At 48.9% G+C, this 115343-nt stretch carries 88 protein-coding genes, 4 tRNA genes and 3 rRNA genes (2 of these 95 running past the window's edge); 59 read left to right on the top strand and 36 right to left on the bottom strand.

The genetic code is table 11. The features are described 5' to 3' along the window. From recG to asnC, 3 genes are all read right to left on the bottom strand, one after another. Positions 1–1672 carry the 5' portion of an ATP-dependent DNA helicase RecG gene (gene recG, locus FIU82_RS12010; protein ID WP_152441497.1) on the bottom strand. Its footprint begins 350 nt before the window's first position, so 1672 of the gene's 2022 nt are visible here — the first part of the coding sequence; it begins with the start codon at positions 1670–1672; its stop codon lies beyond the left edge, outside the window. A gap of 119 nt (positions 1673–1791) precedes the next feature. Continuing rightward, complete coding sequence (trmH, locus tag FIU82_RS12005; protein WP_138508665.1) at positions 1792–2487, bottom strand: tRNA (guanosine(18)-2'-O)-methyltransferase TrmH; 696 nt, start codon at positions 2485–2487, stop codon at positions 1792–1794. Positions 2488–2537: 50 nt separating this feature from the next. Next, entirely contained in the window at positions 2538–2996 is a 459-nt protein-coding gene (gene asnC, locus FIU82_RS12000; RefSeq protein ID WP_022943471.1) for a transcriptional regulator AsnC, read from the bottom strand. A 155-nt stretch (positions 2997–3151) separates the two neighbouring features. Between asnC and asnA the strand changes: the two genes are divergently transcribed. Next, positions 3152–4144, top strand: a complete 993-nt coding sequence (gene asnA, locus FIU82_RS11995) for an aspartate--ammonia ligase (RefSeq protein WP_045979327.1) — start codon at positions 3152–3154, stop codon at positions 4142–4144. A gap of 64 nt (positions 4145–4208) precedes the next feature. Here asnA and FIU82_RS11990 read toward each other — a convergent pair whose 3' ends face one another. The 9 genes from FIU82_RS11990 to FIU82_RS11950 form a co-directional block, all read right to left on the bottom strand. Further along, positions 4209–5828 (bottom strand): DUF342 domain-containing protein, encoded by a 1620-nt coding sequence (locus FIU82_RS11990; protein WP_022943473.1) that lies wholly within the window; start codon positions 5826–5828, stop codon positions 4209–4211. Positions 5829–5954: 126 nt separating this feature from the next. Further along, positions 5955–6347, bottom strand: a complete 393-nt coding sequence (locus FIU82_RS11985; protein WP_022943474.1) for a RidA family protein — start codon at positions 6345–6347, stop codon at positions 5955–5957. Between the two features lie 9 nt (positions 6348–6356). Beyond that, positions 6357–8462: a bifunctional GTP diphosphokinase/guanosine-3',5'-bis pyrophosphate 3'-pyrophosphohydrolase gene (gene spoT / locus FIU82_RS11980; RefSeq protein ID WP_022943475.1), complete on the bottom strand. Its 2106-nt coding sequence runs from the start codon at positions 8460–8462 to the stop codon at positions 6357–6359. Positions 8463–8579: 117 nt separating this feature from the next. Next, positions 8580–8855, bottom strand: coding sequence for a DNA-directed RNA polymerase subunit omega (gene rpoZ / locus FIU82_RS11975; protein WP_022943476.1), 276 nt, complete (start codon positions 8853–8855; stop codon positions 8580–8582). A 65-nt stretch (positions 8856–8920) separates the two neighbouring features. Next, the gene (gene gmk / locus FIU82_RS11970; protein WP_045979328.1) at positions 8921–9541 is read right to left on the bottom strand and encodes a guanylate kinase; all 621 of its coding nucleotides are present in this window, start codon (positions 9539–9541) and stop codon (positions 8921–8923) included. Positions 9542–9652: 111 nt separating this feature from the next. Further along, complete coding sequence (locus FIU82_RS11965) at positions 9653–12775, bottom strand: efflux RND transporter permease subunit (protein ID WP_152441153.1); 3123 nt, start codon at positions 12773–12775, stop codon at positions 9653–9655. 14 nt (positions 12776–12789) lie between these two features. Beyond that, positions 12790–14004: an efflux RND transporter periplasmic adaptor subunit gene (locus FIU82_RS11960; protein ID WP_152441152.1), complete on the bottom strand. Its 1215-nt coding sequence runs from the start codon at positions 14002–14004 to the stop codon at positions 12790–12792. A gap of 75 nt (positions 14005–14079) precedes the next feature. Next, positions 14080–14421, bottom strand: a complete 342-nt coding sequence (locus FIU82_RS11955) for a hypothetical protein (RefSeq protein WP_053909709.1) — start codon at positions 14419–14421, stop codon at positions 14080–14082. Between the two features lie 76 nt (positions 14422–14497). Beyond that, the gene (locus FIU82_RS11950; RefSeq protein ID WP_152441151.1) at positions 14498–16513 is read right to left on the bottom strand and encodes a methyl-accepting chemotaxis protein; all 2016 of its coding nucleotides are present in this window, start codon (positions 16511–16513) and stop codon (positions 14498–14500) included. A gap of 213 nt (positions 16514–16726) precedes the next feature. On the opposite strand from FIU82_RS11950, the gene FIU82_RS11945 reads away from it, so the two are divergent. After that, on the top strand, positions 16727–17608 hold the full coding sequence (locus FIU82_RS11945) for a cation diffusion facilitator family transporter (RefSeq protein WP_152441150.1): 882 nt from the start codon (positions 16727–16729) through the stop codon (positions 17606–17608). Positions 17609–17660: 52 nt separating this feature from the next. Here the strand turns inward: FIU82_RS11945 and FIU82_RS11940 are convergent, their stop codons facing one another. Next, complete coding sequence (locus FIU82_RS11940) at positions 17661–18521, bottom strand: YicC/YloC family endoribonuclease (protein ID WP_022943483.1); 861 nt, start codon at positions 18519–18521, stop codon at positions 17661–17663. Positions 18522–18690: 169 nt separating this feature from the next. On the opposite strand from FIU82_RS11940, the gene rph reads away from it, so the two are divergent. From rph to rrf, 6 genes are all read left to right on the top strand, one after another. Beyond that, positions 18691–19404 (top strand): ribonuclease PH, encoded by a 714-nt coding sequence (gene rph, locus FIU82_RS11935; protein ID WP_022943484.1) that lies wholly within the window; start codon positions 18691–18693, stop codon positions 19402–19404. Positions 19405–19434: 30 nt separating this feature from the next. After that, positions 19435–20079, top strand: coding sequence for an orotate phosphoribosyltransferase (gene pyrE / locus FIU82_RS11930; protein WP_152441149.1), 645 nt, complete (start codon positions 19435–19437; stop codon positions 20077–20079). A 62-nt stretch (positions 20080–20141) separates the two neighbouring features. Then, the gene (locus FIU82_RS11925; RefSeq protein ID WP_026110905.1) at positions 20142–20528 is read left to right on the top strand and encodes a diacylglycerol kinase; all 387 of its coding nucleotides are present in this window, start codon (positions 20142–20144) and stop codon (positions 20526–20528) included. Between the two features lie 563 nt (positions 20529–21091). After that, positions 21092–22626, top strand: a 16S ribosomal RNA gene (locus FIU82_RS11920). A gap of 259 nt (positions 22627–22885) precedes the next feature. Continuing rightward, positions 22886–25770: ribosomal RNA gene (locus FIU82_RS11915) — 23S ribosomal RNA — on the top strand. A gap of 115 nt (positions 25771–25885) precedes the next feature. Then, positions 25886–26000 (top strand): 5S ribosomal RNA (gene rrf, locus FIU82_RS11910). Together the 16S, 23S and 5S rRNA genes form the textbook arrangement of a ribosomal RNA operon. A gap of 628 nt (positions 26001–26628) precedes the next feature. Here the strand turns inward: rrf and FIU82_RS11905 are convergent. Beyond that, complete coding sequence (locus FIU82_RS11905) at positions 26629–27933, bottom strand: inosine/guanosine kinase (RefSeq protein WP_022944734.1); 1305 nt, start codon at positions 27931–27933, stop codon at positions 26629–26631. 251 nt (positions 27934–28184) lie between these two features. Between FIU82_RS11905 and tadA the strand changes: the two genes are divergently transcribed. After that, on the top strand, positions 28185–28694 hold the full coding sequence (tadA, locus tag FIU82_RS11900) for a tRNA adenosine(34) deaminase TadA (RefSeq protein ID WP_152441148.1): 510 nt from the start codon (positions 28185–28187) through the stop codon (positions 28692–28694). Here the strand turns inward: tadA and FIU82_RS18660 are convergent. After that, positions 28691–28861, bottom strand: coding sequence for a hypothetical protein (locus tag FIU82_RS18660; RefSeq protein WP_022944732.1), 171 nt, complete (start codon positions 28859–28861; stop codon positions 28691–28693). The two genes, tadA and FIU82_RS18660, sit on opposite strands and share 4 nt — an antisense overlap. A 65-nt stretch (positions 28862–28926) precedes the next feature. Next, on the bottom strand, positions 28927–30315 hold the full coding sequence (gene mltF, locus FIU82_RS11895; RefSeq protein WP_045980668.1) for a membrane-bound lytic murein transglycosylase MltF: 1389 nt from the start codon (positions 30313–30315) through the stop codon (positions 28927–28929). 210 nt (positions 30316–30525) lie between these two features. On the opposite strand from mltF, the gene purL reads away from it, so the two are divergent. The 4 genes from purL (at position 30526) to FIU82_RS11875 (ending at position 37514) form a co-directional block, all read left to right on the top strand. Next, a complete protein-coding gene (gene purL / locus FIU82_RS11890; protein WP_152441147.1) occupies positions 30526–34410 on the top strand; it encodes a phosphoribosylformylglycinamidine synthase in 3885 nt (1294 codons plus the stop codon). A gap of 137 nt (positions 34411–34547) precedes the next feature. Continuing rightward, positions 34548–36995 (top strand): YdbH domain-containing protein, encoded by a 2448-nt coding sequence (locus tag FIU82_RS11885; RefSeq protein ID WP_152441146.1) that lies wholly within the window; start codon positions 34548–34550, stop codon positions 36993–36995. 4 nt (positions 36996–36999) lie between these two features. Continuing rightward, positions 37000–37185 carry a YnbE family lipoprotein gene (locus tag FIU82_RS11880; protein WP_022944728.1) on the top strand — a complete coding sequence of 62 codons (186 nt, stop codon included), beginning with the start codon at positions 37000–37002 and terminating at the stop codon, positions 37183–37185. A gap of 8 nt (positions 37186–37193) precedes the next feature. Beyond that, on the top strand, positions 37194–37514 hold the full coding sequence (locus tag FIU82_RS11875) for a YdbL family protein (RefSeq protein WP_022944727.1): 321 nt from the start codon (positions 37194–37196) through the stop codon (positions 37512–37514). Between the two features lie 102 nt (positions 37515–37616). On the opposite strand, the gene FIU82_RS11870 is transcribed toward FIU82_RS11875, so the two are convergent. After that, entirely contained in the window at positions 37617–38573 is a 957-nt protein-coding gene (locus FIU82_RS11870) for a methylenetetrahydrofolate reductase (protein ID WP_138549061.1), read from the bottom strand. Between the two features lie 260 nt (positions 38574–38833). Between FIU82_RS11870 and FIU82_RS11865 the strand changes: the two genes are divergently transcribed. Both FIU82_RS11865 and FIU82_RS11860 read left to right on the top strand, forming a co-directional pair. Then, positions 38834–41710, top strand: coding sequence for a pitrilysin family protein (locus FIU82_RS11865; protein ID WP_152441145.1), 2877 nt, complete (start codon positions 38834–38836; stop codon positions 41708–41710). A 105-nt stretch (positions 41711–41815) separates the two neighbouring features. Beyond that, positions 41816–43285, top strand: a complete 1470-nt coding sequence (locus FIU82_RS11860) for an alkaline phosphatase D family protein (RefSeq protein ID WP_152441144.1) — start codon at positions 41816–41818, stop codon at positions 43283–43285. 36 nt (positions 43286–43321) lie between these two features. On the opposite strand, the gene srmB is transcribed toward FIU82_RS11860, so the two are convergent. Then, positions 43322–44557 (bottom strand): ATP-dependent RNA helicase SrmB, encoded by a 1236-nt coding sequence (gene srmB / locus FIU82_RS11855; RefSeq protein WP_138508945.1) that lies wholly within the window; start codon positions 44555–44557, stop codon positions 43322–43324. Positions 44558–44625: 68 nt separating this feature from the next. Here srmB and FIU82_RS11850 point away from each other — a divergent pair, with 68 nt between their 5' ends. Next, a complete protein-coding gene (locus FIU82_RS11850; protein ID WP_138508946.1) occupies positions 44626–45321 on the top strand; it encodes a tRNA1(Val) (adenine(37)-N6)-methyltransferase in 696 nt (231 codons plus the stop codon). A gap of 118 nt (positions 45322–45439) precedes the next feature. Continuing rightward, the gene (locus FIU82_RS11845; RefSeq protein WP_138508947.1) at positions 45440–47434 is read left to right on the top strand and encodes an alpha-amylase family protein; all 1995 of its coding nucleotides are present in this window, start codon (positions 45440–45442) and stop codon (positions 47432–47434) included. Positions 47435–48001: 567 nt separating this feature from the next. Here the strand turns inward: FIU82_RS11845 and FIU82_RS11840 are convergent. Next, on the bottom strand, positions 48002–48595 hold the full coding sequence (locus tag FIU82_RS11840) for a cation transporter (protein WP_253946317.1): 594 nt from the start codon (positions 48593–48595) through the stop codon (positions 48002–48004). A gap of 245 nt (positions 48596–48840) precedes the next feature. Here FIU82_RS11840 and FIU82_RS11835 point away from each other — a divergent pair, with 245 nt between their 5' ends. Further along, the gene (locus FIU82_RS11835; protein WP_138508949.1) at positions 48841–49719 is read left to right on the top strand and encodes a LysR family transcriptional regulator; all 879 of its coding nucleotides are present in this window, start codon (positions 48841–48843) and stop codon (positions 49717–49719) included. Between the two features lie 37 nt (positions 49720–49756). On the opposite strand, the gene fldB is transcribed toward FIU82_RS11835, so the two are convergent. After that, positions 49757–50275 (bottom strand): flavodoxin FldB, encoded by a 519-nt coding sequence (fldB, locus tag FIU82_RS11830; protein ID WP_152441142.1) that lies wholly within the window; start codon positions 50273–50275, stop codon positions 49757–49759. Between the two features lie 162 nt (positions 50276–50437). Here fldB and xerD point away from each other — a divergent pair, with 162 nt between their 5' ends. From xerD to FIU82_RS11740, 18 genes are all read left to right on the top strand, one after another. Then, positions 50438–51295 (top strand): site-specific tyrosine recombinase XerD, encoded by an 858-nt coding sequence (gene xerD / locus FIU82_RS11825; RefSeq protein ID WP_081604351.1) that lies wholly within the window; start codon positions 50438–50440, stop codon positions 51293–51295. Positions 51296–51382: 87 nt separating this feature from the next. Continuing rightward, positions 51383–52132, top strand: a complete 750-nt coding sequence (gene dsbC, locus FIU82_RS11820; RefSeq protein WP_022943331.1) for a bifunctional protein-disulfide isomerase/oxidoreductase DsbC — start codon at positions 51383–51385, stop codon at positions 52130–52132. Between the two features lie 68 nt (positions 52133–52200). Continuing rightward, positions 52201–53907, top strand: coding sequence for a single-stranded-DNA-specific exonuclease RecJ (recJ, locus tag FIU82_RS11815; protein WP_152441496.1), 1707 nt, complete (start codon positions 52201–52203; stop codon positions 53905–53907). A 197-nt stretch (positions 53908–54104) separates the two neighbouring features. Beyond that, positions 54105–55203 (top strand): peptide chain release factor 2 gene (prfB, locus tag FIU82_RS11810; RefSeq protein WP_100229275.1). Its coding sequence is split into 2 segments (ribosomal slippage): positions 54105–54179 and positions 54181–55203, totalling 1098 coding nucleotides; the frame shifts between segments, so codons are not numbered across the junction. Positions 55204–55231: 28 nt separating this feature from the next. Next, positions 55232–56767, top strand: a complete 1536-nt coding sequence (lysS, locus tag FIU82_RS11805; protein ID WP_022943328.1) for a lysine--tRNA ligase — start codon at positions 55232–55234, stop codon at positions 56765–56767. Between the two features lie 261 nt (positions 56768–57028). Beyond that, positions 57029–57208 carry a hypothetical protein gene (locus tag FIU82_RS11800; protein WP_022943327.1) on the top strand — a complete coding sequence of 60 codons (180 nt, stop codon included), beginning with the start codon at positions 57029–57031 and terminating at the stop codon, positions 57206–57208. Positions 57209–57367: 159 nt separating this feature from the next. Beyond that, positions 57368–57460, top strand: a tRNA-Ser gene (locus FIU82_RS11795). Positions 57461–57494: 34 nt separating this feature from the next. Then, positions 57495–57571 (top strand) — tRNA-Arg (locus FIU82_RS11790). Between the two features lie 46 nt (positions 57572–57617). Then, positions 57618–57694, top strand: a tRNA-Arg gene (locus FIU82_RS11785). A 43-nt stretch (positions 57695–57737) separates the two neighbouring features. Next, positions 57738–57814: transfer RNA gene (locus FIU82_RS11780), tRNA-Arg, on the top strand. 655 nt (positions 57815–58469) lie between these two features. Further along, positions 58470–59900: an SH3 domain-containing protein gene (locus tag FIU82_RS11775; RefSeq protein ID WP_152441141.1), complete on the top strand. Its 1431-nt coding sequence runs from the start codon at positions 58470–58472 to the stop codon at positions 59898–59900. Next, a complete protein-coding gene (locus FIU82_RS11770) occupies positions 59897–61006 on the top strand; it encodes a dipeptide epimerase (protein ID WP_152441140.1) in 1110 nt (369 codons plus the stop codon). Before FIU82_RS11775 ends, FIU82_RS11770 begins: the two co-directional genes overlap by 4 nt. Further along, the gene (locus FIU82_RS11765; protein WP_253946316.1) at positions 61003–61758 is read left to right on the top strand and encodes a L,D-transpeptidase; all 756 of its coding nucleotides are present in this window, start codon (positions 61003–61005) and stop codon (positions 61756–61758) included. The genes FIU82_RS11770 and FIU82_RS11765 overlap by 4 nt, the downstream gene beginning before the upstream one ends. A gap of 12 nt (positions 61759–61770) precedes the next feature. After that, positions 61771–63342 carry a sodium:solute symporter gene (locus FIU82_RS11760; protein ID WP_152441138.1) on the top strand — a complete coding sequence of 524 codons (1572 nt, stop codon included), beginning with the start codon at positions 61771–61773 and terminating at the stop codon, positions 63340–63342. Next, a complete protein-coding gene (locus tag FIU82_RS11755) occupies positions 63335–64204 on the top strand; it encodes a BadF/BadG/BcrA/BcrD ATPase family protein (RefSeq protein ID WP_152441137.1) in 870 nt (289 codons plus the stop codon). Before FIU82_RS11760 ends, FIU82_RS11755 begins: the two co-directional genes overlap by 8 nt. A gap of 4 nt (positions 64205–64208) precedes the next feature. Then, complete coding sequence (murQ, locus tag FIU82_RS11750; protein WP_130148921.1) at positions 64209–65150, top strand: N-acetylmuramic acid 6-phosphate etherase; 942 nt, start codon at positions 64209–64211, stop codon at positions 65148–65150. Between the two features lie 37 nt (positions 65151–65187). Next, positions 65188–66312, top strand: a complete 1125-nt coding sequence (locus FIU82_RS11745) for an exo-beta-N-acetylmuramidase NamZ domain-containing protein (protein WP_253946364.1) — start codon at positions 65188–65190, stop codon at positions 66310–66312. Positions 66313–66399: 87 nt separating this feature from the next. Beyond that, positions 66400–67173 carry a delta-class carbonic anhydrase gene (locus FIU82_RS11740; RefSeq protein ID WP_152441135.1) on the top strand — a complete coding sequence of 258 codons (774 nt, stop codon included), beginning with the start codon at positions 66400–66402 and terminating at the stop codon, positions 67171–67173. On the opposite strand, the gene FIU82_RS11735 is transcribed toward FIU82_RS11740, so the two are convergent. Beyond that, positions 67170–68015, bottom strand: coding sequence for a MurR/RpiR family transcriptional regulator (locus FIU82_RS11735; RefSeq protein WP_152441134.1), 846 nt, complete (start codon positions 68013–68015; stop codon positions 67170–67172). The genes FIU82_RS11740 and FIU82_RS11735 overlap by 4 nt on opposite strands. A 319-nt stretch (positions 68016–68334) precedes the next feature. Here FIU82_RS11735 and pbp4b point away from each other — a divergent pair, with 319 nt between their 5' ends. The 3 genes from pbp4b (at position 68335) to FIU82_RS11720 (ending at position 72432) form a co-directional block, all read left to right on the top strand. Further along, positions 68335–70779: a penicillin binding protein PBP4B gene (pbp4b, locus tag FIU82_RS11730; RefSeq protein WP_152441133.1), complete on the top strand. Its 2445-nt coding sequence runs from the start codon at positions 68335–68337 to the stop codon at positions 70777–70779. 232 nt (positions 70780–71011) lie between these two features. After that, on the top strand, positions 71012–71455 hold the full coding sequence (locus FIU82_RS11725) for an FAD-binding oxidoreductase (RefSeq protein ID WP_152441132.1): 444 nt from the start codon (positions 71012–71014) through the stop codon (positions 71453–71455). Continuing rightward, a complete protein-coding gene (locus tag FIU82_RS11720; protein WP_152441131.1) occupies positions 71452–72432 on the top strand; it encodes a hypothetical protein in 981 nt (326 codons plus the stop codon). Before FIU82_RS11725 ends, FIU82_RS11720 begins: the two co-directional genes overlap by 4 nt. Positions 72433–72476: 44 nt before the next feature. On the opposite strand, the gene FIU82_RS11715 is transcribed toward FIU82_RS11720, so the two are convergent. Next, the gene (locus FIU82_RS11715; RefSeq protein ID WP_152441130.1) at positions 72477–75500 is read right to left on the bottom strand and encodes a TonB-dependent receptor; all 3024 of its coding nucleotides are present in this window, start codon (positions 75498–75500) and stop codon (positions 72477–72479) included. A gap of 268 nt (positions 75501–75768) precedes the next feature. Further along, on the bottom strand, positions 75769–77031 hold the full coding sequence (gene lysA, locus FIU82_RS11710; RefSeq protein ID WP_152441129.1) for a diaminopimelate decarboxylase: 1263 nt from the start codon (positions 77029–77031) through the stop codon (positions 75769–75771). A gap of 91 nt (positions 77032–77122) precedes the next feature. Here lysA and FIU82_RS11705 point away from each other — a divergent pair, with 91 nt between their 5' ends. Next, the gene (locus FIU82_RS11705) at positions 77123–78496 is read left to right on the top strand and encodes a Na+/H+ antiporter NhaC family protein (protein WP_152441128.1); all 1374 of its coding nucleotides are present in this window, start codon (positions 77123–77125) and stop codon (positions 78494–78496) included. A 110-nt stretch (positions 78497–78606) separates the two neighbouring features. Beyond that, complete coding sequence (locus tag FIU82_RS11700; protein WP_152441127.1) at positions 78607–79113, top strand: DUF3087 domain-containing protein; 507 nt, start codon at positions 78607–78609, stop codon at positions 79111–79113. 6 nt (positions 79114–79119) lie between these two features. On the opposite strand, the gene FIU82_RS11695 is transcribed toward FIU82_RS11700, so the two are convergent. From FIU82_RS11695 to FIU82_RS11670, 6 genes are all read right to left on the bottom strand, one after another. Further along, positions 79120–79818 carry a manganese efflux pump gene (locus tag FIU82_RS11695; protein WP_152441126.1) on the bottom strand — a complete coding sequence of 233 codons (699 nt, stop codon included), beginning with the start codon at positions 79816–79818 and terminating at the stop codon, positions 79120–79122. After that, the gene (locus FIU82_RS11690) at positions 79818–81521 is read right to left on the bottom strand and encodes a hypothetical protein (protein WP_152441495.1); all 1704 of its coding nucleotides are present in this window, start codon (positions 81519–81521) and stop codon (positions 79818–79820) included. The genes FIU82_RS11695 and FIU82_RS11690 overlap by 1 nt, the downstream gene beginning before the upstream one ends. A gap of 67 nt (positions 81522–81588) precedes the next feature. Beyond that, complete coding sequence (locus FIU82_RS11685) at positions 81589–83448, bottom strand: alkaline phosphatase PhoX (protein WP_138508964.1); 1860 nt, start codon at positions 83446–83448, stop codon at positions 81589–81591. Positions 83449–83691: 243 nt separating this feature from the next. Further along, positions 83692–85242, bottom strand: coding sequence for a diguanylate cyclase (locus tag FIU82_RS11680; RefSeq protein WP_152441125.1), 1551 nt, complete (start codon positions 85240–85242; stop codon positions 83692–83694). After that, positions 85232–85660 (bottom strand): hypothetical protein, encoded by a 429-nt coding sequence (locus FIU82_RS11675; protein WP_152441124.1) that lies wholly within the window; start codon positions 85658–85660, stop codon positions 85232–85234. The genes FIU82_RS11680 and FIU82_RS11675 overlap by 11 nt, the downstream gene beginning before the upstream one ends. Before the next feature lies 1 nt (position 85661). After that, a complete protein-coding gene (locus FIU82_RS11670) occupies positions 85662–86885 on the bottom strand; it encodes a porin (RefSeq protein WP_022946453.1) in 1224 nt (407 codons plus the stop codon). A gap of 221 nt (positions 86886–87106) precedes the next feature. Here FIU82_RS11670 and FIU82_RS11665 point away from each other — a divergent pair, with 221 nt between their 5' ends. Next, positions 87107–88348 carry an NRAMP family divalent metal transporter gene (locus FIU82_RS11665; protein ID WP_253946315.1) on the top strand — a complete coding sequence of 414 codons (1242 nt, stop codon included), beginning with the start codon at positions 87107–87109 and terminating at the stop codon, positions 88346–88348. Between the two features lie 68 nt (positions 88349–88416). Here FIU82_RS11665 and FIU82_RS11660 read toward each other — a convergent pair whose 3' ends face one another. After that, positions 88417–89616 carry a VWA domain-containing protein gene (locus FIU82_RS11660; RefSeq protein WP_022946456.1) on the bottom strand — a complete coding sequence of 400 codons (1200 nt, stop codon included), beginning with the start codon at positions 89614–89616 and terminating at the stop codon, positions 88417–88419. Continuing rightward, on the bottom strand, positions 89616–90461 hold the full coding sequence (locus tag FIU82_RS11655; RefSeq protein WP_138587913.1) for a MoxR family ATPase: 846 nt from the start codon (positions 90459–90461) through the stop codon (positions 89616–89618). Before FIU82_RS11655 ends, FIU82_RS11660 begins: the two co-directional genes overlap by 1 nt. Before the next feature lie 143 nt (positions 90462–90604). On the opposite strand from FIU82_RS11655, the gene FIU82_RS11650 reads away from it, so the two are divergent. The 12 genes from FIU82_RS11650 (at position 90605) to FIU82_RS11595 (ending at position 101100) form a co-directional block, all read left to right on the top strand. Further along, positions 90605–91081: a DUF2947 family protein gene (locus FIU82_RS11650; RefSeq protein ID WP_138587912.1), complete on the top strand. Its 477-nt coding sequence runs from the start codon at positions 90605–90607 to the stop codon at positions 91079–91081. 91 nt (positions 91082–91172) lie between these two features. Then, positions 91173–91826 carry a hypothetical protein gene (locus tag FIU82_RS11645; protein ID WP_138587911.1) on the top strand — a complete coding sequence of 218 codons (654 nt, stop codon included), beginning with the start codon at positions 91173–91175 and terminating at the stop codon, positions 91824–91826. Then, entirely contained in the window at positions 91826–92119 is a 294-nt protein-coding gene (gene ftsB, locus FIU82_RS11640) for a cell division protein FtsB (protein WP_022946460.1), read from the top strand. The genes FIU82_RS11645 and ftsB overlap by 1 nt, the downstream gene beginning before the upstream one ends. Positions 92120–92135: 16 nt before the next feature. Further along, a complete protein-coding gene (ispD, locus tag FIU82_RS11635; protein ID WP_152441123.1) occupies positions 92136–92864 on the top strand; it encodes a 2-C-methyl-D-erythritol 4-phosphate cytidylyltransferase in 729 nt (242 codons plus the stop codon). Then, positions 92861–93340, top strand: a complete 480-nt coding sequence (gene ispF, locus FIU82_RS11630; RefSeq protein WP_138587909.1) for a 2-C-methyl-D-erythritol 2,4-cyclodiphosphate synthase — start codon at positions 92861–92863, stop codon at positions 93338–93340. Before ispD ends, ispF begins: the two co-directional genes overlap by 4 nt. Then, the gene (gene truD, locus FIU82_RS11625) at positions 93337–94410 is read left to right on the top strand and encodes a tRNA pseudouridine(13) synthase TruD (protein ID WP_152441122.1); all 1074 of its coding nucleotides are present in this window, start codon (positions 93337–93339) and stop codon (positions 94408–94410) included. The genes ispF and truD overlap by 4 nt, the downstream gene beginning before the upstream one ends. Continuing rightward, a complete protein-coding gene (gene surE / locus FIU82_RS11620) occupies positions 94391–95149 on the top strand; it encodes a 5'/3'-nucleotidase SurE (RefSeq protein ID WP_045978508.1) in 759 nt (252 codons plus the stop codon). The genes truD and surE overlap by 20 nt, the downstream gene beginning before the upstream one ends. Next, positions 95139–95777 (top strand): protein-L-isoaspartate(D-aspartate) O-methyltransferase, encoded by a 639-nt coding sequence (locus tag FIU82_RS11615; RefSeq protein WP_022946465.1) that lies wholly within the window; start codon positions 95139–95141, stop codon positions 95775–95777. Before surE ends, FIU82_RS11615 begins: the two co-directional genes overlap by 11 nt. 10 nt (positions 95778–95787) lie before the next feature. Beyond that, a complete protein-coding gene (locus FIU82_RS11610; RefSeq protein ID WP_045978509.1) occupies positions 95788–96366 on the top strand; it encodes a YqaA family protein in 579 nt (192 codons plus the stop codon). 3 nt (positions 96367–96369) lie between these two features. Then, on the top strand, positions 96370–97218 hold the full coding sequence (locus FIU82_RS11605; protein WP_152441121.1) for a peptidoglycan DD-metalloendopeptidase family protein: 849 nt from the start codon (positions 96370–96372) through the stop codon (positions 97216–97218). Positions 97219–97285: 67 nt separating this feature from the next. Continuing rightward, complete coding sequence (gene rpoS, locus FIU82_RS11600) at positions 97286–98266, top strand: RNA polymerase sigma factor RpoS (protein ID WP_022946468.1); 981 nt, start codon at positions 97286–97288, stop codon at positions 98264–98266. 284 nt (positions 98267–98550) lie between these two features. Further along, a complete protein-coding gene (locus FIU82_RS11595; protein WP_152441120.1) occupies positions 98551–101100 on the top strand; it encodes an Ig-like domain-containing protein in 2550 nt (849 codons plus the stop codon). 45 nt (positions 101101–101145) lie between these two features. Here FIU82_RS11595 and mutS read toward each other — a convergent pair whose 3' ends face one another. Further along, on the bottom strand, positions 101146–103725 hold the full coding sequence (mutS, locus tag FIU82_RS11590) for a DNA mismatch repair protein MutS (RefSeq protein ID WP_152441119.1): 2580 nt from the start codon (positions 103723–103725) through the stop codon (positions 101146–101148). A 24-nt stretch (positions 103726–103749) separates the two neighbouring features. Between mutS and FIU82_RS11585 the strand changes: the two genes are divergently transcribed. Both FIU82_RS11585 and recA read left to right on the top strand, forming a co-directional pair. Next, positions 103750–104256, top strand: coding sequence for a CinA family protein (locus FIU82_RS11585; protein WP_152441118.1), 507 nt, complete (start codon positions 103750–103752; stop codon positions 104254–104256). A 72-nt stretch (positions 104257–104328) separates the two neighbouring features. Further along, positions 104329–105378 carry a recombinase RecA gene (gene recA, locus FIU82_RS11580; protein ID WP_152441117.1) on the top strand — a complete coding sequence of 350 codons (1050 nt, stop codon included), beginning with the start codon at positions 104329–104331 and terminating at the stop codon, positions 105376–105378. A 180-nt stretch (positions 105379–105558) separates the two neighbouring features. Here recA and FIU82_RS11575 read toward each other — a convergent pair whose 3' ends face one another. Further along, entirely contained in the window at positions 105559–107685 is a 2127-nt protein-coding gene (locus FIU82_RS11575) for a TonB-dependent siderophore receptor (protein WP_152441116.1), read from the bottom strand. A gap of 163 nt (positions 107686–107848) precedes the next feature. Beyond that, entirely contained in the window at positions 107849–108979 is a 1131-nt protein-coding gene (locus FIU82_RS11570; RefSeq protein ID WP_253946363.1) for a DcaP family trimeric outer membrane transporter, read from the bottom strand. Between the two features lie 278 nt (positions 108980–109257). Here FIU82_RS11570 and acs point away from each other — a divergent pair, with 278 nt between their 5' ends. From acs to FIU82_RS11555, 3 genes are all read left to right on the top strand, one after another. After that, positions 109258–111198, top strand: coding sequence for an acetate--CoA ligase (acs, locus tag FIU82_RS11565; protein WP_138508979.1), 1941 nt, complete (start codon positions 109258–109260; stop codon positions 111196–111198). Positions 111199–111290: 92 nt separating this feature from the next. Next, positions 111291–111947: a response regulator transcription factor gene (locus FIU82_RS11560; protein WP_152441114.1), complete on the top strand. Its 657-nt coding sequence runs from the start codon at positions 111291–111293 to the stop codon at positions 111945–111947. 17 nt (positions 111948–111964) lie between these two features. Beyond that, the gene (locus FIU82_RS11555; protein ID WP_022946948.1) at positions 111965–112369 is read left to right on the top strand and encodes an ACT domain-containing protein; all 405 of its coding nucleotides are present in this window, start codon (positions 111965–111967) and stop codon (positions 112367–112369) included. 3 nt (positions 112370–112372) lie between these two features. On the opposite strand, the gene purU is transcribed toward FIU82_RS11555, so the two are convergent. Further along, the gene (gene purU / locus FIU82_RS11550) at positions 112373–113206 is read right to left on the bottom strand and encodes a formyltetrahydrofolate deformylase (RefSeq protein WP_022946947.1); all 834 of its coding nucleotides are present in this window, start codon (positions 113204–113206) and stop codon (positions 112373–112375) included. Between the two features lie 39 nt (positions 113207–113245). Then, positions 113246–115343, bottom strand: the 3' portion of a protein-coding gene (locus FIU82_RS11545; protein WP_152441113.1) for a PAS domain-containing hybrid sensor histidine kinase/response regulator. 1331 nt of this gene lie beyond the right edge of the window; only the last 2098 of its 3429 coding nucleotides appear in the window; the start codon falls outside the window, past its right edge; its stop codon occupies positions 113246–113248.

Raw genomic sequence — 115343 nt, 5'->3', positions numbered from 1 at the left:
ATTGCGCCAAACCTAAGCGCTCGGGGTTTTCTATGATAATTAGGCTGGCATTAGGGACATCAACACCCACTTCAATCACTGTCGTTGCCACTAGCACATCAAGTTCGCCGTCTTTAAACTCACTCATAACGCGCTGCTTTTCATCCGCCTTTAGACGACCATGAACTAGGCCAATACGCAGCTCAGGAAGGCGCTCACGAAGCTCTTCGGCGCTTAATTGCGCGGCTTGACACTGCAGCGCATCCGACTCATCAATCAGGGTACACACCCAGTAAACTTGTCTACCTTGCTCTTGTACCGCTTTGTGCACACGCGTTATGACATCGTCGCGTCGGCTGTCGGGAATAGCAACGGTGGTAACAGGCGTGCGCCCCGGGGGCAGCTCGTCGATAATTGATGTTTCCAAATCAGCGTAAGCGGTCATCGCTAAGGTGCGAGGGATGGGGGTGGCGGTCATCACCAATTGGTGTGGGTAGCAATCGCCAAAGCGGCCTTTCTCACGCAGTGACAAGCGCTGGTGGACGCCAAAACGGTGTTGCTCATCAATTATGATCAACGCCAGGTTATTGAATTGCACCTGATCTTGGAATAATGCGTGGGTGCCAATAATCATTTGCGCCTGGCCACTTTGAATATCGCTCAGGGCGTGCTCACGTGCTTTGCCTTTGGTTTTACCACCAAGCAGGGTGACTTGAATACCGCGCGGGGTAAACCAACGGTTGAAGTTTAAAGCATGTTGCTCGGCGAGAATTTCTGTCGGCGCCATGAGCGCCACTTGGTAACCTTGGGCGATGGCGCATAAGCTTGCCAGTGCTGCCACTAAGGTTTTACCTGAGCCAACATCGCCTTGTACCAAGCGCATCATTGGATACGGCTGCTGCATATCCGTTTTAATCTCTGCCACTACGCGTTGCTGTGCTGACGTCGGCGTAAACCCTAAAGACGCTAAAAACGGCTGCTCTAAGGCATTATTTGGCGCCAAGGCCACGGCCTTGTGAGCTTGCCCCTGTTGCCTTAGGGCCAACAAGCTGAGGTTATGGGCCAGTAACTCTTCAAATGCCAGACGTTGCTGCGCTGGATGTTCACCGAGCTCTAAAGCTTGGGTATCGCTATCAACCGGTGGTTGGTGAATAAAGCGAATGGCATCGGCGAGTGACCAACCTGCGGGACGATACTGTTGTGGCAGTAGCTCTTCTATTGGCGCGCGATTCAAGGCTTGCAGCGCTTGAAGCATTAGGTTGCGCAGTGATAGTTGTTTTAGTCCGTCGGTGGTCGGATAAATGGCGCTTAAATGTGTTTGTGTGGGGAGGGCTTCGGGGCTGTCACTAATATTGTACTCAGGATGCGCCATTTCCAGCCCGACTTTAGCGCGGCGCACTTCACCAAAACAGCGGATCACTTTGCCCTCTTGCATGGCGTTTTTTTGCGCCGCAGAGAAGTTAAAGAACCTGAGTGTCATGCGTCCACTGCCATCATTAATATGACACACCAACATCCGCCGGCGACCAAAGGTAATGTTGGCGGATTCAATGGTGGCTTGCACACACACATGGGTATGTGGCAGAAGCTCGCAGATGGGAACAATGCGGGTGCGGTCTTCATAGCGCAGCGGCAAATGAAATAGCATGTCTTGCACGCTGCGAATGCCAAGCTTGGCAAGGCGCTCGGCCATTTTTGGGCCAACGCCTTTGAGCTCGTTAATGGGGTAGGTGTTCAGGCTTGGCAAATGGCATGTCCTTCAAACAGTTATAACCTAAGTGTACTGACTGCTGGGCCTTGCTTTCAAGTCACTTAGCGCTGACGTTTGTAGCGTAAGGTATCCCAGAACTGTTCACTGGCAATAATTTCACCGTCCTCATCGAGAGCCGGGTAGGGGAGTCCCTTTTCTTTGCATTGCTGGGCAATAATAGGGTGGCATCCTTCGAACAGTAAAGTGTGCTTGATTTGTGGATTGAGCATATCGCGTTCATACAAGCCAGCGGCTTCGCGTTGGCGCTGTGCCTCGTATAGGATTAACGCTGCAGCCACAGAGACATTTAGAGACTGCACCATACCGCGCATTGGAATAACGATATGTTTATCAGCATGGGCAAGCGCTGCATCGGAAATACCCTCGCGCTCTTGGCCAACAATCACGGCGGTGGGTTGGGTGTAGTCAATATCACGATAGTCGACGGCGTCGCTGCTGAGGTTGGTGGCCAGCAACTGCACCCCAGGGATCTGCTCGCGAATACTGCCAACAGCCTGGTCAATATCGTCATGCATATGGGTGTGCACCCAGTTTTTGCTACCGCCGGAGGTGTTATTGGTGAGACGACGCTGCTCTTTAGGCCAGACCGCATGAATATGGTGACAACCGACAGCGTCGGCGGTGCGCACGATGGCCGAAAGATTATGGTGCTTATGCACTTCATCTAAGCACACGCTGAGATCGGTTTGTCGTCTATCTAAAACTTGTTTTACTCGGTGGTAACGCTTTTCGCCCATAGCCCATCTTTGCTGTTACAAAAAAGTGCGCCGATTATACGCCAATGTGGCTATGGGGTCACACTACGATTAATAGGGTTTTGCAAAGAAATCAGCGTTTCGGTTGACTGAATTGCTTCAATCGCTTGCACTTTATTGATCAGCACGTCTTGTAAGTGCTCGATGGAGCGCGCCATCACCTTAATAAAAATGCTGTAATTACCTGTGGTGTAGTAGGCCTCGACTACTTCTTCGAGCTCACGCAATAGCTCTAAAGTATGGGGGTAGTCGCGGGCATTGTTGAGGTTAATGCCAATAAAGCAACACACATCATACCCCAGGCGTTTAGCGTCAACACGTACCTGGGTGCCGGTGATCACTCCGGCTTGGCGCATTTTTTCTATGCGCACATGAATGGTCCCAGCACTGACTCCGCATTGTTTCGCCAATTCGGCGTAAGGGGTGCGGGCATTACTCATCAAGCTCTTAAGGATGGATTTGTCTAAATTGTCGAATCGATAATTTTCCATAGCTAAAACACATAAAAAATAAATGATATCTAATATGCTCGAGTTAAATTGATTTCTATTTTTAAGTAAAGCTCTTTTTGTTAAATGGTATTGAATAAAACGCTCGCTGAGGTATGGTTTTTATATCGAACAAAGCAGCAATGGGAATGAGGACCATGAGCACAGAGTATATTCAACAACAGCAGCAAATTAGTACGGTTAAACAGGTATTTTCACAGCACTTAGCAGCGGCTTTGAATCTTGTTGAGGTGCAGGCGCCGATTCTTGCCCAGGTAGGAGATGGCATTCAAGATGAGCTCAGTGGTCATGAAAAGGCCGTCGCCGTGCAGGTGAAAACCCTACCTGAGCAACGTTATGAGGTGGTGCATTCATTAGCGAAGTGGAAGCGTAAGACCCTCGCTGATTACGGCTTTGCGGTGGGCTCGGGATTGTACACACATATGCGGGCCTTGCGCCCAGACGAAGAGCGTCTAAGCCCTATCCATTCAGTGTATGTTGACCAGTGGGATTGGGAAAAGGTGATTTGTGAGCGTAGCGAGCGCAGTTTAGCGACGCTAAAGGCCACCGTTGAGCAAATTTACGCTGCCATTAAAGCGACAGAAACCTATGTCGGTGAGCAGTTTGATATTGCTCCTTATCTACCTGAAAAAATTCATTTTATTCATGCCGAGAAGTTGCGTCAGGCATACCCAGATCTAAGCGCGAAAGAGCGGGAGCGTGCGGTTTGTAAGCAGTATGGTGCAGTCTTTCTCATCGGCATCGGTGGTAAGCTCGCAGACGGTCAACGTCATGACGTGCGCGCCCCGGATTATGATGATTGGTCTACTCAAGGAGATGAGGGGTTGCCTGGACTTAACGGCGATATCTTAGTGTGGAACAAGGTACTTGAAGATGCATTTGAGATTTCTTCCATGGGCATTCGGGTTTGCCCCGAGTCATTACTCACTCAGCTGGAGTTGAGCGAGCAAAGCCACAAAACGCAACTGCCTTGGCATCAAGCCTTGCTTCATAAAAAGCTACCCCAAACCATTGGTGGCGGTATCGGCCAGTCTCGTTTAGCGATGTTGCTTTTGCAAAAGAGTCATATTGGTCAAGTGCAGGTAGGAGTATGGCCTGAACAGCTAAAACAACAGCAAGCCTTATTGTAAATCTTGTGGTTAGCGTGCTGAGCCTCGTTATGAGTAATGGGCTAAGCACGCTTTTTTTTGCTGTTTAGGAGGTTTTAAACTCAACCTCTATTTTGCTTTTTTCTAGTTTTACAACGCAGGGTGGGTACTGCCTGGCTGTTTTCAGTACCTTGTCAAAGATATGAATCTCAACGCCGGAATTTAAGCGTTGATGGGCGACAAGGTTGGCGCCATCTAGCAGTGAATGTAAGGTGTTATCTAAGCTAGACAGCTTAGTTTCAAGCTCATCCGCTTGTTGTACTAGGGCCAGTTGCGTGGCACCAATTTTTTCAATGAGTTGCTTTTTCTTTTCCGCGTCTTTAATCGCTTCGGCCTTCTCTAATGCATCTTGCAACGACGCGAGTTTATCGTCAGTCTGCGAAAGTTGCTGCACACAGGCGTCGTTGTCAGCGGTAATATCCGCGCCTCGGGCAACTAGATTAATGCGCATCTTGGCCCCCGACTCACTACCAATTTCACCGGCTTCAAGGCGGCAGGCATCGAGTACTTCACCGCCAAAGAGCTTACCATTAGGGCTCTCTTCTGGCCCTACTATAAGGCTTTCTAGGGCTTTTAATTGGCAATGGCTAGCTTGGCGTTCGATATAGATATTGGTGGCTTCTAGGTAGCAATATTGGGCGTGGCTGATATGTAAATTACCGCCTGCATTAATCTGGCAAGTAAGCTCGGCGTCATTTTGTTGGTGGTTAGGGTGACCAATGGTGCCCTGTTTGATGGTGATATCACCGGTGGCATTAAGAATACCTGATTCTACCGTGCCCAGTACGCTAATTTCACCCTTAGCGGTCACCCGCATACCCGGCTCAACGTTATGGGTGATCACCACAGAGCCATCAAAATCGATATGGCCACTTTTAACGTTCACTTCTTTAATCGTGAAAATATCGTCAACGCGCATGCCATTGGGAGATTCCACGGGCACGCCAGAAACAGTCGCGCGCAGCTCCAGTGGGTTATCCGGATTGAGTTCGGTCCCCTCTCCGGGGGTTAAAGACAGTTGCTCACCAGGTTTGGCTTCAAGTACATCGCCGGTGACGGTGAACCCCTCTTTCCCTGGAGTTGCAGGCTTTTGGATCATTAGAACAGTGCCGGGCTGAACGCTGGCAAGTTTGCCAAAGTCGCGCATATCAACCGTGCCGTCTTCACGGCGTTTAGGTTTGTTAATGCGATCTTTTAGGGTTTGTGTTTGTTTGACTAGTTCGCTGGGCTGCCCATCAACGGGTAAGCGTCCACGTGCTAATGTGCCTTTCACTGAGCTACCAGGGGCCAATTCAAATTGCTGTTGTAAAAGTTTTTCTAAAAGCGCTTGTTGGTAGCCTCGGCGTACACCCGCCACCACAATGGCCTTTTTGCCGGCTTCCAAATCGAGGGCTTTGCCCCCTTGCGCTGTGGTTAGGCGTCCCATCGCTGACATTTTATCGTCGCTGATGGTGACCTCTAACGTGGCATCTACGCGCTTACCGACTACGATACTCGGACCTGATTCTTCACCGCTGTAAAACTTATCGAGGTGCTCGTCGTCCACTTTACAGCCAGCAAATTCTGATTGCTGTAATGCTTCTAGCATGGCTGCTTTTGATGGTGGCGCCGGTGTCTCCTGCGTCACATTAAACAGCACATTGCCATTGTGGGCCAATTTAAACACAAATAATTCCTTGCAAGCACACGACTTTATTAAGTTTTATCCTACTTTATGAGATTTACAAGGAGAATGGAAGAGAGGAGAGGGCAGAAAACTCTGCCCAAAAAGTATACCAGTGAGGTGGGTTGTCTAATTAGTGGATGGCAGCTCCATAATTCCGTCGATTTCAACTTGCGCGCCTTTAGGCAGCTCTTTCACACCAATAGCAGCGCGAGCAGGGTAAGGCATTTTGAAATGTTGGCTCATAATTTCATTCACCGTGGCAAAGTTGCTCAAGTCGGTAAGGAAAATATTGACCTTAACCATATCTTGTAACTCACCCCCGGCGGCTTCACAAACGGCGGCCAGGTTTTTAAATACTTGCTGTGTTTGTTCCGCGAAGTCATCAGAGATCATTTCCATGGTCTCTGCCACAAGTGGAATTTGCCCCGAAAGGTATACAGCGGTGCCTACCTTAACAGCTTGGTTATAAGTGCCAATAGCTGAGGGGGCTTGGTCGGTTGATATAATAATTTTATTCATGATTGTCCTTTACTTTTTACGGTAGACCTTTTGTACATCTGGCATCACCCGGATGCGGCGCATGATATTTGCTACGTGAATACGGTCTTTCACGGTCACGCCAAGGTCAATAACATATAAATTGCTTTCTTTTTCATCAGTTGTTAGTTCAACAATATTAGCGCCTGTTGACGCCACTAAGTTGGTAAGCTTAGCGAGCACACCTTGGTGGTTGATGATTTCCACACGCAAAGCGGCAATGTATTCTTTTTCTGGATTATCTTCCCACTTCACAACAAAGTATTTTGATGACTCGCTTTGCCAGCCGCGAATATTTTTACATTCTTGGCGGTGCACGGTCAGGCCTTTGCCTTGGCTAACATGAGCGACAATGGCATCACCTGGGACCGGACGACAGCACTTAGAGTAATTGACCAGCATGCCTTCGGTACCAATAATGGCCGCCTTTGCCGATTTTTCTAAGTCGTCGATTTGTTCCTCGTCTACCTGCAGTAGGCGTTTGGCAACCAGCATGCTCATAATGTTGCCACAGCCTATTTCGACCAATAGCTCCAGCAAGGTGTTGAGTTGGTGCTCTTCAAGTACACGCGTTATCCGCTCTTCACCTATCTCGTCCAATGCGTGCTCGCCCAAAGCCGAATCAAGCAGACGACGCCCTAATTGCATGGCCTCTTCTTGGCGTTGGCTCTTAAGGTAATTACGTACACATAAACGTGCTTTTGCGGTAACAATAAAGTTGAGCCACGTGGCGTTAGGGTGTGCCCCTGAGCTGGTGATCACCTCTACGGTTTGCCCGGTATCAAGCGGTCGACTCAAGGGGTGCGGTTTGCGATTGACGCGGGCACCTACACAGGTGTTGCCAACATCGGTGTGCACCGCATAGGCAAAGTCAACAGCGGTGGCCCCCATGGGCAACTCGATAATACGGCCATCAGGAGTAAATACGTAAATCTCTTCAGGGAACAGTTCAGTTTTAACGTTTTCCACGAACTCAAATGAAGAGCCTGCACTTTGTTGCAGCTCGAGTAGGCTTTGCATCCATTGACGGGCGCGCTGCTGAGCCGTGTGTCCGGTATTTTCTCCCGCCTTTTTGTACATCCAATGTGCCGCGACCCCTTTATCGGCCATGTGATCCATATCTAAGGTGCGAATTTGAATTTCTACGGGAATGCCGTGTGGCCCCACCAACGAGGTATGTAGCGACTGATAGCCATTGGTCTTTGGTACGGCAATATAATCTTTAAAACGTGTTTCGATAGGTTTATAGAGATTATGCGCCACCCCAAGCACGCGGTAACAGGTATCCATGCTATCAACAACAATGCGAAACGCATAAATGTCCATCACCTCGTTAAACATCAGCTCTTTGTTGAGCATTTTTTTGTAAATGCTGTAGAGGTGCTTTTCTCGCCCTGATACTTGCGCTTGAATGCCAGCATCTTCCAAGCGTGATTCAATCTCACCCTGAATATTGCTGATCACTTCCTTACGATTGCCTCGTGCTTTCGCAACCTCTGATTTCAGGGCGCGATAGCGCATCGGGTAAAGCGCTTGAAAACCTAAGTCTTCGAGCTCGTTTTTAATGTCGTGGATACCTAAGCGGTTAGCGATGGGGGCAAAGATTTCTAAGGTCTCGCGGGCGATGCGACGACGCTTGTCAGGACGTAGTGCTCCCAGGGTGCGCATATTGTGGGTGCGGTCCGCCAATTTAATTAAAATAACGCGGATGTCCTGAGTCATCGCCATGATCATCTTGCGATAGTTTTCAGCTTGGAATTCTTTTTTGTCTTTGAAGCTGAGTTTATCGAGCTTACTGACGCCCTCGACGAGTTCGGCGACCGTCTCGCCAAATATCTCCGCCAGGTCTTGTTGCGAGAAGTCGGTGTCTTCGATGACATCGTGCATAAGCGCCGCCATAAGGGTCTCATGGTCGAGCTTCATGCTGGCTAAAATTTGCGTTACTTCAACGGGGTGTGTGATGTACGGCTCACCACTTGAGCGAAATTGTCCTTCATGGGCTTCACGGGCCACCACATAGGCTTTTTGTACCAATGCCACATCAGCCGGAGGCAGGTACTCGGATATTTTTTTCTTTAGACCTTCAAAGAGATACATTCACACTCCAAACACAGCGAGGCGAAATTGAACAGTTAAGGTGAATATACGATGAAAAGAGGGGAAAGCCAACGGCTGCGCGAGTATTGCAGCCGTTTTGAGAGCGTTAGAGGCCGCTTATTGGTTACCGCCAACGATAGCCGCAACAGCTGCCATTTCAGCAGCTTCTTGGTTTTGCTGCTCTTGGCGCTCAATGGCCTCTAGGGTATCCACAGTAATGTGGCCTTCCTCGATTTCACGCAAAGCGAGAACCGTTGGTTTATCGTTTTCAGCATCAACCATAGGATCTTTACCACCTACGGCGATCTGGCGCGCACGACGGGCGGCGACAAGGATTAAGTCAAAACGGTTGCCAATTTTATCTACTGCATCTTCAACAGTTACGCGAGCCATGCTTCACTCCAAAATTTAATTCTGTAAACGCATAGTTTACTGCAAGGTTAAGTTTAGGCCAATAGTTATTTTAACAAGTCGTGGATTAGTTCGTTATGTTTTACACGCTGAGCGCTGATGCTTAAGCGCTTGGCTTTAACGATGGTTTCAATCTCAGCTAAAGCGGTGTCAAAGTCATCATTAACGACCAAGTAATCATACTCATCAAAGTGTGAGGTTTCCGATTGCGCCTTGGCCATGCGCCCGGCAATCACGTCTGCGGAATCTTGGCCGCGATTGGTTAGGCGATTTTCAAGCTCTGCTTTGGACGGTGGCAAAATAAAAATAGTGGTGACGTCCGGGGCTAATTCTCGCACTTGTCGCGCGCCTTGCCAGTCGATATCGAGAAACACATCAATGCCGTTGGCAAGTTGCTGTTCTATCGCCGCTTTTGAGGTGCCGTAATAGTTGTCGAACACTTGCGCCCATTCAAAGAAATCATCATTGTCGATCAGTGTTTTGAACTCAGCTTCGCTTACAAAATGATAATGCTTGGCGTTTTGCTCACCAGGGCGAGGAGCACGAGTGGTGTGCGACACCGATACTTGCATATCACTATGTTGTTGGAGTAACGCATTGATCAAGCTGGACTTACCCGCACCAGATGGGGCGGATAAAATAAACAAATTACCACGAACTTGGCTCATGATGTCTCTCTAAATACTGGGGTTTAAAAAAGAGCCGCGTAGTATAGCGGATTTCTCAGCCTAGGTTAACTGGCGCATAAACCTGTTGTCGATTCATGCGCCACAATAGCTTTAGTGTTTAAGCTTAGCCTGAGAAAAACGTGGATACAAAGCTGGCAACACAAACAAAGTTAATAAGGTGGATGTCAATAGTCCACCGACAATGACGCTTGCCAAGGGGCGCTGAATTTCGGCGCCCACACCTTGAGAAAGCAGCATTGGAATCAAGCCTAATGCCGACGTGATGGCGGTCATCAGCACCGGGCGCAGGCGCTGTGTGGCCCCCTCAAATACTGCGCTGGCTAGAGCCTGGCCGCTATTGATACGCTGATTGATGCTCTCGACCATCACCACTCCATTGAGTACGGCAACGCCAAATAAAGTAATAAAGCCTACCGAGCTTGGCACCGATAAATACTGCCCACTTAAATATAAGGAAAACACCCCGCCAATAACTGCCAATGGGACGTTGATTAGTATCAGCAAGGCTTGGCCGGCGCTGCCAAACGCAAAATACAGTAACAGCGCGATGGCAGCCAGTGACAATGGAATAACAATGCTGAGGCGCTGCTGTGCCCGCTTTTGATTTTCGAATTGCCCGCCGATGGCCACAGAGTACCCGCTGGGCAGCGCCACATCATTTGCGATTTGTTCACGAATTTGCGCCACCACCGAGCCCATATCCCGGCCTTGTACATTTACTTGGACTACAACTCGGCGCTGTACATCGTCGCGGCGCACCTGAGGAGGCCCCGATTTAATGCTAATATCGGCCACATCGGCTAAGCGCACCCACGCCCCGTTGCTAGCTTGCAAATATAAATTGCCAATGGCTTGTGGGGTTTGTCGGTAGGGTTTATCAATGCGTACGTTAATATCATAGCGTTCATTGCCATTAATAATTTGTCCGGCTCGTACACCGCCAATGCCGTCGCGCACCAAGCCCATCACATCGGCGACTTGCAAGCCATAACGAGCCAAGGCTTGGCGTTTTGGCTTAACGATCAGTTGTGCTTCGCCGGCAATTTGTTCAAGCGCGACATCGCGGGTGCCTGGCACCGCTTTTACCGCATTGGCAATGGCCTCGCCCTGAGTCGCTAGCACTTCAAGTTCGGGGCCAAATAGTTTGATGGCCAGCTGCGCTTTTACTCCAGACAGTAACTCATCAACTCGTGTGGCGATAGGCTGAGAAAAGTTAAACAACAATCCAGGGTGGGCACTGAGCTTTTGCTCCATCAAGGCTTGTAGTTGGTAGCGGTTTTCTGCACTTTGCCACTGACTGGGGGGCTTTAAGCCAATATATATTTCGATGTTATTGACCGGCTCGGGGTCGCCCCCAATTTCGGCCCGACCGATACGGCTTAGGGCGTACGTGACCTCGGGAAAGCTTAACAGTTTGGCTTCTAGTTTGGGGGCCACTGCTAGTGCTGTTTCGAGGCTTGAAGAAGGCGCCAAGGTAACGCGCAGGTTAATGGTACCTTCTTCGAGCTCGGGAACAAATTCGGTTCCCAACTGCCCTAGGGTGGCAACAGCGCCAGCAACGAGTATAAGCGCCGTGACTACTACCGCTTTGGTATGCGCTAGGGCCAGGTGCAATGTTTTCCGATAAAGCACATCCAAGGGTTTGAGCATCAAGCTGGGGCGCGATGTGATTTGACCGGTAAACAGATAGCTTGCTAGTGCAGGAACGATAATCAACGCCACGAAAATGGCACTGATCACCGCTAAAATAATGCTTATCGCCATCGGTTGGAACAGTTTGGCTTCAACGCCTTCGAAGCTAAAGAGCGGCATAAACACGACTAAAATAATGGTTGCGGCGAAAAACACGGGTCGAGCGACCTCTTTACCCGCGAGTAAAATACGCTCGCGTGCCGTTAACGTGCTGTCTTGGCGGCTTAAATGCTTAAACATGTTCTCAACCATTACCACTGAGCCGTCGACCAGCATGCCAATCGCCACAGCAAGACCGCCAAGTGACATTAAATTAGCGGAAACGTTAAGCCACACCATCATCATTAAGGCCATAGCAATGGCAATAGGGATGGATATGAGCACTAATAACGTGGCGCGTAGGTTCATTAGAAACAGGGCGAGCACAACAACGATAAAAATAAAGGCGAGAGTGAGTGCATTCACCACCGTATTCACGGCTTTGGTGATAAGGTCTGCTTGGTCATAAAAAGGTTGAAATCGCACCCCTTGTGGCAGCGCTTGATTGATCATTTGCACCCTTTGCTCGATCCCATCGATGGTGGCTTTGGTATTGGCACCCATGCGTTTGAGGACAATGCCAGAGACTACTTCACCTAACTGCTCGACCTCGCCCTGGGCGTTTTTACGGCTCATGGTCACCGCACCTTGGCGAATCTCGCTGCCTAAGCGTACCTCAGCAATATCACCGACGGTAATGACCGTGCCGGCGACGGTTTTTACCGCCACTTGTTTTATTTGCTCAATGCCTTGACGTGAGTGAGCAAACCAGCCGGTGCCGCGCACTACCAGCTGTTCTTGACCACGGTCCATATACCAACCGCCCACATTGTCATTGCTGGCATTGAGTGCGGCAACAAGGTCTTGCTGCGTTAATTGGTAGGCGAGTAACTTATTCGGGTTGATTGCGACTTGGTATTGGCGCACACGACCACCAAATGACAGCACATCAGTGACGCCGTCAATCGGCATAATCAGCAGCTTTACCACCCAATCATTGAGTGAGCGCAGGGCCATCGTATCGAGCTCGGCCTCTGCATCGGCTATAAGTAAGTACTGATACACTTGCCCCAAGCCTGAGGTATTGGGGCCCATCTCAGGGCTGCCAAGACCGTCAGGGATAAGCTCTTTGGCGGCTTGTAAACGCTCAAAAACCAGCTGTCTAGCAAAGTAAATATCGGTGTCCTCGTTAAACACGATGGTCACTCCAGAAAGGCCTGTTTTAGATATTGAGCGCACTTGCTCGACATTGGGAAGTGCATACATAACCGCTTCGATAGGGTAGGTGATCAGTTGCTCTACCTCTTCGGCGGCCAGACCGGGGGCTTCGGTGTTTACCGTTACTTGTACATTGGTGACGTCGGGAAAGGCGTCTAAGTTAAGTTTAGGGATCACTGTGATGCTGGCAGCGATCAGGCTCACCAACGCCAGCACGACAAGGAGGCGGTTACGCACCGCCCAAGCAATAATAGAGTTAAACATTGTGCCGCTCCAGCTTAGTGGTTATGAGGGTCAAAGCCACTTTTGGCTAGTTGAGAAGAAATAAAGAAAGCCCCGGTCATCGCGACATTGACTCCCGCAGGCACGCCGGAGATTTGTTGGTAGCGACCAAAGCGTTCACCCAATTCAACCTCTACGGGTAAGAACTCGCCGGGGCTTTGTTGCACAAACACCTGCCAATCGCCGTCACTGCCGCGCATGAGCGCGCTCTGCGGAAGAGCTAATACAGGCGTGGTGCTGGCAAAGGTGAAATGCACATCAACGAACATGCCGGCATGGAGTTTATCTTGCGGGTTATCTACTTTTAGCCGGATCACCCGCGTCCGTGTAGTTGGGTCAATCACATGGGCTTCTTGAATGACTTTCGCTGGGTAAGTGCGGCCGTTGACGACGATATTCACCGCTGTGGCTTTATTGATGGCGCCGTCGCTATAAGGCGCAACTTTGGCCTCAACCCATAGGCTAGATTCATCGGCGATGGTCATAATGCTCTGACCAGCTTCTACTCGTTGGCCTTGGGTGAAGTCGTCGTTAAGCACCACTCCTGAGGTTTGGGCCACCAAAGAATATTGGCCAAATGACGCAATGTTGTCCTTACTAATCGTATCAATGGCTTCAGTGGTTAAGCCAAGGGCAATTAACTGCCCGTAGCTGGCGTTGTATTGTGACTGTGCTTTTAAGCGAGCACTTTCACTCACCGCTCGGTTATCAAGTTGCTTTACCCGTTGCCACTCACTCGCCGCTACTAGGTAGTCGGCCTGAGCATTGGCCATTTTTTCACTGAATAAGGTGACCAGTGGTTGCCCTTGATTGACGTGCTCGCCAAGCATTGCGTGGCGCTCAATGACAACCGACTCAGTACGTGCAGAAACGATGTAACTTGAGTACCCGTTGGCCTTGAGCTCTCCAGGTGCATACAGCGTTTTGTTATGTGTACGTGCTTGTAAGGGCGCTACTTTTATTTGCGCTAGGGCCATGCTGCGCTCACTGAGAGCAATACCTTGACCATGGTCGCTGGGTGATGATTTTGCGGTATTGTTGGTATCATTATGGTCGTGACCTTCGCCCGCGAAGGTGAGCGAAGACACGCTCAATACTAACAATGTAACGGTTTTGATAAACACCGTGAAAAAGGTGTCCAAGGCGCGATGAACACACGCGCTACTAAGTGCCTTCGCGCTGCGCGCAAAGCAAAAAATAGAAAGCTTCATAAACTATTCTCTAACTGCAAATGTTAAGTTAGCCGCAAGCGCAGTGTGCGCGTTGGGCATGGCGGATAAGTGCAGTTAGACGATGGGAGGGCGGAAAGTTGGGTAAATGACTTCGCCCACAGCGCGGTGGCGCCAGTCCGGCAATGCGAAATCAACATGGTCATTGGCAAAACAGGGAGCCGGCATGCTCCCCCAAGTGAGATGTGAGCCTGAGCAGTGGCCGCAGTGATGACAATCAGCAGTATCGTGCAAGTTATCGCTTGCCTGTGGTTGCAAGTCATCATGTTGTTGGTGCGAATGTACGCTCTGTAAATGCTCGCTGTCGATTTGATGTACAGGGGTGGGATCAGCACTCGCTGCCAGTGATTGCAGCACAATCACTAGGGGTAAAAGAATGCTAAATACACACTTAAGCACCGGGAGCACACCTGTTAGTTATCAAATTAGGGTCTAAAATACCGACAGCGATACATAAAATCAATGGGTATTGTGCTTAACTGGCACGCAATTTAAAGCGCTGCACAGACTCACTAAGTTCACCGGCTTGAGAATTAAGCTGTTTCGCAATCTCTAAAGCCCCTTGCGTGTCGTTCAGTGATGCTTGGCTCGCGCGTTCAATATCAGACACGTCCTTGGCCATTTCCGCAGCGACCACTGATTGCTCTTCGGTGGCCGTCGCGATTGATTGAATCATACTGGCAATGTCGCTGGCACTTTGCATTATATTGCTAAGTTGTTCCCCGGCCTGCTCCGCCATAGATACACTGCTGTTTACTTGTTCTACGCTACTATGCATAGATTCTACCGCTTGGTGAGTTTGCTTTTGGATGGCGGTAATTGTCTGCGCGACTTCATCGGTGGCTTTGGTCGTGCGCTCAGCCAAGGTCCGTACTTCGTCGGCAACTACGGCAAAGCCTCGGCCCTGTTCACCGGCTCGTGCGGCCTCAATGGCAGCATTAAGTGCCAACAAGTTTGTCTGCTCGGCAATGGCACTGATCACACTGATGATATTGCCAATTTGATTACTAAGCTCACCCAGTTCGGTGACTGAGCTGGAGGTGTTCTGCACTCTGCTCGAAGCGCTTCTTATTTCCGCTACCGTTTGGCTCACTGCCTCGGCACCATGAGCTGCATACTCTCTTGCTTGCTCACTATTGCCAGATGCTTGTTGTGATTGTCTGGCGACCTCTGAAACCGTTGAGCTCATTTCTTCAATGGCAGTGGCTATCTGTGTTGATTGGTCTGCTGAGTTTTGGCTGCGATTAGCGATTTGCTCGTTTGTTGAGCTAATTTCCAAGCTGGATTCTCTAACCTGAGTGGCCAGTGACGTGATCAGAGCCATTAAATCATGCAGAGATGACGACATTTTATTGGTCGCCGCAGCAAGGCTGTCGATTTCATCCTTGTTCGCATGAGCAATAGCCGGGCGCGATAAATCGCCGATGCTGACACTTTCTGCTGTCTCTAGCACATTGTTTAAGCGAGTAATGATTGAATGGCTAATGAGATAGGCAATAATGCCTGCGACAACGAAGGCGATTAAGGTAATGATCACAATAATGATCAAGGTCAGGTTTAAGCCCTCGACAAGGTGGTTTAAGGCGCTAATAGCGTCTGCTTGCTCTTCCCGCGCTGAGGTTTGCAAAATAGTGTTTAGTTTATCAACAACCTGGGCTTCTAGGTTATTGATAGTACTTCGAGCATCAATATAGTCTTGTGGACTATAGCGTGTAAAAATGCTGTTGGCCGTGCGCACAATGTCATCGCGATAAGACTCAACTTGGCGTAGCGCTGCAACTTCACCAGGTTGTTGCTCAAGTGGTCGAAGCGCCTCAAGGTATTCATTGAAACTGGTTAAATCGTCTTTAAAGCGTGCTTTAGCTTCGGTATCACCGCGAATGTGTGCGTTCACACCCGCGACTAGGTCACCGGCCTCATCTATCAGTTCGAGGTAATATCTGACACCCGGTAAATTATCCTGCAAGCTGGTTTGTAAATCGCTTGCTTGCATGGCCTGTGCATACTCTTGGTCTTTTAGCTCGTCGAGTAAGTCACCTAACTTCTCACCGGTGTCTTGTTCTAACTGTGCCACTTGTAATTGTACGCTACGAAACAATTCAGGGTCGTAGCGATTAAATACGCCCTCAGTGATGCCGCGATTGTATTCCTTCACTAAGTTTTCTATGTTTGCCATCTTCTCTATGTCTGATGGCTTGTTAGACTCATACTTATAAAGCTCTTGGTGTTGCGTTTGAAATTGTCTATACAAAGCCGCAAAGCTGTCTCGCTTTTGTTGCTCACCGCCTATGTATTCAAGGGCTTCATTTTGCATTTGATAAATAGTATCGGAGATCGATAAATAGGCTAGTAAACCGGGAAGGTCGTCGTTTTTAACTTCCTCAGCTTGCAGGGTTTCGGTGGAGACTTTAAGCCAAACGATAAGGCTCGAGATAACCATTAAAGCAATAACGGCGGCAAACGACAAAGACAACTTTGTTTTTAGTTTCATAATGTACTCACTGATAAGAGCCTGTTAATTAGGATAGCTGACAGGCTTAGTAATGCTCACAAAAGTTTGGCATAGTGTTTTTACACAGATATAACGCACGAGAAAAAATGTGCTTAATCGCGCTTAAGTTAAAGGGAGCGCGATAAAAAGCGGGAAAGACGGTAAAGAGATTTTAACCCAGAGTGTAGGTACACGCAGCAAAAGGATAAGAAAATGGCGCATCACCACGATCATTCCCATGACATCGCTTCAGAGCGCATTGGTTGGGCATTCTTTTTAAACCTCGGGTTTACTATTATTGAGTTTATTGGCGGGTGGCTTACAAACAGTACCGCGATAATGGCCGATGCCGTGCATGACCTAGGGGATAGCCTGTCAATCGGCAGCGCCTGGCTGCTTAACAAATTCAGTAATAAAGGTGCTAATCAGCATTTTACCTATGGTTATCGGCGCTTAAGCTTATTTGGTGCGTTTATTAATTCGGTGGTATTAGTGATTGGCTCGGTGTGGGTACTGGTGTTGTCGGTGCCGAGGTTGTTCGACCCAGTCATGCCGGTAACGGAAGGCATGTTAGCCCTGGCGATACTAGGTATTGCGGTGAACGGTTATGCGGCGATTAAACTGAGCAGTGGTAAATCACTCAATGAGAAGGTGCTTAATTGGCACCTTCTTGAAGACGTGCTGGGTTGGGTGGCGGTGCTGGTGGTCGCAATCGTATTGATGTTTGTTGATTGGCCGATTCTAGACCCTATTTTATCCATTTGTTTTACCTTGTTTATTTTGGTCAATGTGGTGCGCAACCTAGTGCAGACTGTACGATTATTTCTGCAAGGGGCGCCGGATAAAAAGACGCAAACAAAACTCACTGAGGTACTGATAGAGCCGCAAGAAATCAGCACCGCTCACCATGTGCATTACTGGTCGTTAGATGGCGAACATCATGTGCTGACAGCGCATTTGTGTCTTGCTCAGGAGCTTAATGCAGAGCAAGTGATAGCGCTAAAGCAACGTTTGGCCGACAACTTGGCAGAGTATGATTTAGCACACACCACCTTAGAGTTTGAGTACCCGCAAGAGCAATGCCGAGATGGTTAACCAAAAAAGCCCCTGGAAAGGGGCTTTTAAGTGTTAGGTGAATGCGAGGTGATTACTCAATATTCTGGATCTGCTCACGCATTTGCTCAATCAACACCTTTAACTCAACGGCGGCGTTGGTCACTTCGGTGTTAATAGATTTGGAGGCCAGTGTATTGGCTTCGCGGTTAAATTCTTGCATCATAAAATCAAGACGACGACCACAGGCGCCGCCTTTTTTCAGAATTTTACGGGTTTCTTTTACGTGCGATTTTAAGCGGTCGAGTTCTTCGGCGACATCTTGCTTTTGCGCCAAGTAAATAAGCTCTTGTTCAAGGCGGGTCTCGTCGATTTCGGCTTGCAGATCTTCCAGTTTCTGCGATAGCTTCTCACGTTGCCATTTGATGACTTCGGGCATTTGCGCTTCGACGATGGCGACTTGCTCTAAAATCGCGTCTAAGCGAGTTAATATCATTTGCTCAAGGTTCTCGCCTTCGCTAGCACGGGCGGCTTTAAAGTCATCTATAACGCCATTTAAGCCTTTGAGCAATTCACCTTGCACGACGTCCATATCCATTTCCTCGGCTTCCATTACGCCTGGCCAGCGAAGAATGTCTACGGGATTAATGTCGCCTTGGCTTTGTGCTTGCACCCATTGTGCGCTCTTTACTAATTGTGAGGCCAAAGACTCATTGATTTGTAACTCGCCGACATGGGCTGGGTTGGCGGCAAATTTTAAGAATACTTCAACCTTACCGCGCTGTAAGTTTTTACGCAGCCGTTCACGGATCACAGGTTCTAAACCGCGAAATTGCTCGGGGGCGCGAATGAAGGTTTCCAGATAACGTTGGTTTACAGAGCGGATCTCCCAAGTTCCGGTGCCCCAATCGCCTTTAATTTCTTGGCGAGCATACGCAGTCATGCTGTGGATCATGAATGATTTCCTAATTTAAAACAGATATATCGGCATGCATTATACCTTAACAAAGAGTGAGCTCTAGCGGAAATTTCCAGCACAATTAGGGAAATTCATAAAAGTGCCGTGGCATCGCAGCGGGTGAACACATATAATGAACGGAAATTTTTAATGAAGGGGATAGTGAATGCGTCCAAGTGAAAGAACACCTAACCAAATTCGTCCAGTGACCTTTACTCGCCAATATACCATGCATGCTGAAGGCTCAGTGCTGGTTGAGTTTGGCAACACTAAGGTATTGTGTACTGCGAGTGTTGAGGCGGGTGTACCGCGTTTTATGAAGGGCCAAGGTAAAGGTTGGGTAACCGCAGAATATGGCATGTTACCGCGCTCGACCCACACCCGTAATAACCGCGAAGCAGCGCGTGGCAAGCAAGGCGGACGCACCATGGAAATTCAACGACTGATCGCCCGTGCATTGCGAGCAGCCGTTGATTTAAAAGCCTTGGGTGAAAACACTATCACTATCGATTGCGACGTGATTCAAGCGGACGGCGGTACACGTACGGCATCTATCAGTGGAGCCTGTGTCGCCTTGGTTGATGCATTAACCTATATGCGTGCCAAAGGAATGATCAACACTAATCCTCTTCAACACATGATAGCGGCTATCTCTGTGGGTATATTCAACGGCGAACCTATTACCGACTTGGAATATATCGAAGACTCACAAGCCGAAACAGATATGAACGTGATTCTTACCGAAACGGGTAAAATCATCGAGGTGCAAGGCACTGCTGAGGGTGAACCGTTCTCATTTGATGAGCTAGAGCAAATGCTAAGTTTAGCTAAGCACTCTATACGCGAAATTATCGACATCCAAAAGCAAGCTTTGGCATAAGCACTAAACGACTAGTTAAAGAGACATCTAATGAAAGAATATCAAAAGCAGTTTATTGAATTCGCATTAGCCAAGCAGGTATTGAAGTTTGGTGAGTTTACGCTTAAGTCTGGCCGCACTAGCCCTTACTTCTTTAACGCTGGGTTGTTTAACACCGGGCAAGACTTGGCCAAGTTAGGCCGCTTTTATGCAGCTGCACTTGAAGATGCTGGTATTGATTACGACTTATTGTTTGGTCCTGCTTATAAGGGGATCCCCATTGCTACGACTACAGCGGTGGCGTTGGCAGATCATTACAATAAAGACGTACCTTACTGCTTTAACCGCAAAGAGAAAAAAGACCATGGTGAAGGAGGCAACCTAGTTGGCTCTGAGCTTAAAGGAAAGGTGATGTTAGTGGATGATGTGATCACCGCTGGCACCGCCATTCGCGAGTCTATGGAAATCATTGCCGCCAATGGTGCTGATTTAAGCGGGGTGCTGATTGCTCTGGATCGCCAGGAAAAAGGCAAAGCAGAACTTTCGGCTATCCAAGAAGTAGAGCGAGACTTCAACACCCAAGTGGTATCGATAGTCACACTAGCAGATTTAATCACCTATCTTGAGCAGCAGGGCAATATGGATGAGCACCTGCAAGCGGTCAAAGCCTACCGCGACCAATATGGTGTTGCATAGCAATGTTGAAAAGCCCCGTTATCGGGGCTTTTTTTATGGCCAATAATAAGGTGGCAAGGGTTATGACAAGCTTAAAGTTAAACGGCCAAGGGCTAGGGCGGATAGTTAAAGCATTGCGTTGTACCTACTGGGGACTCAAAGCAGCTTATAAAGGCGAAGCCGCATTTCGCCAAGAGCTGACCCTGGCATTCATCCTTTTCCCTATCTCTTTTTTCATTGCTGATACCGCGATGCATTGGTTAGCACTGATTGTGGTTATATTATTAGTGTTGGTCGTTGAATTACTGAACTCAGCCATTGAGGCGCTCACCGATAGGGTGTCTACGGAATTACATATTCTTTCTGGACGCGCTAAAGATATGGGCTCGGCTGCGGTAAGCTTGGCATTGTTGATTGCCGCCTTGGTATGGGGAGTCAGTATTTACCAAGCAGTCAGACCCTACTGGTGATGGTTACCTTTTAAACTGCTTTTCAGTTAACAACAGAATTAAAGCCATTAATAAGTGAATTAATGGTCTTTTTTAGTGCGTTTTGAGTGTAAAGTGCGCAAACGATCCATTTTTTGCAGTTTTCTTTAAAAAAGGGGTTGCGTGGAAATCGAATCTCCCTATAATGCGCATCCATCGACACGGCGGACTGCTTACAAACAAGCACTTCAACGAGTTGGGGAGTCAAGTAAAACTGAGTTTTAAAAAGCGCATTGAAAAATGCAAACTTCTTAAAATAAAGTGTTGACAATAAAACAGGGTTGAGTAGAATGCACAGCCCTCGAGACGCGAAAGCAACTCGAAACGTTCTTTAAAAATATGAAGCAATCATCTGTGTGGGCACTCGTACAGATTGAGTTCTAACAGCTGATTCTAGTTCGCTAGATGACGCAAACAAATTTAGAGTCTCAATTGAACTGAGTGACCAACGGAATAAATTTAATTTATTCAGCACAGTCAATTCGATATCGACAGATATCAAAATCAGTATTCATTGAGCTGAATCTTCGGATTCAAAAAACTTTTAATTGAAGAGTTTGATCATGGCTCAGATTGAACGCTGGCGGCAGGCCTAACACATGCAAGTCGAGCGGAAACGAAGAGGTGCTTGCACCTCTGGCGTCGAGCGGCGGACGGGTGAGTAATGCTTGGGAACATGCCTTGAGGTGGGGGACAACCGTTGGAAACGACGGCTAATACCGCATAATCTCTACGGAGCAAAGGGGGCTTCGGCTCTCGCCTTTAGATTGGCCCAAGTGGGATTAGCTAGTTGGTGAGGTAATGGCTCACCAAGGCGACGATCCCTAGCTGGTTTGAGAGGATGATCAGCCACACTGGGACTGAGACACGGCCCAGACTCCTACGGGAGGCAGCAGTGGGGAATATTGCACAATGGGCGCAAGCCTGATGCAGCCATGCCGCGTGTGTGAAGAAGGCCTTCGGGTTGTAAAGCACTTTCAGCAAGGAGGAAAGGGTGTAAGTTAATACCTTACAGCTGTGACGTTACTTGCAGAAGAAGCACCGGCTAACTCCGTGCCAGCAGCCGCGGTAATACGGAGGGTGCGAGCGTTAATCGGAATTACTGGGCGTAAAGCGTACGCAGGCGGTTTGTTAAGCGAGATGTGAAAGCCCCGGGCTTAACCTGGGAACTGCATTTCGAACTGGCAGGCTAGAGTGTGATAGAGGGTGGTAGAATTTCAGGTGTAGCGGTGAAATGCGTAGAGATCTGAAGGAATACCGATGGCGAAGGCAGCCACCTGGGTCAACACTGACGCTCATGTACGAAAGCGTGGGGAGCAAACAGGATTAGATACCCTGGTAGTCCACGCCGTAAACGATGTCTACTAGGAGCTCGGCTTTTCGGAGCTGTTTTCCAAAGCAAACGCATTAAGTAGACCGCCTGGGGAGTACGGCCGCAAGGTTAAAACTCAAATGAATTGACGGGGGCCCGCACAAGCGGTGGAGCATGTGGTTTAATTCGATGCAACGCGAAGAACCTTACCTACACTTGACATCCAGAGAACTTTCTAGAGATAGATTGGTGCCTTCGGGAGCTCTGAGACAGGTGCTGCATGGCTGTCGTCAGCTCGTGTTGTGAGATGTTGGGTTAAGTCCCGCAACGAGCGCAACCCCTATCCTTAGTTGCCAGCGATTCGGTCGGGAACTCTAAGGAGACTGCCGGTGATAAACCGGAGGAAGGTGGGGACGACGTCAAGTCATCATGGCCCTTACGTGTAGGGCTACACACGTGCTACAATGGCGCATACAGAGTGCTGCGAGCCTGCGAGGGTGAGCGAATCACTTAAAGTGCGTCGTAGTCCGGATTGGAGTCTGCAACTCGACTCCATGAAGTCGGAATCGCTAGTAATCGCGAATCAGAATGTCGCGGTGAATACGTTCCCGGGCCTTGTACACACCGCCCGTCACACCATGGGAGTGGGTTGCTCCAGAAGTGGTTAGCCTAACCTTCGGGAGGGCGATCACCACGGAGTGATTCATGACTGGGGTGAAGTCGTAACAAGGTAGCCCTAGGGGAACCTGGGGCTGGATCACCTCCTTATACGATTTAGAACGAATTTGTTCGCAGTGTCCACACAGATGATTGTTACTTACTTGCCAAGGCGGGTAGGTAATATTTGCTCTTTAACAATTTGGAAAGCTGATAAAAACTTTGAATCACGTAAGTGATTTAGAGTTCTCAATAAGTAAAGAAAATGCCAGTTAATCGACAGATTAATTGTGCGTCTACTTTAGTATTCTATAACTTCTGGCGAAGTTAAACAGTCGCACCAAACAGCTCAAACTACTTTGGGTTGTATGGTTAAGTGACTAAGCGTACACGGTGGATGCCTTGGCAGTTGGAGGCGATGAAGGACGTATTAACTTGCGATAAGCCTGGTCAAGCTAGTAAAAAGCGCTTGAGGCCAGGATTTCCGAATGGGGAAACCCACCTGCTTGCAGGTATCTTGCACTGAATACATAGGTGTAAGAGGCGAACGCGGAGAACTGAAACATCTAAGTACCCGTAGGAAAAGAAATCAACCGAGATTCCGAAAGTAGCGGCGAGCGAAATCGGAGCAGCCCTTAAGCTTATTTGATGTTAGTGGAAGGCTCTGGAAAGTGCCACGATACAGGGTGATAGTCCCGTACACGACAACGTCTAATAAGTGAAATCGAGTAGGTCGGAGCACGTGAAACTTTGACTGAATATGGGGGGACCATCCTCCAAGGCTAAATACTCCCAACTGACCGATAGTGAACCAGTACCGTGAGGGAAAGGCGAAAAGAACCCCTGTGAGGGGAGTGAAATAGAACCTGAAACCGTGTACGTACAAGCAGTAGGAGCCCTTCGAGGGTGACTGCGTACCTTTTGTATAATGGGTCAGCGACTTATATTTTGTAGCGAGGTTAACCGAATAGGGTAGCCGTAGTGAAAGCGAGCGTTAACTGCGCGTTGAGTTGCAAGGTATAGACCCGAAACCCGGTGATCTAGCCATGGGCAGGTTGAAGATTGAGTAACATCAATTGGAGGACCGAACCCACTAACGTTGAAAAGTTAGGGGATGACCTGTGGCTTGGAGTGAAAGGCTAATCAAACCGGGAGATAGCTGGTTCTCCCCGAAATCTATTTAGGTAGAGCCTCGGACGAATACCATTGGGGGTAGAGCACTGTTTGGGCTAGGGGGTCATCCCGACTTACCAACCCCATGCAAACTCCGAATACCAATGAGTACTATCCGGGAGACACACGGTGGGTGCTAACGTCCATCGTGGAGAGGGAAACAACCCAGACCGCCAGCTAAGGTCCCAAAGTGTATGTTAAGTGGGAAACGATGTGGGAAGGCTAAAACAGCTAGGAGGTTGGCTTAGAAGCAGCCACCCTTTAAAGAAAGCGTAATAGCTCACTAGTCGAGTCGGCCTGCGCGGAAGATGTAACGGGGCTAAACATACCACCGAAGCTGCGGCTGCAACTTTATGTTGCGGGGTAGGGGAGCGTTGTGTAAGTGGCTGAAGGTGTGCCGGGAGGCATGCTGGACATATCACAAGTGCGAATGCTGACATGAGTAACGATAATGCGGGTGAAAAACCCGCACGCCGGAAGACCAAGGGTTCCTATCCCATGTTAATCAGGGTAGGGTGAGTCGACCCCTAAGGCGAGGCCGAAAGGCGTAGTCGATGGGAAACGGGTTAATATTCCCGTACTTGGTATAGATGCGATGGGGGGACGGAGAAGGCTAGGCAGGCACGGCGTTGGTTGTCCGTGTGAAAGGCAGTAGGCTTGAATCTTAGGTAAATCCGGGATTCTTTAAGGCTGAGAGTCGAGACGACACTCTACGGAGTGGAAGCTGTTGGTGCCATACTTCCAGGAAAAGCCTCTAAGCTTCAGTCTATATCGAATCGTACCCTAAACCGACACAGGTGGTCAGGTAGAGAATACTAAGGCGCTTGAGAGAACTCGGGTGAAGGAACTAGGCAAAATAGTACCGTAACTTCGGGAGAAGGTACGCCCACATTAGGTGAAGGACCTGCGTCTGGAGCTGAAGTGGGTCGCAGTGACCAGGTGGCTGGGACTGTTTATTAAAAACACAGCACTGTGCTAAATCGTGAGATGACGTATACGGTGTGACACCTGCCCGGTGCCGGAAGGTTAATTGATGGGGTTAGACTTTGTCGAAGCTCTTGATCGAAGCCCCGGTAAACGGCGGCCGTAACTATAACGGTCCTAAGGTAGCGAAATTCCTTGTCGGGTAAGTTCCGACCTGCACGAATGGTGTAACCATGGCCACGCTGTCTCCACCCGAGACTCAGTGAAATTGAAATCGCAGTGAAGATGCTGTGTACCCGCGGCTAGACGGAAAGACCCCGTGAACCTTTACTACAGCTTGGCACTGAACATTGAGCCTACATGTGTAGGATAGGTGGGAGGCTTTGAAGTGGTTACGCCAGTAATCATGGAGCCATCCTTGAAATACCACCCTTGTATGTTTGATGTTCTAACGTTGGCCCCTGAATCGGGGTTGCGGACAGTGCCTGGTGGGTAGTTTGACTGGGGCGGTCTCCTCCCAAAGAGTAACGGAGGAGCACGAAGGTTGGCTAAGTACGGTCGGACATCGTACGGTTAGTGTAATGGTAGAAGCCAGCTTAACTGCGAGACAGACACGTCGAGCAGGTACGAAAGTAGGTCATAGTGATCCGGTGGTTCTGAATGGAAGGGCCATCGCTCAACGGATAAAAGGTACTCCGGGGATAACAGGCTGATACCGCCCAAGAGTTCATATCGACGGCGGTGTTTGGCACCTCGATGTCGGCTCATCACATCCTGGGGCTGAAGTCGGTCCCAAGGGTATGGCTGTTCGCCATTTAAAGTGGTACGCGAGCTGGGTTTAGAACGTCGTGAGACAGTTCGGTCCCTATCTGCCGTGGGCGTTTGAGAATTGAGAGGGGCTGCTCCTAGTACGAGAGGACCGGAGTGGACGAACCGCTGGTGTTCGGGTTGTTTTGCCAAAGGCATTGCCCGGTAGCTACGTTCGGAATCGATAACCGCTGAAAGCATCTAAGCGGGAAGCGAGCCTCGAGATGAGTTCTCACTTGGAGTTTGACTCCACTAAAGGGCCGTTGAAGACGACAACGTTGATAGGCAGGATGTGGAAGCGCTGCAAGGCGTTAAGCTAACCTGTACTAATTACCCGTGAGGCTTAACCATACAACGCCAAAGTGGTTTGTATGTGACTGTTTAAGCACAGAAGTTAAGAGACTAAAGTAGATTTACTTATACAGCTTTCCAAATGACTAACACGCCGTGTTAGGCCAAGTTTATGCTTGGTGATAATAGCGTTCTGGACCCACCTGACCCCATGCCGAACTCAGAAGTGAAACGGAACTGCGCCGATGATAGTGTGGGTTCGCCCATGTGAAAGTAGGTCATCACCAGGCTCCTAATTAGAGAGACCCGTTGCACCAGTGCAGCGGGTTTTTTTATGCGTGTAGAAAAGAGCTCGCCCAAATAGCCTGTAGGCAAGGCTTCAGCCTTGCAACATCACAGTCAGGATAAATCCTGACCCACAACACAACTAAACCACAGACTAACCCCGCACCCGTAGGCAAGGCTTCTAGCCTTGCATCACCTAGTCAGGGTAAAACCCTGAGCCACAACACATCATCATCGGTCATCACACCTGTAGGCAAGACCTCAGCCTTGCATCATCTAGTCAGGATAAAATCCTGACCTACAACACAGCTAAACATTCATCACCACATCTATAGGCAAGGCTTTAGCCTTGCAACACCCTAGTCAGGGTAAACCCTGACCCACAACAGAGCGAAACATCCGTTGAACCCTCTTTCCTGTAGGCAAGGCTTTTAGCCTTGCTTCACCCTAGTCAGGGTAAACCCCTGACCTACAACAGAACCAAACAACAGAAGAACCCCACACCCGTAGGCTAGGCTTTAGCCTTGCAGCATCTAGTCAGGGTAAAACCCTGACCTACATTGTATAGACATCGATTTACGGGCATAAAAAAACCGCTAAAAAGCGGCTTTCTTGGTTAAAACGATAGGAGGGTTACTGTTCCCAATAGGCTTGCTCTAGGCAATCCTCGCGCTCCGGTAGGCCCCGGGTTAAACGCGGCGAATGTTGTACTAGCACTTCATAACTTGCTCGGTTCGCATACTTACTGATCTGGGCTAAAGAAGAGTAAGTGATCGCTTGCTGACCATGCTTGGCTGAGTTTGGCACATTTAACTTGTGGTACTCATTAGCGCTAATATCATGCAGTACAGCAGCTAGCGCGCAATCACCGGCGCCATTGGTGTTCTTAATGCTATCTGGCCCACCCATAAATGGTGCGGTATGGCTATAAGCACGCACAGGCTGTTGGCAATCTTGCTTGCGCATGGCACGTGAAAACTCATAACGATTAAAGTCAGCGATGGCACCTGGAAGGAGTGGGTACTCAGTGGCGCGTTTATGCTGATCATCGACATAGCCGGCCATAAACATGCCTTTTTCACCAGCCGTACAAATCACAAAGTCGACCCATTCTAGGGCTTTGTCTGCCGCCAATAGTGGATCTTCAAAACCGGTAATCGCTAAGCCTTCTTCTTCGTTCATAGCAAGAATATCAACATGATCATTTACAAAGTTGGCCCACCATGTCGGGTCTTGCTCAATAAGAAACTTGGTGCCGAGCGTCAGAACCACTGGTACTCCGGCTTCGTTTGCGTACTTTACCGCTTGCATAGTGGCTTCGGTCATTGTTTCGTTGCCTTGCGTGCGCATAAGGTAGGCACTGATCACCAAAGCAGATGATTCTTGGATCAGGTTCTTATCTATGGACTCAGGGCGTAAGTGATTCATTAACCCTGCGCTGATGGCGAAGGTACGTTCGCCACTTTCATCAATCAGCGTAAAGCAACGGCCTATGGGGCCATCTACAGGTTGCAGATAATTAAGGTCTACACGGCTTGAGGTGTTACACAAAAAGCGATAAGCATAACTACCAATTTTGATATTTTCACTCATTACGCCAAGTAGCACCGAACGATCATCAGCCAGCACTGAGTAGTTGTGCATGGTATTGCCTACGGTGCCGCCAGCAAACTCATAATCAACCATGTCGTTGAGCTTGAGCCGGTCATAGAGGGCATTGGTAACGTCACTGTCAATAACCTGTGACATGCCACGCTGCAGCCCGAATTCATCTAAGAATGCCTGATCGACCTTGGCTTCAATATCCACCACGATCTGATCTATGCCTACAATGTAGCTGCGCTTCAACCGCGATTCGGGGTTGATTTGATTAGTAAGTGGATCTTTATCTTCCACCGGGAAATAATGTTTATGTCTTCGGCGACCAGGAAACTTCATGACTTACCCGTTTTCGGTGTCCATAGAACAAAAAAAGCGGCGAATTATAGCTTAATTTTGGGTGTGCAGGCTATGGTACGAACCATAAAATCCGCTAAATAGTGAGAATGTGTTAATACTAGACTCAGAAAATTCTAATAATGAGTGTAAAGCATAGTCAGGAATTTGCTGATGTTAGCGAGACGATTCGCCGCGCACTTGCCGATATTGCTTGGTATAATTGCTGTTCCTAAGTAGTTAAAAGATACCCTATGACCGAGCTAAATGACGAATACTGGATGGCGAAAGCCTTAGCCTGTGCCGATAAGGCCGAGCAGCTAGGTGAGATCCCAGTCGGTGCTGTACTAGTCAAAGATGGTGAGCTAATTGCCGAGGGCTGGAATCAATCGATCACCCTTAACGATCCGTCGGCCCATGCTGAAATGATGGCGGTGCGTGCAGCTGGAGTGGCCCTTAATAACTATCGGCTTATTGACTGCACTTTGTACGTCACGCTGGAGCCATGCTCAATGTGTGCTGGTTTACTCGTTCATAGTCGCATTGCGCGGCTAGTCTTTGGTGCCAATGATTTAAAAACGGGTTCTGCGGGGTCTATTATGAACCTAGTGCAGGAGCCTCGGCTTAATCATCAAGTTGAAGTCACCAAAGGGGTGCTTGAGCAGCAGTGTGCAACTAAGTTATCAGCGTTTTTTAAGCGACGTCGGCAAGAGCATAAGGAAAGAAAAAAGGCGCGTCAGCAACGCCAGGGGGAAGAGGGTTAGGCCTCCGCCAAGCGTTGCTTTTCTAGTTCTTCCATTTGTTGCATGGCAAACAAGCGGCGACGCCACAAAATCTTATTGTGGGTATTTTTGCGGGTTACTCGACGACGATTAGTCGATGAAAATAGTACATTTCGCTTAAAGCGATGCGTTCTACGGCGTTTTAGCATAGTGTATTCTCCTTGAAAGTGTGAGAGGGGAGAGCTGCCAATAAAAACACGATTAAATGACAGTTTTATGGCGTTCCGGCCGATTCTTCCTTGGCGCTAGCGTTGTTGGCCACCAAAGCATCGTTTTCATCTAACCATACTAGGGTGTCGTAGTAGCGCCGAATATTGTCTACGTAAGTTACCGCTACGTCTCCGCGCGCATAACCGTATTTAGTTGTACGATAATAGCGTTTCTTGATCAACAGCGGTAGGTATTTTTTCACATCGGCCCACTTGTCTTTATCGTCACCGGCACGCTCGGTTAGGATCCGTGCATCATTTACATGACCCCAGCCGACATTATATGACGCTAAGGCAAACCAAGTACGGTCAGGTTGGGCAATACGATCAGGTATGCGTTCAATAAGATAACGTAAGTACTCGGCACCGCCGCGAATATTCTGTTCTGGTTTGAGGCGACTGGTAACGCCCACCTGTTTTGCCGTTGGTAAAGTAAGCATCATAATACCGCGTACCCCAGTGGGTGATTTTGCCAAGGGGTCCCACATTGATTCTTGGTAACTGAGTGCGGCCAGCAAGCGCCAGTCTAACTCTTGTGCATACTGTTTAAACCAAGGCATATAAGTCGGCAAGGTATCGGCAACGGCTTCAATAAATGCCAAGGTGTTAACATAGTTAAACTGGCGTACGTGGCCAAAGTATTTCTCTTCTAAGGCATAAAGGCGCTTGTTCGCTTTCGCCTCACCGAAAAACTCCACTACCAAGGCATAGAGCGAGTCGTCGTTATCTTGGCGCAGTACCCAGCCAATTGGGTCATTACGGGTCACGGAAAAGCCGATGCTCAGATTCGGGTGGTAACGGCGAAACAGTGCCAAGGCGTGGGAGTCAGCAATGGTGTAGTCGATATCGCCGTCGATAATGGCTTGCAGTAACTCTGCTTCATCCATTTCATCGGTTTCATTCCAACTCAGTTGAGGGTACTGTTTTTTATACCGATGTAGAGTTTGCGAGTGGCTGCTGCGGGCCAGTACCGTTAAGTTGCCCTCTAAGTCATCAAAGTCGCGCGGCCGGACTCGACCTTGTTTGTAAACCAGCTTTTGACTAATGATGCGGTAACTGGGGCCAAAGCGGTACAGCTCGGCACGACTTGGAGTGTAGCCAATGCCCGATGCGACCAGGTCCAATGAGCCATTATCAAGGCGCTGAAACATATCGTTAAGGCTAAAGAACGGCACGATATCCAGCTCTACGCCTAGGTAGTTAGCAAAATCTTGGGCAAGTTCGTATTCAAACCCTTGCTCCCCTTGAGGGGCTTGGTAATAATTGCTGGCACCGGCCAGGGTGCCCACGCGCAACGTGTTGCTTTGATGAATACGCTCTAATTGGCTAGGTTTTTGCGGCTCACTGCAGCCTACGAGTACCCAGATACTCACAATTAACCAAACGAATCTCACGGCTTGCCCCTTTACCCCGATACCACCACTTATAACAAAACCAAGGCTTGGCGTCACCTCTACTTTAGCCATAGAAGTAAGGCTTATAAGGATTCCCTGCAATAGCGGACAATCGTCCTTGCCAGCGGCCCTTTAACTCGCATTTTTAACTAAATTAAGTATAATGCGCGGCAACTGTCGTTCAATCCTTAACCCCGGATGATATTACCTATGTTAATCCTGCGTGGTGCGCCAGCACTTTCCGATTTTCGTGTTCAAAAAGTGCTTACTCAATGTAAGCAAGCCAACCTTCCTGTAACTAACGTCTACGCCGAATTTATGCACTTTGCTGATGTCACAGCAGCACTGAATTCTGACGAGCACAGCAAGCTGGAAAAGCTGCTTACTTATGGGCCGCATATTCCTGAACATGAGCCCCAAGGGACACTTATTTTAGTTACCCCGCGTCCAGGCACAATTTCGCCATGGGCATCTAAGGCCACCGACATCGCTCACAATTGTGGATTAACTCAGGTACATCGTATCGAGCGCGGCATCGCCTATTATGTTGAAGGTGATTTGAGTGTTTGCCAGCTTAACGATGTGGCCGCCTTGCTACACGACCGCATGACCGAAGCAACGCACCGCGATATGGATGATGCCGCGAAACTGTTTCGTACCGATGAGCCGCGAGCTATGTCATCGGTGGACATCCTTGGCGGAGGCCGTGAGGCGCTAGCTAAAGCGAATGTTGAACAAGGCTTTGCCCTTGCAGACGACGAGATTGATTATCTGGTAGAGAACTTCCAGAAACTCGGCCGTAACCCGAACGACATTGAATTGTTTATGTTCGCGCAGGCGAACTCAGAGCATTGCCGTCACAAAATCTTTAACGCTGATTGGACCATTGACGGCACAGAGCAGCCCAAATCGCTGTTCAAAATGATCAAAAACACCTACGAGCAAAATAGCGTCAACGTATTATCTGCATACAAAGACAATGCAGCGGTGATGAAAGGCTCAGTGGCCGGTCGTTTCTTTCCTGATTTCAGTGGTGAATACACGTATCACCAAGAAAACATCGAAATTTTGATGAAGGTTGAAACCCACAACCACCCAACCGCGATTTCGCCATTCTCAGGTGCATCAACGGGCTCGGGCGGTGAAATCCGTGATGAAGGTGCTACAGGCCGAGGCTCTAAGCCAAAAGCTGGTTTGGTAGGCTTTAGCGTATCTAACTTACGCATCCCAGGTTTTGAACAACCATGGGAGAGCGAATACGGTAAACCAGGGCGCATTGTTGAAGCGCTGGATATCATGATTGATGGCCCGCTAGGCGGCGCCGCGTTTAACAATGAGTTTGGTCGTCCAAACCTACTGGGTTACTTCCGTACCTATGAAGAGCGAGTTAATAGCCACAATGGCGAGGAAGTGCGCGGTTATCACAAGCCTATTATGATTGCCGGTGGTTTAGGTAACATTCGTACTGACCATGTACAAAAAGGCGAGATCCCGGTAGGCGCGAAGCTTATTGTGTTGGGCGGCCCGGCAATGAATATTGGCTTGGGAGGCGGAGCGGCTTCGTCCATGGCGTCAGGACAGTCCAATGAAGACCTCGACTTTGCTTCGGTACAACGTGAAAATCCAGAAATGGAACGCCGCTGTCAAGAAGTCATCGATAAATGCTGGCAGCTAGGCGATGACAACCCCATTGCTTTTATCCACGATGTGGGCGCCGGTGGCCTGTCAAATGCCTTCCCTGAATTAGTGGATGATGGCGGCCGAGGGGGCGATTTCGAATTGCGTAATGTGCCAAACGATGAGCCCGGTATGGCGCCGCATGAGATTTGGTGTAATGAATCACAAGAGCGTTACGTGCTGGCGGTAGCAGAAGAAAACTTCGCTCGCTTTGAGCAAATATGTCAACGTGAGCGCGCCGAGTACGCAGTCATCGGTACTGCGACCGAAGAACGTCACTTACGGGTTTCTGACTCGCACTTTAACAATAACCCAGTGGATCTGCCGCTTGATGTGTTATTGGGTAAAGCGCCGAAAATGCACCGTGATGTCAGCACCAAGCAGGCTCAGGGTGAAGCGCTTAATACCAACGCTATTACCGTGCAAGACGCGGTGCAACGACTACTGCGCTTGCCAGCAGTTGCTGAAAAAACCTTCTTAATCACCATTGGCGACCGCTCGGTAACCGGTTTGGTTGCCCGTGACCAAATGGTTGGCCCTTGGCAGGTGCCGGTGGCCAACTGTGCCGTGACAGCTGCTGCGTACGACACCTATCATGGTGAGGCCATGTCTATGGGTGAGAGTACACCTGCGGCACTGCTTAATTATGGTGCTTCAGCGCGTTTAGCGGTCGCCGAGTCACTGACCAATATTGCCTGTGCTGATATTGGCTCATTGAATAACATTAAGCTATCAGCAAACTGGATGGCGGCAGCCGGGCACCCCGGTGAAGACGCCGGTTTATATGAAGCGGTTAAGGCCGTGGGTGAAGAGCTGTGTCCAGCCTTGGGCTTAACCATCCCGGTAGGTAAAGACTCAATGTCGATGAAGACCACATGGCAAGATAATGGTGAAGATAAAGCCGTGACTGCGCCGTTGTCTTTGGTAATCACTGCGTTTGGTCGTGTTGAAGACATTCGTAAAACGGTCACGCCACAGCTGCGCACCGATAAAGGCGATTCAACGCTCTTGCTTATCGACTTGGGTGCTGGTCAAAACCGCATGGGGGCATCAAGCTTGGCGCAGGTTTACAAGCAGCTGGGTGACAAAACCCCAGATGTTGATAGCCCTGAACTATTAAAAGGCTTCTTCGAGGCGATGCAAGCGCTGGTAAGCGAAGAAAAACTACTGGCTTACCATGACCGCTCTGACGGTGGTTTATTCGTAACTGCTGCGGAGATGGCTTTCGCGGGTCACACTGGGGTAACGCTAGAGCTAGACGCGTTAGCGGGGTCTGATTTAGAGGTCCTATTCAACGAAGAGCTGGGTGCCGTTATTCAGGTTCGCAATGATGACCTAGACGCGGTGAAGGCCACCCTTGCCGAGAACGGTCTTGCTGCGCTAAGCCATGAAATTGGTACGTTGAACGATGCAGATCAGCTGATTATTAACCGTGGTGGTCATGTATTAGTGGATAATAGCCGTACCGAGCTGCGTTTAGCGTGGGCGGAAACCACTTATCAAATGCAGTCTCTGCGTGATAACCCTGCCTGTGCTCGCCAAGAGCATGATGCCAAAGCTGATGCCAATGACCCAGGTCTCAACGTGAAGCTGAGCTTCGACATTAACGAAGATGTCGCCGCGCCTTACATTGCCACTGGCGCTAAGCCACAAATGGCTATCTTGCGTGAGCAAGGCGTTAACTCACACGTTGAGATGGCGGCGGCATTTAACCGTGCAGGCTTTGCCGCTGTTGACGTACACATGAGTGACATTCTAGAGGGGCGCTTAACGCTAGAGCAATTCAAAGGCCTTGTGGCGTGCGGTGGCTTCTCATATGGTGACGTACTCGGGGCCGGTGAAGGCTGGGCGAAGTCCATTCTATTTAATGACATGGCACGCGAGCAGTTCCAAGGCTTCTTCGAGCGACAAGATACCTTCAGCTTGGGTGTGTGTAATGGCTGTCAGATGCTATCAACATTGCGCGAGCTGATCCCAGGCACGCAGCATTGGCCACGTTTCGTGACCAACCAAAGCGAGCGTTTTGAAGCGCGTGCAACCTTGGTCGAAGTACAAGACAGCCCATCGGTGTTCTTCAGCGGTATGGCGGGCTCACGTATGCCAATTGCGGTGTCACACGGTGAAGGCCGTGCCGAATTTGCAAATGAGGCGGCTATTCAAACAGCAGTGAACTCGGGTACTGTGGCGGTGAAATACGTAGATAACTACGGTAACCCAACCATGCAATATCCGGCGAACCCCAATGGTTCACCAGAGGCAATCTCGGGTATGACCTCTACAGATGGTCGCGCTACGGTGATGATGCCACACCCAGAGCGGGTATTCCGCGCGGTAGCGAACTCATGGCACCCAGATGAGTGGCAAGAAGACAGCCCATGGATGCGTATGTTCCGGAACGCGCGCAAGCACATTGGCTAACTATCTAGTGCTTGTCTAACCTAAAAAGGCTGCCTTGGCAGCCTTTTTTGTTGCTCTTATTGATGTGTTCCAATCAGCTTCGCTTCATGAGAAACTTTTAAAATGATCACCTACCATTTACCGCTTTAAGGAAAACTATGCTGCGCAAGCTGTTGATTGGATTAGCAGTGATAGGGCTCACTCTAGCTACCGCCTACTTATTTCGCATTGAGCTCACCTTTATGGTAGCGAAACAGTACCTTGATGCCGATGAAGCAGAGTTAACCTGTGCTGATTGGCAATGGGGGAGCGGGCTGACCACAATCACAGTCAATAAGTTATGTGTAGGTTATCGCCAGCACCGGCTTGTTATAAAGCAGGCGCGAATCACACCGCAGCACATCGATATTGAAAAAGCAGCCTTAACTCTGGCTAAGCAACAAACTCAATCATCCAGTGATACTGGTAAACCTCAGGCGCTTAGTTTGCCGCTGACAGACAGTCGTCCGTTGGTAACTGTTGAATCCCTTTCCGTGTACACGCCTTATGCCACTGCGCCTGTGCGTATGACGGTGAGTGAGCCGCAACTCAATCAGTGGGTGTTAAATGGTGATATAGCCGGTGATATCGCCATAACCTCGCAGCATATCGACTATGAACTGCATGCCAATAAAGCCTTAAGAGCCCAGCTTATGGCTGTGGCCGAGCCATCACTCATGCGCTTTAATATCTCTCAGTGGGCATTGCCGGAGCTACAAGCACAAGGGCGTTATTACGGAAACCGCATCGATAACCAGATCACTATTGCCAGCCAAGCTACCTGGCAACATACGCCTTGCCCGGTGCAGGTGAGTAGCCAGGGCAGCATCGAGGTGCGCTCCAAGAACATGCGTCGCTTTGACCTAGACACCAGTGCACTTACAACGCAATTGCGAGCGCAGGCTCAGTGTGACTATCAAGCCAGCCTAAAATCCTATTTCCCAGAGCTGCTCAAGGGGTCATGGCAGCTAACGTTGGCCGAACCAAGGGTGAGTATAGATGAAAGCGAGGTGCAGCTAACGCAAGTGCTGCTTACGCATAACAGCGAACAGACTAAAGTGGGTGTTCGCTTAGAGGCGCCGCGTGCCAATTGGCGCACAGCACAGGTGGCTGCCGATTATGCTTTACAACTAGAAACCCAGTCGTTAGGGCGGCTTAGTGTTTCGGGACAGGCAACTGAGCAGCGCATTAGCGGCGCCTTTAAAGGTCAAGTAGCCGCGCCGGTGGGTGAGAATGTGCATGTTGCCCCCGTAAGCGCCACTGGCGAGTTCGACCATAACTTTGCTGGGGCTACTGCGCTGCATGGGCAACTGAAAACCGCACAGTTAACAATGGCGCCTTATTCTGGCGAACAGGTAGCGGTTACTGTTGATGCCACTATCAGCGCAGATAACTCGATTTCAGCGCGCCTTGATACCTTTGCTGCTGTTGCGGCGAATGCTGATATTAAACTGCTTGATGTCGAACAGAATTATCAGGTACAGGCTGATTTAGGGGCAGGGCGGCGCAGCGCACAGGTTGAGGTGCAAAGCCGTATTGGGCAACTAGATTCTGCGCAGCTGAGATTAAGTGAGCTCAGTGTCGATAGTCAAGTTGATATTGCTCGCAGCATTGATGGTGAGCACCTTATCTCATGGCAGCAGGCGCAAGCTTTGGTTAAGCACAGTTGGCAAGAAACGGCTTTTCCTATCACCGTGGTATTGCCGCCGACGCCCTTACCTTCATTGCAAGCCATTGCCAGCCAATTGGCCCCCGAGTTGTCACTGACCGCCGGCACACTCAGCGCTCAATTGCACGGTGATGCGCGCCTTCAGCGTATGCAATGGCAGCTAGATGTGGACGACGCCAGCGTGCTTTATCAGAGTTACTTAGCCGAAGATATCGATACGTCGCCGCAAGGACAGTGGAATTCAGGGCAACTTCAGCTCGATGATACTAGCTTTACTATTTCCCAACTACGCGCTGGACCGGTGTTGTCACAGGTGCAAGGGCTCTGGGGTTATGACCAAGATGCCTACCTCAAAGAGGTGCAGGCCGAGGTGTTAGGTGGCACTTTGTCGCTGGATAAACTTTATGTGACTGGGCTAACGAAGCGTCGTGCTCCCACCTTCGTTGAGGTAGCACAAATTAATGCCCAAAGCCTACTGGCGCTAGAGCCACAGCAGGGCATTGAGATCACAGGGGTATTGGCAGCAAAACTACCAATACGGTTAGAGGAGCAGGGAGTCAGTGTCGAAAATGGCCGTATTTATTCGCAAGCTCCGGGTAAATTGACGATTAAAGATAACGCCGCCTTCGATGCGGTGAAAGCACAGCAGGCAGAGCTTGGGCCGATGTTGGGCATGTTGGAAAACTTAGATATCAACAGCATCAACGCCGATGTTGATTTAAAAACCGATGGTTGGTTAACCATGGCGATGCAATTAAAAGGGGAAAACCCCGAGCACCAGCAAGCTGTAAATTTTAACTATAATCATCAAGAAAATATCTATACCCTATTTAAGGCGCTGCGCTTAAGTGATGAAATCACTAAGAAAGTGGAGCAAGAGTATCAAGCGAAGGAGTAAGCGAATGAGCAAACTATCGCTGGTGGCGGTGGTCGCTATGTTAACTTTAATGGGATGCACCCATAAGGTTGAGGTAGAGAGTAAAGAGCCAATCACCATCAACCTAAATGTCAAAGTCGATCATGAGATCCGCGTCAAAGTGGATAAAGAACTCGACGAGTTATTCAGCGATGACAGCGAGCTTTTCTAGGAGGGGTTATGAAACTAGTTAAATGGAGTATGTTAGTCAGTGCCGCCATGTTGGCCTTCAGTGCCTGGGCGCTAACTTTAGACCAAGCTAAGGCGCAAGGTATCGTCGGCGAAACCAGCAACGGCTATTTAGCCTTAGTACAAAATAACAGTGAGGCGCAAAAGCTCATTGCCGAGATTAACGCTAAGCGTAAAGCCAAGTATTTATCATTGGCGAAGAAAAATGGTATCAGTTTGAGCCAAGTGGAGGCGTTAGCAGGCGCCAAAGCTATCGAAAAAACGACCGCAGGGCATATGGTTAAAGTCGACGGTCAGTGGCGTAAAAAGTAGCACTAGGGTGAGCACAGTGCAGTAGCACGCTGCACTTTTTGCCGCTCAAAATGCCCAGCGCTATCAGTAGGTATAGCACTGGGCGGGCAAAAGAAAGGTAAACTAGGCGATTTGTCGTTCTGCCAAGCTCAGCTCCATAGTGGCTTTAAGCAAACGATACAGGTTGATGGATGCATCGATTTCCTGTTTACGGTTCGTCAGTGACTCGATATTCAACCCCAGCGGCACATCCAGATGGGCGCAGCTACGTAAGATCAAATCTAAGTTTTCGCGGCAGATGCGCACCGACTCACTCAAGGTGTTTTCGGCATCAAGCATGCGCCACTTAGTAGCCTCAGGCACGGAAATCCCCAACCACTGCATAAAATCCAGCGTTTTTTCACCGCCACAAGGGGTGAAGGTTAAAATAATACGCTGTGGCGAGAGCCCTTGCTGGCGGCAGCTGCGGGCATAACTGGTGATTAGATCAATAGTCGCTTGCGCATCATAAACCGCCTGGGAGATAAAAAACTGACACCCTTGCGCCGTTTTGGTCAGTAAGCGCTCATGTTCATTACGCTTATTAGCGTGGCGCTCGGCAATGGTCACGCCGCCTAAAAAGAAGTCCTGGTGATGAGCGGCAATCTGGCTGTAGGCATCATTTAAGCTTAGCTTGATATCCCCTTGTGACGACGGACTTCCGACTAAGACTAAGTTATTTAAATCATGGTCATTGGCGGTGCTATCAAGCCACTGATTAAATTCATCCTGATTACGCTGAGCTACACTTTTATAGGTGATCACATCGGCGCGTGATAAGCGCCGCAATAACTGGCCATAATCACGTGGGTCAATGGTGTGTTTGAATGGGAAGGGGCGCGGCGTGCTGATGCGACTGCTCTCGTCCTGAATGTCATAAACCACCACACCGTCATACTCAATTTCGTGTAAACGGCCAAGCAGCTTTTCGGCAATTGCGCGCATAGCGACTTCATCAGTATCTGCTTTAGGTGGCGTAGTGCCAATTAAATACACGCCCTGACGGGGGTCCTCTATTTTTTCTCGCAGTGATAAAGCCATGGTTCTCATTCCCAGCAATTGACAATGAAATAACTATAACAGCCATTTAGACGTCTAAACAGCTTTTTATAATGAAACTTACTCAACTAGAGTGAATTTGCTTCAAGTTAAAGCGTTATTCAGCATGAGCTGACCGTTATACCCATTTTGTCGTGGCTGACATATTTGTTTACAGCAAAGTGACACCCCTAAGGTGCGTTTGCGATGTGATTTATTGCATAATGAGGAAGCTAAAAAACAACAAAACATCAAGGTTGAAGATGAAACTTTCTCTATTAGCGACAGGTGTCGCCTTCGCGCTCACTCTTGGCGGTTGCCAAAGCACGCAAACGACGACCAGCACCCCAACGGCTGCTGAGGCCGCGCCACAGTCACAAGCAGTGTTCTCCCAAGACTATGTACTTGAAGAGCTTGATAATGGCCTGCGAGTCATGGTGGTGAAAACAGACTACCCCGATGTAGTGTCATTACAAATCCCGGTGTCCGTAGGCTCACGTAATGAGGTGGAACCAGGAAAAACCGGCTTTGCACACTTCTTTGAACACATGATGTTCAAAGGCTCTGAGAAATTTCCTGCACATGTATATGCAGATATCTTGAAAAACTCCGGGGTCGATAACCGCGCTTACACCACGAATGATTACACCAATTATCACCTTAACTTCTCCAAAGAGCACCTCGATAAGGTGCTAGAAATTGAAGCGGATATCTTCCAAAACTTGAGTTACAGTGAAGAGCAATTCCGTACCGAAGCGCTGACCGTCAAAGGCGAATACTTAAAGAACAACGCCAGTCCTATCCGTAAGTTACTAGCGGCGGTGCGTAATGAGGCCTTTGATAAGCATACCTATAAACACACCACCATGGGCTTTTTTGCCGATATTGAAGCCATGCCGGATCAAAGTGAATACGGGCAAACCTTTTTCGAGCGCTTTTATAAGCCGGAATATGTCTCTTTGGTAATCGTCGGTGATGTTGACCCGCAAGCGACCATTGCGATGGTGAAAAAGCACTGGGGCAATTGGCAGCAAGGGGATTATCAAGCCGATATTCCTGTTGAACCGCAACAACAGGCGCCTCGTTATGTGCATGAGCAATACGAAGGGCTACCCGGGCACTGGTTATTAGTGTCATACAAAGGTGCAGCATGGCAGCCGCAGAAAAAAGACCGCGCGGCGCTTGATTTACTCTCTCAACTATACTTTTCTGAGAACTCAGATTTGTATCAAGAGCTGGTTGTTGATAAACAAATTGCTAGCCAAATGTTCACCTACAACCCGGAAACCAAAGATCCAGGCTTGATGCATGTGTTTGTGAAGGTGGATGATGAGCAGCACCTCACCACCGTGCGCGATGCTATCAACCGCACTTATGCTAAGGCACGTACAGAGTTGGTCGATGAAAGCCGACTACAAGCCTTGAAATCGCACCAAAAATATAGCTTTATTAATAGCTTAGATTCATCACAAAGCATCGCCTCAACCCTTGCGCGGTACATGCATTTCGAGCGTGACCCTGAGGTGATCAACAGCTTGTATGCCACTGCCGATAACATTAGTGCCGAAGATATTCGCACTATGGCGAATAAGTACTTTGTCGATAATAACCGCACCACGGTGACGATGTCGGCTAGTGAGTCGGTCGCAGGCTTTGCCAACGAGGTGCGCCTTGATGCTTTAGTCGCTGAGCATCAAAGTAAACCTACCGAGCGCCATTTTACCGTGCTCGATAACACGAATAGTTCGCCGCTGGTGGATGTTAACTGGTTATTCTACACCGGCGCGGCTGCCGACCCAGAGGGCAAAAAAGGTCTGGCGGCACTGACTGCGGCAATGATTGCCAAAGGCGGCAGTGAGTCACAAAGCTATAAAGATATTCAAAAGGCTTTATACCCCATGGCGGGGAGCTTTAGCTATCAAATTGACAAGGAAATGATGTCGTTTCGTGGTCGTATTCATAAAGACAATGCTGACAAATGGTATGCCTTGGTGAGCGAGCAATTGCTAAACCCAGGGTTTCGCGAAGACGATTTCCAGCGGCTGCAAAAGGAGCTTGTCGATAGCATTAAATCAGGCTTAAAAGCGTCTAACGATGAGGAGCTGGGCAAGGAGGTACTGTATAGCAAGCTGTATCAAGGTCACCCCTATGAAAGTTATAATTACGGCGACTTATCTGATCTGGAAAATATTACCTTAGCGGATGTGCGGGCCTTTTATCAGCAACAGCTGACCCAAAGTAAACTGCACTTGGGTATTACTGGAGCCATGCCACAAGAGCTGAAAACGCAGCTGTTAACGGACCTACAGGGCTTACCAAAAGGTGAGCAACGCCGCCTTAATGTGCCTGACGCTCCAGCGCTTGATGGGCGTTACGCTACTATTGTCGAAAAGTCGGCAAAATCAACGGCAGTGTCGTTTGGCTTCCCTATCGATACCACGCGATCGCATAAAGACTGGACAGCATTATGGTTAGTGCGCTCATACTTAGGTGAGCACCGTAACTCGAACGCCCAGTTATTCCAGCGTATTCGTCAGGTTCGGGGGATGAACTATGGCGACTATGCCTACATCGAGTACTTCCCTCGTGGTATGTTCCAAACTAAACCGGATGCCAACCTAGGGCGTTCTGAGCAAATCTTCCAGGTATGGTTAAGGCCGCTGCGCTCAAATAACGATGCTCACTTTGCTACTCGCACCGCTTTATTCGAGCTCGATAAACTCATTGCCAATGGCATGAGCGAAGCGGACTTTGAAGCAACGCGAAACTTCTTAAGTAACTATGTGCCGCAACTGGTAGCCAGCCAAGACCGACAGCTAGGCTATGCCCTAGATAGTCGTTTTTACGACACCGATAACTTTGTCGACTATGTGCGTGAGCAGCTCAGTAGCCTAAGCGTCGAAGATATAAATCGGGTGATCAGTGAGAATCTACAAAGCGACAATATGCACTATGTGTTTGTTACTGGAGATGGCGCCGATATGCAGCAACGACTGGCCTCGGAGCAGGAATCACCGCTGCAGTACAACACTGAGAAACCGCAATCGCTGCTTGACGAAGACAAGCAAATTCAACGCTACCCTTTGCGTATTCCCGCTGAGAATATAGAGGTGTTAGCGGTCGACACCGTCTTTGAATAAGCATTAATCTGCACGAAAAGCCGCTGTTGATGAGCGGCTTTTTTATTGCTGTGTTTCTGCTATGGTAATGAGCGACAACTCATTTGTATGCCATGGAGGGAGATAATGTCAGCCAAGCTATTATTGGGGCCTATTCTTGGCCTTGAATCAGATACCCTATATACCTTTGTCTTTGTGACCGATAACAATGTGCAGCAATGTCATGTTGCGGTGGATGGGCAGAATTTAGAGGCAGTTGAAATCGGTTCCCTCAGTGCGGGGAAGGTATGGAAAGCCCGTATCGAACTGGAAACCTCGGGTTACCTTGATTACCACATTACTATCCACGGCGAGGACGCCGCAGACCAACAAGGCCAACAGCTGTGGACATTTTATGTGCCTGAGCAGGGAGAAAAGCCGCGCTTAGCCTATGCCTCATGTAATGGTTTTTCCGATTATAAGATGATGAATGCCACAGAAAAACCTTACTATTTATGGCGTGAAATGCACACACAACACCAACAGGCGCCATTTTCACTGCTGTTAATGGGAGGCGATCAGGTTTACGCTGACTCCATATGGTCTCAAGTCCCCACATTACAGCGTTGGAATGAACTTGATAAAGAGCAGAAAATAACGCGCCAAGTTAGTAAAGAGATGCGCAACCAAGTGACGCGATTTTATAGCCAACTGTATTTAGCTCGCTGGAATAAAGCGCCAATGGCGGCGATGCTGGCTTCAGTGCCATCGTTAATGATGTGGGATGATCACGATATTTTCGATGGCTGGGGGAGTTACCCTGATGATTTGCAGAGTTGCCCCGTGTATCAGTGTATCTATGAGGCGGCGCGTAAGGTGTTCACTTTGTTGCAATTACGCGGCAGCGATAACCACGGTTTACTTGCCGGTGAACAAGGTTGTGACTTTTCATTTGCGCTGAGATTTCACGATTATCATATTTTGGCCCTGGATAACCGCTCTGAGCGCAGTTTAAGCCAGGTGATGTCGGATACTTGTTGGGCTCATGTGACCGATTACCTCGATAGCCAATGCCAGCGAGGAGATTTGCTGGTGATGAGTGCGGTGCCTGTGGTCTATCGTGATTTTTCTTTCGCTGAGCGTGCGGTTGATGCCACCCCTTGGCAAGAAGAGCTGACCGATGATTTAAAAGATCATTGGCGGGCAAAAGAGCATGAAGGGGAGCGCGCTCGTTTAATTATGCGACTCATTGATAATGCCAAGCAACGTCAAGGCAAAACTGTGTTGCTGTCGGGGGATGTGCATGTGGGAGCTCTAGGAGTGATCAGGGCGCCACAATCTCAAGGCGTGGTGAAAATTCACCAAGTGGTGTCCTCGGGGATAGTGCACCCGGCGCCGACCTTTATGCAGTGGCTCGGGATTTGTGCGATCACCAATGACGATTTGGAATACATTGATGAAGGGGAGCAAATTACGGCTTCCATGCTGCGCCCATTTGGCTCAGCAAAGTACATTCGCGCTCGTAATTTTGTGTCTATGTGCCAAGGTGATGACGGCAAACTATGGGTCAACTGGCTCATTGAGGGCAAAGACAAGCCGAGTTATCCCATTAACTAGAGAGTAAAAAGGCCTCTTTAGGGAGGCCTTTTTTAACTACTTTTTGGCTTTGATTTTAGCCTTGGCTTTTTTGCGCTTGGCTTTGATCTTGACCGGATCTTTTTTCTTTTTCGGTGGCAACTTAGGCTCTTTATGTTGTGGCTCTAAGCCCTTTATTTTGCGCCGTTTCAGTACTTGATCGGTATAACGCTCTATTTTGCCAACCATGGCCACATCATGGGCCTCAACCAAGGAAATAGCGGTGCCTTTTTTACCTGCACGGGCCGTGCGGCCAATGCGGTGCACGTATACATCGGCCGTGCGTGGCATATCAAAGTTGATGACATGGCTGATATCGCTGACATCAATGCCGCGTGCGGCGACATCTGTGGCCACCAAAATATTAGTGCGACCACTGTGAAAGCTAGCCATGGCTGCCATGCGTTTATCCTGTGGCATCTCGCCACGTAGCCATGTGGTTTTTATATCATTAGTATAAAGCTCGCCCACTAACTTTTCTAAACGCTCGCGGGTTTTTACAAACACCACGGCCTTTTCCACATCACTTTGTTTCAATAGATGGGTCAGTAGTGCCAACTTGTGCTCGTAATCATCGGCCAAGTGAACCCATTGTAAGATCTTGCCGCGCTCGCGACGCGAGGGCGAAGCTTCAAGTTTCGCGGGCTCATTAAGGATTCGCGCGGAGAACTTTTCAACTGCTTCGCCTTCCAAGGTGGCCGAAAATAGCAGGCATTGGCGTCGGTTTTTGGCTTCCTCACAGATGCGCAGCATTTCTTTGCGAAAGCCCATATCTAGCATGCGATCGGCTTCATCGAGGATCAACATTTCCACATCCTCGGCGTGGAAGTTTTCGGTATCCAAATACTCCATTAACCGTCCAGGAGTGGCAATCAGCACATCATTGTTCTTTTCAAAGATTTCTTTATGACTGCCGTAGTTGATGCCGCCGGTCACCACGCCAATTTTCAGATGCGTGTGGGCTGCGAGCTTCTCACACTGCTCATGGACTTGGTAAGCAAGTTCGCGCGTTGGTGCCATGATCAGCACGCGAGCGAAACCTGGGTTACGACGCGGGTGGTCGAGTAAGTATTGAATTGCAGGGATCAAGAATGCTGCCGTTTTCCCTGTGCCCGTTGGTGCACCCGCAAGTACGTCGCGACCATCAAGGGCCTCTGGGATGGCGAGCTGTTGGATGCTGGTGGCTTTGCTAAAGCCCATGGCATCAATGGCTTTTAAAAGCGCGGCATCAAGATCAAAATCGGCAAATTGCATAAAGGAGTCAAAATGAAGGACAATTGCGTTAATTATACGTGGCACATACACAAACACAAAGGGCAAAAGTGGCAGGATTTAACTTTAAACGCTTCTCCATCGCACAAGACAACGTCGCCATGAAGGTCTCAACCGATGGCATCTTGCTCGGTGCGTGGGCCGATGTCAGCCAGGCGCGGCGTATATTGGATGTGGGCACGGGCACAGGGCTACTGGCGTTAATGGCTAAGCAGCGGGCGCCCGACGCGAGTGTGCACGGCATTGATATTGAACCGGATGCTTGCACTCAAGCACAGCTTAATGTTGCTGCGAGCCCTTGGCCTGAGGTGGCTATAAGCCGCTGTGATGCTAATACCTTCACGCCCGAGCAAGCGGTTGATTTAGTGATCAGTAATCCACCGTATTTCGATAATGCCCTTAAAGCCGGTAGCGACAAACGCACGTTGGCGCGCCATACCGATAGTTTACCTTTTAGTGAACTACTGGGTGTGTGGCAGCGAGCCAGCCACAGCCAGACTGAATTGGCGGTGATTTTGCCACTATCTGGCGCCGAGCAATTAAATCAATTGGTGCTGCAACAAGGGGGATATTTACGCCGTTGTTGTCGAGTGAAAACCACCGCCACTAAAGCCGTAACGCGCTGTTTAATGCAGTGGAGTTGGCAGCAAAGTGATTGCCATTATAGCGAGTTGGTGATCCATCAAGGCGATGATTACAGCGCCGAGTATCGCGCATTGTGTCAGGATTTTTACCTGCGTTTTTGATTTTTCAGTGCTTTTGTTTCGGTAATGAATACGTATTCAATTGCCACAGTGATGCACTCAGTCTAGTGTTAAATTTTTGTAAATTAAGCTCAGGCTAATAACGAAAATGAGACACACTATGACAACTAAAACCCTCCTCGCTGCGAGCCTCTCGTTAGGTCTTGCAATCCCGGCGACAAGTTATGCCGCCCCGACCACCTTTGTTCACTTGTTTGAATGGAGTTGGCCAGATATTGCTCAAGAATGTGAGCAGTTCTTAGGCCCCAAAGGCTACGCTGCTGTGCAGGTGTCACCGCCCAATGAGCATATCCAAGGCAGCCAATGGTGGACTCGCTACCAACCGGTCAGTTATGAGCTCACCAGTCGCGGTGGCAATCGCAGCGAGTTCATTGATATGGTCCAGCGTTGTGGCGAGGCCGGCGTGGATATCTATGTTGATACCCTGATTAATCACATGGCGGCGGGCAGTGGTGTTGGCACGGCAGGACACAGCTATGGAGATAAATATTTCCCAGATTACAGCCCACAAGACTTCCATACTAGCTGCGCTATCAATCCTGAAGATTATGGCAATGACCGTTGGCGGGTGCAGCATTGTGAATTGGTGGGCCTCGCGGACCTAAACACCGATGCCGAGTATGTGCAAAACACCTTAGCCAATTACATTAACTCACTGCAAAGCTTAGGGGTGAAAGGGTTTCGTTTTGATGCTGCGAAACATGTTGCGGCAGATGATATTGCCAGCTTAATGAGCAAGGTGGTAGGCAACCCGGTGGTATTCCAAGAGGTGATTGATCAAGGCGGTGAGGCTGTCAGCGCTTCGGAATATCTGGCCACAGGCTTGGTCACCGAATTTAAATACAGCACCGAGCTTGGCAACACCTTTCGCAATGGCAAACTCGCCTGGCTGAGCAATTTTGGTGAAGGGTGGGGGTTTATGCCGAGCTCCTCAGCGGTGGTGTTCGTCGATAATCACGATAACCAACGTGGTCACGGCGGGGGCGGTAATGTGATCACCTATGCCGATGGCCGGTTATATGATTTAGCGAACGTATTTATGCTTGCCTATCCCTATGGCTACCCCAAGGTGATGTCGAGTTATGACTATCATGGCGATACCGACGCTGGTGGGCCTAGTGTGCCGGTGCATAATAACGGCGAGTTAGAGTGCTTTGGCAGCAACTGGCAGTGCGAACACCGGTGGTCTTATATCGCCGGTGGCGTGGATTTTCGCAATAACACCACCGAGCACTGGCAAGTGACGCAGTGGTGGGATAATGGTAATAACCAAATAGCCTTTGGCCGGGCGGATGCCGGGCATGTGGCCATTAACAAGGAAGATTTCGCGTTGCAGGCGACGATCGCCACCGACATGGCTCCAGGACGCTATTGCAATGTACTTAAAGGTGCGCTGAGTGAAGATGGCAGTCGCTGTAGCGCTGAGGTTATTACCGTACAACCCGATGGCACTATTAACCTTGATGTGGCCCCTTGGGATGCGATGGCTATTCATCATCAAGCCAAATTACCTGCCGTAGATGACGGTGACTGGCAGCGCACGGTGATCTTTATCAAGGCAGCCACCGCAAGCGGCGAGGATCTATTTCTACGCGGCGGCATTGACCACCACTATGCCAACACCACACAAGGGCGCGATTGCCAAACCAGTAACTACCAATGTGCCATGCCTATTCGTCACAACAACCTACGGAACACCACCACAGCGCCGTGGAAAATCAATGATAACTACCTTGATTGGTATGGTACTGAGGCGGGGCAAAGTAGTGATGCTCCCGGCAGTGCGACCGACTGGACCACCGACCTTTGGCCCAGCGACTGGGGCACTGAGCGCACCGTGAGTGTTGATGGTTATGGGGTGACAACGCTTAATACGTGGGGGCCGCATTATTGGATGCTGGATGTTGAGATGGATTGTAGCCGCGCGGTAAATGGTTGGTTTGAAATTAAAGCCTTTGTGCGCAATGGCCAAGGCTGGGAGGGGGATATTAACCAGCCGAATAGCCCTTATGCGAGCGCAAATCATTTTGCACAATGTGGCAAAATAAACACCTTTGAATTCAATAGCGATACCGCACTCATACAAAGTTTTTAGCCTTTATTACCCAAGTCAGGAGCGGATAAATCACTCTGACTTGGGTTAGCCGATAGGTTAAAGACCATTTTTTACCTTATGTACTAAGGTAAAATTGTAGCCCTAAGGTTTTGGGTTCAATCGGAATGTGCAAAAGTTACTCTTTCGATAACTTATATAAGCCAGGAATCAATAGTGAAACGCCTAGCGAGAGTAGCAATACTAACGCCACTCTTAACACATCCAAGGTAATGAAATCACTCAGCGCTCTTTCTAAAGCGAGCATCAAGAGGACTGAAATAGCCGATGTGTATTTTCTTCTTTGAGTAAACTCATGAAGCGACTTGCACTTCACGCACCTGTATTTGGTGGAATGAGAAGATAGCTCAAACCACGCGAGAGATATTTTGTGTCCACAGTTTAGGCATGTTATCGACATTTAGAGTATCCTTCTCAATTTTAAAACCTTGTCTACGGGTTTATGGCCCATTCCTCCATGATAACACCACACTCCTAAAGATGAATCTAGATAGCAAAGGCTTCGTAAGACTTTTATTACCGCAATTTCTTGCCAAGTTAATTGTCCATTTAATCCAACTCACAGCTACAGTAACTACGCTGCACTGGGCAGGTTTGTAATTGCTTAAGCGCTGCAAGCATCATTTTTACAGGCACAACAATAAAGTAGACGGAGGCAACAATCACCATAATGGGGTCGGCGTAGGCCGCATACACACTTAAATCGAAATAAGTGAGCAGGGCTGCGATGAAAAATCCGGCGATAACCGCAGCGCTGATCACCGCATCCATAAACCATTGCTTGGTTTCAGCTATTACCAAAGCAGATGCACTAGCTTGGGCTTTAATCACTGTGTAAGCACCTAGACAAGCAAGCAGGTTGATGACACCAAATAGCAGTGCGGCCGCAGTATTGATAGTGCGACCACCATCCATCATAGCCAGCAGGGCAGAGATAAAAGACACACTGCACATCAGTGCGATAACAAACCCCTTAAAAGCAATAACAATGGCGGGTAAGCGCTGACTTAGTAAGGCACGTCGTTGAGAGCTTGGCGAATTTATATATGCGGCGGTAAGCAGTGAGATAGCCGTTAATAACACACTGACAAGGGAGTAAGCACCGTCAAATAAAATCACCAAGGAGTCTAACCATAGACCCAAAATGAGGCCTAATAAGGCTAGTAAAAGCGCGCTTATGCAAGAAAACAGCAATAGCTTCTGAGTATTTAAAGGAGACACCATAAACCACCTCACAATGGGAATGTGTTCAATAGCAATTAACAACGTGCTGCCAGTGTAATGTCATAGAACTCACTTCCAAAGCCGCTGAGCGACGATATTTACGTCGCTGAGAAGGCATAAACTTGCTATGGTAAATAAAACCAGCAAGATATCTGCGGCACGGTATGAAAGTCAGTCAAATTGAAATATTTCTCGCTATCAGCGAATCGGGCTCGATTGCAGAGGCGGCGCGACGAATTGGCAAAAGCCGCACGACGTTAAGCTCGGCACTCACCGCCCTTGAGGATGAACTTGGCGTTGAGCTGCTTACTCGCACCGGTAATCAAGTCTCGTTAACGAATATTGGTGAGGTGATTAAAAATGACTGTGAACGCTTGGCGATGATCGCTAACGACATCACCGGTCGCTGTCATCAGCACTTGCAAGGCGTTGAAGCCTCGCTGCGCATTGCCCGAGACGATGCTCTCCCTGAGGCTTATTGGCGACAACTGATTCATGAAATGAGCAGACAATTTCCTAGTATTAGCGTTTCTGTGTATATGGCGCCGCCGCCGGAGCTCAACGATATGGTGGAGCAAGGGGTCGTCGATATTGCTTATTGTCTGTTACCCCAAAGCCAGCAACTAACAAGTAGCCATCAAGTCAAGCTAGGTGAAATTCGTATGATGACCGTGGCCAGCAAAGCCCACCCGCTCACGACACTCAGCCAAGTAGTTAAAGCCGACCTGTCCAGGTATACCGAATTTGCGTTAGCAACTATTGATGAAACGGGGCTGCATGCGGTTACTCCAGTCTCAGGAAATTACATCGCGTTGCCTTTTTATGAGCATCTGCGCAATGCCGTGCTTGATGGCACCGGCTTTGCCAGTGTGCCCTCGGTTTTAATTAATCCCTATCTACGCGACGGCAGTGTTAAAGTTTTGAAGTACGATCAAGCGATGACATCACAGGCCTATGGCATGATTCAAACCCGCTATAGCCAGCTTGGTCGGCTAAGCCAGTGGCTAGCGCAACAAATTGCTGCCTACCTGAGTGAATCTTAGCGGCTGGCTGAGAAAGTAAATGAGAAAGCAAATAAGGTTATAACGCGCTGTACTCATTCATGATTTGCTCTATCCAAGTAGCAATGCGTTCATCACTTTTATCGTACTGACTGTCCTCATCTAGCGCTAAGCCAACGAAGTGAGATTGATCCTCTGTTAGCGCTTTAGAAGCCTCAAATTCGTAGTCATCGCCATTGGGCCATTGGCCAATAAAGTGTACACCTTGGGGCTTAATTTCGTCGTGGAGCATACCCAGTGCATCTTGGAACCACTGGCCATAACCTTGCTGATCGCCCATTCCGAAAAGTGCGATCACTTTGCCACTCAAATTGACGCCACTGATATCATCCCAGTGCGACTCCCAATCCTCTTGGATTTCACCAAAGTCCCATGTTGATATCCCGAAGATTAGAAATTCGTAATCTTCAGCTTTTTTCAAAGGCTCATCTTGGATGTTGTATAAGTCCACCACCTCTGCACCAATGACGTCACGGATTTTTTCCGCTGCTATTTCGGTGTAGCAGGTAGTCGAGCCATAAAATAAACCAATCTTCATAATCGCCGTACAACTGAGTGAGTAATGGCCGCAGTTTAACGTATCGGCTCGCGACTATCTATGGCGTGCTTTATGATATGATGGCAAATAGGTAAATACACACTAAGCGCCTTACTTGTGAACAAGCAACCAATACACAGCGATAATATCGAGCATATAGAAATGTTCTTAGATGCGTTATATCTGGAGCAGGGTAGTAGTGAGAATACGCTGTCAGCTTATCGCACGGATCTCGTTAAGTTCAGCGAGTTTATAGCGCCGCAAGCGCTGCTGGCAATTGATAGCACCGACGTAGAACACTACTTAGCCTATCGTGTAGACAAAGGCCTTAGTCCGCGTAGTACGGCACGTAGTATCAGTGCACTAAAGCGCTTTTATCAATATCAGGTGCAAGAAAAGCGTTTGCCCAGCTCCCCTATGGAAACCATATCTCGGCCTAAACCAAGCCAGTCATTGCCTAAAACGCTAAGCGAAACAGACGTTGAAGCTCTCCTAGCAGCACCAGATTGTGATGAGGCGATGGGCCTTAGAGACCGCGCAATGTTAGAGCTTCTTTATGCTACAGGCCTGCGTGTCAGCGAGCTGATAGGCTTACGCATGGAGCATGTTAATCAGCGTCAGGCGGTGGTGTTTGTAAAAGGTAAGGGGAACAAAGAACGTCTAGTGCCTATGGGGGAGGAGGCACTGTTGTGGCTAGAGCGTTATTTAAAGTACGCGCGCCCATCATTGGTTAAGCTCGCTACTGACTTTGTATTTGTCTCTAAGCGGGGTATTGGCATGACGCGGCAAACCTTTTGGCATCGCATTAAACACTATGCTATGTTGGCGAACATTAAATCAGATTTGTCCCCGCATACCCTACGTCATGCATTTGCAACACATTTGTTGAATCATGGAGCTGACTTACGGGTTGTACAAATGATGTTAGGGCACAGTGACTTGTCGACCACACAAATTTATACTCATGTGGCCAATGAAAGGTTAAAATCGGTCCATGCTGAACATCACCCCCGTGCCTAGGCAACAGGTTAAATTGCTCAGGTGCTGGAATTTATTTGTATAAGCGCGGTCTAGTTTATTGTGCAAGAAGCAGTTAGAGATTTTATTATGAAAAAATTAGTTGTTGCGCTGGCGTTTGCTGGTGCCAGTGCCGGAGCGTTTGCTCAAGGCGTTAGTGTAGAGCCGCAAGACACCATGCAGCAGCAGGTGAGTGTGATCCAAAGCAAGCTGGCAGAGCTTGGGGTGAATGTAAAGCAAGTGCATCCAAGTCCGGTGCAAGGTTTACAGGAAGTGATCACCGATAAGGGCGTGTTTTATGCCAGTGCTGACGGCCGTTATCTTGTGCAAGGTACGATGATTGACCTTGTTAACCGTGAAAACTTAACAGAAAGTGCACTGAGTCATGTGCGCCTTGAAGGTGTCGCACAATACCAGAACTCAATGATTACCTATAAAGCAGATAACGAAAAAGGCAAGATCACCGTCTTTACCGATATCACTTGTGGCTACTGCCGTAAGTTACACCGTGAGCTGGACGACTACCTAGATGCTGGCATTACCGTGCAGTATCTGGCATTTCCGCGTGGCGGACTGCGTGGCTCTGGGTACACCGACCTGATGAATGTGTGGTGTGCTGATAACAAGCAAGAGGCACTGACGGAAGCAAAAGCAGGTGAAAAACCAGAAAAAATTGAAAACTGTAACGCACCGGTGGCAGAGCACTACCAATTAGGGCAAAGCTTTGGTATCAGCGGTACTCCAGCCATTATTTTATCTGATGGCAGCATGATCCCAGGTTATCAGCCTGCGGCTGCAATTAGCTCAGCGATTGATGAGTTAAATAATAACAAATCTTAATGTAGAATGGGCCGCATCTAACGACGGCCCTTTTTTTGGAGTTTGCCTTGCAGGCGCATACCACCATAATGGCTCGCCCGCGAGTCGATGACAGCCACCTAAGCGATAAGCTTCACCCCGTTATTCGTCAAATCTATGCCTCTCGTGGCGTCAATAGTAATGAGCAAATAGATAACCGTGCCAATACCTTGCACGATTTCCGGCTATTTAAAGACATTGAATTAGCAGCAGAAATACTCAGCGACAGTCTACAGCGCCAAGACAAGGTGCTGATTGTCGGAGATTTTGATGCTGATGGTGCCACCAGTACTGCCACCTTAATGCAAGGCTTGGGTATGTTTGGGTTTAGCCAATTGGATTACCTGGTGCCGGACCGCTTTAACTTTGGCTATGGGCTAAGTGTGGAGTTGGCTGAGCATATTGTCGCCATGGCTCCTGATTTGGTGATCACCGTCGATAGTGGCATTTCGTGCTTAAAAGGTATCGAGCGCGTCAAGGCTGCCGGTATTAAGGTCATTGTCACCGACCACCATTTACAAGGTGAACAATTACCCAACGCTGATGCTATTGTTAACCCCAATCGTCACGATTGTACTTTCCCATCAAAATCGATAGCCGGTGTCGGTGTGGCTTTTTATGTGCTTATCGCATTGCGCCATACGCTGCGTGAGCGTCTTTATTTTAATGAACAGCGTCCTGAGCCGAATTTAGCTAACCTCCTCGATCTTGTTGCTCTTGGCACGGTTGCCGATGTGGTGGCGCTGGATGCGAATAATCGCACCTTGGTGCATCAAGGGCTGGCGCGCATCCGCAGTGGTAAGACTCGCCCCGGTATCGAAGCGCTGGTTGATGTGGCACGGCGCACGCAAGCGCGTTTAAGCGCCTCAGATTTTGGCTTTGCTCTAGCGCCACGGTTAAATGCGGCAGGTCGATTAGATGATATGAGCTTAGGCATTGCTTGTTTGCTATCACCGGATATTAATCACGCTCGGCGCATTGCCGGTGAACTGGATATGCTTAATGCCGAGCGCAAAGAAATAGAGCAGGGCATGCAACAAGAAGCGCAAGCGGCGCTGGCCAAGCTCTCTTTAACAAGTGCGCAAACACCCGATGCGTTATGTCTGTACCAATCCGATTGGCACCAAGGTGTGATTGGTATTCTCGCCGGGCGTTTAAAAGAGCACTATCACCGCCCCACGGCGATTTTTGCCGCCGGAGATAATGGCCTACTGAAAGGGTCTTGTCGTTCTATTGATGGCGTGCATATGCGTGATGTGTTGGCGCATATCGATGGTCAATACCCAGGGCTGATCGCTAAATTCGGCGGCCACGCCATGGCTGCGGGGTTAAGTATTGAGGAAGCGCGATTCAACGAGTTTCAACAAGCCTTTGCGCAAGAGATAGGTAAAGTGCTTACCGAAGAAGCGAAGGAGTGTATTTTACTCACTGATGGTGAACTGCCCAGTGATTGTTTGAATATGGAGTTTGCTGAGTTGCTGCGTCAAAGTGGGCCTTTTGGTCAGCATTTTCCAGAGCCCATTTTTGAGCATACCTTTGAGTTGCTGCAACAGCGTGTTGTTGGTGATAAACACCTTAAGCTAGTGCTGCGCCATAGCAGCGGCCGAGTGCTTGATGCTATCGCTTTTAATGTCGATGTACGCGCTTGGCCTGATACCCAAGTGCGCTATGTGCACCTAGCTTACCAGCTCGACATTAATGAATTTCGTGGCCAATTTTCTTTGCAGTTGATCGTTCGAGAGCTGCAAAAACAATAGCCACAGCAAGTTGGCTTAGAGCAAATAAAATTAGATAAAATCATGTGAAAGCGCTAATAAATGCAGCAGTTTTTTGCTAAAATCGAGCGCTTTTATTGATGCGCCGAATTCTCAGTATACTTGAAGTGTAAATGCTTACATCAAGATGGCTAAAGAGATAGACCTTGGCGCCACCATCATTTTGCGGAGTGACATGCATGTTTGAAGTGAATCCTGTGATTAATCAAATCAAGGAAATTCGCGAGCGCACAGAGCTTCTTCGGGGGTATCTTTGACTACGCTCTTAAGAAAGAGCGCTTAGAAGAAGTGAATGCTGAACTCGAAGACCCAGCAGTGTGGAATGAACCTGAAAAAGCCCAGGCTTTAGGTAAAGAAAAAGCCAGTCTTGAGGTGATTGTTGAGACTATCGGCAAGCTTGAAGACGGCACTGACGATGTCGAAGGGCTGGTGGAGTTGGCTGTTGAGGCTGAAGATCAAGAGACCTTCGAAGAAGCCCAAGCTGAACTTGAAGAACTCAATGCCCACCTTGAAAAACTCGAGTTCCGTCGTATGTTTAGTGGCGATCAAGACGCTAACGATGCGTACTTAGACTTGCAAGCGGGTTCGGGTGGTACAGAAGCACAAGATTGGTGCAACATGTTATTGCGCATGTACTTGCGTTGGGCCGAGGCGAAAGGCTTTAAGGCAGAAATCGTTGAAGCAACTGACGGCGATGTGGCTGGTATTAAAGGCGCTACAGTAAAAATTAGCGGTGAATATGCCTATGGCTGGCTGCGCACGGAAACAGGCGTGCACCGTTTAGTCCGTAAAAGTCCTTTCGATTCTGGCGGACGCCGCCATACCTCGTTTGCCTCAGCGTTTGTTTACCCAGAGATTGACGACAATATCGAAATCGATATCAACCCAGCCGATTTACGCATTGATGTATATCGGGCTTCGGGGGCTGGGGGTCAGCACGTTAACCGGACAGAGTCAGCGGTGCGAATTACCCACTTGCCAACCAATACCGTGGTACAGTGCCAAAATGACCGCTCGCAGCACAAAAACAAAGACCAAGCGATGAAACAGTTGAAAGCAAAACTGTTCGAGCTGGAGTTGAAAAAGCAAAACGCTGAGAAGCAAGCGCAAGAAGAAGCAAAGTCAGACATCGGTTGGGGCTCGCAAATTCGCTCCTACGTACTTGATGACTCACGCATTAAAGATTTGCGCACTGGTGTTGAGAACCGCAATACCCAAGCGGTACTCGATGGAGACCTTGATAAATTTATTGAAGCAAGCCTTAAATCAGGCCTGTAATGTAACGCCAAACCAATAGAGCTAGAAAATGACAGATCAAATTCAAGACGAAAATAAACTAATTGCTGAGCGTCGTGCCAAGCTCGACGCCATTCGCGAAAACTGCAGTGCTAACGGCCACCCAAATGGTTTCCGTCGAAAACATTACACTGCTGATCTTCAAGCCGAGTTTGGCGACAAGTCGAAAGAAGAATTAGTTGAGCTTGATCATCAGGTGGCCGTTGCTGGGCGTATTCTTGCTAAGCGTGGTCCATTTATGGTGTTGCAAGACATGAAAGGTCGCGTACAAGCCTACGCTTCAAAAGATGTACAAAAAGATCTTAAAGCTAAATATGGGCAACTAGATATCGGCGATATTATTGGCGTTGCTGGACCTTTGCATAAATCAGGCAAGGGTGACCTCTATGTTGATATGCATGAGTACGAGTTACTGACTAAGTCTTTACGTCCATTGCCAGAGAAATTCCATGGCTTGTCTGATCAGGAAACCAAATATCGCCAGCGTTACGTTGACTTGATCACTAACATGGATACGCGTGAGACTTTCCGCGTTCGCTCGAAGATCATAGAGGGGATCCGTCGCTTCTTGGCTGAGCGTGATTTTATGGAAGTAGAAACCCCTATGCTGCAGGTCATCCCTGGTGGTGCAACAGCGCGTCCGTTTGTGACTCATCACAACGCGTTAGACATTGATATGTATTTGCGTATCGCTCCTGAGCTTTACTTAAAGCGCTTGGTCGTCGGTGGTTTTGACCGGGTATTTGAGATTAACCGCAACTTCCGTAACGAAGGGTTATCAACACGCCATAATCCTGAATTCACCATGATCGAGTTCTATCAGGCCTATGCTGATTACAATGATCTCATGAACTTGACCGAAGATATGCTGCGCACCGTAGCGCAAGACGTATTGGGTACCACCACTATCGTCAATACTACTAAGAATGACGACGGTGAAGTAATCGACAGTGTAGAATATGACTTTGGTCAGCCATTTACGCGTTTGAGCATGGCCGATGCAATCATCAAGTACAACCCTGATTTTGACGCTCAGGTATTTGCAGACCCTGAAAATCACCTAGAGCAGTTGATTGCCTATGCCAAGCAAGTTCATGTCAAGATCCCTGACAACTGTGTATGGGGCGCGGGCAAGTACATGTGTGAAATCTTTGAAGAAACAGCAGAACACCAGTTGATTCAACCGACTTTCATTACCGAATACCCATGGGAAGTTTCACCATTGGCACGTCGTAACGATGCTAACCCATTCGTTACCGACCGGTTTGAGTTCTTCGTCGGTGGACGTGAGTTAGCCAACGGCTTCTCTGAGCTTAATGATGCTGAAGACCAAGCCGCACGTTTTGCTCGTCAAGTTGAAGAAAAAGATGCCGGTGATGATGAAGCCATGCACTTCGATGATGACTATATTCGTGCACTTGAATATGGTTTGCCACCGACAGCAGGTGAGGGCATCGGTATTGATCGTCTAGTTATGTTGTTTACTGACTCGCCGACGATTAAAGACGTTATTTTGTTCCCGCATATGCGCCCTGAACAAGAGTAACAGCTTAAATTGTTTAAAAAACGCGGCCTTAGTGCCGCGTTTTTTGTACCTCTTGTGTGCGATATGTCTCAAAAAGTCCCTCGTCCCCTCGCAATTGAGTCCCTGTTTTCTGTATTGTTGTTTATTAACCTAATGATATATATAGATTTTTAATTTCAGCTTTAATTAAGCTGTGATTTGCCACGCTATTATTTGTAAGTCCTTAGGCTAATATTTAGGCGTAGTCGATGCGCTAAATAAAATTAAAAGGGAGTGTGGCAAATGGAAAACGACGATTTTTTACCAGAAATTCCAGTGGATAAGAAGCGCCAAGCTTATTATCGCGAGTGTATTCGCGAGTTTGAATTACTCGGATATCGCGACCAGTTTCTACGCGAAATTAGCGAGGATTTAGAAGCCGTCGAGAGAATGCAGAGTGATAAGCCAACAAGCGATCAATAGTGCTTATTTTTAGATGTTTAACGCCCCAAAAATGGCCCTTAAGGGTCATTTTTTATGCCTTTTTAGCGGTTGTGGGCAAAGTCTGAGCAGATGGATTGATTTTGCTATAAAAGTGTTTGACATATTTGCTCAGACCTTTATTATACGCCCCACAAAGACGGAGAGGTGGCCGAGTGGCTGAAGGCGCTCCCCTGCTAAGGGAGTATAGGGTTTGTAGCCCTATCGAGGGTTCGAATCCCTCCTTCTCCGCCATTTATTTTAAATGGCTTTCTTTGTTTATAGATACGGACGCATAGCTCAGCTGGATAGAGTACCTGGCTACGAACCAGGCGGTCGGAGGTTCGAATCCTCCTGCGTCCGCCATCTTCCTTCAAGATGGTCTAATATCTATAAATCACTTTTATGTACCGGACGCATAGCTCAGCTGGATAGAGTACCTGGCTACGAACCAGGCGGTCGGAGGTTCGAATCCTCCTGCGTCCGCCATCATTTAAGTGATAAATTCAGAACGTAAGTTCACACATATAACGGACGCATAGCTCAGCTGGATAGAGTACCTGGCTACGAACCAGGCGGTCGGAGGTTCGAATCCTCCTGCGTCCGCCACTTCCTTTAAAGAGAAGTGATAACAAACCAACGCAAGTTGGTTTTTTTATGCCTTAAATATAACAATCTATTCTCTACTTGATAGTTAAACCGCTCAGCTATTTATCCATCGGTTTATCTTACGTTGTAGGTCAGACTTCAGTCTGAGGATTTCATCGTCTTGCACCCGCCACTTCCTTTAAAGAGAAGTGATAACAAACCAACGATAAGTTGATTTTTTTATGCCCGCAATATAACCCTCTACTCTTTAGTTGATAGTTAAGCCGCTCAGCTATTTATCCATCGGTTTATCTCACGTTGTAGGTCAGACTTCAGTCTGACAATTTCGCCGTCCTGCACTGTTTTCTTCCTTTCTCTACCTTTTGTCTCACTGCGAAAATGGCGCGTCAGGTGGGATTGTGCTCTTGCTTGTTTGTCACCTACCTATGTCAATAAACTAAAGCTTCGCTCCACAGTTATTGCCTAGAGCAGGTTACAGCTCGTTAAGGCTAAATTGAAATCATGACCCATCGACGATTTATTGTTAAAAAGGAATAAAATATTCCTTTTGTTGTTTGTTTTTATAATATTTTGATAGGATGAATTTAAGCCATTTATTTAATCTGTGACGGTTGCGCCCAATCGGCGCGCTATCAAGGTGATGCGGAGCATAACAATGACAAAAACCCCGGTATCGATAGTGTGTGCGTTAGTTTTAGGTTGTACCTTAGGTGCAGGGCACAGTGTTGCCCAGCAAAGTGTTGCCCAACAAAGCAATTACGCCCCTTTTATAAGTGATGTGCCTTTAGTTCAGCAACCCATGCTTAATCCTGAATTTTGGTTGCAACGCCAAAGTGATAGTAAGCCGCTGATGTCGCAGTCGCAAATCCAAGCCTTCAATCGCAGCCTCATCAATAATAACCCTTACATTATCGATCCCCTAGCAATGCCTGATATGCTCTCTGCTAAGGCGTTACGCAGTTATATTAGTAACACCAGTAGTACGCCTTCAAGTCCTCGCTTTTATGTTGATGGCAAGCAACTTGAACGGGCTGATTTTGCGCGTTATCACGCCAATACCAATATTGATGCTGTGACTGATAGTAACCCGGTGCGCTTTGGACTGATTGTTGAGCGCACCTCATTGCGTACCTTCCCAACCGCCGACAGGGTGTTAAACAGTGAAATGGATATCGACTTAGATCGCTTTCAAGAAACCGGGGCGTTTCCGGCGGAGCCTGTCGCTGTATTGCATGAAAGTGCTGATGGTCAGTGGTATTTGGTGGCAGCCTATAACTATACCGCTTGGGTCAAACGCTCCGCAGTGGCGGTTGGTGATAAGAACCGCATCCGTACCTTCACTCAAGCTGATGATTTTATCGTAGTGACCGGTGATAAAGTAGAAACCACCTATGTTCCTAATGAGCCTCGTGTTTCCGAGGTACAATTGGATATGGGTGTACGCTTGCCGCTAGCCCCAAAAGAGCAGGTTAAGCACCTAACTCATGGGCAAAATAGCTTTGCCAGTTATATTGTGACATTGCCTGTGCGCAATGACGATGGCACCTTGAGCTTTGCTCAAGGCTTAATACCGCGCAGTGCCGATGTGCATTTAGGTTATTTGCCGCTCACTGCGCACCATTTAATAGCCCAAGGGTTTAAGTTTTTAGGTGAACGCTACGGCTGGGGGCATGACTATAATGCCCGTGACTGTACCGGCTTTGTCGGTGAAATTTACAAGGCCTTTGGCGTGTGGATGCCGCGAAATTCATCGTGGCAAGGTAAAACCGACTATGGCCACAACTGGCGCTTTGATAAAGACAGTACTGAGGCACAAAAGCGCGAGGTTATCGCGCAAATGCAGGTGGGCGACCTTATTTACATCCCTGGCCATGTGATGATGTATATTGGTTCATACCAAGGACAACCTTATGTCATTCACGATGTGAAAGGTCTAGGTTATATCAAGCAAAATGGCGAGTTTTACGATGGCGAGCTCAATGGCGTGTCGGTAACGCCCCTATTACCCTTGCACCTAAATAGCACCACTTCTTACCTTGAGCGCACCTATGCGATTAAGCGCATTGCTCAAGGAGCAGAGCAATGATCATTCAGTCTGTGCATTTTGCACGCTTATCGGTGCCATTACATACGCCATTTAAAACGGCGCTGCGCACGGTGACGCATATTGATGACCTAGTGCTGATTATTGACACTCGATGTGGCCGCCGAGGTTATGGTAGTGCACCCTCAACGCCTGTTATCACCGGCGACACCCATCAATCGATACTAAGTGTTATCGAGCAGGTCCTTCAACATCAGCTTATTGGCCAGCACATACAAGATATCAATCGCTTATGTGATGACCTAGCGGCGGCAGTGGTGGGCAATTATTCCGCCAAAGCGGCGTGCGAAATCGCCCTCTATGATTTATGGAGCCAAAGTTTAGGTGTGCCGCTTTATCAGGCTCTGGGAGGGCACCAAAGTGAACTGAAAACCGATGTCACCATCAGTGTAGATAGCATAGATAAAATGCTCAGCGACTGTGATAGGGCACTGAGCAACGGTTTTGATGTGCTTAAAATTAAAATTGGCAACGAGCTTGAGCAAGACATTAAGCGGGTGCAGGCCATTGCTGCTCATGTCGATAGCAAAGCGTCTTTACGTTTAGATGTGAATCAAGGCTGGGATGCCAAGCAAAGCGTGCGTGCACTGCAAGCAATTGAAAGCCAAGGTATTGTACTGGAATTGGTCGAGCAGCCCGTGCCAGCTCATGATATTGATGGCCTGTGCTACATCAGTGAGCGCGTGCAATCGAAGATTATGGCCGACGAAAGCGCCTTTTCTGCTAAACAAGTGTTTACCCTACTTGAGCGCGGCGCCGTTGATATCATTAATATTAAATTGATGAAAAGTGGCGGTTTAAGCCGTGCAATTCGCATTGGTGAGGTTGCGGCAACTTATGACTGCCCGTGCATGATTGGTTGTATGCTAGAGGGAAGTATTGCGGTATCGGCAGCGGCTCACCTGGCTGCAGCAAAAACACGGCAAATTAGTCTCATTGATTTAGATGGTCCGGCTCTGGGGCAATATGACCCCATCCAGGGTGGGGCGACGTTTTCGGGCCCACTGATTAGCCTTAATCAAACAGCCGGGCTTGGTATAGCGGCGATAGACGGCCTTATCGAACTAGCTGATGGAGTATGGCAATGAATAACACATTACTAAGCTTAATACTGCTAATAAGTACCTTAATGAGCGGTGGCGCCGCATCTAAGCCACAACCCATTACCCTGAACAACCAGCAATTGGTGGTGGTGGTAACTGACTCATGGACCGATATACAAGGCGACATGCTCTTATTTGAGCGCAGCGAACAAAAGCGCTGGCAGAGGGCGGGCGAGCCCAGTGCCGTGGTCATTGGTCGTACTGGATTGGCCTGGGGTCTAGGTCTGCACCCCGCACAACCAGGTCAACAAAAAGTCGAAGGCGATGGTAAAGCACCCGCCGGGATATTTGCTTTAGGTAAGGCCTTTGGTTACTTACCGTCGGTGAAAACCGGGCTTGAATACCAGGCCATGGATGCCGGCGATTACTGTATAGACGTTAAAGGCTCGCCCTATTATAACCAGATGGTCAATACGCGGGAGGTGGGGAGTCAGGCCGTTGAAGGCTCATCTGAAGCCATGCGTCGAGATATACATAGCCAAGATGAGCTATACAAAAAAGGCGTTATCGTCGCGCATAATCCCGACAATATAGATGGTGCCGGCAGTTGTATCTTTATGCATTTATGGCGTGCCGCAGATAAACCCACAGCAGGGTGCACGGCAATGGACGAGGCGAATATGGACCGTTTACTAGCCTGGCTCGATCAACGCAAACATCCGCTGATGGTGATTCTGCCGCGTGTGGAATATGCTCTCAAACGTACACACTGGCAACTGCCAGCACTGCCACGATAGGCCTATACGGTTATGAATGCGCATTATCAACCTCTGGATTGGCTGGTCTTTGCCGCCTATGCCTTACTTATCGGCGCCACCGCTTGGTGGTTTAACCGCAAAAAAGCCACCACTAGCTCAGAGTATTTTCTCGGTGGCAATGCAATGCCTACGTGGATGGTGGCTGTTTCGGTGTTGGCCACCTCGCAGTCGGCGGCGACCTTTATCGGCGGTCCGGACCAAGGTTATCAGGGGGATTTATCCTATTTAGCGACTAACATTGGCGCCTTTATCGCCGCTGTCATTGTTGCCAAGGTGCTGATCCCGCGCTTTTATCGCTACCGAGTGTATACCGTGTACGAGTTGCTGGAGCAGCAAATTGGCCCCAAAGCCAAACGCAGTGCGGGCTTAATGTATTTATTTGGGCGCGTTTTTGCCAGTGGCGCGCGGCTGTATATGGCGGCCATTGCCGTGGCGATGATTCTTTATGGCAATATTGCCGCTAGCAGCGTGATCATGGCCACCTTAGTGCTGGTTTTGGTGGGCCTGCTGTACACCGTGTTTGGCGGCATTCGTACGGTGATCTACTCAGACGTGATCCAATGTGCCGTTTATACCGGCGCCGCCCTATGCGTCATTGTGAGTTTATGGCTGGCGATCCCGGCCGACTTCAGCACCGTGATTGAAGCGTTGCAAAACCCCGCCCCCGGGCAGCCTTCGAAGCTAGCACTGCTAAAGTTTGAACTCGATTTTAGTGCCAGCGGGGTATTTAATATATGGTCTGTGTTTACTGGCTTTGTGCTGCTCAATATTGCCGCCTTTGGTCTCGACCAAGATATGACCCAGCGGGTACTCACTTGTAAAGACGCTAAATCAGGTAGCCGTGCGATGCTATTATCCATCGCCTTAGTGATCCCGGTGATGTTGCTGTTTATTATTATTGGTTTGCTGTTGTTTGTTTTCTACCAACGTCCAGACATTATGGCGCAAGGGGGTGCTAGCCAAGGCGTGGGGCAGTTCCAAGGTGAGAAAATCACGGTGTTTATGCACTATGTACTTAACGAGATCCCCGCAGGAGTGAGGGGGTTGGTTACCATAGGTATTATTGCGGCGGCCATTTCTACGTTGAACTCTGGGCTAAGCTCAATGGCATCGGTATTAGTGCAAGATTTATATAAACCTTGGCGGCAAAAACGCAAACCAGATCAACACGATAGTCACTATGTGGTGGCCGGACGCTGGGCCATGTTAGTGGTGTCTCTGGCGCTGGGAGGGATGGCGGTTATTTGCTATTTTTGGCAGCAATACTCGCAAATGCCGTTATTAAAATTTGCCCTCAGCGTCATGGTGTTCTCTTATTCCGGATTATTAGGGGTGTACATTAATTCGGTGTTTTTCCATCGCGGCAGCGAGTCATCGGTGTTAGCGGCACTGGTTATTGGCTTTGTCGCCACCTTATTGATGCAGCCTTATGTGCAAGCGGCGCTATTGCCAAGCGCTTGGCACTTTAACCTCGGATTTACTTGGCAGTTATGTTTAGGCACCTTACTTGCCACGTTAGTCTGTGCCTTGGGTCGCCCCAATAGGCGGAGCAGCCATGAATAATTATGTGTTAGCCGTTGATGGCGGCGGCAGTAAAACCGCCCTAGCAGTATTTAATCGCAATGGCGAAGTGATTGCTTCTGAACAAGGTGCAGGGAGCTCATTGAGTTACGATTTACAGTTGAGCTGTGAGCGTATGATGCAGCAAGTGGCAAGCATTATGAACACTACAGCCATACCGGCGCACCATACCCAGTGTATAATAGGTGTTGCTGGCGCTGGGAATCCGTATAATCGAGCCGCATTGCTGCAGCGTTTAGAGACATTCGCTTTTGCTGATACCCGTGTGACCTCGGATGCCGTGACCGCTGCTCTGGGCGCAAATTTAGGTGCGCCGGTGGCTTGCGTGGCATTAGGGACCGGCTCGGTGGGCGCGCGCTTGGATAGCCATGGCCAGTTACAGCTCGTCGGCGGCTGGGGATTTACACTGGGCGATGGTGGCAGCGGAGCGCGATTAGGGGCCATGGCGGTACAAGCACTGATGCAGGCGGTAGACAGGCAGCAACCGCTACATGGGCTGATAGCCACTATAGCTAAAGAGGTGGGGGAGACCCGGGCCGATATCAGTGCTTGGGTGCGCGAAGCCACAGCCAAGGAGTTTGCCACACTCAGCGAGCGAGTATGGCCGCACGCTAATCATTGCCCAATTGCTACGGAGATCCTTGCTCGTCATAAAAGCGCGGTGCTGCAGCTTATTGCTGATACTCGCCAAGATACTGAGCTGCCGGTGATGTTACTGGGTGGACTGGCAGACAAAAGCAGGCAGTTACTAAGCGACAGCGAAAAACGAATTATTATGCCAGCACGCGGCAATGCCTTAGATGGCGCCTGGGTGCTGGCAACACAGAATATACAAGTGGAATAACTACATGAGTTTACTGGATGATCAACGATCGAAATTATTACATGAGCTAAATAGCATCGTGTCGGAAGGGCAAAACCCCGAGACCCTCGATATCGATTTATTAGCGACAGACGATATCTTGTATAAGCTCAATGATGAAGACCACAAGGTCGCTCCAGCAGTACGCGCCATTATCCCAGATATTGCTAAAGCTGTGGATGCGATTGTGCATGCCTTTAGCAAAGGAGCGCGGCTGATCTACATTGGTGCGGGCACCAGCGGTCGGTTAGGTATTCTTGATGCATCCGAATGTCCGCCGACATTCAGTGTTGACCCCAGCCAAGTGGTGGGCATTATTGCCGGTGGCGCTAAAGCGATTCAAACCGCTGTCGAAGGAGCCGAGGATAATGCCGAGCAAGCCATCGCCGATCTTAAAGCGCATAACCTGTGCGCCGACGATGTGTTAGTGGGTATTGCCGCCAGTGGCCGCACTCCCTATGTGGTATCGGCACTGAATTATGCCCGGCAATTAGGGTGTGTGACAGCGGGGATCAGCTGCTCGCCCAATGCCCCTGTCCTTGAAGCCGCACAGATCCCATTGGGGGCAATCGTAGGCCCAGAAGCGCTTGCCGGTTCTACTCGATTGAAATCAGGTTCGGCACAAAAGCTTATTCTTAACATGTTAACGACAGCAAGTATGATCCGCAGCGGCAAGGTGTATCGCAACCTAATGGTCGATGTTAATGCCAGTAATGACAAGCTTAAAGCGCGCGCGGTACGCATTGTCATGCAGGCGACAGAGTGCACCGCAGAGCAGGCGGCTGAAGCCTTGATGCGCAGCGAGCACAGCGCCAAACTCGCGATTTTGATGCTGCTCAGCGGCGTTGATGCGCGCCAGGGTAAAAGCATGCTAGCCAAGCAACAAGGCTTTTTACGTGCCGCCGTACAAGGTAAAGATCATGATTAGAGCGTTGGCGCTGATACTGGCCTGCACCGTCGCGCTTATGGGCTGCGCGCAGACACACAAGGAGGACGGCGCAATTCGCGTGGGCGCTGAACAATTCGGCAAATATGCTCCCTTACTTGCAGGCAAGCGTGTTGGCCTGGTGGTGAATCAAACCTCGCGGGTACAAGACAGCCACTTGGTTGACTTTTTGCTGGCGCAGCAGGTAAATGTAACCACTATTTTCGCGCCTGAGCACGGCTTTCGTGGCGATCATGATGCCGGGGCCCATGTTCAATCTGGCATTGATGCACGCACCGGTATTCCCATCGTTTCCATTTATGGCGCCAATAAGCAGCCTGCTGCGCAAGAGATGGCAGACATCGATGTGGTGGTGTTTGATATTCAAGATGTCGGGGTGCGATTTTACACCTATATCAGCTCCATGCACTATATGATGCAGGCCAGTGCTGATGCGGGGGCTGAGTTTATTGTTTTAGACCGGCCGAATCCGAATATTGCCTATGTTGATGGGCCCATTCTCGACCCTGACTTTCGCTCCTTTGTAGGTATGCATCCCATTCCCATTTTACATGGTATGACTGTGGGCGAGTTGGCACAGATGATTTTAGGAGAGGGCTGGCTCAATAGTGATGCGCAGCTACAGCTTAGTGTGGTGCCGGTGGCGCACTATAATCGCACTATGAAGTATTCGTTGCCCCTCAAGCCGAGTCCTAATTTGCCAAACGACCAAGCCGTTGGCTTGTATCCATCATTGTGTTTTTTCGAGGCGACCCCGGTGAGCATCGGCCGAGGCACTGACTTCCCATTTCAAGTGATGGGCCATGACAGTGTCGCATTAGGCGACTTTGCTTTTCGCCCCCGTAGCATTGTTGGCGCGGCGGCATCTCCGAAGTTACAGGGTAAGCTCGTCAAAGGCGTCGACTTGCGACAAAGCTCCGTGCGTGGTTTGGATTTGACGTGGTTGATTAGCGCTCAGCGGCAATTTGCGCAAGCGCAGCAGGTGCTATTTACCCGCCCTGACTTTATGGACAAACTTGCCGGTACCGATAAGTTGCGTCAGGCCATTACTGATGGGCACAGTAGCGAACAAATAAAGCAAAGTTGGCAGCAACCCTTGCAGCAATTTAAACGCCAGCGTGCTCCATACCTACTTTATCCTTGAATTTATTGCATATTCGTTGAGTTCTTGTACCTTTTTTAGGTGAGGCATGATACACAGTTGTTGGCAAACAATAACAAGGGATCAATCATGCCTAAACGCTTTCTATTGTTTATGGCCGCCGTTACCACGGCGCCCGTGTTCGCGGTGCAATGTGATTTGGCTGGGCCGCAGTCACCGCGCGATATTAACCTTAGCGAGGGGAGTAATCCGGTGCACTTTGCATCAGCTCCTAACTATAATGAGCTCAACCTTTGTAATATCCATTTCCATAAAAATGCTGAGCATCGCGCCGCTGCCTTTTCGGTGACCGCTCACTCCAGCCCAGCGAACACTGGCTATCAGTGCCAATTGAGTAAAGCGCTTGCTGAGCACGAAAAAAAGCCATTGCTTACGCCGGCCTGTGATAATCTACAAAGTGGCGATACCATTGAGGTGCACTGGGTGTATAGTTCGGCGCGGGTTTCACCTGGGCCAGGCTTGGGTAGTTGCGTCAGTACCGCTAGCGCGAACCCCGATTTGCGCGTTGAAGCCCAAGTATTTACTTTGGTGAACGACACCGGTGCCTTAAACTTTACCGAGATGACGCGCATCGTCCAGCGTCACGGCCGTTACCAGAGCAATGAAATTCCACACGACAGTGGCGAGCCGGTGCGCTACCTCGGGTCCACCACCGGGCCCAGTTACTCGCAACATCAATGCTCGCCTTATCAGGTGAGCTGGTCGGTGCGTCCGGATTGTCGCAAGCTTGATATTCATAGCTTGGCTAAGTGGTGTGAGGACAATCCCTTTGATGAGCATCAGGCGCACGGGGTGCGCCAATTAGTGATTGATGCGCAGCAGTTATCAACGATTGATGATTAACTTTCGCGGAACGCTTTAACCACATCGTTGGAGTGTTCCAGCAACTTACGCCCTGGACGTGTGGCTTGCGTCAACGCGATAAAGACAATGTCGATGACAAAGTCTTGCGCGGTACGCGCCAAAATCGACGATAAGCGAATAGACTCTTCCTCAGCGACGGAGTAAAGATTAACGGTGGCGCAATCGGCCACTGGGTTGGCGCCAAACTTAGTGACGGCGATCACCGGGCAGGCATTGGCTTTGGCCTGACTGGCTGCTTCTGCTACTTCGCGGGTTTTCCCGGACTCACTGATAGCGACGACTAAATCGTCTTTGCCTAGGGTCGATACGTAGGCCAGCTGTGCATGACCATCGGCATCGGCGATAGCAGCAATGCCAAGCTTTTGCAATTTAAAGGCAAAGTCTTTGGCCACCAATGCCGAGCCACCGAGGCCACATAAAGCCACACGCTTCGCGTTTTTTAACAAGCTGACCGCTTGTTCAACCGCTTCAGCTTCATTGAGGTTTTTAGTTTCACTCAGGACCGCCATTTTACTGCTGAGCAGCTTTTCTGCTATTTGCTCTAGGCTATCATTTAGGGTGATTTTACCGTGCAGCTTAGGTGCGGGTGTCTCGGTGTTTAGGGCATCAATTACCGCGAGCTTGAAGGCCGGAAAGCCTTTATAACCGAGCTTTTGAGCGAACTTTACAACGCTGGACTGACTAACACCAACCACCTTGGCCAGTTCAATAGAGGAGAGATCGCGAATGGCATTAGCAGAATTAAGGGTAAAGTCTGCTAATTTTGCTTCACTGCTAGAAAACGATTTACGCAGTGCTTTGATTTTTACAAATGTCGACATAAGAAGGTACTTTATTGTTAGATTATATTGGTGCAAATGAGTACTTATGGGCTCATCGAATGCACACTTACAACGACGTTAATTACAGTGTAACCTGATATTCCTACACAAAGGAATAAATAATTTGATATACACTAGTACCTATATCTTTACTTTGGCAACCGTGCAAACGGCCATAACCGAACATAATTTAAATCCATGAATATTGTTTTCGTCTATTTTTAATTGAGCGAAATAAAATATTATTATACTGTGGTCATTATTTGTATTAACCCAGTGCCTAGGAGCAGGCGGGCTGCAAAACATAATGTAGGCTGATATGAATTTTCCATACTTTGATACGCCAATGCGAACGTGCTTAGTGCTGCTAATGTGCATGGCTTCCCTTAGTTGCGTTAACCACTACCCCATGGAGCCGTCACACAATTATTCAAAACGCATTAAGTTTTTGGTGATGCATTATACCGCCATTGATTACCAAAAGTCGGAGCGGGTGCTGGTTGATGAAGGCGGGCTCAGTGCCCATTATCTGGTCCCACAAAGTGGCGATGCGAGTTATCAACGCAGTGAGCTTGAAGTGGTGCAGTTGGTGGCTGAGCAAGATAGAGCTTGGCATGCCGGTAATAGCTTTTGGCAAGGTCGCAGCGATTTAAACGATCATTCCATTGGTATTGAAGTGGTGAATGTACCGCGCTGTGCTGCGGCTGAGCGCACCGTCAAGGCCGCAGCGGGGCAGGAACAAAAGCTATGCATGTACCCCGATTACGACCCACAACAGGTGCAGTTATTGATTGCCCTGAGCCAAGATATTCTTGCCCGTAACCCGGATATTGGACCAACACAAGTCGTCGGTCACTCCGATATTGCGCCTGGGCGCAAAAGCGACCCAGGCCCGCGCTTCCCTTGGTATCAATTATATAAAGCTGGCGTCGGCGCTTGGTACAAACAAGCGGATGTCGAGCATTATTGGCAGCACTTCAGTATCGCAGCGCCGACGACCGCCTTGATGCAGCAAGCACTGCGTGATTATGGCTATGGTATTGACGTTAGCGGCCAGCTAGATAGAAAAACGGTAGCAGTTATCAAAGCCTTCCAGGCTCACTTTCTGCCGTGGCAGGTGCATGGCCAAGCGGATGGCAAAACGGCAGCGGTGCTGTTCGCCTTATTACACCGCTATAAGCCGGATAAAGCCCAAGCACGTTTTCGTGACTATCAGGCCTTGAATACAGCGCAGCCAGCAGCCAGTAAACCTTTGGGTCATGAGCAGCTATTGGCGAGCTATCCCGCAAAGGCGCTGAGCTCGCGAAAAGATGTTAACAACAAGTACCGCTTTAAGGCGTACCAAGGCCGTGGCGAGATCATTATTGATAATGTGAATGCCGTTGCTGCTGAGCTTGTCGTCAATGGCCAAACTCTGAATATCGCAAAGCCGCTAACGGCGGATACCCAATACCGTTATTCGCTTAGTAAGCGCACTCGCACCGGGGTGAATAGTTTGCATATTAAGTCGGTAACACCAGAAGATGCGCAACTGCATATTCGTATTCCTGCGCCAGTGTTAACGCAGCGCCCAACACCTAAACGTTTCGAACAGGTTGATGCGCTGATTAATGCTGAAATTGAGCAAGGGTTTCCCGGAGCCGTGTTGGCGGTCGTGCACCAAGGGGAATTGGTTAAGCTTTCGGCTTACGGTGAGGCGCGTAAATATCATGATGGCGGCGAGATGATGGCCACACCGCAGCCCATGCAAACCGATACCTTGTTTGATATTGCCTCGAACACGAAAATGTTTGCCACCAACCTGGCGTTGATGCATTTGGTATCGCAAGGGCACTTGGATGTCTCATTGCCGGTGAGCTTTTATTTGCCCGAATATCGCGGTCAAGGGCGGGAGTTGCGGCTAGTCAGTGATTTACTCGAACACAGCGCTGGCTACCCTGCCGTGGTGGACTTTCATCGTCGTGATAACCAGCTTGGTGAGCAATTCTATTCGATTAGTAGCGATTGGACCAAGCAGCTTATTGTCCAAGGAGTGCCTTTCACGGCGATGCGCAAGCAACGCCACCTGTACAGTGATATTGACTATATGTTGTTAGGGTTGCTGGTGGAGCGCATCAGCGGTATGCCCTTAGATGCGTATGTTGAAAGCCGGCTCTATGCGCCCCTTGGGATCACCTCAATGATGTTTAACCCGCTGCAAAAAGGGGTGTTAGCACAGCAAATTGCAGCCACCGAAATTCAGGGAAATACGCGGGGTGGGCGGGTGCACTTCGAGGGCGTGCGCGATTACGTATTACAAGGTGAGGTGCATGATGAAAAAGCTTTCTACTCACTTGCTGGGGTCGCAGGCCATGCTGGGCTATTCGCCGATGCCAAAAGCCTAGCGCAATTGTGTCAGCTACTGCTTAATCGCGGCACTTACGGTGAAAAACAGCTATTTACTGCGTCGGTGCTGGATCAGTTTACTAAACCGAGTAGGAGCGACGAAAGTTATGGCTTGGGTTGGCGCCGAGCGGGAAATGGCGCGCGTAAATGGCATTTTGGCCCTTATGCCAGTGCGCAAGCGTATGGACACACAGGCTGGACGGGCACAGTTACGGTTATCGACCCAGAGTATGATTTAGCCATAGTGCTACTGACCAACGCCCGGCATAGCCCGGTGATGGGCACTGAGCAGCAGTATCAATTTGTGGGTAAACAGTTTGAGACCGGCCAATATGGTTCGGTGGTCACTCGCGTTTACGAGGCTATACTTGGATTGTAGTGAACTTCAACGACTAACACAGGATGCCCCTGCCAGGGCACCTGACCCAAATGGCATCGTTTAGGTGCCATTTTCTTTTTCCTTTAGCACCGCAGTCATTTGCTAATTCAATGCATTCGTTATTAAATAACTGGCTAATTATTTTACTTACCCAAGGAAGAGACATGCCGATTAGGATTGCATGTAAGTCCAGTCCGTTCGCTATTTATGAGCCGCGTGAGCTGGAGATAGGATGACTAAACTTTCATACTGGCTGTTATTAATGTTGCCGCTGTTCGCGCACGGCGCAGAGCTGCGCCCCTTTACCACTGATGGTTGTAGCTTGTTCCCTGATGGTACCCTAACAAACAGCGTTAAGTGGCAGCATTGTTGTATTAGCCATGACTTGGCCTATTGGCAGGGTGGAACTCAGACACAGCGCGATGCCGCCGATGCTGCATTAGCCCAGTGTGTGCGCGATTTAGATGAGCCTGCAATCGCTACTTTGATGCATATCGGCGTTCAGCTCGGTGGTGGGCCACTATATCCAACTTGGTATCGCTGGGGCTATGGCTGGCCTTATGCTCGTAGCTATGGAGCATTAACGATTGACGAACAACAGCAGGTGCAAAAGCGATTGGCAGAGTTAGTGCCTGACTCACTACCTAAAGATCCCTCCGATGAGGAGCAACCATGACAGAGAAATTTGCACGGCATTTGGGGATTGTTCTGGGCGCTCTGTATGGCCTCGGCTTTCGGCTGTTATGGGAAGTCGAAGCGCTACAATCACTGGGTAGTTTGGTGACCCTGTCGTTTATGTTCTTAGTCCCTTTTGTGATCGGGTTTATTCGTATTTATTGTCAATGTAGGGTCACTCCTTCGCTGTCTTATACAAAAATGATTACCCTAGCGTGGCAGCCTATTTTCGTATTCTTATTAGTCAGTGTCGTGACCTTACTGGAAGGCAGTATTTGCGTGGCCATGGCGTTACCCGCGTTTATGTTATGCGCGAGCCTAGGCGGATTGGCGGCAGGGTTATGTGTGCGCTTGATGCATCGTAAAAAGCGTGGCGCCTTATTCAGCATCGTCGTTTTACCTGTGATTGTTGCCCCGCTAGAGTTGCACTTTTTAACTAGTTCAGCCACCTATGTGATTGAAGACAGTATTGATATTAACGCTCCAGCGGCAGCGGTTTGGCGACAACTGGCAACGGTATCAACGATTGAGAGTAATGAGTTACCCACCACCTTCTCATCACTCATTGGCGTACCTAAGCCCATCGCTGCTGATATGTCTGGTCAAGGTGTGGGCGCTGTGCGTACCAGTCACTGGCAAAAGCAGGTGCAATTTAATGAAGTGATCACTTCATGGATCGAAAATCAGCAAATGACCTATCGCTTTGATATTGACCCAGAGCGTATCCCTGATAACGCCTTGGATAAACATGTAAAACTTGGTGGCGAGTACTTTGCCCCACTTGATGGTGGTTATTTTATAGAAGTACTTGATAGTAAAAGAAGTCGTTTAACGTTACGGACTCGCGTTGAAGACAACACTCATTTTGGCCTGTATTCGCGCCTATGGGGAGAAGTCATTTTTCATGATTTTCATACTTCATTGCTACAGCTTATGAAAACCAGAGCGCAAGCTGATTTTGCTGAACATCAAAGCTAAAAAAAGCGCCGCAGGCGGCGCTTTAAGTGGTTGCTGGGGGGAGCTTAGAATTCGACTTTGACCGACAGTTGAACTCGGCGAGGGCTATAGTATTGGCGCGGCTCAGCGAAGTTTTCGTCATCAAAATAGGGGTTGTTGTTATACCCAGTTTGACGGTCAAAAACATTGAAAATATCGGCGCGAAATTGCATCGCCACATCGTTATACACCGTGAATTCTTGAGTGTAATTGAGGTCTAACTGCCAATGACTGGCGCTACGGCGACTGCCGGCGGGCTCGGCATAGCGGCTGGTATCGCTAGCAAATCCGTAGGGTGTGCCATGCCACTTTTCCCAAGGCTTACCGGATTGAAACACAAAGTAGGCACCGACGTTCGCATCCCAAGGGGTGGTGTAATAGCCGTAGACTTTAAATAAGTGTGGCTTATCCCCGGCTAGGGTGCCATAGCGGTAATCCCAAGGGTAACGGCCGCGACCGTCACCATAAAATGACGAACCGACGAAGTTATTGGCATCGTTGGTCGCTGTGGTGTTGTCTTGGTCAAAATTACCGTAGTAATGACTCCACACATAGGAGGCGTTGACATAAGTGTTATCGCCCATGTATTCAGCTTCAAGACTGGCTTCCCAGTATTTGGTTTCGCCTCCCGGCACTTCGGCGATAACATAAGAAGAGCCACCAATTTCCTCGCGAATGGCATCGAGGTTATCAATGAAGAGTCCTTGCTCGGCGATATCGGCAGGAATACCTGGCACATCAAGGCCACTGTAATCGGTTAATCTGGCGTTATTGGGCATATCTTCCCAAAAGTGCATGCCTCGGCGGTGACGCACATGGGCGCGTACCACCAAGTCACTGCCAATGTATTTGGTTGTGCCCACGGTGAACTCATTAATACGCCGTGGTTTTAAGTCTTTCTCGAACGCTTTACCTGATGAGCCACCGCGTGGCTCGGCATAAATAATATTGCCATTGCTATCGAATTCGATTTCTTGCTCGCCCCGGGTATTACGATCCCAAGACGCAGCACGAGCCAGTGAGCTAGTATCGGGGTTATACATGGCAAAGTTGGCAAATACCGAGTCTTCGCCCGCATAATTCCAAGTGACGCCGAGGCGAGGTTGCACCATATCGGCCCAGTCGGTCTGGTACATTTGATATTTATTACCCGGGGCTAATTCATACCCAGAAACCGTTCCTGACTTTGCTCTTAACCCTTGGCCATAGTAGGTATCTTGGCTGAACATAACGCCAATGTTGTAGGTCCAATCGCCGATTTCTATGGTATCGTTAATTTCAAAGTTAAGGGTTTCGGTGCTCGAGATAATAGATGGCACCGTATCGCCTTGGTTATCAACTAGGCTCATTTGCTCAACGAAGGCGCGGTAAATCACCGGTGTGCTACTGCCTTGCTCTAAGCTTTCGTCCAAGCCGCCAACGTATTCAATACGGCCCCAACCATTTGATAAGCGAGTGAGCACTTCCTCACCTTCAGACCATTGGCCACCGAAGTGCAGAGTGTGATAGCTGTCGCCCCAACTAAATTCATGGTCGAGGGCGATCTCGAAGGAGTCGCGGTAGAAGTCTTGGCTATCATAGCGATAATACGCACCAACACCGCCGCCGCCTTTTTTGACACCATTTTCGCTGTATCCATATTGTTCAATAAGCGTATTCGCGGCACTATTAAAAGCGGCTATTTGCTCTGCGGTGTAGCCTGAGTCAGCATCCAGTGGTGTGGGGACACTAAAGTAACCCATTTGCTCAAGGTTATTGATATCGAGTTGCGCCGATAGCGAAGGCTGCACGCTAAGCTCAGTATCAGGGCGTGAGCCGCTTTCTAGCTCAAATTTACTGTATTGAAACGAGAGAGTGGTGGCCGAGCCGACCAGCCACGAGCCATCAACAGTGAAAATATCTTGGTCGGTTTGCCCGCCCACCGAGACGCTGTCGGCTTCAAACTGACCGATGGAGTCGCCCTCAAGGGTTTTCTCTGACATCCGCTGCGAGATATTAAACAGCAAGTCGTCAGTGGGGGCCCAGGTCAGCTTGCCAAAGTACTCATCGCGCACGCTCTTATAATTTTTTACCTCGCCATAAGCGGTGCCCTTGTTGCTGCGCTCTTCCTCCGGGCGGTAGTAAGAAGTGTAGAAATACAGCGTATCTTCAATCAGCGGGCCGCCTAGGCTTGCAGTCAGCCAGCTTTTATCGAGCTCATAACTTTCCTCACCAACAGGGCTCGCTACGAGGCTTTTGGGCTGCACTTTATATTCTACGCCACCGCGAAACTCGTCGGTGCCAGATTTGGACACGGTATTGATAGCAAAGCCTCCGGAGCGGTTAAAATCCACAGCTTTAGCGCCGCCGCGATCCATGGTTACGTACTCAATATCATGCGTCGAGGGCTCGGAGGCGAGGTTGCCGAACATCGGCAATGAGACATTGACGCCGTCGAAACCATAAGAGTTATCGACCCCAGACCCGCCAGCTGAGGGGCCAAGGATGGAGTTTTCAGAAAGCTCGACACCGGGGACCAATTTCAGTAGATCGCGATAATCTTGGCCGATGGGGACGCCTTCAATGGCGCTTTCTCCTAAGGAGTTGGTTAACGATGAATTACCCTGGCGGTATAGCCGGCTGCCAGTAACGGTGATCACTTCGGTGTTGCTGCCGGTCATGCTTAGCGCCACATCCACCTTTGAGGTTTGCTCCAAGAGCACTTGTACCGTCATACGCTGACTGGCACCGTCTTTATTGGTAAAGGTCAGCTCGTAAGTACCCGGTTTGAGTTGCGGGAGGTCATAGCTACCATCTGCTCGGGTTACGGCTCGTCGCGGTTTTGGCATGACGTTACTGGTGGCGATGACTGTGACTCCGGCCATGGATTGGTCGGTTTGCTCGGCAATCACCTTGCCTTTGATGCCACCGGTGAGCGCCGCCAGCGCTGGGGCGCTAACAAAGGCTGCAGCGATTAAAGTGGAGGTGAGTGCCGTTTTTGGTGCGCGCAGCGCCAGGCCAGTAGCCTGTGTTAACGTGCTAAGGCTAAACCCGGATGTGATCTGTTTCATTGTATCCCCGTCCTTATAATAAATTATTTATCGGTTGGACTTTTTACCCTGTGATGTATAAGAGCAACGTCAAATGTTGCTTAACTATTAAACAAGTGTTGCCATTATTAATCAAGAATAAAATTTTCTAACTATTCTTTAAAGTAAAAATAAAATATATAAAAGGAGTGGCGTCTAAGCACCTGAGGTGCCCCCGGGCTTCTGTAGGTTATCTATATAAAAGTTATAAATATGAATTGATTAGAGCCAAGTAGGCTTGGCTCTAAGGCTATAACCAAGAGGGCAGGGAATCCATGGCAATAAGAGTATCGTAATCGATACGCTCGCGAATAATACTGTATTGATCATCCTTTACCAGTACTTCTGGAGCATTAAGGCGGGAATTGTAATGTGAGGCCATCACTGCACCATAGGCGCCTGCGCCCATAATCGCTACCAAATCGCCACTTTGGCACTGGCCAATGGTGCGGCCTTTGGCAAAAGTGTCCCCCGTTTCACACACCGGACCGACAATATCATAAGTGACCTTTTGCGTTTGCTCGGTGACCGTGACAATGTGATGATAGGCATCGTACATACTGGGGCGAATAAGGTCATTCATGGCCGCATCTAAAATTAAAAAGTGACGCTGTTGTCCGGTTTTCACATACTCAACGCGTGACACTAACACCCCGGCATTGCCAAGTATTGAACGCCCCGGCTCGACGATAATTTTACAACCAAGGTGGCCTAAATGGGCTTTGGCAAAGCTAGCATAGGTGGTGATATCTGGCTCTTGGGATTGCTCTCCATAGTTGATCCCAAGCCCGCCGCCAATATCGATGACCTGAATATCAATACCGTGATGCTGCAGGCTTGTCACCAGGTCAGCAACTTTACTAAAGGCCTGGTCAAACGGGGTCAGCTCGGTTAACTGCGAGCCGATATGTACGTCAACACCACTCACCTCGATGCCCGGCAGATTGGCGGCCCGTTTATACAGTGCAGGAGCTAAGTCGATGGCAATACCGAATTTATTCTCGGCCATTCCCGTGGTGATTTTGGCATGGGTCTTGGCTTCAACATCCGGGTTAACACGAATCGAGACCCGCGCGCGTTTGCCCATGCTGTGCGCTTGTTCGCTGATGCGCATCAGCTCCGGTTCGGACTCTACGTTGAACTGTAAAATGTCCTGCGCCAAAGCGTAGCGTATTTCGGCAACACTTTTGCCTACGCCGGCAAAGACGATTTTATCAGCGCTGATCCCGGCGGCTAGGGCTCGCCGTATTTCGCCTTCAGAGACGGTGTCGGCACCGGCGCCTAAATGCGCTAAGGTCGCCAATATTGCCTGATTGGAGTTGGCTTTTACGGCATAACAAATTAAGCTATCCAACCCTGCAAATGCGTCACTGTAGCGCTGGTAATTGCTGGCAATCGCTTTACTGGAATAACAGTAAAAGGGCGTTGGCACCTGCTGAGCAAGCGCTTCTATAGCAAGGCCTTCGACTTGCATTTGCTGACCCACGTAGGGGAAGTAGGGAAGTGGATGCATAACTAAAAAATTACAGTAAATTTAAAATTAATTGAATAATCTATGCTCATTTGCAAGACTATTCAAGCTTTATAAGAACAAGGATAACAACATGTCTTGGTATTCCATTTTGCCGCCATTGATTGCCATTGCAATCGTATTTTGGCGCAAAGAGGTCATAATGGCGCTGTTAGTCGCGGTGGCCTCTTCGGAGTTTTTGCTTGCACTCCACGGTGACGGTAACACACTTTTCTTCACTTTTATTAATACTATAGAACGTGTGGTGGCAACGGCGTCCTCTACGGGGAATAGTCGCGTGCTGTTATTCAGTATTCTTATCGGTGCACTGCTTGCCTACATTCGCGAGTCTGGCGGGGTGGCGGCAACCGTAAACCTGTTAATAGGTAAAGGGGTGGCAAAGTCAAAGCGGCAGGTGGGCTTTTTGACCATGTTTTCCGGTATTGCCGTATTTATCGAGTCAAACCTCAGTGTCTTAACTGCGGGGATCCTTTCACGCGGCCTATTCGATAAATTTAAAATGAGCCGGGCGCGTCTGGCCTATATTATTGATAGCACCAGTGCCCCAGTGTGTATCTTAATCCTGCTTAATGGCTGGGGCGCTTATGTGCTTGGGCTATTAGAAAACTATGAGCTGGAGCAGTCTGCGGTGTCTATCTTATGGGGCAGCATTGGTTATAACTTTTATGCCATTATCGCCTTATTGATCGTGGCCTACACTATCGCCTTCGATAAAGTACACGGACCAATGAAAGTGGCCGAGCAAAAGCTGGAGCGCCTAGAGGTTAACGAAACAGCGGACAAAGGCACTAAAGCACGCTTTATGCTGGTGCCCTTGGCGACATTGATAGTTTCTATGGTTGGTTTTATGTTCTGGACTGGTAACGGTGATATTGCCAGTGGCAGTGGCTCGAAATCAGTGTTGTATGCGACTATTTTAGCCTGTGTTGTTGCTTATTTCTTACTCAGTACAAGTCGCCAATTCAGCCATCACCAATTGGTGGACATGGGCTTTAAAGGCATGGGCGAGCTATTGCCATTGGTGGCCATAGTGTTGCTATCGATGACCTTGGGCGCGAGTTTAAAAGAACTCGGTACAGGGGTGTTTGTTGCTTCACTGGTAGGCGATTACCTGCCGTTGGTATTGGTGGTGCCAATGCTGTTTGTGACCGGCGCGGTGATCTCCTTTACCACCGGCACCTCGTGGGGCACCTTTGCTATTTTAATACCCATAGGTGTGCCGCTGATCCAAGCGTTAGGATTACCGCCTTCATTGGTAATAGCCGCTATTTTAGGGGGTGGCGTGTTCGGCGATCACTGCTCACCAATTTCTGATACCAGTGCGGTGTCTGCCATTGCTTCGGGCTCCGATCTGCTTACTCACGTAAAAACGCAAATGCCTTATGCTTTATTCGGCGGTGCGTTAACTTTTATTGCTTACCTATTGGTGAGTTTCATCGTTATTTAACAACTAGGCCCATAGCCGATGACTGTGGGCCAGTGTTTATCCATAAGTGATAGTACTTTGCTCGCAGCGCTTGCTATAATCGCTGCGTTTTTATATCTGTGGTTGCCCTTATGAAGTTACAGCAAATCGATAAAGCGCGTTATAGAAAGCATTTAAACCGAGTTTTAGCTGCATGTATTGGTGCCTTGGTCTTGGGAAGTCTCGGCATTGCGCGATTACTGATTATCGCTTTTCCCAGTGCATCCGGCAGTCATTTTCACTGGAACTTGATCGGCGTGATTATCACCTGTGCGGCCATTGCCTTGGTGCTTAAACGTGTGCAACACCACCCGTATTTGCGAGAAGTGCTGTATGTATGGCATTTAAAACAGGCGCTGAATCAGATCACACGCCGCCTGCGTAAAATTAAGGCGGCGGCGGAGCAAGGCAATGTCGAGGCCATGCATGCCTTGCAGTTCAGTTATTCTGGTTCGCGCCAGCTTTGGCAACTTGACGATAACACCATCACCATGGACGAATTAGCACTGGAGCAGGCCAAACTTGACACCTTAGCCGAACGTTACCAAGTTGAGCCCAGCGCGGAGCGTTATCACAGCAGCACCCTTAAGCAATTTTAAGCTTGGCTAAGCACACTTAGGTGTGCCTGCTTGGCCTACCTTGCGAAGCGCTAATAGCAGTGCGTTAATAATCGCACACAGTGCCCAAATAGCCCACCAAGGGGTATCCCAAGCAAAGGTATAGCGCAGCAAAGCCAGTACCGCGAAATAGCTAATCACCGAATACTGTAACCACAGGCCAAGCTGGTGGCTGAAGTGTGTTGGCGCATAAAGCACAGCTTTGCGGCCAAGGTGTAAGCTAGCGACTGCCAAGAGCGCGACCACCAGACCCACTATCACAAATGACAACCACACCATCCACTGCGCCCAGTCGATGACTTGTGCAGATTTAGCCGGCCCCGACCATAGTGCATCCCAACTAACGGTAACGATCAGTGCCGCACTCAGTAATTTGGGGTCTATACCAGGGGCGTGCTCGCTATTGCTGCGATACTCACAGATCAAGTAATAACCTACAAATATGAATGCGATAACTCCGACAATTGGAGTGAGTACGGGGACTTGCTGCACGCTAAAATAAGCCGCGAGGTAACCAAGCATAGGAAACACCGTATGTGTAAGTGTGACCCCCGCTATCCAAGTGAATACGCTGCGCCGACTCGTGAGTTGTTTGGCTTGGGTTAGGGTGGCGATGGCGACATCAGCACCAATTCCTAAGCCCATGAGCAGACTTGCTAATACAAAAGCTTCTATGGGTGTGCCCATCACTCACTCTCCTGAACAGTGGACGTGCGGGCTTCATCGCGTCGCTGAGCATGCCCCCAGTCTAGGCGCATATCCCATACGTACCGATGTTGCTCTTCGAGTGGTGCCTGGGATTCATCTACTTGCTGTAATACGTTAGTGGCCTTGGCAATGGTTGCATCACGGCCAAATAAATAGCTCTGCTCAGCGACAATTGTGCGATACGCTTTATTTAGGTCCAGTGCTCGGCGCGGTGAGGGAGTGATCAACTCGTAAATGCTGTCGATGGCTGTCACCTTAGCTTTATTCACACTGCCATCTGAGTTGAACCAACGTCGCAGCATTTCTTTGTTCTGTCGGAATTCATCGCCACCTCCCACTCGTTGAAGGTAAGTTAAAAACTCGCCTTGGGTTTCACCAATGTTGGGTGCATCGTGCATACTTGCCAAGTTTATATAGCCCCAGCCTTCTCGCCCTGTGACTTTGCGTGGAAAGGAAAAGGTTTGATCAAACGTCGCTCCCACGGTTTTATGGCAGCCATTGCAAAATGCCATTTCCTGAATGTCTTGGTGGCGTAGTTGCCCTTGCTCATCTTCGATATAGCCATTGATGGTCCACCCAAACATATTATTAATGCCTTTATCACCCAATGGTCGAGTGCGTGGCAGTTTCTCGAAGTGCTTCTCTTTCGCCTCACTGTAATAGAAAGAAGCCAAGCGTGCTTTTGATTTAAAGTTGTGTTTGCGCATGTAGCGTACTTCTTTCATGCGTGGTGCATTATAAATACGCCCTTGTGGGTCCACGCCAATGTAACGCACGGTGTGTAAAAACTCAGTCTCTTGAGGGTAGAGCTGGTAAGCCAATTCGATATCTTGGGCATCGCCTAAATAGTGACTGCGTTTGCTAATAGCGTGTATTTGCTTTTCGAGCCGGTTGTTGCCGTTAAGATCTACACCGATCGCTTGCTCGGAGATAGAAGGCGTACTCAATTGCTTTAAGCCCTTGATGGCCATCTCCACTAAGCTGAGGTTGGCAATGTATACATCTTGATTATATTGCCCGTTAAGTTCACGAAAGGGGGCACCAAGGCGGATCATCACATCACCGGTGGAGCCGTTGGTGGGCCAAAAGGTGCTAGGGAAGGGCTTGTAATTAAACGCAACCCAGTGGCTCTTATCGCGAGCAAAACCAAGCTCATCAAAGGCTTGCTGCGGATAAGCAAGGTTTTGAATATGCGCTATTTCACCTTGCCACTCGCTGTCGGCCCGCAGTTTTTCAATAAATGGCGAATAGTTATCTTCGTTAATCCACTGCTTTATTTCTTCATCGGAAATAGATGCGATCATCTCACTGCGGTCAATAAATAAATTACGCCAATGATTCTTCATTCCCAAATCCGAGAACTGGTATTCACCTTGCAAATTACCATCATTCATTTGGTTCGGACGTTTGCTGTCTTGGCGGTCTGTCTGATGACAGGCGTAGCAAGGGTTATGTTTACCTTGTGTTTTAGTGTAGCACTGCGGCGGGATCACCGACTCAGGGTTATACACTGCACCATGCTTTAAATAGGCGGTTGCCGGAATTTGCTCTGTGGGCTGGTAGGCAAAGTCTGCGTTCTCACTGGTAGTTGTAGTCGTCGATAATGGTTGCGTACGCTGTTGTTCCGAGCATGCACACAGCAAAACAGCCAGTGCAAGGGCCAGCGCCGAGTTAAGTTTCATCATAATGGCACACCGATGGGAAGTTATAGGTAAATGAGGGGGGCAACCCCCTCATAGAGTGCGAGGATTAGTTGCCCGCTGGGTCGTACAACCAAAGGGTGTTGTTTTCTTGGAATCCATCCTCACCGATGATCACGCGACCATCGCGCATGACAATGGTGTTATCTGGTTGTGATAACTGCTCTACGTCACAACGTGCTGCGCCATCAAGACTGCGGCGATAGGTGGAACCCATTACCACAGGCTCAATACGAGTGAGGCTGTAGTTGCTGTCTATGTGTGCACGATATAAGCCACCACAGTCTTCCACGCGATTGGATAATTGCATGTCTCCTTCATCGTCAATCATGGTGTTATCGATATCAGCGATACCAATATACATAAACGCTTCGGTGACGATTTCATCAGCAATCATATCTTGGCCAGTGATTGCTTCCATGACGCGGTCATGATTGATACTAATGCCTTCGAGCTTACGCCACTCTGCGGTGGCTCCTTTTAAGCGAGCTGCTTGGCGAGATTCTAAAAAGGCCGCTCGGTCATCCATAGGCTCACCAGCGGTAACAGGGCTTCCGCCTTGTGCTTCACTTGGGTAATGAGTGGCGCCATCAGCCCAGGCCTGTACGTCAGCCATGCTCATGTAGCTGGTTTTACCTGCAACATAGTCACTGGTATCAATGCCATCATAATCAGCAATCCAAGCTGCAATTGTGGTGTTATCGCCACTGGCCAGAGCCACCCATTCTACATCAAATCCTGTGACCGCTGGGTCACTAAGGCCTTCATCCTGAGTCAATTTTGCCCCGTATAGTGTGCCAGCACTCAAATCTTCCGGGGTATCGGCGACAAATTTAAACAACACCCCACCGGTATCATCTTGTGACGAGTAGACGGTTTTTCTATCCGGCATAACCACTGAGTTTTCATGCTCGTAGCGGCCAATAGTGTAGTGCTTTACCACTTCTGGATTGGCGCTGGTGGGCGCGGTGATTTCGGCAATGTAGCCATAACGGTAGGGATTAGGAAAATCCGGTGCTGTAAGCATCTCAAGACCATCGGTACTAGTGTCTGCTGGATCATTCCAACTGGCATCGGTGGTTGAGTCAACGCTTGAGCGCACAATCCACTCTTCTGAAGTTAATGGGGTGCCCCAAGGAGACACTGAACCAAAGCAGTTAGCTGCGGTGCCCCAAACATTATCGAAATCAACCATCATGGCTTCAGCGATTGACCAAGTACCTTGAGTATTTTTGCTTAGCTTTAAGCGGCTAACTCCCCCAGGGTATGACTCCCAGTTCGTGAATAAGTAGCCCTCATTGTCGCTAGTAGGGATAAAGCCGTTAAAATCTGGGTTTTCATTCTCAATAATTTTCTCATTGCCGACCATGGAGTAATGTACACCTAACCCACCGGGCAAGCCTTTATCACCTAAATCAGCAAAGGTATCACCGGTCTGGCCTAATACTTGGTATTGGCCAACCGCTGACACTACGGTTTGACGCTCATAATCCGATTCTGGCACTGGTGAGCTAACGATATTTTTAGGCAGCTGGTTGAAGTTTACGCCCGCTAGTACGCCTACGGTACCACGATTAATAGCGCGGCCATTGAACTCATCCATGGCGGCATTGGTGTCATCAGGGTGCTGAACATTGAAAAACAAATCGCCCTGACGAGTTAAGAATGCACCGGTCACTTCAGCTCCAGCAGGTACTGTTGCCAAGCGTGTTAATTTACCACTTGCTTGTGCATTTGCGCCGTCTTCGCCACTTGCTCCATCTTGGCCATCGGCGCCATCCTGTCCAGCTGGGCCTTGTTCACCAACCGGGCCTTGCGGACCTTGTTCACCGTCGTCGCCATCGCAGGCTGCCAACGCTAAGACCATGGAAGCAGTCAAAAAAGATAATTTTAGCTTAGTATTAAGCATGTGAAACGCCCCTTCACTTATAGTTATTTAATCAATGTTGCAGTCGATACTGCGACCTAAGGTCTCGCTGCAGCGATATAATTGCCTGTTGAAAGCGGGGCTTATACTAGGGAGCGGTTATTGCAAAGTGATGGACAAAAGAAGACCTTTTTGTGGTACTTATAATACACTAATGTGACTTTATAACGTTTTTGTAGAGAGGTATGCGCATCCGCTATATCAAAATAGAGGCGCTGAGCTTGGCTAAATATCAGCCATAGCAACGGCATTTTTTTGCTGGTTTTTTACCTTGTACATGGCTTGATCGGCGGCAATCACTAGATCTTGTAAGGTGGTACCGTGTTCAGGGGAAGTGGCGATACCTATGCTGGCGCCGACACTCACTTGCTCGCCATTGTCCAATCGTGTGGCTTGGCTGAGCGCCTCTCGGAGTTTGTCGGCAAGGTGTAACGCCGGTGTTTGTTCAAGCGCATCGAGAATGATGACAAACTCATCACCACCCCAACGAATACATACATCCTCTTTGCGCACATGGTGTTGTAGTTGTGTTGCCACATGGCAAAGGATGTCGTCGCCTGCGTCGTGGCCATACACATCATTGATCGGTTTAAAGCCGTCAAGATCAATCAACATCAAGGTAATGTCTTGGTCGTTATCAAGGCGTTGTTGCGCCGCCTGTTCGCCTCCTAGGCGGTTAAATAAGCCTGTTAAACGGTCTGTGGTGGCTGCTTCGTTAAGCTCAGCGACCATTTTTTTGTGGCGAGTAATATCATTAATAAAAATCTGTAGGTAGGTATCTTGTTCCTTACCATAGCTGCGAGTAACAAGGATATGAGCCCAAATGCAATCTTGTTGGCAGTCAGTACATAGCTGGTACTCACCGGTGGCAATATCATGCTGATCTAGGGAGTTGCGAATAGAGCGGATGATTTTTTCAGGCTCATTAAAAGTGCGCGCCACAAGCTGATACAAATCCTTTTCCAAAGGAATACCGAGGCGGTTAAACAGCCGCTCTGTGGACGCGTTATAAAGGATGATATTGCCTTCGCGGCGGGCGAGGATCATTGCCGACGCGGCATGCTCGAATAACAACCGTAGCCGACCTTCTAGCTTTTGTACCTCTGAGCGCAGAGCTCGCTCTTGGTTAAAGAGTCGCTCTGTTTGCGCTAGCATAGCGTTAATGCTGTGGGTAATTTCGCCTATTTCACTGGCGTTGTGCGCGAATGGGATGTGCAAGCGATTATCGCCGCTGGGGGTGATGCCCTTAAGCTGAGTGTTAAGTCGCGTCATCGGCTTGGTAATTATAAAATAAGCCAAAACCGTAAAGGTGAGTAATACGGCAAGGGTTTGAAAGACTAATAGTTGCGCACTGGATTGTGCTATTGACCGTGCTCGCTGTTCTATCATTGACCACGCTGGCAATAGACGCATTTGTCCGACCGCCTCATTGGCGAAAAAGGGATTATACAAGGTGAAAGTTTTTGCTTGCTGCCAATCACCTTCGCCTTGACTGGCTAATGGCTGAGTGCCTTGGATTTGCGCGGCAAGAATACTGTCGTTCTTTAACAGGCCACTGATAACTTCGATTGCTAAGTCTTCGTCTTGCAAGTAAGCGGCAATAGAGGCAGTGCTCGAGACTGTCATATGCAGCTGAGCAATTGCAAGGTTGGCTTTCTCTACCTCCTGCTGGTAGACGCTACGGTAATAGTATTTCACTGCGATAACGCCAACGATTAACGAAGTGAGTACAAGCGCAATGGCTAAGCGCAGGATCAGGCTATGTTTATTGAACAAGAGTATAAACTACCTTCACGTCGTTAGTGACTTCTTTAAGCTTTACATAGCCGATGGCATTGTCAATTTCTCGGACCCTTTTTATTACCTCAGCGCTGCTTGCCATAGTTAAAGGCGGCTTTGCATGGCCACTGAACTTGACCCGAGACCAATACGCATTAATGCTGCCAATCGGACGCTTAGTTAGACCTTGATAGAACTGCTCACGCAGCAATGAATCCGGTTGCATGTCCAAAGGTGCGACATGTTCCCCAGAGGGAAAAGCGATAAGTCGACCCATATACAAGTCAACTAACTGCTTGGTGGTTAAACTTTGCGTAGGGTTTGCCTTATTAACTATAACGGCTATTTTTTCTTGTCCGTACGCAACAGCGCTCAATAAAGCGTAAAGTGCGCACGTGATGATGAAGGCTCTCATACTAGAACACCCAATCAATCGTCGCGCTTACAACGGTGAACGATTCTGGCGTAGAAAACACCTCGCGGCGCAGCATAAATTGGTTATCGCTGCTGTCTAAATCAATGTACTCGAGCTGCAGTTTAGCCGCCATATCAGCGCGAAAATCATAGCGAGTGCTGAGCGAAGTTGTTGACTGATCGTTGACGTAATAGTTAAAGCCGCGCTCAAGCTGAAAATGCAGTTCATCGGCGAGGGGGTTTGTTAGTCGTGGTTTATCAATCTGCTGGCGCTTGCCATGCGTCACTGAGTAACCCAGTTGCACCGTGAAATCTTGCCACCTTGTGCCGAAAACGACATAACCGTTGTGCAAATGTTTGAGAATGTCTGAATCAGCACTGACACGGGCAATTTCCGATTGCACATAGTACTGACCGTTATCGTACTTTGCGCCTAAGGTCACGTACTGCAACCGTGTATCCACCGTTTTTAAACGCTTGGCAATATCTTGTGCTTGAGGCCAGATTTGTTCAGGCACACTTTGCGCCAGCTCGCGTAGTTGGGCGTAATGGTCGGGCTCATTATCGATATAGGCTTGGGTATAATTGGCTCGCCAAAGCCAGTTACCTTGCTCTAGTGTGAGCGTAGCGCCAGCGATATCATCAAGAGCTATTCGCCATTGAAAATCGAAATTTGTAAGGTAATCCTTTGACTTGCCGTAATACCAGCGTGTGGAGAACATTCCCTGATCGGTGGCGTGGGCTGAAGATAGTTCGATACCATCAATGCTGCGATGGGGAATAAGGCCATAAAACTCAATGGGTGCGTGGGTCGCTGTATAGGCATAGCCTATGTTGCGATAAGGACTCATCATAAACAAATCAAACGCGGTACGCCCGGCTTTGATGGTCCAGTTTGGCTTTGGTGAGTAACTTAAAAAGGCCAGTTGGGTAACATCGCCAAGGCTATAGTCGGGGTGGCTTTTCAGTACCCATTGGCCCGTAAAGCCCCACTGAGTATTAAACTGCTTGTGTAACTGAATGCCTAATCGCGACAACGAGGAAAAGTCTAATTCAGAGTTTGTTTTACCATCGGTTACCGATACATCAGTACGAAACCCGTATTGCTCGGATTCATTATAGCTTACGCCGACAGTGGCGAAGCCGCTAAGTTGAGCGGGCTGTGCCAGTGCTGCCGCGCTACTAATAAGCAATGAAAAACCACTAAGTGAACGAAATAAGCGCATGATGCCTCTGAAATTTAGCCATAAAAAAAGGAGCCTGATGTGGGCTCCTTGCTTACGAATCGCGGCGAATTATAAGAAGGTTAGCTGCAACTGGCAACTAAGTGGTCAGTCCTGTTTGCTATTTGAGCACCTAAGTTGATTAAAAATAGTGCACTATGTACTTGAATTGAATGATGATTCCACCTAGCCTGAGAGCCTAGAAAAAAATATAAGAAAAACCCATGCAGTTAGTCAATTATGCGCAGTATGTAAAGGCTTTAGGGCCGGGAATATTAATGGCGACTGCCGCCATCGGCGGCTCACACCTGGTTGCTTCGACCCAAGCTGGGGCGTTATTTGGGTGGCCGCTGTTATGGCTGATCATCGCCGTGAATGCGCTTAAATACCCTTTTTTTCGTTTCGGCGTGCATTACACCTTGGCGACCAACGACAACCTAGTCGAGGGTTACAAAAAGCAGGGGCCTGGATTTTTTTATAGCTTTGTGGCTTTGAACCTGATTGCAGCGGTTGTTAACACTGCTGGGGTACTGCTATTAACGGCGGCGCTGGCCCATTATATGCTCGGTGGAGCGCTTGGGTTAACGGCGTTATCAGCCCTGATACTGTTGTTTTGTCTGATATTGCTATTGTTAGGCCATTATCGCGCCTTAGACAGCGTGGCTAAAGTAATTATGGCGGTACTGGCGTTGAGCACGCTAGGTGCATTGGCCATTGCCTTGGTGCAAAGCGGCGGTGCACCGATGGCCATGAGCGCAGAGTTTCAAGCGCCCGACCTCTTTTCTCTGGCGGCGCTGAGCTTTATTGTAGTGATGATGGGGTGGATGCCCGCACCTATCGAAATCTCCGCGCTTAACTCATTGTGGCTGCAAGCAAAGCGGCGCAATACCACGATAACTACAAACACTGGCTTATTCGACTTTAACTTGGGGTATGTGGTCACTGCGCTCTTGGCAGTGGTATTTTTTGCCTTAGGGGTGTTGATACAATACGGCAGCAGCAGTGAGATTGCTTTGGCTGGGGTCGCGTTTGCACAGCAGCTCATTGATATGTATACGCAAACCATAGGTGAGTGGTCGCGTTGGCTGATTGCCGCCGTGGCGTTCTTATGTATGTTGGGGACCACGCTTACGGTGCTAGATGGGTATGCCCGCACGCTGTTTACCAGTGCCAAGTTAATTAACCGTCAGTTGCTACCACGTCATCTCCACTCCTGGCTGATACTGCAAGCGGGTGCCGGGATGGCAGTGATCTTATTTTTTAAAAGCAACTTAAAAGAAATGCTTACCTTTGCCATGACCCTTGCCTTTTTAACCACGCCGGTATTTGCATGGCTTAATATGCGTTTGGTCAAACAGGCAAACATCAATCAACCAACTTGGTTAAAAGCGTTAAGCTGGTTGGGCATGGCCTATTTAATTAGCTTTAGCCTGGGTTTTGTCGCCCTACAGTTTTGGTCGAGTTAAACAGCGGTGGATTTGCGAAAACAATAATGTGCTTTTTCTGATCCAGATGTTATTCCATGTTGCCACAGCTAAGTTAACGCTTTAATTGCTGCACTAATACCATCAAGGGTGAGCGGAAACATGCGGCTTTGCTCGTTACTTGCCATGAGTTGGTCTATCATCTCGATGGAGTGGTAATAACGCCAATGCGATTGTGGCTGTGGGTTGAGCCACACCACTTTGTCAAAATGTTGGGTAATGCGCTGTAGCCATAACGCGCCAGGCTCTTCATTCCAATGCTCAACACTGCCACCGGGGTAGGCTATCTCGTATGGGCCCATGGTGGCATCACCGACAAAGATGACTTTGTAATCGCTACCAAAGCGCTGCATCAGGTTGTGGGTATCAATGACTTGGTCGTGACGACGGTCATTGTCTTGCCATAGGTGTTCATACACGCAATTGTGGAAGTAAAAGAACTCCAGATGTTTAAACTCACCATGAGCGGCGCTGAACAACTGTTCGCATAGGTGAATATGGTCATCCATGGAGCCGCCAATATCGAACAGCATAATGACATTTACGGCGTTATGGCGCTCGGGTGCCATTTTTACATCCAACATGCCCCCTTGTTTCGCCGTTGCCCGAATAGTCTCAGGTAAATCTAAGGTATCACTGGCTCCGGTACGGGCAAACTTACGCAGTTTTTTCAATGCCAGCTTCATGGTCCGAGAGCTGATATCTGCGCTGCTATCGAGGTTACGATACTGGCGTTTATCCCACACTTTTACCGCGCGGCGCTGCCGTGACCCTGGTTGGCCAATGCGAATACCCTCGGGGTTATAGCCAAAAGCACCAAAGGGCGAGGTGCCGCCGGTGCCTATCCATTTATTACCACCGGCATGGCGTTTTTGTTGTTCTTCAAAGCGTTTCTTTAATTCTTCCATGAGCTTATCTAAACCGCCCATGGCCTCTATTTGTTCTTTTTCTGCCGCACTTAAGTGCTTTTCAAACTCTTTGCGTAGCCACTCATCTGGAAGCGTATGCTGGGCTTTCAGAGCCTCGAGTAAATCGACATCTTCTATGCCTTCGAAATAGTCGGCAAAGGCTTTATCAAAACGGTCGAAATGAGTTTCATCCTTGACCATAACAGTGCGAGCAAGGTGATAGAAACCTTCGGTATCGGCAAATACCACGCCCGCTTTGAGGGCCGCTAACAAATCCAGCAACTCGCGCAGGCTGACTGGCAAGCGATACTTACGTAGCGTGAAGAAGAACTCAATTAACATTAGCGGCGGCTCATAAACGCAAGCTTTTCAATTAACGACACATCCTGCTCGTTTTTAAGCAGGGCACCAAATAATGGCATTAACCCGCCTTTATCTGCGCTTTGTTGCAGCACCTCGGGGCTGATGTCTTCAGCCATTAACAATTTAAGCCAGTCGAGAAGCTCGCTGGTGGAAGGCTTTTTCTTTAAGCCATCGACTTGGCGCAAGCCAAAAAACACCTCTAGCGCCTCACGCAATAGCGTTTGTTTAATGTCGGGGTAGTGAACATCGACAATTTGCTGCATTTCATCAGGACTTGGAAAGTCGATGTAGTGGAAAAAGCAACGGCGTAAAAAAGCATCGGGAAGTTCTTTTTCGTTGTTGGAGGTGATAATGACAATGGGGCGTTGTTTAGCGACTACGCGCTCACCGGTTTCATAGACAAAGAACTCCATCTTATCGAGCTCCAGCAGTAAGTCGTTCGGAAACTCGATGTCGGCTTTGTCGATTTCATCAATTAACAGCACCGGACGCGGACCTTGTTCATCGCTTGCAAACGCTTGCCATAACTTCCCTTTAACTATGTAATTGCCGATATCATGGACACGCTCATCACCTAGTTGCGAGTCACGAAGGCGAGATACCGCATCATATTCGTAGAGCCCTTGCTGCGCCTTGGTGGTGGACTTTATATGCCACTGAATCAGTTCACTGCCTATGCTTTTAGCGAGCTCTTCAGCCAATAAGGTTTTTCCTGTTCCGGGCTCGCCTTTGATCAGCAGCGGTTTTTGTAGGGCAATAGCCGCGTTGACAGCTTGTTTTAAGGCGCTACTGGCAATGTAGTGGTCGGTAGAATCGAAATGCACGGAATAATCCTGTTACTGGTCTGACATCAATGTGCTTAGTCTGCCATAGTTCGATTTGTACACCAAGTCATGCTGTGACAGCGCTCGCTAACACAGGTATAATGGCCGATATTGTTTCGCGCTGCGATAAGTTGCCATATTGAATGAATTACTTGTGTTTGGATGAATACGCAAAGGCTTGGGTGTTTAAGCACCAAGAGCTATTGATAGCCCCACAACAGTTGGCGCAGATAAAACCGATGACGCCAACCCGTTCTGCGGTGCTGTGGTCGACCTTTATCAGTCGGGATAAGGACCACCCGGATTTCTTTAGCGAAGATGATTGGCTATGCCAAGCGCAGCACTGGCAAGCGCAAGAGGTGTTTTGGGAGCAGGCATTCGAAGATGAAACAGCAATCCCTGAGCAGATTCTTAGTCATTTAGATTGGCAAGACAACACCACAGTCTATTTTTGTAATAGCCGCGTTGAGGTTATCGAAACTCGGTTTGATGTGTTTAAACAACATTGGCAAAACTTTATGTTTTTAGCTGATGGCAGCATTTTGATCGGCAAAAAACGCCCTCAAGTGGTGCAATTCATGGAAACAGGTTTTGCCCGCCTAGGTGAGCAACCTAAATAGCGCGAGTATCTTGAAGCATCGGACAGATATCATGCTTCTCAAATTTTGCACAACTATGGTATAAACTTAACCTCTACGACTAGGAGGTATTGTGCAGCAACCGTCATCGCAGCAGGCCGATTTATTTGCGCTGGATCAGCAGCGGGTGCTCTATGCTGAGTTGTGTAATGCCTTTTATGCTCGAGAACTACAGCGCTTAAGCCAGCACCTTGAACCCAGCGTTGATGCGGCTCGTGTGGCGCGTATGCTAGCCAGCTTACCTTATTATGTCGAGCGCGCGGCGTTTCACATCGTTCGTGGTCATAGCCCGTTAACCTTAGATGGGCAAAATGGCAGTTGGATTGCCAAGCAGGCCACTAAGGCGCCAGTATCAGATAGCGAGAAAAATCATGCGTTTTATAGCCGCTTTGCGCAAATTGGCATGTTAGTCCCGGTATTGGTGGCGCAGCAAGGGATGCAGTATGTAATGCTCGATACGCTTGATCAAGTCAGTTGCAACCGAGTGCATTGCAATCAAAGCGGATGGTTTGATTTGCAGGGTCAGTATCAAGATAGCCGCATACAACATCAAAAAGTGACGCTGTTATGGCCTAGCAAGAAGCATTTTACGCCGGCCTGCTGTGGCCATCGTTGGCAGCAATATAAGGTCACATCGCCGCGCACATTAAGCTTGCGGGAAATGCTGTTAACAACACGAATAAACTGGAAAAACTTCAGGCAACCATTGCCTGTAAAGGATACATAATGCGCCTATTTCAATTAGGCCTCGTGGCTTTGTTTTTTTACTTACAGTATCTGTTATGGTTTGGTCATAATGGCATTGAGGATTACACCCGACTGCGTAAAGCGGTCGCCAGCCATGAGCTTACTAATCAACAATTAAGTAAACGTAATAAACTGCTTGAGGCAGATATCCAGGACCTGAAGTTGGATTTGGAGGGGGTAGAAGAGCGGGCCCGCCACGAACTGGGGATGATCAAACCCGGTGAGGTGTTTTACCGCGTTTTACCGAGCAAGCAATCGCTTAGAAAAGAATAATAGTTACTGAATTCATATGACGACACAACCTCGCATTGTTGCCATCGTTCCCGCTGCGGGAGTGGGCTCCCGAATGCAATCAAGCACACCCAAGCAATACATCGAACTGCAGGGCAAAACAGTCTTAGAGCACACCCTGAATAAGCTTATGAAAGTAGGCGAGATCAGCGCCATTAAAGTGGCCATCAGTGCAGCTGATGATTACTTTTCCACGCTCGCCATCAATAAACAGGTTATTAGTACCGTCGCCGGAGGCCGTGAGCGCGCAGACTCGGTGTTGGCGGCGCTGGATGCCATAGAGCAACAAAGCCCTGATTGGGTCTTGGTGCATGATGCGGCACGTCCTTTAGTGTGTGCACATGACATCGAGAATCTGATAGCGCAATGCTGCGCTGCAAAGCAAGGTGGTATTTTGGCCGCCAAGGTGCGCGATACGATAAAGCGCGGGTGCAAGCGCGGGTGCAATAGTGAAGATGACGGCAAGTTTATCGACATGACCATACCGCGAGAGCATTTATACCAAGCGTTGACGCCGCAATTCTTTCCTTATGAGCTCTTGCGCCAATCGCTGCGCGATGCGCTTGCTGCGGGTGCCAACATTACTGACGAAGCATCAGCCATGGAGTGGGCTGGACATCCGGTACGCTTAATCACCGGACGCAGTGATAATTTCAAAATAACCACGCCAGAAGACTTACAGTTAGCAAACTTTCTTTTGGCCCAACAAGTAACGGAGTTTGTATGATCCGCATTGGTCATGGCTATGATGTACACCGCTTTGGTGGTGAAGGACCGCTAGTAATTGCCGGCGTGAGCATCGATTATGAGCAAGGCTTTATTGCCCACTCCGATGGCGATGTTGCTATTCATGCCTTATGTGATGCCTTACTTGGGGCGTTGGCATTGGGGGATATCGGCAAACACTTTCCTGATACCAGTGCCGAATTTGCTGGTATTGATAGCCGTATACTGCTGCGTCGGGTGATGCAGGAAGTGAATAACAAGGGCTATGCGGTGGGCAATGTTGATGTCACTATTGTCGCTCAGGCACCGAAAATGCGCCCTCATATTGATGCTATGCGCCAATGTTTAGCCGATGATTTACAGGTGCGCATGGATCAAGTCAATGTTAAGGCAACGACCACTGAAAAGCTCGGTTTCGCAGGGCGCCAAGAAGGGATAGCCAGTCATGCGGTGGCACTGTTGGTCGAATCGTCATGAGTGACGCAGTATCCCCCTGGGAGCAGCCTTTAGCTGAGCTGAACTATTTATACGGCAAGCCAAGCGCAAAAGCGCTGTTTAAAGAGCACGCCGAAGACTTTATGGTCGACGAAGAGCTTGGATTTGAGCTCGATGGTGAAGGTGAGCATGTTTGTATTCATATAATCAAACGTGGTGTTAATACACAGGCGGTCGCCAAAGCCATTGCTAAGCATGCACAGGTGGCTCCTAGAGAGGTGGCTTACGCCGGGCAAAAAGACCGCCAAGGTGTGTGTAGCCAGTGGTTTAGTGTTCCTGTTCCGATAAAAAAGCATATCGACTTCAGTGCCCTAAATGATGAGTCAATCTTTGTTACTGAGCAGCAACGCCATGGTCGCCGTTTGCGTCTCGGTTGTCATCGGGGGAATCACTTTAAAATACGCTTGCGTGAGGTCGATGAGCCATTAGCGGTGCTTAGTCGTATTAACGCCGTGCGTCAGGGAGTGCCCAATTACTTTGGTGAGCAACGTTTTGGTCATGGCGGGCATAATCTCACCATGGCGCAGCGGATGTTCCAAGGTGAGCGTATCCGCGATAAAAAGCTGCGCTCGATGGTGATCTCCGCCGCCCGGTCTTACATTTTTAATCAGATCGTTAGTTTGCGAGTAGCCGAGCATGGTCTTGCCAAAACCCTGCAACATGAAGTGTTTATGCTCAGTGGCAGTAACGCCTTTTTCACTGATGCCATTACTCCTGAGAACATTACCCGCTTAGTACAAGGTGATATTGAGCTGTCTGCCCCCATGGTGGGTAAGGGTGATAAGGCACTGGTGGCGCAAGAGCGTCAATGGTTGGCACCATTTAATGAGTGGTGCACGGGGTTGGCGCAATTAGGGCTTAAAGGGGAGCGCCGTATGCTGCGTCTTTACCCTGAAAACTTAACCGTCGCAGCGCCAAGCGAGAATGTCATAGAGCTGAGTTTTAGTCTAAAAAAAGGCTGTTTTGCTACGGCGTTACTCAGAGAGCTGGTTGACTATCGACAAAGTGAGAACAGTATTACAAGGAATCACGATGAGAATATTGCTAAGTAATGATGATGGTGTGCATGCCAAGGGAATAGCCGCTTTATATCAAGCGTTGCAGCAAATTGCTGAGGTTGATGTGGTGGCACCCGATCGAAACTGCAGTGGTGCCAGTAACTCATTGACGTTAATGAACCCACTGCGTGCCCACAAGCTAGATAATGGTTTTATCAGTATCAATGGCACGCCGACCGACTGTGTACATGTTGCTTTGAATGCATTGTTGGAGCAGCAACCAGACTTAGTTGTCGCGGGCGTAAACCATGGTGCTAACTTGGGTGATGACACCCTTTATTCTGGCACAGTTGCCGCCGCCACCGAAGGCCGACACATGGGCTTACCAGCCATTGCTGTGTCGCTTGTAGGACCAGAGTGTGAGCACTTTGAGACGGCAGCACAAGTGACGGTTGATATAATCAAAAAGCTCAAGAGCCATCCATTACCGAAAGACCAAATTATTAATATCAATGTTCCTGATGTGCCTTACCGTGAGCTTAGAGGCATTAAAGTGACGCGATTGGGTGCTCGTCATAAAGCGGAAACCATGACCGCACAGCGTGACCCTTGGGGGCGAAAGGTGTATTGGTATGGCTCGCTAGGCCCTGAACTAGATGCGGGGGCGGGCACTGATTTTGATGCAATCCGTCAAGGCTATGCCGCAGTAACGCCAATGAGTGTAGATATGACCGCTCATGAAAGCATTACTCCCTTGCAGGAATGGCTGTTGGAGTCTGGTGATGATCGGTAATCTGCAACGCAGTGCAAGTTCACTGGCAGAGTTGTTAGCCAAAGAGGGAGTGACTGATCAGCGCGTGCTTGAGGTTATAGCACACACCCCTCGGCATGTATTTATAGATGAAGTGCTAAAACATAAAGCCTATCAGAATACCGCTTTACCTATCGGCCAAGGGCAAACTATTTCGCAACCCTTTATCGTCGCGCAGATGACCGCACTGCTGCGCCAGCATGGCGTGAGCTCTAAGGTGTTGGAGATAGGTACCGGTTCTGGTTATCAAAGCGCTATATTGGCACAGCTGTTTGACAAGGTGTATTCGGTGGAGCGTATCAAGGCGTTGCAGTGGCAAGCAAAACGCCGCTTGCATCAGCTTGATTTGTATAACGTCAGCATGAAGCATGGTGACGGTTGGCAAGGCTGGGCATCTCAAGCGCCATTTCAGGGCATTATAGTGACTGCCGCGGCATCCAGTGTTCCCGAGCAGCTGCTCCAGCAGCTTGATGACGGCGGTGTGATGATTGTGCCAATAGGCGATGCTGAACAAAAGCTAATGGTATATACTCGCCATGGAAATCAATTTAATCAACAAGTTATGGCCGATGTACGTTTTGTGCCCTTGGTACCTGGCGACATAATATAAGGAAGTTTTCTTGCAGTTATTTACCCCTTTGTACGATGCCGCCTTGCGTTGGGCCGCTCACCGACATGCTGAGCGCTACTTAGCAGGGATGAGCTTTGCCGAATCGGTATTTTTCCCCGTTCCCCCTGACGTCATGCTGGCACCGATGTGCTTAGCGAAAACTTCACAAGCTTGGCGTTTCGCTATTTTGACCACCTTAGCCTCTGTTATTGGCGGAGTATTAGGTTATCTTCTTGGTTTTTGGTTATTTGAACCCTTAGTTGAACCATTTATCCATTCTATGGGTTGGCAAGATAAGTTTGCCCAAGCACTCGCTTGGTTTGAACATTATGGCGTGTGGGTGGTGTTTATAGCTGGCTTCTCGCCGATACCTTACAAGGTCTTTACCATAGGTGCCGGTTTATTGCAGATGGCCTTTTTACCTTTCTTGTTGGCATCGGCAGTAGGCCGAGGTGCACGCTTTTTTCTTGTCGCTGCATTGATGAAGTGGGGAGGAGCGCGTATGGAGCAAAAACTGCGACAATACGTGGAAGTGCTTGGTTGGCTTGTAGTTAGCTTGGCCATCGGTTTATATTTGGTTTACCGCTAAGCTATGCAAGGGCGCTTTATGCAAGTGAAATACACCAGTTTGATAGTACTGGTTTGCTTGTTATTGAGCGCTTGCTCGTCTCGAAATACACCCGCACCGGTTTCTGTCTTAGACACTGGTCGGGCCAAAGTGTCACGAAAAATTCATATCACCGGGGAGCACTATCGTGTGCAAAAAGGCGATACCCTCTACGCCATTGCTTTTAGTGCTAACAAAGATGTCCGGGAAATCGCGCAAATCAATGGTATTAAGCCGCCGTACACTATTTACCCAAAGCAGTTGATTTACATCGAGTCGCAATGGCTAAAAAAGAAAAAGCGAGAAAAATATCGTAACTCGAGTAAAAAGTCTACAAAATCAACACAAAAAAATAACAAAAAATTAAAGAAAGAGGTTGCGAAGCCGATACAACGGGAGTATGTTCGAAAACAACCTAGTAAAAAAACTGTTAGCAAAAAAGTACGTTCTGCTAACAAGTCAGCTCAAAGTTTGAGCTGGCAATGGCCAGCACAGGGAAAGGTCACGCAGCGTTTCTCTAACAAAGAAAATGGCTATAAAGGGGTGCAGATAGCCAACCGAACAGGGACTTCTGTTCGCGCTGCCGCCGATGGTGTGGTCGTGTATGCGGGTGATGCGCTACGGGGATACGGTAATTTAATCATAGTGAAACATAACGATGATTATCTTAGTGCGTACGCACACAATTCGCGTTTACTAGTACAGGAAAAACAGGATGTCAAAGCTGGGCAAAAGATTGCCGAGATGGGCAGCTCTGAGTCCCCTGTTACCGCTCTTCGTTTTGAAATCCGGTATCGAGGCAAAGCAGTCAATCCGAGCAAGTACTTACCCTAGCTTTACAAGCACGAAACAGTAGTAAGGTGTTTGGGATTTTTACCGCGCTACACCGGAGGGTACTCTGATGGGTCACACTGCAAAACTTGAAACCACACAAGACAACGCCACTGATACAAACGTTATCGACGAACCAAAGGAAGAACTCCTAGAGCAAGTAGAGGAAAGTAATGCTGAGGAAGAGATTTTTGCCAAGGACGATAATGTTAAAAACCTCGATGCAACGCAACTTTACCTAAGTGAAATTGGCTTTTCGCCGCTGTTAAGCGCCGAGGAAGAAGTCTACTTTGCACGTAAAGCCTTACGCGGCTGCGAAGCGTCAAGAAAACGCATGATTGAGAGCAACCTACGCCTGGTTGTGAAAATTGCCCGACGTTACAATAATCGTGGTTTAGCACTACTCGATCTGATTGAGGAAGGTAATCTGGGGCTGATCCGCGCCGTGGAGAAGTTTGACCCAGAGCGCGGTTTTCGCTTTTCAACTTATGCAACATGGTGGATACGACAAACGATAGAGCGTGCGATAATGAACCAGACACGCACTATTCGCCTACCGATTCACGTGGTTAAAGAGCTTAATGTTTACTTGCGCACGGCCCGTGAACTGACGCAGCAACTGGATCATGAACCAACTGCAGAAGAAATTGCAGAGCGTTTAGACCGACCAGTAGAAGACGTGACTAAAATGTTGCGTTTAAACGAAAAGATTTCTTCCGTCGATACCCCGATTGGTGGTGATAACGATAAAGCATTACTGGACATTATTGCCGATGAGAAGGGCAGTGGTCCCGAAGGGGAAGTGCAAAGTAAAGATATCAACGATCATATCGTGCATTGGCTTGATGAGCTAAACCCTAAACAGCGAGAAGTTTTGGCTCGACGCTTTGGTTTATTAGGATACGAGCCATCCACCCTTGAGGACGTAGGCCGAGAAATTGGCCTCACCCGAGAGCGGGTAAGACAAATTCAAGTGGAGGCATTGCGCCGATTAAAAGATATGCTCCATCACGAAGGGCTTAACACCGAGAGTCTATTTGAACAAATGTAAAGACTGATTACCCACAAGCCGCCTTTTAAAGACGGCTTTTTTATGCACTTAATTAGCAGGGCAACATACAAAAGGCCTCGCAGCCCAAGAGCTTTCCCAGATACTCCAACACTCATTGTTAACGTCCCCATTGGTGGTGAGATAAATTCAAGCTCACTGAAGTCCTTTCTTTTGATATTCGTCGATTGTTAATAATGATTGTATTCAACACAAAAAATACACAATTGATTAACATGTTTGTTTTGGTTAGTCTGGACCTGATTAAAAAACAAAGGAGGTGATTTATGAAATCCAATCGGCGATATATACCTGCTGTGGTGGCAGCACTCATGGCGGCGCCCACTGTGGCTTGGGCCTTAGACTGCAGTCCACTGACGGCATGGAATAGCGATGATGCTTATAACAGTGGTGCTCAAGTTGTATACCAAGACAAAGCATATGAAGCGAACTGGTGGACGCAAAATCAGGACCCAGCCACTCACTCCGGAGACTGGCAGCAATGGCGTTTACTGGGTCAATGCGATGGTGCCAACCAAACGCCAATAGTCGAGCTTACTTCGCCTCTTAATAATAGTTCTTTTGGTGAAAATGACAGCGTTGTCTTAAAGGCGCAAGCAAGCGACAGTGATGGCAGTGTCAGCGCCGTTGAGTTTTTCATCAATGGAGTTTCACTGGGTGTCGATAGTGCTGCTCCATTTGAGCTAAATTGGCAAGCCTTGGCCGGAGAGCATACTCTGCTCGCTCAGGCGCGAGATGATCAGCAAGGCGAGGGCGTCAGCGCTGAAGTACAAATCTCGGTGCTCCCCGCTGACGGGAATGCTGCGCCGACAGTGACGTTAACTGCACCCACAGCGCAAACCCAAGCGCGAAGCGGTGAGCAAGTGACCTTGAGCGCTAATGCTGATGACAGTGATGGTGTTGTTACGGCGGTAGATTTTTATGTTGATCAAGTACAAGTTGGCACCGATACCAGTGCGCCCTATTCTATACAATGGCAGGCCGAGTCGGGGCTTCATCAGTTTCAAGCCAAAGCCACCGATGATGTCGGTGCTCAGAGTATGAGTGCCAGTGTGCAAGTCAACGTCGATGCCGCCGCAGCTGGCATCTGTCAAGGCACGCCTAGTTATGTTGCAGGCACCAGTTATAGCCAAGGGGATACCGTCGAAAATGTCAATCACGCCTATCGCTGTGATGTCGCTGGTTGGTGTTCTTCAAGCTCGGCTTGGGCATATGAACCTGGAGTCGGCCAGCACTGGCAGGATGCTTGGACCGACCTTGGTATTTGCGCAATTGCTCCGGATATCACCATTACCTCGCCCAGTGCGAATGCCACATTATTACAAGGGCAAAGTACGGTGATTAGCGCTGATGTTAGCGACAGTGACGGCAGCGTCAGTGCGGTTGAATTCTCTGTTGCAGGCAATGTGATCGCCACAGACACGAGTGCGCCTTACCAAGCGACATGGCAAGTGCAAGGGCTCGGTGAGACGGCGGTGACGGTTGCCGCGAGTGATAATGAAGGTAACCTTAGCGAGCAGTCGGTACTGGTCACTGTCACTGATCAGCCCTTGGTGGTGAGCTTGAACTCCCCTGCCAGCGGAGAGCAGCTGCGCTTAGGGCAAAGCCTGACACTGGCTGCTGATGCAAGCTCTGCGCTCGGCAGTGTTACCGAGGTGAGTTTTGCTGTGAATGGACAAATCGTTGGCAGTGACAGCAGCGCCCCTTATACGCTGAATTACACCCCCGCGAGTTTAGGCCAGTATGCTGTCAGCGCCCTTGCCAATGACTCTCAAGGTAACAGCGCACAAAGCACGGCCGCGACAATTAATGTGATTGATACCCCAGCGGGGAAAAAACACAAGCTCATCGGTTATTGGCATAACTTCGTTAATCCGGCAGGCTGCCCTATTCCCTTGTCCGATATTTCCAGTGCTTGGGATATCATCGATATTGCCTTTGCTGAGAATGACCGCAATGCCACGGGTAAAGTTGTCTTTCACCCCTTTGAAGAGGACATTCGCTCCGATTGTCCGCCGATAGACCCGATTAAATTTAAGCAAGACATAAAAGATTTACAAGCACAAGGAAAGGTCGTGGTATTGAGCCTTGGCGGCGCCGAAGGCACGATTACCCTAGAGACAGATAGTGACGAGGCGAACTTTGTCGCCAGTTTGACCAACATCATCAATGAATGGGGCTTTGATGGCCTAGATGTCGATTACGAGAGTGGTTCCAACCTAGTTCATGGCTCACAGATCCAAGCGCGGTTAGGGCGTGCCTTGAAGCAAATTGAGCAAAACATCGGGGGCGATATGTATCTTACAATGGCTCCGGAGCACCCTTATGTACATGGGGGCATGGTCGCTTACTCTGGCATTTGGGGGGCGTATATTCCGCTCATTGACGATGTGCGTGATACCCTGGATTTACTCCATGTGCAACTCTACAACAATGGTGGCCTACCTAACCCCTATGAGCCGGGCTCTGCACCTGAGGGGTCGGTCAATATGATGGTCGCGCATGCAAAAATGTTGATAGAAGGGTTTACCCTTGCTAATGGTCAGCAATTTGCGCCGCTGCGTGATGACCAAGTTGCTATCGGTCTGCCATCTGGGCCGCAATCGGCTAATTCAGGGCAAGCACCCACGCAAAACATTATTGATGCGTTGGATTGCTTAACCAAGGGGCAAGCATGTGGCACCATTACACCCAGTAACCCGTATCCACACTTTGGTGGGGTAATGACCTGGTCGATAAACTGGGATAAGTACGATGGTTACAATTTCTCTGGTCCCATTGGCGATAAGCTCACTCAGATGAACAATGGCCAATAACCCTGAGATATAAAAAAGCCCGCTTAATTGCGGGCTTTATTGTTGCTATAGCAGCTCTTTTAACCGGTATAACAGCTCATGAGCCTGACGTGGGCTTAGATCGTCGGGGTTAATATTACTGAGCTCATTCTCAACCTCACTGGGCTCGGGCTCCGCCAATAAATCCAGCTGCGCTTGTGTGCTCGAGGTGTTGGCGTTAATTGCTGGTTGTTGCTCTAATTGTTTGAGCTTGCGCTTAGCGCTGTTGATCACCGCCTTAGGCACGCCCGCTAATGCTGCGACCTGTAAGCCAAAACTCTTACTTGCAGGGCCTTCTAAGACTTTATGCATAAAGGCAATGGTATCGTTGTGTTCAATGGCATCTAAGTGCACGTTAACTAACCCTGATTCACGCTCGGCAAGCTCTGTGAGCTCGAAGTAATGGGTGGCAAATAAGGTTTTGGCATTAATTTTGTGAGCCAAGTAATCTGCCGTGGCATAGGCAAGCGACAAACCGTCATAGGTACTGGTACCGCGACCAATCTCATCCATTAACACCAGCGAATGGGCTGTGGCATTGTTTAAAATGGTGGCTGTTTCGGTCATCTCAACCATAAAGGTTGAGCGGCCAGAGGCGAGATCGTCGCTGGCACCGATACGGGTGAAAATACGATCGACCAAGCCGATTTTCGCCTGTGCCGCTGGCACAAAGCTGCCAATATGAGCCATTAACACAATCAGTGCCGTTTGGCGCATATAGGTTGATTTACCGCCCATATTCGGGCCGGTGATCATCAACATACGGCGCTGATTATTGAGCTCCACCGGGTTGGCGATAAAGGGATCTGTCATCACCTGCTCAACCACAGGGTGGCGCCCTTCACTGATGACAATGCCGTCGCCTTCGTGCAGCTCGGGTTTCGCGTAGTTAAGCGTTTGCGCGCGCTCTGCTAGGTTATTCAGAACGTCTAATTCACTTAATGCCGCCGCCAATTGTTGCAATGCATCCAGGTGCGGGGCAATGAGGGTGAATAGCTCATCATAGAGCTGCTTTTCCAGCGCCAGCGCTTTAGTTTGGCTACCTAGCACCTTATCTTCGTGCTCTTTGAGCTCGGGGATAATATAGCGCTCGTTATTTTTTAGGGTCTGACGGCGGATATAGTGGCTTGGCACTAAGTGAGAGTTGGCGCGGCTAATATCAATATAAAAGCCATGTACCTTGTTGTAGCCAATCTTCAAAGTACTAATACCGGTGCTCTCGCGCTCCCGCTCTTCCATGGCGGTGAGCACATCGGTGGCCCCTTGCGAGAGGTTACGCCAATGGTCGAGCTCATCGTTGTAACCCTCAGCAATCACTCCACCATCGCGGATCAACACCGGTGGGTTATCAACGATGGCGCGTGTCAGTAATTGAAGTAGTTCATCATTGGGGTGACTGGCGGTGGCAATTTGTTTTATCCGCTGGCACTGACTGGTCGCTAACATATTCTGTAGCTCAGGCAGTTGCTCCAGCGCTGCGCGCAAGCGAGAGAGATCGCGTGGGCGCGCATTGCCTAGCGCTAATCGGGCAACGATACGCTCAACATCGCCTACAGCACGTAGCAGTGGCTGCAACTCCATATGCCAGGCTTGGTCGATGATGGTGCTAATGGCATTAAGGCGAAGGTTGAGCTCCTTGCGACAGCGAATAGGGTTATGAATGCGACGTTTCAATAACCGCGAGCCCATGGGGGTTGCGGTTTTGTCGAGCACGGCCGCGAGGGTGTTTTCCAGACCGCCACTGAGATTTTGCGTCAGCTCAAGGTTTTTGCGGGTGGCGCTGTCGAGTACCACGGCCTGCGTATCTTGCTCGAGGCTAATGCCCTTAATATGGGGCAGGGCGGTACGTTGCGTGTCTTTGACATACTGTAATAGGCAGCCAGCGGCAGTCAGCGCTAACTTCGCTTCATGAACACCAAAGCCAATCAAGTCTTGGGTGCCAAATTGCTGACATAGTGCGGTAACGGCAGTATCTAAATCGAATTCCCATTCCGGACGTCGACGAGTGCCTTTAATATGCTCTATAAGCGCCATATCAGCAAAGGTTTCTGGATAGAGTAGTTCGGCCGGGTTAAGGCGTTGCAAAGTGGATTTAAATGCGTCATTGTCAGCACATTCAACGACATTAAAGCGTCCGGAGTTGATATCTAAATAGGCAACGCCAAAACGGCCTTGTGGGTTTTTATACACACTGACTAATAAGTTGTCTTGACGCTCTTTTAATAGCGCTTCGTCGGTGATGGTGCCCGGGGTGACAATACGCACGACTTTGCGCTCAACCGGGCCTTTGCTGGTTGCCGGATCGCCCACTTGTTCGCAAATGGCCACCGATTCACCGAGCTGTACTAGGCGAGCGAGGTAGTTTTCCACCGCATGGTAGGGGACACCAGCCATGGGAATAGGCTCGCCGCCGGCTTTGCCACGATAGGTCTGTGATATATCAAGCAGCTCGGCGGAGCGAATGGCATCATCAAAAAACAGCTCATAAAAATCGCCCATACGGTAAAACAGCAAAATATCGGGATGTTGCGCTTTTATTCGCAGGTATTGCTGCATCATCGGGGTTTGTTGTTTTATATTATCTTCACTGTAGAGATTTGCTGACATGCACGCACTCGAATAAGGATGGTTATGAATTTACAGCACCAGTCAACGAACAATACGAAAACCCTTGCTGCCCAGCTCGGCGCTATTCTAGCGGATAAGCAGATGATGATCACTACCGCTGAATCATGCACCGGGGGTGGTATTGCTTATGCCATTACCGATACCCCCGGCAGCTCGCGCTATTTTGCCGAAGCGATGGTGACTTATTCCAATGAAGCTAAGCACGAGCGCTTGGGCGTGAGCAAGCAAACATTGGCCGATTATGGCGCGGTAAGTGAACAAACCGTGCGTGAAATGGCTATTGGCGCAGCACAAGCCGCAGAGGCTGATGTGGCGGTAGTCACGTCAGGCATTGCCGGTCCTGATGGCGGCAGTGATGATAAACCGGTGGGGCTGGTGTGGTTTGCGGTGTTCTTTAATCAGCAGGTGAGCGTGCAACAGCAGGTATTCACCGGCGATCGCGCGTACGTGCGCGAGCAAGCAATAGTTCATGCTCTGGCGATGACGGTAAAAATTATAGAATCTGCTTGATACTGTAATTCCATACAGTATACTAAGACACATTAAGCCAGCGTGTGGCACAGAACGATTTTGGAGAACAGCATGAACGATAACAAATCAAAAGCCTTAAGTGCAGCGGTTTCGCAAATTGAGCGTCAATTCGGTAAAGGCTCAATTATGAAGCTCGGTGATAGCCAGGCTTTGGATATTGAAGCCATTTCTACCGGCTCACTGGGAATCGATATCGCTCTAGGTATAGGTGGTTTGCCGACCGGGCGTGTTGTTGAAATTTATGGCCCAGAATCGTCAGGTAAAACAACCCTTACATTACAAGTCATTGCTCAAGCTCAGCGCGATGGTAAAACCTGTGCTTTCGTCGATGCCGAGCATGCCCTAGACCCTGTCTACGCCGAAAAGCTGGGTGTTAATGTTGAAGAGCTACTGGTTTCGCAGCCGGATACTGGTGAGCAAGCGTTGGAAATTTGTGACATGCTAGTACGCTCAGGCGCCGTTGATGTGGTCATTGTTGACTCGGTAGCTGCACTGACACCAAAAGCTGAAATTGAAGGCGAAATGGGTGACAGCCACGTTGGCTTGCAAGCACGTTTAATGTCACAGGCGCTGCGTAAGTTAACGGCAAATATCAAACGCTCAAACACCTTATGTGTGTTTATCAACCAAATCCGTATGAAGATTGGTGTGATGTTTGGTAACCCTGAAACCACCACCGGTGGTAATGCCCTGAAGTTCTACTCGTCTGTACGTTTAGACATTCGCCGTATTGGTTCAGTGAAAGACGGTGATGAAGTGATCGGCAACGAGACCCGCGTCAAAGTAGTGAAAAACAAAGTGGCGCCGCCATTTAAGCAAGCCGAGTTTATCATCATGTATGGTGAAGGTATCTCCAAAGAGGGTGAGCTGATTGATTTAGGTGTGAAGCACAAGCTCATTGAAAAGTCTGGTGCTTGGTATAGCTACAACGGCTCTAAAGTCGGCCAAGGTAAATCTAACTCTATTAAGTTCTTAAAAGAGAATGTTGAGATTGCCAATGAGATTGAAGGTAAGCTACGGGAAATGTTGCTGCTTAAAGCAACCATTAAACCTGAAGACGGTGAAACCAACCTGCTAGCTGCTGAAGCGCAGAGCGAGTAAGACAGCAAAGCACTGAATAAGAGTAAGCGAAACCAGCCTAAGGGCTGGTTTTTTTATGGCTGGAGTTTCATCGCTAGCACACCTGCCATAATTTTTAGCCAGACTTTAAGACTAATAACCAGGCATAAAAAAACGCCAAACACAGAGTTTGGCGTTCTACTGTTTAACTAAGACAGGGAATTAAAGCTGCCAGTTAATAGAGAAGGCATAGTGACGCGGTGCACCGTAATAGCCCTGGGCCCAGTAAAGGCTGTGCAGGTACTTTTCATCGGTCACGTTGTTAATATTAAAGGTTGCACTGATGCGCTCAGTCACTTGGTAAGTGGCCACTAAATCAAGTAGGCCATACGCACCTTGTGTCGTCACTGTAGGAATAGTGCCATTGCTTTGCACTCGTGACGTTTTGGCTTGCCAGCGATAATTGGCACCAAAGCTTAAACCCTCAATTACAGGGACCTGATAATTCAGCGCCACTTTAACTTGGTCTTCTGGGGTGTAATCACGAACTAGCTTACCTTCATTGACGTCATCACCGGCTTCAATATCTACATGGCTGTAGCTGAAGCTAGCACTTAAGTCATCAGTGAGACGACCACTGAGTTCAAGCTCGTAGCCATCGCTATTGATCCCTTCAGCAGCGTAGTAAACCGTGTTGTCAGGAGTTGAAAGAGCGGTGTCAGGCAAGGCAATACCATCTTGCAAAGCATCGAAAATAGCAAAAGTGGCAAACAACTGACCATCTAGCAACTGTGCTTTAATCCCCAGCTCTTTACTCTCACCGGTGATTGGGTCTAAAGCCATGCCGGTTTGATCTTGCTCTGATTGTGGCGCAAAGGTTTCAGTGTAGCTGGCATACACGGTGTAATTCTCTGCAAAGTCGTAGACAGCACCAATATAAGGAATAAACTCTTCTGAGCTGTTCACTTTGGAATTACCGTAAGATAGGCCCTCAGAATCCCACTCGGTATAACGACCGCCAGCAAGAATGGCTAAAGGCTCAGTGATTTTGAAGCGTGCCGACGCGTAAGCAGATTTTTGGTCAGCCTCGACTTTAGAGCCGTTGTAAGCATCCTCGAGTGTTGGAATAGGTGCGTTACCTTCAAAGTCCTCCAGTGGTGGCATCGCCGGGAAGCCATTGCCTGTGGTGTAGTCGTAAAGTGAACTATCTTGGTAGTTCATATCGGCGCTACTGACACCAAACACTAAGTTATGAGTTTGTCCAAACAGTGAGAAATCACCTGTGGCGTATAGATCATAAAGGTTTTGCTGATCTTTATAGTCGTATTCACTGGCGTAGCCGGTTAATCCCAGCCCGGTTTCAGCATTTGGGGTGCCGTAGACATAAAATAACTCGGAGTCTTGCTCATTGGTCATGTGCGCGTAGCGAGCGCGTATAAACCAAGAGGTTCCCAAACTTTGCTCAAGCTCAACAAAAATATGTTCGTTATCGTTATTCCAATAAGACCAATCAGCGGCCGTGCTTGTGGATACGTCGAAGTCAGTCGCCGTGCCATCATCATAAAACAGTGGCAAGGCACCCCAAAGAGGGCTATCGGCATCTTTTGACTGACGAATATAATTCACTGATACCTTAGTGCTGTCAGTGAGCTGGCCTTCATAGGCGATATAACCCAAGGTTAAATCTGTGGCGTAGCGGTCCAAGTAGGAGTCTGAACGCTGCTTAGTGACCACTGCGCGCATTGCGTGGTTATCAGTTAAGGCGCCAGAAACATCCACCTCTAAACGGTTTTTATTCCACGAGCCAACAGATGCAGAGGCGCTGGCTTGAGTCGTATAGGTAGGCTTTTTCAGGACCATGTTAACGGTCGCTGCAGGAGTCCCCGCGCCAGTCATAATACCGTTGGCACCACGGACAATCTCAATGCGATCGTAAATAGAGGTATCAAGGGTACCATGCACATCACCACCATCTTGAGGGATACCTAAACCATCAACTTGGAAGTTAGTGATATCAAAACCACGGGCTTTAAAGTAAGTACGGTCTGTTTCGATTTGCTCAACAGTGACACCCGGCGTTGACTCTAATACAGCGTTAATATCGTCCAGTGAAAAGTCATCCATTAATGCACGAGACACCACAGAGATAGACTGGGGCGTTTCTTTAATGGTGATGCCGAGTTTAGAAGCCGAGTCCGCTTGTTCGGTGATGTAGTTTTTATGGTGCTGACCATACACGGAAACTCGTTCAATATCTTTGTCTTTTGCTTGCTCAGCAAAAGCTGAAGTACTCAGGGCAACGGCGCAAAGCGTTGCTATTTTACTTAAAGTGAAGCTTTTCTTAGACATAATCTTTTAGCACAGAGAGTTAAAAATCGTGCATAGACTAATCTAAGTGAGAATGATTTGCAAACACACTTTTGTTGCGAAAAATAAAAAGCCGCTCTCAACAAGCGGCCAAAAGTCATCCAATGTCTGCAGAGCAAGGCTCTCGTTTAAAGTTTAAGCCCTACTAAAACGCATATTTTGCAGAAAACTGTAAGCGCTCTAAGTCACCATCGGCGCCGCTTTCGGTTTCTCGCTCTGCGTGTTTAAACTCAACTCCGAAGGTGAGCTTCTTAACCGGCGAGTACAGTAAGTTGGCACTGTAACTGACGCTGCTTTCGGTAGGGTCGCCACTGAAGGCGAGTAAATCGGTATTGTTATCAGCGCTGAAGAACGAATAAAGGAAAGTCGATCTGAAGTGATTATTCCAATGGTGTTGATAGCCAATAAACCCTGAGGTTGAGTCAATGGCATCAAGTTCATCACCATCGAATACCGCACCATGGGCGACGTTAAGGCCGACATAACGACCCAATCCTTTGCCTTGAGTCAGCATAAACTTAAGGTTGTCAGAGCCGAGATTCACGCGCCCTGAAACACTCAACCCAAACGAGGTTTCGTCTTCATCAAAGCCGTTTTGCTTGTATGTTAGCTGACGCGCCAACGCAGTTACAGCAATATGGCCCCAGTCCGCTTTGTGATTATAGCGGGCAGTGAAATCAGGCATGCTGGCATCGTCGGTTTCTACTCGAGCACCATTGACGGTGATAGAGCTTTCTGGGTTTTCGGCCGAAAATGCCCAATTACCCACGCTATAACGGACTTGTGCCTGACGGGCGAACACCGTGCCCTCCGCTGGGCCAACGAAATCAAGTGTTTCTGGCAAAGCACTGACGTTTTGGAAATTAGACCATGCTTGACCAAATAGCCAGCCATCGTAGGTAATAAAGGCTTGGCGTAGACGCGGTGAGTAGGAGTTGGTGACACGTTCGTTGCCTCCAACAGAGCCGATAAAATCTAGCTCGATTTTAGTTTTTACTGTCTTTCCGTTACTCACTTTGGTACTGGTGCCAAAATTAAAACGAGATTGGCGGGCATGCATATCAAATACTGCATCGGTATCTGCGTCTGGCCCGACGGGGGTGGTACTGGGAACATAAAAGTCACGGCCAATACTGTCGCCAGAAATGGTGCCAGCGGAGTAATCACTCCACATGGCATCAACTTTGACGTAGCCGCCATAGCTAATATCGGTGTCGCCAATCGTGGCCGCGTGAGCACTACCCACTACCGAGCCAAGCGCAGCGCACACCGCCATAAAGGTTGTTGTTAGTCGTTTTTGTGTTGTCATAATGAAGTTGTCCTGTTGCAAGCTAGCTATGAAAACATGGTCGTTGCCATGATTTTGAGCAATTACCTATTGGTCTTACGACTAAGGTATAGCCGAACTCTGAGTATGTGGTTAGTTAACTTGCTGAGTGTAGGCAGGTTTGTGGCCAATTTGTGGGATTTCATACTAAGGTCTAATACTGAAACATTCAGCCCTGAGTAATGCTGTGGGCAAGCCTACAGGCAACAAAAGATATGGAGACGGTTATGTCACAGAGCATTTATCCGGTTTTTGATAACATCAAAAACAACGCACTAGTCGATAACGAAAAATACAAAGCACTATATCAGCAGTCCATAGATGACCCCGAGGGCTTCTGGGCCGAACATGGTAAGCGTTTGCACTGGTATACCCCCTATACAAAGGTAAAAAATACCTCTTTTGATAAAGGCCATATCAGCATTAAGTGGTTCGAAGACGGGCAACTCAATGCATCATATAATTGTATTGATCGTCATTTAGAACATAAAGCCAATAAGACCGCATTGATTTGGGAAGGAGATGACCCGAGCCAAAGCGAGCATATTAGCTACCAGCAATTGCATGATGAGGTGTGTAAACTGGCTAATGGCCTGCGCAAACTAGGCGTTAGTAAGGGCGATCGTGTGGCTATTTATATGCCGATGACGCCGCAGGCTGTCTACGCGATGCAAGCATGCGCGCGTATTGGTGCCGTGCACTCGGTGGTGTTCGGTGGTTTTTCGCCTTCTGCAATCGCCGATCGTATCAACGACAGCGGCGCTAAAGTGGTGATCACCTCAGATGAAGGTCGCCGTGGCGGTGGCACCGTGCCATTGAAAGCCAATGTCGATGAGGCTGTGAGCCAAGAGTCAGTGACTACGGTCGAGCATGTTATTGTGCATCAACTTACCGGTGGTGACGTGCAGTGGCACAGTCACGACCTGTGGTGGCACGATTTAGTCGCCGATCAGCCTAGCCACTGCGAGCCAGAGGTGATGGACGCTGAAGATCCTTTATTTATTCTTTATACCTCGGGCTCCACGGGTCAGCCTAAAGGGGTCGTGCACTCTACTGGCGGTTATTTGGTGTATACCTCCATGACCCATGAATATGTATTCGATGTGCATGATGACGATGTCTACTGGTGTAGTGCTGATGTCGGCTGGATTACTGGTCACAGCTATATCGCTTATGGGCCTTTGGTTAATGGCTGTACACAAGTGATCTTTGAAGGTGTGCCGACCTACCCAAGTGCAGGGCGCATGGGGGAAGTAGTCGATAAGCATCAAGTGACGATTCTGTACACTGCGCCTACAGCCATTCGCGCGCTGATGGCAAAAGGCGATGAACCCACCGCCAGTTCAACACGCTCATCATTGCGGGTATTGGGTTCGGTGGGCGAGCCCATTAACCCAGAGGCCTGGGCATGGTATTACGAAAATATTGGTAATAGCCAATGTCCTATTGTGGATACTTGGTGGCAAACCGAAACTGGCGGCATCATGATCACGCCGCTGCCGGGTGCAACCGATATGAAGCCTGGCTCAGCGACACGACCTTTCTTTGGTATTGCCCCAGCACTTTACGATGCCGAGGGAAATAACCTTGAGGGTGCGGTTGACGGTAACCTTGTTATTCTCGATAGCTGGCCGTCGCAAGCACGCACGGTGTACGGCGATCATGAGCGTTTTGAGCAAACCTACTTCTCAGCCTATCCTGGGGTGTACTTCACCGGTGATGGTTGTCGTCGTGATGAAGATGGCTATTATTGGATCACCGGCCGCGTAGATGATGTACTTAATGTGTCAGGTCACCGCTTAGGTACCGCAGAAATTGAAAGTGCCTTGGTGGCGCACGAGGCTGTCGCCGAGGCTGCCGTGGTTGGTTATCCACATGACATTAAAGGGCAGGGGATTTACGTTTACATTACCCCAAATGATGGCGTGCAGGTTAGCGATGAATTGACTAAGGAAGTGCGGAACTGGGTGCGTAAAGAGCTTAGCCCCATTGCCTCTCCGGATATGATTCAATGGTCGCCGGGACTACCTAAAACCCGCTCAGGTAAAATTATGCGTCGTATTTTGCGTAAAATTGCTGCCAATGAGCACCAGCAATTAGGCGATACCTCGACGCTGGCGGATCCTGGCGTGGTGGACGATCTCATTGAAAACCGTCTAAATCGTTAATTAGGCGTTAAGAACTTGATTAACGAACGATTCTAAACGTAGACTATCGGCTGTCATCAAGCGATGACGGCCGATTTTTTTAGGAGCACAGCATGAGTCAGTTTTTAATCGCGGACGATCACCCATTATTTCGTGAAGCATTAAAAGGGGCACTGACAAAGCAGTTTACCCCCCTAGAAGTATTTGAATCTGATACCTTCGACAGTACCTTGGCGGTACTCGATGAGCAGCCAGAGCTAGACATTTTATTGCTGGATTTGCATATGCCCGGTAATGGCGATTTGTATGGCTTAATTCGCATCCGTGAAGATTATCCTGACCTTCCTATCGCTGTGGTTTCTGGCAGTGAAGATTTACACATAGTATCAAAAGTGATGGGCTACGGTGCCATGGGCTTTATTCCCAAATCATCTTCGGCACAGCAAATTGCTGATGCTATATCGCACATGTTGGAGGGCGATACGTGGCTGCCTGAGGAGATCAAAGACAAGGTCGAGGCGATCAGCGGTGAGGATAAAGAACTGGCGGTCCAGGTCGCTTCATTGACACCGCAACAGTATAGAGTGTTAAGCTACTTGCACGAAGGTTTGTTGAATAAACAAATTGCTTATGAGTTGAATATTTCTGAGGCGACAGTGAAAGCGCACATTACGGCGATTTTCCGCAAACTCGGTGTCTATAATCGTACCCAAGCGGTGTTAATTGCCTCAAAGCTACAGTTGGAGCCTCTTGAAAATCAAAGCGAATAATCGCCACTGGAGGAACTATGAGCGCAATTACGGATCTGCATACGTTGTTAGCTAATCTTGAGCCACAATTACAGCCCCAAGAGTATGTTTTTTGCTGTGTACCGGGGTTGTTATCTGATTATACTCAGCTTAATCCCCTTGCTGCGTTTAGTGAAAAAGAGGGTATGACACTGGTACTTGAGGCCAATGCGGCGCAACAAGCCGGTTTTGATAGTGCCACCACCTACCGGCAAATCACCCTAAATGTTCATTCTGCTTTAGACGCAGTGGGCCTCAGTGCTGCCGTTGCGGACACCTTAGCTGCGGCGGACATCAGTGCCAACATTATCGCTGCGTTTTATCATGATCACGTGTTTGTTCCCAGCAACAAGGCCGAGCAGGCGTTATCGGCACTGCAAGCGCTGAGCGCCGATAACCAGTAAAGCTTAGTCAAATACCACCGTTCGGTTACCATTTATGAAGAGCTTGTGCTCGGCTGCAAGCTCAAGTGCCTTACAAAATACCTGCTTCTCTACGTCGCGGCCTTTTTTAGCCATACTCAAGGCGCTGTCAGCGTGAGTCACCGGAGTGACCTGTTGCATAATAATGGGGCCTTCATCAAGTTCATCAGTAACAAAGTGGGCTGTGGCGCCAATGATTTTAACGCCACGCTCAAACGCTTGGTGGTATGGCTTAGCGCCAATGAAAGCAGGCAAGAAAGAGTGGTGAATATTGATTATTCGGCCACTAAAACGAGCGACAAATTCGGGGCTGAGAATACGCATGTATTTGGCAAGGCCAATCATATCCGGGGCATACTCGGCGATTTTATCGCCAACTAAAGCATCATGCTCGTCACGGCTTAGGCCTTCATGGCTAATACAGTGAAAAGGCACATTGAACCCAGCAGCTAAAGGCGCGAGGTCGGGGTAGTTGGCGATCACTGCCTGCACTTCAATATTTAATGCCTGCTCGAAGCACTTAAGCAACACTCCACCAAGGCAGTGTGCCTCTTTGGTGGCCAGTAGCACCACCTTGGTTGCTTCACCGCCATGCAGGGAAAGCGTAGAACCACTGGGTAGTGATGCCTGCAATTCGGCTAGTAAATCAAGATTATCAAAGTTTCCGTCCAGCTCAGTGCGCATAAAGAAACGCCCATGCTGCTTATCAACAAATTCGTTGTTGCGGGTAATATTCAGGTTATGCTCAAAACACAGCCCGGTAATTTTCGCGATTAACCCCTCTTCGTCGGGGCATTGCGCCAATAGTACTTTTTTCATTCCTCATTCCTAATGTGTGAACACATTAGGCATTATGCCCTAAAGAGAATGATTTAACAGTGCCTTTAACTTTGCGGGTTTTACTGGCTTAGAAAGATAGTGAACACCCGCTTCTTTCGCTTTTTGTTTTACTTCGTCATCGCGTACTGCGGTAATTAAAATAGCCGGTATGGGGCCACGCAGGGCGCGTATTTTTTCGATAAGACTTAAGCCGTCTTCATCATGACCAAGTTGATAGTCCATTAGAATCACATCGATAGCCCCCCCGTTTTGCACCCATTCGAGTGCTTGCTCGCCACTGGAGCAACCTTGGCTGTTGGCACCCCACTTATTTAGTAAGTGGGTCATGGCGGTGATGTTTTCAGCTTCGTCATCAACGACCAGTACATCATAATGAGCTTGTGCGCGGGCACCGGTGTGTTGCTCTGTAGGGCTGCTGATACGCTGTGCGTTGCCATAAGGAACTTCTACCTTAAAGCAGCTCCCTTGGCCTAAGGTGGAGCGCATTGTCAGCCGGTGTGAGAGCAGCTCTACCATGCGCTTGACAACGCCGAGGCCGAGGCCAACGCCTTTATTATCGCCAGATTCAACGCGATAAAAGTCGTCGAATATCTTTTGTTGTTCACGCTCGCCAATGCCCAGTCCTGTATCCCATACCTCAATACTTAAATGGTGTTTACGGCGACGACAAGCAATAAGCACCTTGCCGCGCTCGGTATATTTAACGGCATTAGAAAGTAGGTTTTGTAGAATTCGGCGTAAATAAGTGATATCGCTATGAACCACATCATTGCGCGAGCGCAAGGTAATTTCTAGGCCCTTATCGGCGCATAAAATGGCGTATTCATTGACCAGCGGCGCTAATATATCGTCGATATGAAAATGCTTCGGACTGGGGGTCATCGCGCCTTGGTCGAGTTTGGCAATATCGAGCAGGGCTGACATCAAATGTACGGTGCTATCGAGGCTATCTCCGAGTTTATCTAAGCTGCTGGCGTTATGCGGGGTTAATGTTTGCTCATCAATTGCCGCAAGGTAGAGGCGCGCCGCATTCAGCGGCTGCAGAATGTCATGGCTGGCTAGAGCGAGAAAGCGGGTTTTACTGTCATTGGCGCGCTCAGCTTCTTGTTTGGCCGCTTTTAGGGCTTGCTCGGTTTGCTCCCTGCTAGCCATTTGTGTTTTCAGATCTTGGTTGATTGCGCGGATCTCTTGCGTGCGCGCTTCAATGCGATTTTCCAAGTCCATGTTCACTTCTTCCAGTGCGTTTTGTGTCGCCATGTGTGCGGTAATATCCGAAAAACTGGTCACAAAACCACCGTCTGGCAGTGGGTTTCCTATCATTTCATAGACCTGACCGCTGCGCCGATGGCGAATGAAGTGATGTGAGCTGCCATTACGCAGGTGGCGGACGCGCTTTTCCACATGATGCTCAATTTCTCCCGGGCCGCACTCGCCACGTTGCGCATTGTAGCGAATCACTTCTTCAATCGGTTGGCCCTGTTGTAAGAAACCTTCGGGATAGTTAAACATTTCGGCATAACGCTTGTTCCACGCGACTAAATTTAAGTCTTTATCGACCACTGAGATGCCATGACTGAGGTTCTCTAAGGAGGTAAAGAGTAAGTTTTGGTTAAACCGCAACGCCTGGGTGGTTTCATCAAAGAAGTTGACCACCTCCTCAAAGGCTAATTGCTTACCGCTGGCCACCGTTTGTATCAATGCTTGCGCCGACGATGCCCCCAGCACCCCGGTAAGAGCGCGCTCACAATAAGCAATAAATTCATTAGAGGGTTGGGTATTATTGTCATTGAGCTCGTTGTTGGCTTGGTAGTGGCTTAATACTTGGCTACTGCGCTGGGCGCCTAAAAAGGTTTGCAGCAGCACCTTAAAGTCATAAATCGTGGCATTAACGTGTTTGTTTAGTCGCTTGGCGAAGTTAAGCTGCTCTTTGGGGTTCACAAAAGCGGCGGCCTGAATACGGTCTATCAATCGCTCCTGAGCTCCAAGAGAGAAGCTGATATAACAACAGATGTTAGCGAATAGCGCTATCAACGTTCCTTGAGTAATCAATTCTTGCTGCGCGGTGCTATCTAACACTGTGGGAGTGTTCATAATGGGCAGCATTAAAAACAGCATC

Origin of the sequence: Pseudoalteromonas sp. THAF3 (genome assembly GCF_009363775.1) — a bacterium.
GTDB lineage: Bacteria > Pseudomonadota > Gammaproteobacteria > Enterobacterales > Alteromonadaceae > Pseudoalteromonas > Pseudoalteromonas ruthenica.
Note: the sequence above shows the minus strand (reverse complement) of the source record. Positions and strands in the feature narration are given on the sequence as shown.

Coding starts and splice junctions, on each gene's coding strand:
- trmH (WP_138508665.1), bottom strand. CDS start 2,487: ATGGGCGAAAAGCGTTACCACCGAGTAAAACAAGTTTTAGATAGACGA.
- asnC (WP_022943471.1), bottom strand. CDS start 2,996: ATGGAAAATTATCGATTCGACAATTTAGACAAATCCATCCTTAAGAGC.
- asnA (WP_045979327.1), top strand. CDS start 3,152: ATGAGCACAGAGTATATTCAACAACAGCAGCAAATTAGTACGGTTAAA.
- FIU82_RS11985 (WP_022943474.1), bottom strand. CDS start 6,347: ATGAATAAAATTATTATATCAACCGACCAAGCCCCCTCAGCTATTGGC.
- spoT (WP_022943475.1), bottom strand. CDS start 8,462: ATGTATCTCTTTGAAGGTCTAAAGAAAAAAATATCCGAGTACCTGCCT.
- rpoZ (WP_022943476.1), bottom strand. CDS start 8,855: ATGGCTCGCGTAACTGTTGAAGATGCAGTAGATAAAATTGGCAACCGT.
- gmk (WP_045979328.1), bottom strand. CDS start 9,541: ATGAGCCAAGTTCGTGGTAATTTGTTTATTTTATCCGCCCCATCTGGT.
- FIU82_RS11965 (WP_152441153.1), bottom strand. CDS start 12,775: ATGTTTAACTCTATTATTGCTTGGGCGGTGCGTAACCGCCTCCTTGTC.
- FIU82_RS11960 (WP_152441152.1), bottom strand. CDS start 14,004: ATGAAGCTTTCTATTTTTTGCTTTGCGCGCAGCGCGAAGGCACTTAGT.
- FIU82_RS11950 (WP_152441151.1), bottom strand. CDS start 16,513: ATGAAACTAAAAACAAAGTTGTCTTTGTCGTTTGCCGCCGTTATTGCT.
- FIU82_RS11945 (WP_152441150.1), top strand. CDS start 16,727: ATGGCGCATCACCACGATCATTCCCATGACATCGCTTCAGAGCGCATT.
- FIU82_RS11940 (WP_022943483.1), bottom strand. CDS start 18,521: ATGATCCACAGCATGACTGCGTATGCTCGCCAAGAAATTAAAGGCGAT.
- rph (WP_022943484.1), top strand. CDS start 18,691: ATGCGTCCAAGTGAAAGAACACCTAACCAAATTCGTCCAGTGACCTTT.
- pyrE (WP_152441149.1), top strand. CDS start 19,435: ATGAAAGAATATCAAAAGCAGTTTATTGAATTCGCATTAGCCAAGCAG.
- FIU82_RS11925 (WP_026110905.1), top strand. CDS start 20,142: ATGACAAGCTTAAAGTTAAACGGCCAAGGGCTAGGGCGGATAGTTAAA.
- FIU82_RS11905 (WP_022944734.1), bottom strand. CDS start 27,933: ATGAAGTTTCCTGGTCGCCGAAGACATAAACATTATTTCCCGGTGGAA.
- tadA (WP_152441148.1), top strand. CDS start 28,185: ATGACCGAGCTAAATGACGAATACTGGATGGCGAAAGCCTTAGCCTGT.
- FIU82_RS18660 (WP_022944732.1), bottom strand. CDS start 28,861: ATGCTAAAACGCCGTAGAACGCATCGCTTTAAGCGAAATGTACTATTT.
- purL (WP_152441147.1), top strand. CDS start 30,526: ATGTTAATCCTGCGTGGTGCGCCAGCACTTTCCGATTTTCGTGTTCAA.
- FIU82_RS11885 (WP_152441146.1), top strand. CDS start 34,548: ATGCTGCGCAAGCTGTTGATTGGATTAGCAGTGATAGGGCTCACTCTA.
- FIU82_RS11880 (WP_022944728.1), top strand. CDS start 37,000: ATGAGCAAACTATCGCTGGTGGCGGTGGTCGCTATGTTAACTTTAATG.
- FIU82_RS11875 (WP_022944727.1), top strand. CDS start 37,194: ATGAAACTAGTTAAATGGAGTATGTTAGTCAGTGCCGCCATGTTGGCC.
- FIU82_RS11870 (WP_138549061.1), bottom strand. CDS start 38,573: ATGGCTTTATCACTGCGAGAAAAAATAGAGGACCCCCGTCAGGGCGTG.
- FIU82_RS11865 (WP_152441145.1), top strand. CDS start 38,834: ATGAAACTTTCTCTATTAGCGACAGGTGTCGCCTTCGCGCTCACTCTT.
- FIU82_RS11860 (WP_152441144.1), top strand. CDS start 41,816: ATGTCAGCCAAGCTATTATTGGGGCCTATTCTTGGCCTTGAATCAGAT.
- srmB (WP_138508945.1), bottom strand. CDS start 44,557: ATGCAATTTGCCGATTTTGATCTTGATGCCGCGCTTTTAAAAGCCATT.
- FIU82_RS11845 (WP_138508947.1), top strand. CDS start 45,440: ATGACAACTAAAACCCTCCTCGCTGCGAGCCTCTCGTTAGGTCTTGCA.
- FIU82_RS11835 (WP_138508949.1), top strand. CDS start 48,841: ATGAAAGTCAGTCAAATTGAAATATTTCTCGCTATCAGCGAATCGGGC.
- fldB (WP_152441142.1), bottom strand. CDS start 50,275: ATGAAGATTGGTTTATTTTATGGCTCGACTACCTGCTACACCGAAATA.
- xerD (WP_081604351.1), top strand. CDS start 50,438: ATGTTCTTAGATGCGTTATATCTGGAGCAGGGTAGTAGTGAGAATACG.
- dsbC (WP_022943331.1), top strand. CDS start 51,383: ATGAAAAAATTAGTTGTTGCGCTGGCGTTTGCTGGTGCCAGTGCCGGA.
- recJ (WP_152441496.1), top strand. CDS start 52,201: ATGGCTCGCCCGCGAGTCGATGACAGCCACCTAAGCGATAAGCTTCAC.
- lysS (WP_022943328.1), top strand. CDS start 55,232: ATGACAGATCAAATTCAAGACGAAAATAAACTAATTGCTGAGCGTCGT.
- FIU82_RS11800 (WP_022943327.1), top strand. CDS start 57,029: ATGGAAAACGACGATTTTTTACCAGAAATTCCAGTGGATAAGAAGCGC.
- FIU82_RS11775 (WP_152441141.1), top strand. CDS start 58,470: ATGACAAAAACCCCGGTATCGATAGTGTGTGCGTTAGTTTTAGGTTGT.
- FIU82_RS11770 (WP_152441140.1), top strand. CDS start 59,897: ATGATCATTCAGTCTGTGCATTTTGCACGCTTATCGGTGCCATTACAT.
- FIU82_RS11765 (WP_253946316.1), top strand. CDS start 61,003: ATGAATAACACATTACTAAGCTTAATACTGCTAATAAGTACCTTAATG.
- FIU82_RS11760 (WP_152441138.1), top strand. CDS start 61,771: ATGAATGCGCATTATCAACCTCTGGATTGGCTGGTCTTTGCCGCCTAT.
- FIU82_RS11755 (WP_152441137.1), top strand. CDS start 63,335: ATGAATAATTATGTGTTAGCCGTTGATGGCGGCGGCAGTAAAACCGCC.
- murQ (WP_130148921.1), top strand. CDS start 64,209: ATGAGTTTACTGGATGATCAACGATCGAAATTATTACATGAGCTAAAT.
- FIU82_RS11745 (WP_253946364.1), top strand. CDS start 65,188: ATGGGCTGCGCGCAGACACACAAGGAGGACGGCGCAATTCGCGTGGGC.
- FIU82_RS11740 (WP_152441135.1), top strand. CDS start 66,400: ATGCCTAAACGCTTTCTATTGTTTATGGCCGCCGTTACCACGGCGCCC.
- FIU82_RS11735 (WP_152441134.1), bottom strand. CDS start 68,015: ATGTCGACATTTGTAAAAATCAAAGCACTGCGTAAATCGTTTTCTAGC.
- pbp4b (WP_152441133.1), top strand. CDS start 68,335: ATGAATTTTCCATACTTTGATACGCCAATGCGAACGTGCTTAGTGCTG.
- FIU82_RS11725 (WP_152441132.1), top strand. CDS start 71,012: ATGACTAAACTTTCATACTGGCTGTTATTAATGTTGCCGCTGTTCGCG.
- FIU82_RS11720 (WP_152441131.1), top strand. CDS start 71,452: ATGACAGAGAAATTTGCACGGCATTTGGGGATTGTTCTGGGCGCTCTG.
- FIU82_RS11715 (WP_152441130.1), bottom strand. CDS start 75,500: ATGAAACAGATCACATCCGGGTTTAGCCTTAGCACGTTAACACAGGCT.
- lysA (WP_152441129.1), bottom strand. CDS start 77,031: ATGCATCCACTTCCCTACTTCCCCTACGTGGGTCAGCAAATGCAAGTC.
- FIU82_RS11705 (WP_152441128.1), top strand. CDS start 77,123: ATGTCTTGGTATTCCATTTTGCCGCCATTGATTGCCATTGCAATCGTA.
- FIU82_RS11700 (WP_152441127.1), top strand. CDS start 78,607: ATGAAGTTACAGCAAATCGATAAAGCGCGTTATAGAAAGCATTTAAAC.
- FIU82_RS11695 (WP_152441126.1), bottom strand. CDS start 79,818: ATGGGCACACCCATAGAAGCTTTTGTATTAGCAAGTCTGCTCATGGGC.
- FIU82_RS11690 (WP_152441495.1), bottom strand. CDS start 81,521: ATGAAACTTAACTCGGCGCTGGCCCTTGCACTGGCTGTTTTGCTGTGT.
- FIU82_RS11685 (WP_138508964.1), bottom strand. CDS start 83,448: ATGCTTAATACTAAGCTAAAATTATCTTTTTTGACTGCTTCCATGGTC.
- FIU82_RS11675 (WP_152441124.1), bottom strand. CDS start 85,660: ATGAGAGCCTTCATCATCACGTGCGCACTTTACGCTTTATTGAGCGCT.
- FIU82_RS11670 (WP_022946453.1), bottom strand. CDS start 86,885: ATGCGCTTATTTCGTTCACTTAGTGGTTTTTCATTGCTTATTAGTAGC.
- FIU82_RS11665 (WP_253946315.1), top strand. CDS start 87,107: ATGCAGTTAGTCAATTATGCGCAGTATGTAAAGGCTTTAGGGCCGGGA.
- FIU82_RS11660 (WP_022946456.1), bottom strand. CDS start 89,616: ATGTTAATTGAGTTCTTCTTCACGCTACGTAAGTATCGCTTGCCAGTC.
- FIU82_RS11650 (WP_138587912.1), top strand. CDS start 90,605: ATGAATTACTTGTGTTTGGATGAATACGCAAAGGCTTGGGTGTTTAAG.
- ftsB (WP_022946460.1), top strand. CDS start 91,826: ATGCGCCTATTTCAATTAGGCCTCGTGGCTTTGTTTTTTTACTTACAG.
- ispD (WP_152441123.1), top strand. CDS start 92,136: ATGACGACACAACCTCGCATTGTTGCCATCGTTCCCGCTGCGGGAGTG.
- ispF (WP_138587909.1), top strand. CDS start 92,861: ATGATCCGCATTGGTCATGGCTATGATGTACACCGCTTTGGTGGTGAA.
- truD (WP_152441122.1), top strand. CDS start 93,337: ATGAGTGACGCAGTATCCCCCTGGGAGCAGCCTTTAGCTGAGCTGAAC.
- surE (WP_045978508.1), top strand. CDS start 94,391: ATGAGAATATTGCTAAGTAATGATGATGGTGTGCATGCCAAGGGAATA.
- FIU82_RS11615 (WP_022946465.1), top strand. CDS start 95,139: ATGATCGGTAATCTGCAACGCAGTGCAAGTTCACTGGCAGAGTTGTTA.
- FIU82_RS11605 (WP_152441121.1), top strand. CDS start 96,370: ATGCAAGGGCGCTTTATGCAAGTGAAATACACCAGTTTGATAGTACTG.
- rpoS (WP_022946468.1), top strand. CDS start 97,286: ATGGGTCACACTGCAAAACTTGAAACCACACAAGACAACGCCACTGAT.
- FIU82_RS11595 (WP_152441120.1), top strand. CDS start 98,551: ATGAAATCCAATCGGCGATATATACCTGCTGTGGTGGCAGCACTCATG.
- mutS (WP_152441119.1), bottom strand. CDS start 103,725: ATGTCAGCAAATCTCTACAGTGAAGATAATATAAAACAACAAACCCCG.
- FIU82_RS11585 (WP_152441118.1), top strand. CDS start 103,750: ATGAATTTACAGCACCAGTCAACGAACAATACGAAAACCCTTGCTGCC.
- recA (WP_152441117.1), top strand. CDS start 104,329: ATGAACGATAACAAATCAAAAGCCTTAAGTGCAGCGGTTTCGCAAATT.
- FIU82_RS11575 (WP_152441116.1), bottom strand. CDS start 107,685: ATGTCTAAGAAAAGCTTCACTTTAAGTAAAATAGCAACGCTTTGCGCC.
- FIU82_RS11570 (WP_253946363.1), bottom strand. CDS start 108,979: ATGGCGGTGTGCGCTGCGCTTGGCTCGGTAGTGGGTAGTGCTCACGCG.
- acs (WP_138508979.1), top strand. CDS start 109,258: ATGTCACAGAGCATTTATCCGGTTTTTGATAACATCAAAAACAACGCA.
- FIU82_RS11560 (WP_152441114.1), top strand. CDS start 111,291: ATGAGTCAGTTTTTAATCGCGGACGATCACCCATTATTTCGTGAAGCA.
- FIU82_RS11555 (WP_022946948.1), top strand. CDS start 111,965: ATGAGCGCAATTACGGATCTGCATACGTTGTTAGCTAATCTTGAGCCA.
- purU (WP_022946947.1), bottom strand. CDS start 113,206: ATGAAAAAAGTACTATTGGCGCAATGCCCCGACGAAGAGGGGTTAATC.